Genomic DNA, 113,338 nt, shown 5'->3' on the forward strand with positions numbered 1-113,338 from the left:
TGACCACCCTCACCGTCGACCCCGACGGCAAGGACGGCCAGGCCAAGCCGGGCACGATCACCTCAACCTCGGCACACCTCTTCTGGCTCCCGGACGCGGGCAAGTGGATCAAGGCCCAGCAGCTCAAGCCAGGCATGTGGCTCCAGACCTCAATGGGCACCTGGACCCAGATCACCGCGGTTGACGACAGCCACCGCAGCGAACGAGTCCACAACCTCACCGTCGCCGGCGTCCACACCTACTACGCCATGGCGGGCGCCACACCAATCCTGGTTCACAACTGTGGGACTGGGGCCGTCTCGAATAAGGTGATGGATGAGCATGTCCTCCCGAGGCATGACGCGAGTCACGCGGACTCCTGGAAATGGGCAGAGAAGTCAAAGTTCGAGGACTGGGTAACGCCGGACCATATCCGCAACTGGTCCAAGTTGGCGATGAGGAAGCCGATGGATAACATGAATCTCGGCACCGGCTCCGCCCACCGACATGTCCTCAACATCAGAAGCAGCCACCCGATCGGCTACGACGCGGACGGGAACGACCTGTTCTCCGTTGCGGTGTGGGTGCGGAATGGTGCGGTCGAAAGCGTTCATCCGAACTGACGAGGTGCCTGATGATCAATACCCAGGTGCGCACAGAGGGCGGCGAAATCGTGCTGCGCGGATCTCATGGACTGGATTGGATGAAAACTGTCCAGCACATAGATGAACACGAATTCCCGTTCTTGAGCAGTCTGCTACCGTACGCAGATACGATGTTCAATTCGCGACAGGCTGAGAGGCTTCGACGAGAAATTTCCAGTCGGTCTGTCCGCGAGATTCTCGAGCAAGAGTCAATTACGGAGATCGAAAGACTCTGCCTGCAAGTGGAGAATGGATCACATCTCTACCTGTGGTTCCTGGGCGACTAGTACGCAGTTGCTGCGCTATATAGCGCAGCAAAGGGAAGAAGCCCCGCCGGGCGTGACCTGGTGGGGCTTCTGCGTGCAGTGACGGCAGTAATTGACGTCTGAGCCGAGCGGCCTCAATACCGCGAACCATGCCGGCGGTCACCCGACCGCCTACGTGCCCAACCTGCCCGAAGGCGCGGCCCGCTATGCGACGGTCATGACCTCGGGATGCGGGCACTTCTTCCCGTCTGCCGGTTCGGGCACGGCCGGTAGCGCTCTTCGGGGGGTGCCGACCGCTCACGGTGCTGGAGGCGCAGTCGCGTGCCGCGGAGCTCATGGTCGTCGGGTCGCGGGGTATGGGAGGCTTCGTCGCGCTGCTGGTGGGGTCGACGGCCATGCACCTGGCAGCTCATGGGCGGTGCCCTGTACTGGTCGTGCGGGAGCGGGAGGAAGGCACCGGGCCGATCGTGCTGGGGGTCGACGGTTCCTCGGCCGGCGCGAAGGCGGTCGATTTCGCTTTCGCCGAGGCGGCCCTGCGCGGGGCCGACCTGGTTGCTGTGCATTCCTGGACCACCTGGAACGCCCCGCTGCCGGCGCCGCAGGACAAGGCAATGCCGTCCGCAAATGATCCGGGCACACTGGCCACGAGCGAGGAGCGTCTGCTGTCCGAGGCACTCGCCGGCCATCAGGACAAGTACCCGGGCGTGAGCGTGAAGCGCAAGGTCGTGCACGGCGGGACGCGTGAGTCGCTGATCGACGCGAGCCTCACGGCCCAGCTGCTTGTGGTCGGTGCTCGCGGACGCGGCGGCTTCTCCGGCCTGCTGCTGGGGTCGGTGAGCCAGGCCATGCTGCATCATGCTCACTCCCCCGTGGCGGTGGTCCGAGGTATTGGCGGTAGCAGCTGACCATGTGCCGAGGTGCCGCTTTGCCTTGCGCGCCCAGCACACCGCAGTCGCCGCGCAGCGGTCGTGAAACCCCTGGGGGCGGGGGATCTGCTGGGCTGGTCATGGTTCCTCCCTCCCCCCCGAGCGCATCGCGCACCGAGCAGACGGCTCCCGGAGTTCCGCAACCGGCACGTGAGGGCAGCAGCGGAGGACCGGGCTCGGAGCGACGTAGTCGAACTCCCCTGCGCGCCGCCGGATCACGCCGGTGCGTTCCTCCATACCCCGGTGCCGAGTTCGGCGCCACCGGGAAGGGCAGACTGCATGAGCCGGTCCATGCGAGTGTGCGGTTCCTCAAGTTCACGGAAAGGGTCCGAAGGGGTCCCATGCTGGGAGAGAACCACACCCATGGTGATGGTGAGCAGGCAGCGTCGTCGGTCATTCTCCTTCACACCTGATCCGGCAACGGCCAGCCGGTCTCCGGGCGATCCCTCCGCCCGGTCGAGGCCGCACCCATGCTCTCGATGTCACGCTCAGCAACGTCCACCAGCTGCTGGCCCAGGTTGTGCAGGGCCCTGCCCGCCGCCAGCTCGTCACCGATCTCCGGCACATCCCTGTCCACCGGGTTCCTGTGCGCGTCTCCGTGCCCGGTCAGCTCCGTGGTTCCGGTGTCCAACACCACACGTGCCTTGGTCGTTCCCTCGTCCTCGAAGAGGTAGAGGCGAACCTTCCATTCCACGGTATGTGGCATCACTGTCCTCCTCATCTCGGTGCGGAGCGCTGTGATGCGGTTGCGCTCCGCTCGTGGCCCCGCAGGTCCGCGGACGAGCCCAGGAGATCGTCTTCTTCGATACGGCGCCGGACCTGGTCGGCAAGAGCAGTCAGCTGTCCGGAGGCCCTCCCTGTGGCGCAAGGGGCGCCTGCACGCTGCGTGCCGCGGGCGGGAGCGCGGCAAGGTCGGCGGCGAACCTCTCCGACCCACTGCGCGTACCTTCTGTTCCGGGTCTCGACCCGCTCGGACGTACGCCTCAGTGGGTTCGCGCCCGTGGGCGGGTGCTTCTCCTGGTGAGGTCGGTGGGTGCGTGCGGCGGATCCTGTGCGCTCATGGTCTGGCCTCCAGCTGTTGCTGGTGCGTCCCCCCACCTCGTCTGCTTCCCTCACCACCCTCCAACGACGGCGGAGCCCGATCACGGGGCCGAAGGTCCCTGTCGACCGGCCACTCGTCCCACTGCTCGTCGCTCGTCACCGGTTTCCTCCTCGCCGAGTACGGCAAGCTCTGTCAGCCGTTCGGCCCTGCTACTCGCGGTGGGTTGTGGTGCTAGGGAAGGCCGCTGCGGTCAGTCGGCCCGGCAGACTTACGGTGCCGAGAGCCCGCACAGTCGCCGTTGGCCTCCCCCACCGGATCTACGCCTCCGTGAACATCACCGCCCTGCCAGGTCTCGTCGGGGGCCGGTCGGCATGGCCCGCAGTGCGGCCCGGCCCAGGCCGGGCGACTCTGGAGAGAGGCAGGCGTCGGGAGGAGTACCCATGCACCGGGAGACGATCTCCAAGGACACCGCACCGGGAGTCCCGCCGAATCTCGCCGACTACGACCGGGCTCGTTCCGTCTTCACCTGGTCGCAGGCGCGCACCGAGCTAGCCGGACTGCCCGGCGGCGGGCTGAACATCGCGCACGAAGCCGTCGACCGGCACACGGCTGCGGGCCTCGGGGACAAGGTCGCGCTGAGGTGCATAACCCGTGACAACGCCGTCTCGACCGTCACGTACGGCGAGCTGGCCCACCGTACGGCCCGCTTCGCGAACGTCCTGCGGTCACTCGGCGTCGGCCATGGGGACCGGGTGTTCACCCTGCTCGGCCGCTGTCCCGAGCTCTACACCGCGGTGCTCGGCACGCTGAAGAACACCAGCGTCCTGTGCCCGCTCTTCTCCGCGTTCGGCCCCGACCCGGTGGAACAGCGGCTGCGGCTCGGCGACGCCCGCGTGCTGGTGACCACCGCGGCACTGTACCGGCGCAAGGTCGCCGACCGGCGGGCGTCACTACCCGTCCTCGAACATGTCCTCATCGTCGGCCCCGGCGCCGAGGAGCTTCCCGGCACGCTCTCCTTCGACGAACTGATGTCCGCGGCCTCGGACAGCTTCACCATCCCGTCGACCTCGCCGGAGGACATGGCGCTGCTGCACTTCACCAGCGGAACCACCGGCACCCCCAAGGGCGCCGTCCACGTCCACGAAGCGGTCGTCGCCCACTACGCCACGGCCGCGTACGCGCTCGATCTGCATGCCGAGGACGTGTACTGGTGCACCGCCGATCCCGGCTGGGTCACCGGCATGTCGTACGGCATCGTCGCCCCGCTCGTCCACGGCGTGACGGTCGTCGTCGACGAGGGCGACTACGACGCCCGGCGCTGGTACCGGATTCTCGGCGAGCAGCGGGTCAGCGTCTGGTACACCGCACCCACGGCCCTGCGCATGCTGATGCGCGCCACGCCGCGCGAAGGCCCGTACGATCTGCCGCGTTCCTACGACCTGTCGGCTCTGCGGTTCATCGCCTCCGTCGGCGAGCCACTCAACCCCGAGGCCGTGGTGTGGGGCCGGGAGGTGCTGGGCCTGCCGGTGCACGACAACTGGTGGCAGACCGAGACCGGCTGCATCATGATCGCAAACTTCGCGGTCTGCGAGATCCGGCCCGGCTCGATGGGGCGGCCGCTGCCGGGTGTCGAGGTGGCCGTGCTGAAGGGGGGCGAGGACGGCCGGGCACTGATCACCGACGGCAGGGTCACGGAGGTGGACAGCCCCGACGTGGAGGGCGAGTTGGCGCTGCGGCCGGGCTGGCCGTCCATGTTCCGCGGCTATCTGCACGACAAGGAGCGCTACGAAGCCGCGTTCGCCGACGACTGGTATCTGACCGGCGACCTGGTCAAGCGGGACGCGGACGGCTGGTACTGGTTCGTGGGGCGCGCGGACGACGTCATCAAGTCGGCGGGGCATCTGATCGGCCCGTTCGAGGTGGAGAGCGCACTGATGGAGCACGCGGCGGTCGCGGAGGCCGGCGTGATCGGGCGACCGGATCCCGTCGCCGGGAACGTCGTCAAGGCGTTCGTGTCACTGCGCTCCGGCGTCGAGGCGACTCCGGAGCTGGAGCGGGAACTGCTGGCCTTCGCCCGTCGCCGGCTGGGCCCGGCCGTCGCGCCACGGGAGATCGCCTTCGACCAGAACCTGCCCAAGACCCGGAGCGGCAAGGTCATGCGCCGCCTGCTGCGTGCGCGCGAACTCGGTCTACCGACCGGCGACTTGTCGACTCTGGAGGGTTCCTCATGAGCGTGGCCCGTAACACCCGTGCCAGCAAGGCCCCGGGAACCCCGAAGCCCGCCAAGTCGGACGCGAAGAAGGCCACGTCGAGCAGGAGGAACGCGAAGAGCGGAGGGACAGGGGTTTCAGCCGTTGGACCGGACGCCGTGCACAGGATGGATCTGCTGGAGGCCATGCTGCGCATCCGGCGCTTCGAGGAGCGATGCGTCGAGCTGTACAGCGCCGCGAAGATCCGCGGCTTTGTCCACCTCTACATAGGAGAGGAGGCCGTCGCCGTCGGCGTCAACGGAGCCCTGAATGCCGAGGACGCTGTGGTCTCCACCTACCGCGAGCACGGCCACGCACTCGCCCGCGGCATCCCCGCCGAGGCCGTCATGGCCGAGATGTTCGGCAGGACGACCGGGTGCAGCGGGGGACGCGGCGGGTCCATGCACCTGTTCGATGCGAGCCGCCGCTTCTACGGCGGCAACGCGATCGTCGCCGGCGGTCTCCCGCCGGCCGCCGGTCTCGCCCTCGCCGACCGCATGCGCCAACAGCCCCGCGTCACCTGCTGCTTCTTCGGCGACGGAGCCTTCGCCGAGGGCGAGTTCCACGAGACGGCGAACCTCGCCGTCCTGTGGAACCTGCCACTCCTGCTCGTCTGCGAGAACAATCTCTACGCCATGGGCACAGCCCTCGAACGACACGAGGCACAGACCGACCTGGCCATGCGTGCCGCCTCGTACGGCATGGTCGCCTGGGCCGTCGACGGCATGGACGTCGAGGCCATGGAGAACGCCGCCCGCCGGGCCACCGAAGCCATCCGGGCCGGCGCAGGCCCTCACTTCCTCGAGGCGCGCACCTACCGCTTCCGCGCCCACTCCATGTACGACCCGGACCGCTACCGCGACAAGGCGGAGATCGAGCACTGGAAGACCCGGGATCCCATCAGCCAGCTCATGAACCGCATGCGCCAGGCCGATGAGCTGGGTGACGAGGAACTCACCGGGATCGAGCACCGCGCCACCCACGAGATCGACCACGCCGTCGAAACGGCCGAACAGGCACCGCAAGAGCCGGTCGAAGACCTGCTCCTCCACGTCACCAGCACTCCGTCGGAGGTGAGGCGACCATGAGCGCGGGCGAACAGCCGGAGGAAGCTGAGACGACGTACCGGGAAGCGATGCGCGAGGCTCTGCGGGACGCCCTGCGCGCCGACGACCGGGTCTTCCTCATGGGCGAGGACGTGGGCCGCTACGGCGGATGCTTCGGCGTGAGCCTCGGTCTGCTGGAGGAGTTCGGGCCCGAAAGGGTCCGCGACACACCACTGTCGGAGTCCGCGTTCGTCGGCGCGGGTATCGGCGCCGCCTTGGCCGGGATGCGGCCCATCGTGGAGATCATGACCGTCAACTTCAGCCTGCTCGCCCTCGACCAGATCCTCAACAACGCCGCCACTCTGCTCCATATGTCGGGCGGCCAGCTCCCCGTACCCCTGGTGATCCGCATGACCACAGGCGCCGGACGACAGCTCGCCGCCCAGCACTCCCACAGCCTGGAGGGCTGGTACGCACACATCCCCGGCATCCGCGTCCTCGCGCCGGCCACCATCGAGGACGCCCGCCACATGCTCGCCCCGGCACTCGCCGACCCCGACCCCGTGCTGATCTTCGAACACGGAAGCCTCTACAACGCTTCCGGTGTACTCTCCCCGCCCGCCGCACCCGCGGACATCGATCACGCCACGGTCCGCCGCCCCGGCACCGACATCTCTATGATCACCTACGGCGGCTCACTCTCCAAGGCGCTGGCGGCGGCGGACGAACTGTCCACCGAGGGCATCAGCGCCGAGGTCGTCGACCTGCGCACGCTCCGGCCCCTCGACAACGAAGCAATCACCGCCACCGTGGCCCACACGCACCGCGCGGTAATCGTCGACGAAGCCTGGCGCACCGGCAGCCTCACCGCCGAGATCTCCGCCCGCATCGCCGAGGAGTCCTTCTACGAACTGGACGCCCCCGTGGAGCGGGTATGCAGCGCGGAAGTCCCCATCCCGTACGCCCGGCGCCTCGAGGAGGCCGCTCTGCCGCAGATCGCCGACATCGTCGCGGCGGCACACCGGGCGGTGGGTTGACCATGGCCGAGTTCACCATGCCGTCCTTGGGCGCCGACATGGACGAGGGCACACTTCAGGAATGGCTGGTACACCCCGGAGACCAGGTCCACAAAGGGGATCCCGTCGCGGTCGTCGAGACCGCCAAGTCCATGATCGAGGTGGAGTGCTTCGAGACCGGGACCGTCAAAAAGCTGTTCGTCGAGCCGGGCACGACAGTACCCGTCGGCACGGCTCTCGCACTGATCCAGCCGACCGCGGAGAGGCCCCAGAAAGCGGAGAAGCCCCGGAAGCACGAGAAACCCAGACGGCCCGAGAAGGCCGAGGCGAAGCGTCCAACCCGGCGGGCGCCACAACGCGCGCCAGCCCCCACCCGGCCTGAAACCACCGCAGGCCCAGAGCCGCCCGCCGCCCACAGGCGCGGGCACATCGAAGCCGGTCCCTTGCTCCGGCACCTCGCCGAACGCCGCGGTATCGAACTGGAGACGCTCAAGGGGTCCGGGCCGGGAGGGCGCGTCACACGGACCGATGTCGAACAGTCAGCCGCGGCCGCCGAGGCTGCCGCCCCGCCATCACGCGTACGAGCCACCCCGCTTGCCCGCCGACTCGCCGCCGAACTGGACATCGACCTGACGACAGTGACGGGAACCGGCAAGGACGGCGCCGTCCAGGCGACCGACGTGCGCGAGGCTGCCCCGGGACCGGCAACCACGGCCCCGCCCGCACGCCACGTCACTGGCCCGGTGCGTCCCTCCGGGGACCGGTCAGCCGCGATGCGCCAGGCGATCGCGGGACTGATGGCCCGCGCCAACCGGGACATCCCGCACTACTACCTGTCCACGAGCGTGGACATGGCCGCCGCGATGGACTGGCTGCACGAGCGCAACCGACGAGCCCCCGTCGGCGAGCGACTGCTCCCCGCCGCCCTGCTCTTGAAGGCCACAGCCGTCGCGGCCCGGGATGTTCCCGAGCTCAACGGCTTCTGGACCGACGACCACTTCACGGCAGGCGACGGCGTACACCTCGGCGTGGCCGTGTCACTGCGCGGCGGCGGGCTCGTCGCCCCCGCCCTGCGCGACGCCGACACGCTCGAACTCCCCCAGCTGATGACCTCTCTGAAGGACCTGGTCGCCCGCGCCCGCACCGGCAGGCTCCGCGGCTCGGAAGTGTCCGGCTCGACCATCACGGTCACCAATCTCGGTGATCAGAGCGTGGAAGCCGTCTTCGGTGTCATCTACCCGCCACAGGTGGCCCTGGTCGGCTTCGGACGGGTCGTGGACCGCCCCTTGGCCGTCGACGGCCTGCTCGGCATACGGCCCGTCGTCACCGCCACCCTGTCGGCGGACCACCGGGCAACCGACGGCGCCGTGGGAGCCCGCTACCTGACGGTGGTCAACCGCCTCCTGCAGAACCCGGAGCAGCTGTGAAGCGTACCGAAGCACTGGACATCGTGAAGGAATCGATCACCAGCGTCATCCCTGACGCCGACTTCACCGCCGTTGGGCCCGACGATCCGTTCCGCGACGCACTCGAAATGGACTCGCTGGACTTCCTGAGTTTCGTCGAGACGCTGAGTGAACGGACCGGGATCCGAATCGACGACGAGGACACCCCACAGCTCACCACGCTGTCCGCGAGCACCGACTTCCTCGTCGCCCGCTCGAAGTGAGCGAGTCCGGCCCGCAGCAGACAACCGAAGGCCAGGCGGCGCCTTACTCCTCCCCTCTCGTACCGGCCCTCCGGGCGGCAGCCGACCTGCGCCCCGGCCTGTCGTGGAGACGACGGCATGCCGCGCATTCGCCGCACCAGGTCCTCGGCTCCCGCTCACTTCGCCCACGCGCTCCAGGTCGGCGAGCCGTTCTCCGGTCCACCGTCAGGGCGTCGCAGCGGATACGACGTAGACGACGGGGGCGGCCGGGTCGGTCATGTTGACGGTGATGTTCTGCGTGGGGCGCGGGTCCTTGTTGGTGTGGGTCACCCCGGCCCAGTACACGCCGGGCCCGAAGTACCAGCCGGTGATCTTCGTGTCCCGCGGGCTGACGGTGACCGCGCCGGGCTTCAGCGCGGCCCGCCCGGTGCCGATGTTGCTCAGGAAGCGGTCGAGACCGGCGGACGTCGTACGGAACTTCACGTACATCCGGCTGGCTTTCCAGTTGTTGGTCTCGTAGTACTGGACGCCCGACGCGTTGCCCGGGACCGGGATCTCGAAGATCCGCCGCTGCATACCGGAGGGCCAGTCCTCGCGGAGCCCCTGCGCCGCGGCCTCGGCCTCCTTGTCCTTGCCCGAGCGGCGGCTCTGCCCTGCGGAGATCACCAGGTAGCCCGCCGGGATGCCGATGAGCAGCACGATCGTGATCGCCGTGATCAGCCGGCGGCGGATCATCCGGCGCCGGTCCTGCGGGTGCGGGCCGTCGCCGTCGCCGGACGGCGGGGTCTGGCGCGGCGCGGCGGTGGGCTCGGCTGCGGTCATGGTCGGAGGTCCCCAGGTGCTGCGGATACGGAGTACGGAAGGCCGGCGGCGGAGCGCCGCGGATCAGTCGAGGGTGCGGGTGCTCCTCGTGCTGCTGCGGATGGTGCTCGCCGCCTGGTCGTAGATCTGGGCGTACCGCTCGTAGCGCTCGACCCGGCGGCGGTTGGCACGGCGGAATCTCCGGGCGACCAGCCGGGCCAGGTCCGCGGCGCCGACCATACCCGCCTCGGGGCCGAGCTGTGCTTTCGCGATGCGGGCCTCGGGGCGGTAGCCGCGGCCGGTGAGCTGCCGCTTGAAGGCATCCCTGGCGGGGCCGATCAGGAGGTCGTCGGCGGCACTGACACCGCCTCCGATGACGAAGCAGGACGGGTCGAGTGCGGCGGCGAGATTGGCGATGCCGACGCCGAGCCACTGGCCGATGTCCTGGAGGAGTTCGATGCACATCGCATCGCCCTCGCGGGCCAGTTCGGTGATGAGCGGTCCGGTGATGTCGGGGATGTTGCCCTTGACCCGCTCGATGAGCCCGTGGGCGACCGGGGAGTCGGCGGCGGCCAGTTCCCTGGCTTCGCGCACGAGGGCGTTGCCGGAGCTGTACTGCTCCCAGCAGCCGCGGTTTCCGCACGGGCAGCGGTGCCCGCCCGGCACCACCTGCATGTGGCCGAACTCACCCGCTACGCCGTACTTCCCGCGCTTGACGTGCCCGTCCTCCAGGATCGCGCCGCCGATGCCGGTGCCCAGCGTGATCATGACGAGGTGGTCCTCGCCGCGGCCCGCGCCGAAGCGCCATTCCGCCCAGGCCGCCGTGTTGGCGTCGTTGTCGACCATGACGGGGACGACGAGACGGGACGCGATGGCGTCGCGCAGGGGTTCGTCGCGCCAGGCGAGGTGGGGGGCGAAGAGGACCTTGGAGCGGTCGGCGTCGACCCAGCCGGCCGCGCCGATTCCGACGGCGTGCACGTCGTGCCGGTCGGAGAGGTCGAGGACCAGCTCGACGATGGTGTCCTCGACGACCTTGGGGCTCTTGGACTTGTCGGGCGTCTCGGTGCGCAGCTGTTCCAGGATGTTGCCGTCGGCGTCGACGACGCCGGCCATCACCTTCGTACCACCGATGTCGATGCCGACGGTCGGGACCCGGGGCGCCGTCAGATGCGAGCGCCGCTCGCGCGTGCCGACGGTCTTCAGGACGGTGGCGCGGGCGGAGCCGCGGTCTGCGAAGTCGCGGTACGTGCTCATCGTCCCTGCGTCGGTCGGGGGGCCGGTGCGTGGTGCCGCCGGCGGCGGACGGTGTCCGCCTCGGTCGATTCTGCCATTGCGTGCAGGTGTCCGTACGGCACCGCTTCGTCCTCAGTCCTGCGCCGGACCCGATTCCGGTCCGGTGGCGCGCTCCAGCTCGTGGCTCAGTTCGTCCAGTTCGCTGCCGCCCGCCATCTGCCTGGTCAGCTCGTCCAGCGTGATGCTGTCCTTGGTGTGGCTGCCGGACATGACGCCGCGCTTGAGCAGGACGAACCGGTCGCCCACGAGGTGGGCGTGGTGCGGGTTGTGGGTGATCAGGACCACACCGAGGCCGGCGTCCCGGGCGGCCGCGACGTACTTCAGCACGACTCCGGACTGCTTGACGCCGAGCGCCGCGGTGGGCTCGTCGAGGACGAGGACCTTGGCGCCGAAGTGGACGGCTCGGGCGATCGCCACGCACTGGCGCTCGCCGCCGGACAGGGTGCCGATCGGCTGGTCGACGTCGCGCAGGTCGATTCCCATACGCAGCAGCGCCGCGCGGCTCGTCTCGCGCATCAGCCGCACGTCGAGGCGCTTGAACGGCCCCGTCCCCTTCGTCGGCTCCGATCCGAGGAAGAAGTTCCGCCACACCGGCATGAGCGGTACGACGGCGAGGTCCTGGTAGACGGTGGCGATGCCCCGGTCCAGGGCGTCGCGCGGGTTGGCGAGGGTGGTCTCCTCGCCGTCGATCAGGAAGGTGCCGCCGTCGTGCCGGTGGAGCCCCGCGATGATCTTGATGAGGGTGGACTTGCCGGCGCCGTTGTCACCGAGGACGCAGGTGATCTCTCCGGCGTGGACCTCCAGCGAGACGTGTTCGAGCGCCTTGATGCTGCCGTAGAACTTGCTGACGTCGTCGAGTTCGACGAGCGCCCGGGCCGGCGCGTCGGGCGAGGGGTGGGTCGAGGTCATTTCGTCGCCTCCGCGCGCTTGCGCACCCATGCGTTGAGCAGGGTGGCCAGGAGCAGCATCGCTCCGAGGAAGAACTTGAACCAGTCGGGGTTCCACTCCGCGTACACGATGCCCTTGCTGGTCATCCCGAAGATGAACGCGCCGACCGCCGAGCCGATCGCGGAGCCGTAGCCGCCGGTGATCAGGCACCCCCCGATGACGGCCGCGATGATGTACGTCAGCTCGTTGCCGACGCCTTCGCCGGACTGCACGACGTCGTAGCTGAACAGCAGGTGCTGTCCGGAGACCCAGGCGGCGAAGGCCACCCCGAGGTAGAGCCCGATCTTCGTACGGATGACCGGCACACCCACGGCCCGCGCGGCGTCGGCCTCGCCGCCGACCGCGAAGATCCAGTTGCCGAAGCGGGTGCGGAGCAGGATCCAGGTGGCGATCGCGACGAGCACGAACCACCAGAGGATGGTGACCTTCAGTTCCATGCCGCCGATGGACAGCTGCGAGGCGAAGACCTTGCGGGCCGACTCGAAGCCCTCCATGTCATCGATGGACTTCGTCGACACCGTGCCGCTGATCAGCTTGGTGAAGCCCAGGTTGAGACCGGTCAGCATCAGGAACGTACCGAGGGTGATGATGAAGCTCGGCAGTTTGGTGCGGGTCAGCATGAAGCCGTTGAACGCGCCGAAGGCGAGGGTGACCAGCAGGGAGACGAAGACGCCGACCCAGACGTTGGCCGTCATCTGGTAGCTGAACATCGAGGAGATCAGTGCCGAACTGGTCACCAGCACACCGGCGGAGAGGTCGAACTCGCCGCCGATCATCAGCAGCGCCACCGGCGCGGCCATGATCCCGATGGTGGAGGCCGCGTACAGCACCGTGCCGAAGCTGGATGCCTGGAGGAAGCTGTCGGCGACGACCGCGAAGAAGAGGAAGACGGCCACGGCGCCGACGACCGAGCCGAGCTCGGGGCGGCCGAGGAGTCCGCGCAGCGGCGAGGTGCGCAGCAGCCGCTCGTCGGGCCTGCCGGGAGCCGGTGCCGGAGCCGCTGGTTGCCCGGTCGCTGTCATCGGGTCCCCCGCTTCGTGTACTCGGCGAGCTCGGACGCGTCGTCAGCGGTGATGATCTGCGGTCCGGTCAGGACGGGCAGGCCACCGCCCAGCACATTGCGGTTGTAGCGGTGGAGCCAGAGCAGGTCGACGGCCTCGTACCCCTGGAGGTAGGGCTGCTGGTCGACGGCGAAGCCGAGCGTGCCGGCCTTCAGCGCGGTGGCGACCTTGGCGTTCAGGTCGAAGGTGTCGACCTCGGCGTCGCTGCCCGCGGTGGCCTTCGCCTTCACGGCGGCGTCGGCGAACGGGGCGCCCAGCGTGACGACCGCGTCGATGCTCTTGTCGGACTGGAGCTTCGCCTCGATGGACGCCTGGACGTCGGGCATGTTGGTGCCGTCGACGTAGAGGTTCTGCAGTGTGCCGTCGAAGGACTTCTTCGCTCCGTCGCATCGCTGCTCGTGGCCCACGTTGCCCTGCTCGTGCAGGATGCACAGGGCCTTCTTGCGGCCCCGCTTGTCGAGCTCGTCGCCGACGGCCTCACCGGCGATCGACTCGTCCTGCCCGATGTGGGTCAGCGCGCCGAACTCCTTGGACTCCGCGGAGCCGGAGTTGACGGTGATCACCGGGATGCCGGCCTTGGTGGCCTTGGCGACGACGGCCTTCATGGCGTCCGGCTTGGCGAGCGTGACGATCAGCCCGTCGACCTTCTTGTCGATCGCCGCCTGGACGAGCTGGGCCTGCTGCTGCGCCTCGTCGTGGTGCGAGTAGAGGAAGTCGATGTTGTCCTTCACCGCCGCCTGCTCGGCACCGCTCTGGACGATGTCCCAGAAGGTGTCGCCGTCGCCCGAGTGGGTGACCATGGCGAAGGTCCAGCGCGGCGTGTTCACCGCGGACCGGCCCTCGGCGGCCTGCGCGGCGCGCTCCTCGGCCCGCTTGCCGCCGGTGCTGCTGCATCCCATGAGGGAGGCGCCGAGCACCGCTGCCAGCACGGCACCCATCGCACGTACCCCTGTCCGAACCCTTGCCACGACGCCGTGCCCTTCTAGTGCTGCTCGCTGTGCTGCTTGGTGGAGCCGGGGAGAGCGCGCTCCCGGCCCGGCTGCCCAAGTATCCCCGAGGGGGTGTCCGGCTCGCCCGGCAGGGGCGCGGCGGTGCGGCGGTACGGTGCCGCGGCGGGCGGTCACCGGGTGCCGCGCGCGGTGTACTTCTCCAGCTGCGGTACGTCCTTCGCGGTGACGATCGCAGGTCCGGTGAGCACCGGCTTTCCGCCGCCGATGACGTTGCCGTTGGTGCGGTTGAGCCAGATCTCGTCGACGGCGAGGTAGCCCTGGAGATAGGGCTGCTGGTCGACGGCGAAGCCGACCTCCTCGTCCTTGAGCCGCTTGACCACTTCCGCGTTCAGGTCGAAGGTGTCGACTTCTGCGGTGGAGCCCGAGCCCTCCTTGGCCTTGACGGAGGCGGCGGCGAAGGGGGCTCCGAGAGTGACGATCGCGTCGATGTCCTTGTCCGCCTGGAGCTTCGCCTCGATGGACGAGGTGGACGCCGGCATGTTGGTGCCTTCGACGTTGAGGTTCTCGACCTGGCCGCCGAAGGTCTTCTTGACCCCGGCGCAGCGTTCCTCGAGTGACACGTTGCCCTGTTCGTGGATCACACAGAGCGCCTTCTTCCTGCCGCGGTCGTCGAGCTCCTCGCCGACGGCCTCGCCCGCGACCGACTCGTCCTGGCCGATGTGGCTGAGCGCGCCGACTTCCGCGGAGAACCGCGCGCCCGAGTTGATGGTGACGACGGGGATGCCCGCCGCCGCTGCCTTGGCCACGACGGCCTTGACCGCTTCGGGTTTGGCGAGGGTGACGATGATGCCGTCGACCTTCTGGTCGATAGCGGCCTGGACGAGCTGCGCCTGTTCCTTTCCCTCCTTGTCGGCGGAGTACAGGAACTCGACGTTGTCCTTGGCCGCGGCCTGCTCGGCGCCGCTCTGCACGATGTCCCAGAAGGTGTCGCCCGGCCCGGAGTGCGTGACCATCGCGATCTTCATACGCGGGGTGGAGACGGCCTTGCCCCCTCCCCCGCCGCCGGCCGGCTCCTCGGAGTCCTTGCCGCCGGAGCCGCTGCATCCGGCGAGGGCGAGGGCGCATACGGCGATCAGGACTGTTGCCGTGCGAGTGGTGCGCATGGTGGGCCCGCCTTCTCTCCTGGCCGCCCTGGTGCGGCTGGGGGAGTTCTAGCGGCGTTGTAGGACCACCGTCAAGAGTTTGTCCGAACATTCTGACGCAGGCGCCTCCCGGAGCGGTGCCTCAGGGGCGTACGAGCAGCTGGAACTCGAACGAGTAGCGCGAGGCCCGGTAGACGTGCGCGCCGAATTCGACCGCCCGCCCGGTGTCGTCGAAGGTGGTCCGCTCCATGGTCAGCAGCGGCGCTCCTTCGGGCTCCCCGAGCCGTGCCGCCTCCCCCGCCGTGGCGGCCCGCGCCCCGACGGACTGGCGGGCACTGTGCAGGGTGATGCCGGAGGCCCGCATCATCCGGTAGAGCCCGGTGGACTCCAGTTCCCCGGTGGACAGGCCGAGCAGTCCCGGAGGCAGGTGATTGCGGAGCAGCGCCATGGGTTCGTCGTGTGCGGACCGCAGGCGTTCGACGAGGTGGACCTCACTGCCCTCGGTGACGCCGAGCGCGGCGGCGACCTCCGCGGTGGCGGGTTCGACGGTGTTGCGCAGGACGTGGGTGGCGGGGCGCTGGCCCGCCTTCTCCAGGTCGTCGTAGAGCGAGCTGAGTTCGAGCGGGCGCCGGACCTGGCTGTGCACGACCTGCGTACCCACGCCCCGGCGGCGGACCATCAGCCCCTTGTCCACGAGTGACTGGATCGCCTGGCGGACCGTGGGTCGGGACAGTCCGAGCCGGGACGCGAGTTCGATCTCGTTGCCGAGGAGGCTGCCGGGAGCGAGCCGGCCCTGCTCGACTGCCGCCTCCAGCTGCTGCGACAGCTGGAAGTAGAGCGGCACCGGGCTGGTGCGGTCCACGCTCAGCGGGAGCGGCTGGTCGGTTCCTTGTGTGGGCACGGAACGAGCCTAGTTCGATTGTCCTGACAAAGCCATGCCAGTCCCATGCCTGGTCATTTGTCCGTCCGTTTGTCAGGACAAACGCTTGACATGACGACAGGGCGAACGCCACCTTGAAGCATGCGCATCGGACTCATCGGAACGGGACGTATCGGCACCTTCCATACGGAGGTGCTCAGCCGCCATCCCGCTGTGGACTCACTGCTCGTGGCCGACGCCGACCCGGAACGCGCGGCTCTGGCCGCCGCCCGCACAGGTGCGACCGCCACCTCGGTGGACGGCCTCTTCGCCGAGGGCGTCGCCCTCGATGCCCTGGTGATCACCTCGGCGACCGCCGCCCACGCCGAACTCATCGCCCGAGCCGCCCGGTCCGGTCTCCCCGCCTTCTGCGAGAAGCCGATCGCCGTCGACCTGCCGGGCACGCTGGGCGCCCTCGCCGAGGTCGAATCGGCGGGGACGGTTCTGCAGCTGGGCTTCATGCGCCGCTTCGACGCCGGGTACGGCGCGGCCCGCACCGCGGTACGGGAGGGGAGGCTCGGCCGGCTGCACACGGTGCGCGCGTCCACATCGGACCCCGCGCCGCCGCCCGCCGCCTATCTCCCGCTCTCGGGGGGCCTGTACCGGGACTGCCTCGTCCATGACTTCGACATGGTGCGGTGGGTGACGGGCCGCGAGGTCACCCAGGTGTACGCGACGGGGTCGGACGCCGGGCCCACGATGTTCCGCGAGGCGGGGGACGTGGACACGGCGGCCGCGCTGCTGACCCTGGACGACGGGACGCTCGTGACGGCGACCGCGACCCGCTGCAACGGCGCCGGTTACGACGTACGCATGGAACTGGCGGGCGAGCTGGACCAGATCGCGGTCGGGCTCGACGACCGTACGCCCCTCACATCGGCGGAGCCGCAGGGCCCCGGCGCGCCGCGGAAGCCCTGGCCCGGTTTCCTGGAGCGGTTCGGCCCGGCCTACGAGGCGGAGCTGGACGCGTTCGTCCGGGTGGTCCGTGGCGAGCTGGCCAATCCGTGCGACGGACGCGAGGCGTTGCACGCGCTGCGGATCGCGGAGGCGTGCGAGTGGTCGCGGCGCGAGCACCGGCCGGTGCACCTGAGCGAGGTCCCGGGCGGCTGAAGTCCTCGCCCAGCGCGGCGAGGTCGACAAGGTCGACGAGGGGTTCGGCGGTCGACGCGGGTCCCTTCAGGTCTGCTCGGCGGACAGTACGGTCCCTTGCGCGACGGCGCACAGGGTCTCTTCGCCGTCGTCCCCGACGACGGACAGGTCGCAGCGGACCACGGCCTGGCGGCGGCCTGAGTGCACGACGGTGGCACGGGCGCTCAGGGTGTGGCCGGTCGCCGGGCGGACGTACTGGATGGCGAACCCGCCGGCCAGTACGGCGGGTCCGAGTGTCGTGCCTGCGGCGAAGGTGATCGCGTTGTCGGCGGCGTAGGCCAGGACGCCGCCGTGCAGGAAGCCGTTCTGCTGCTGGAGTTCCGGCCGGACGTCGATGCGGAGGGTCGCGCCGCCGTCCCCGAAGGCCGTGACGCGGGCCCCCAGGAGGACGCTGAACGGCTGGCTTTCGAGGACTTTGCGTGCTGACCGGAGATCGAGTGCGCTCATGGCAGGTTCCTACCTCACCAGCGCACCGGCAACCGTCCGACCCCCGCATCAGCAGGCCGGGCAGCCAGTCGGGCTCGCCGCTCTCCGGGTCACGTGCGAGGTCCGGGCAGCGCTCCAGCAGCGCGCGGATCGCGATCCGGCCCTCCATCCGGGCGAGCGGCGCCCCCGGGCAGAAGTGCATACCGTGGCCGAAGGCCAGGTGTCCCTGGGTCTCGCGGCGGATGTCGAAGGTGTCCGGCTCCGGATAGCGGCCGGGGTCGCGGCCGGCACGGTCAAGGAGTGACAGCGGCCCTGTCCGCGCTGCGACGTCCCCACGCGGTGCCCGCCAGTACGAGCCCGGCTCCGGCCACTCCCAGCAGGCCGAGCCGTTCGCCGCCGATCGAGATGCCCACGGCCGCCGCCCACAGGGGTTCCGTACCGAGCAGCAGGCTGACCCGGGACGGCGAGGTGCGGCGTACGGACCACATCTGCACGAAGAACGCGAAGAGCGTGCAGAACACGGAGAGGAACACCAGCCCGGCCCACTCCCGGACCCCGAAGTCCGCGGCGACGGTCCAGGGCGCCGCGCCGGTCCCGGGCAGGGCCGCGAGTACGGCGAAGACGGCGACGGCGCTGCCCAGTTGGACGGTGGTCAACGACAGCGAGTCGGCCTCCTGGACCGACTTGATCCGGGCCATCAGCAGGACGTGGACGGTACGGGCGACGGCGGCGAGGAGCATGAGGACGTCACCCGTCGAGGGGCTGGTGAAACCGCCGCCCTGGGTGAGGAGGAGCACCCCCGCGACCGAGAGCCCGGCCGCCGCGATGAAGGCCCCGGGCGGCCTGATCCTGGTCACGGCGGCCTCGGCGAGCGGCGTGAAGATCATCGTGAGGCTGATGATGAGCCCCGCGTTGGTGGCCGAGGTGTGGACGACGCCGTACGTCTCCAGCAGGAAGATCCCGCTGAGTACGAGCCCGAGCAGACCGGCTCCGCGCCACTGCGCGGGGCTCAGCGCGCGGAGCCTGCGCCATCCCGCGACGACCAGGACGGGCAGCACGATCGCGAACCGCAGGACGAGTACGGCGATGACGGTGTGGGTCGTCGTGATGCCCTTGGCCGCGAGATAGCTCGACCCCCAGACGGCCGCGACGACCAGGACGGGCAGATCGGTGAGCCACGCGGGGCGCGGGGGCGCGAGGGTGGGCACGGCAACCGCGGACACCTGGTGCTCCTGACTCTCCACAGGGGAACGGATGTGTGGAGACCTCACCGGCTCGCACGCTGAGCGATCACCGTACCGGGCCCGTCCGGCCTGCGGGAACACCCGTCTCACGGGCCGGATTCCGGGGTCTAGGTGCTCGGGCCGCCGGAGCTGAGGGCCCGGATCGCCTCGACCGTGCGCACCCTGGCCGAGCGGTACGCGCAGGCTGGACCCGGGACTCACTCCTCGAGGTCGATGGTTCCGAACTGAGCCCGTCCGGCGGGGCGGTAGGTGTGGATCGCGATGCCGCTGGGTGTCGTCCTGGAGTGGACGACCTCGAAAGCGGTGGGCGGGCCGCCGTCCGGGAAGAGCCGTCGGCCATGACCCAGGACGACCGGGAAGACGAGCAGGTTGTACTCGTCGATCAGGCCCTGCCCCATCAGGGACCTGGCGAGCGTGCCACTGCCGTGGACCTGCAGTTCGCCGGCCCCGGTGCTCTCCTTCAGCCGGGCCACCTCGGCGGCGGCGTCGGCGGAGATGACCGTCGTCCCGTCCCATGCCGGCTGATGGCCCAGGGTCGTGGACACGACGTACTTCGGACAGGCGTTGAGGCGGCTCGCGATGAGGTCGTCCGGGTCGGTCACCTTGGGCCAGTAGCCCGCGAAGATGTCGTACGTACGCCGCCCGAGGAGGAAGGCCGCCGACCGGTCGAACACCTCGTTGACGAACTGCGTCATGCCCTCGTCCACGTACGGCACGACCCAGCCGCCGTACTCGAATCCGCCGCTGCGGTCCTCGTCGGGGCCTCCGGGGCCCTGCATGACGCCGTCCAGGGACAGCAAGGTGGTGAGGGTCAGTTTCGCCATGGCTCTGCTCCTTCGGAGATCCCACCGGGCCGCCCGCCGGCCCCGCGCTCGCACTCCTTGTGACCTCACTGTCACCCGTAACTCATCGTTCCACTCGCCGCGCGACGCGCGGTAGGTGTCCGTTTCCCGCCGGTATCCGGCGCCCGCAAGGACTTTCCTGGTTCTTGTCGCCGATACGGCGGCGCCCATCGAGCGGCAAGGAACCGGACATGAACAGCAGCAGCAACAGGACCGCACTCGTCACCGGCGGCAGCCGGGGCATCGGCGCGGCCACCGCCATCCGGCTGGCGCAGGACGGCGTGGACGTGGCGCTGACCTACGTACAGGACGAGGCGGGTGCCCAGGCCGTCGTGCGGAAGATCGAGGGATACGGACGCCGGGCCGTCGCCCTGCGTGCCGACGCGGCCGACGCCGCTTCGCCCGCGACGGCCGTGCACGACGCGGCCGACGCCCTGGGGCGCCTCGACATCCTCGTCAACAACGCCGGCATCGGTGTGCTCGGTCCCATCACCTCGCTCACGGACGCGGACATCGACCGGGTCCTCGCCGTGAACGTACGGGCCGTGTTCCTGGCCTGCCGGGCCGCGGCCGGCCGGATGAGCGACGGGGGCCGCATCATCTCCGTCGGTACGGCCCTGAGCAGGTACACGGGCGGTCCCGGCGGGACGCTCTACGCGATGAGCAAGTCCGCCCTCGCGGGTCTCACCAAGCCGCTCGCCCGTGAGCTCGGCCCGCGCGGCATCACGGTGAACCTGATCCAGCCCGGCCCGGTGGACACCGACCTCAACCCGGCCGACGGTCCGTTCGCCGCCGGTCAGCGGGGTGCCACCGCGCTGGAGCGGTTCGGTACGACGGACGAGGTCGCTTCCCTGATCGCGTACCTGGCGAGCGAGGACGCGGCGTACATCACCGGCACGGAGGTGGCGGTGGACGGCGGCCACGCGGCGTGACGACCGCCGGGCGGGGAGGCCGGGCCGGGGGCGAACCGTGCGTCAGCGGTTGCGGGGCGTGACCTCGGCCATGCGGCCCCAGCCCTCGCCCGGCACCTCCATGTTGACGATCTCCGGCACCTCGGAGACCAGCTCGGACATCGTGTCGATCGCCGCCGCGAAGTGGGCGGACTTCACGTGCGCCTCGCCCGCCTCCGGCGAGGCGAAGGCTTCGAGGAGGACGAACTGGTCCGGGTTCTCGACGCTGTACGACCAGTCGAAGAAGAGGTTGCCCGGCTCCTGGCGGGTGGCGAGGGTGAAGTCGTCGACGGCCGGGAGCCAGTTGTCCCGCTCGGCACTGCGCACGGTGAACTTGATGGCGATGAAGATCATGGAAACTCCTGGTCGGTACGGTCGGCGGGCTCCCATTCAAGCCCGTTCGGTCTTCGAGGACAAAACAGCACCCGTGGGAGGCGCCGGGCGTACCCGGGCTTCTCAGCCTCCCAGTTGGCGGTGGCGTGCGGCGAGCGCCGCCGCCCCCTCCTCGGTCAGCGAGCCGAAGAGCCGCAGCCGTGAGATTCCGCCGTCCGGGAAGATGTCGATCCGGACGTGGGTGCCGACGACGGGCTCCGGCAGGACGAACCGGTGGTTGGTGTCGGGCTGGAGCCGGGTCCTGGGCAGGACTTCGGCCCAGTCACCGGTGTCCCCGTCACGTACCGAGAGCGTCGCCCAGCCGGCCGAGTTGCCCTTGAGGTAGGCGGTGTCGATCTCGACGGCACCGATCCGCGCCTGAGCGGCCAGCCGGTAGCGGATCCAGTCGTTGCCCCGGTCACGGCGGCGCCTGGTCTCCCAGCCGTCGTCCATCTTGTGGGAACGGCCGGGCTGGATCGTGTTCGTGGCCGGGGAGTAGAAGCGGTCGGAGGCGTCCTCGACCTGCGTGCCGTTCTCCAGGGCCGCAAGGTCGAAGGTGCCGAGCGCGGCCAGCCAGACGGGGTCGGGGGCGACCTCTCCGTACACCCGCAGCCGCGCTATGCCGCCGTCCGGGTGCTGGTTGACCCGCAGGTGGGTGAAGCGCTGCCCGGCGTCCACGACGAAGCCGTTGGCCGCGTGACCGCCGACGGCGGTACGGGGAAGGAGCGTTGTCCACTTCACGTCCGGCGCGAGCAGTTCCTCGGGCGACGGGGATCCGGGCAGGGACACCGCCTGGACGGAGACCGCCTGCGGGTAGTTTCCCCGGAAGTGCGCGGTGTCGACGACCAGTCCGCGTACGACACCGGGAGCCCCGAGCCGGACGAGCGCCCAGTCGTGGTCCTCGTCGGTGGGGTGGGGCCGCGTGGCGCTCACGCCGCGGCGGCGCCGGGTCTCCCAGCCGTCCATGATCTTGCCCTTGTGCCCGAAACGCTCGGGGTCGAAGGAGGCGGGTCCGGGTTTGAGGAGATTCTCGCGCTCGGCGAAGAACTCGTCGTTGGCGGCGATCACTCCGGCGCCGAGACGGCGGTCCGCGAGGTCGACGAGCCGGGTGAAGGGGAAGTCCGCGGTGCGGTAGTCGGCGTACGGGTCGCCACCGCCGTACGGGCTCGCGTCTCCGGTGAAGTGCGGGACAGCCGTCATGGTCAGGAGTTCCTTTCGAGCAGTCGGCCGGTGGGGCCGGTGAGGACGCCTTCGTCCGCGATCCGTACGCCGCGCAGCCAGGTTGACTTGACGACGCCGTGCAGGGTCTTGCCCGCGTAGGCGGTGACCTGGTTTCGGTGGAAGAGTCCGGCCGGGTCGACGGTGAAGGTCTCGTCGGGTGCGAGGACGGCGAAGTCGGCGTCGCGGCCCGCCTCGATGGCGCCCTTGCGGGTCAGTCCGGCCAGTTCGGCGGGGGCGGCGGACATCCAGCGCACCACGTCGTCGATGCCGTGGCCGCGCCTGCGGGCCTCGGTCCAGATCGCGGGGAGGCCGAGCTGGAGGGAGGAGATGCCGCCCCACGCGGAGGCGAAGTCCGGCGTCTTGAGGTCGGTGGTGCAGGGCGAGTGGTCGGAGACGATGCAGTCGATCGTGCCGTCGGCGAGCCCCTGCCACAGCGCGTCCTGGTTGGCGGCCTCACGGATGGGCGGGCAGCACTTGAACTCCGTCGCGCCGTCCGGGACCTCCTCCGCGGTGAGGGTGAGGAAGTGCGGGCAGGACTCGACGGAGACACGGACGCCCTCGCGCTTGGCGGCCGCGATCGGCTCCAGCGCGTCGCTGGACGACAGGTGGAGCACGTGGACGCGGGCGTTCAGCCGCTTGGCGTGGGCGATGAGGCCGATGATCGCGGTGTTCTCCGCGTCGCGCGGACGGGAGGCGAGGAAGTCGGCGTACGCGGGACCGCCGCGCTGCGGGGCGGCCTCCAGGTGATGCGGATCCTCGGCATGCACGATCAGGAGGCCGCCGAGATCCGAGATCTCGGCCATGGACCGGGCCAGCTGCTCCTGGTCCAGCTCCGGGAACTCCTCGACGCCCGAAGGCGACAGGAAGCACTTGAAGCCGAAGACGCCGGCCTTGTACAGCGGGCGCAGGTCCTTGGTGTTGGTCGGGATCGCGCCGCCCCAGAAGCCTGTGTCGACGTGCACCTTGGGGGCGGCGACCTGCCGCTTGGTGCGCAGGTGGTCGACGGTGGTGGTCGGCGGGAGGGAGTTGAGCGGCATGTCGAGGAGGGTGGTGATGCCGCCCGCCGCGGCAGCGCGGGTGGCGGTGTGGAAGCCTTCCCACTCGGTGCGGCCGGGGTCGTTCACATGCACGTGGGTGTCGACGAGGCCGGGCAGCAGGACGTCGTCGCCGAAGTCCGCCAGGCGGGCACCCGCGGGTACCTCGGCGTCGTACGGAAGGACGGCGTCGATCGTTCCGTCGGCGACGGCGACCGTCGCGGGGCGCGTCCCTCCGGGGGTGACGACGCGCGTCGAGCGCAGTACCAGGTTCACGTCCGCACCGGACACCTGTGCTCCTCACTTCGTGGCTTCGGCGAAACGCGAGGTTTCAGCGAACCGTTGCCCGATGGTTTCAACGAACTGTTGAAGGAGTCTTCATCGGGGATTCCTCCTCGTCAAGACCTCCACTCTGCTCGCCGGACGGCGAGTCGACCACCGATGCGCATAACTGGAGGTTTCCACGAAGTAAAAGATTGATTCCGCAGCGCGGAATGTAGCATGGCCCAGGAAGAGCCTCGGGTGAGTGCTCCGCCGACCTGCGACACCTGGACAGAACAGCCCCTGACCGGCAAGGACGCCGCCCGGGAACAGTGGGCTGTTCGGGAACCGCCCGGTAGGCTGGCGCCTTGCTGTTCCGCATCGAAAGGACCGTTGACGTGCCGCCGTCCCACGCCAGCACATCCGACTCCAAGCCCGCCGGCCCCAGCGGCGGTGTGCAGTCCCTTGAACGCGCCTTCGATCTGCTGGAACGGATGGCGGACGCCGGGGGCGAGGTCGGGCTGAGTGAGCTCTCCGCGAGCAGCGGACTGCCCCTGCCCACCATTCACCGGCTGATGCGCACCCTGGTCGTGTGCGGTTACGTCCGCCAGCAGCCCAACCGTCGTTACGCGCTCGGCCCCCGGCTGATCCGCCTCGGCGAGTCCGCGTCCCGGCTGCTCGGCACCTGGGCACGCCCGTACCTCCAGCGCCTGGTCGAGGAGACCGGCGAGACGGCGAACATGGCCCTGCTGGACGGCGACGAGATCGTGTACGTCGCCCAGGTGCCGTCGAAGCACTCGATGCGCATGTTCACCGAGGTGGGCCGCCGGGTCCTCCCCCACTCCACGGGCGTGGGCAAGGCCCTCCTGGCGAACACCCCGGCCGACGAGGTGCGGGCCCTGCTCGCCCGTACGGGCATGCCTGCGGCGACCGAGAAGACCATCACGACTCCGGACGGTTTCCTGGACGCGCTCGATCTGGTGCGCAGGGCCGGTTACGCGGTCGACGACAACGAGCAGGAGATCGGAGTCCGCTGCCTGGCGGTCTCCGTACCCAACTCCCCCACGTCGGCGGCGATCTCGATCTCGGGCCCGGCGGGCCGGGTGACGGAGGCGGCGACGGAGCGGATCGTACCGATCCTCCAGCAGGTCGCGAAGGAACTCTCCGAGGCACTGGCGAGCAGCGGCGCCACCAGCTGAGACCGCGCTGCGGGCAGGGCGGGCCCGGGTGCGCTGCGGGCCCGCGCTCACGGTTCTGTGTCGCGGGCCCGCGCTCACGGTTCTCAGGACAGGGAGCCGTCCCGCCTCACCGCCACCCGGTCCATCCGAAGCTGGGCGTGGATTCGCGCACCTCGGCGGCGGCGACGGCACGCCGTCTGATCCGCCGCTGACCGGCCTCCCGTGCCCGGGCCGCCGGCCGGCCCCTCACGCGATTCAGCGGCGTGTCGGCTCCCCGAACAGGTCCACCGCGTTCCGCACCCCCCTGAGCCCGGGAGCCAGTGCGCTGACCGAGCCGATCGCCGCCGCGACCAGCAGCAGTGAGCGGCGCAGCCGCACAATCTCCGGGGCGCCGCTGATCCCCATGGCGTCCAGCGCCGCGAGCTCGTCCTCGGCGATTCCGCGGTCCGGGAAGTCCGCGGGATGGAGTGCCAGCTCACGGCGGAGCCGGGAGACGGCCGTCCGCAGTTCCGTCACTCTCGGGTCGTCCCCGCCACGTCCGGTCACCCGCTTCTGCCCCACGCTCCGCAACAAAGCACTCCTCCTCGCACGCCTTTGTGCCGGTGTTTCGACCAGGCTCAGGACAGCGGTCAAGTGACTGGCTGTGTCGGCAAGTTAACGCCATGAGAGGTGGCGCGCGCCACTCCGTGGCCAGAATTGACGGTTACCCCTGAGGGTGACGGGCGTGTCGCCCGCGCGAACGGCACAGTGGTATCCAGGGCCCATGTCTTCCCCATCGGAGAACCCTGTGATCGCCGGTCTCCTGCTCGCCGCGGGAGGCGGCCGCAGACTCGGCGGCCGGCCGAAGGCGCTGCTGCCGCACCGCGGCCGGCCCCTGGTCGAACACGCCGTCCGGACCCTGCGCGACGGGGGCTGCGGTCCGCTGCATGTGGTGCTGGGCGCGGCGGCGGATGAGGTGCGGGGGCGGGCCGACCTGTCCGGGTGCGTGGTGACGGACAATCCCGAGTGGGCCGAGGGCATGGGCTCCTCGCTCCGGGCGGGGCTCCGCGCGCTCTCCGGGAGCGGGGCGGACGCGGCACTGGTACTGCTGGTCGATCAGCCGGGCATCGGGGCGGAGGCGGTGGCCCGGGTGCGGTCGGCGTACCACTCCCGGTCGGGCCTCGCCGCCGCCTCGTACGACGGGGAGCGCGGCCATCCGGTGCTGTTCGGCGCCGACCACTGGGCGGACATCGCCGAGGCCGCCGTCGGGGACCGGGGAGCGCGGGACCATCTGCGGGCGCACCGCGATGCGGTCACGCTGGTCGAGTGTTCCGATGTGGCTCAGGCGTACGACATCGACACACCGGAGGATCTGACGCGCCTGGAGTGACCGGAACCGCTCACGGATGGGAACCCTGGACGGTGGAGAGGTACGCACGGTGTCCGGCCTGGCACGCTGCGCCAGCCACGGCGCAGTTCTGTCGACCCGGAGAATCTCGACATCAACAAACCATTGAACTTCCACCATGAGGAAACTACTATCCACTGGTCAGAAGCACTCTGAACCCCAGACGGCGCCCATGGCCGCATCTCGGAGCCTTGGCACGCCGTGCCGTTTCAGGCGTCCCGGCGGCCGTGAGAGGCCGCTCGCACCGCCCGCTGAAGGAGTGACAGCTCATGTCCGCACCAGCGCCGTCCACGCTGGCCATCGTCGATGCCGAGCCCCTGCCCCGGCAGGACGAGGTCCTGACCCCCGCGGCCCTCGCGTTCGTGGCCGAGCTGCACCGGCGGTTCACGCCCCGCCGTGACGAGCTGCTCGCCCGCAGGGGCGAGCGCCGCGCCGAGATCGCGCGTACCTCCACCCTCGACTTCCTCCCGGAGACCGCACAGCTCCGCGAGGACGACTCCTGGAAGGTCGCACCGGCCCCCGCCGCGCTCGACGACCGCCGGGTGGAGATCACCGGTCCGACCGACCGCAAGATGACCGTCAACGCCCTGAACTCGGGCGCCAGGGTCTGGCTCGCCGACTTCGAGGACGCCTCCGCCCCCACGTGGGAGAACGTGATCCTCGGCCAGCTCAATCTGACCGACGCCTACAACCGCGCGATCGACTTCACCGACCCGAAGTCGGGCAAGTCGTACGCCCTGAAGCCCGCCGACGACCTCGCGACGGTCGTCATGCGCCCGCGCGGCTGGCATCTGAACGAGCGCCACCTCCAGCTCGACGGCACCCCGGTGCCCGGTGCGCTGGTCGACTTCGGCCTCTACTTCTTCCACAACGCCCAGCGCCTGATCGACCTCGGCAAGGGCCCGTACTTCTACCTCCCGAAGACGGAGTCGCACCTGGAGGCCCGCCTCTGGAACGACATCTTCGTCTTCGCCCAGGACTACGTCGGCATCCCGCAGGGCACGGTCCGCGCGACGGTCCTGATCGAGACGATCACCGCCGCGTACGAGATGGAGGAGATCCTCTACGAGCTCCGCGACCACGCCTCCGGGCTGAACGCGGGCCGCTGGGACTACCTCTTCTCCATCGTCAAGAACTTCCGTGACGGCGGCTCGAAGTTCGTCCTGCCCGACCGCAACCTCGTCACGATGACCGCCCCGTTCATGCGGGCGTACACCGAACTCCTCGTGCGCACCTGCCACAAGCGCGGCGCGCACGCGATCGGCGGCATGGCGGCCTTCATCCCCTCGCGCCGCGACGCGGAGGTCAACAAGGTCGCCTTCGAGAAGGTCAAGGCCGACAAGGACCGCGAGGCCCACGACGGCTTCGACGGCTCCTGGGTCGCCCACCCCGACCTCGTCCCGATCGCCATGGCCTCCTTCGACGCGGTCCTCGGCGAGAAGCCGAACCAGAAGGACCGCCTGCGCGAGGACGTCTCGGTGGCACCGGGCGACCTGATCGCCATCGACAGCCTGGACGCCAGGCCCACGTTCGGCGGCCTGAAGAACGCCGTCGCGGTCGGCATCCGCTACATCGAGGCATGGCTGCGCGGCATGGGCGCGGTCGCCATCTTCAACCTGATGGAGGACGCCGCCACCGCCGAGATCTCGCGCTCGCAGATCTGGCAGTGGATCAACGCGGACGTGGTCTTCGAGAACGGCGTACACGCCACGGCGGACCTGGCCCGCAAGGTCGCGGCGGAGGAACTGGCCGCCATCCGCGCCGAGATCGGCGACGAGGCATTCGCAGCCGGCAACTGGCAGCAGGCCCATGACCTCCTGCTCCAGGTCTCCCTGGACCAGGACTACGCGGACTTCCTGACGCTGCCTGCGTACGAGCAGCTGCGCTGACCCTCGCGTACTCGACTGGCCGCCTCCGGTGCCCTATGGCACCGGAGGCGGTGTCACGTCAGGAAGGGGTCGGGGTCGAGCTCTCGGGGCCGCTCGTTGAATGTGCAACGCGCCCTGAATGGCCGGGACTACGTGCTTGGTCAGGGACAAGTTGAGCGATGCGCACCACCCTTCGTCCTGCCCGGGCGGCTGCAGGGTGCGCGCGTCTGGGGGAACTGCACGGTTCAGCCGGTAAACGATCTCGACGCGCGCATACCGTTGACCAGGCGGGACGCTGCGACGAGCCCCTGTTGTACGCGTCCGCGCGCGGGTTGTACGCGGTACGGGGCATGACCGGCCCCAGTGGGCTGCGTTGGCCGATGCGTAGGCGGGACGTTCGGGGCAGGCAGGGCGACGCGGGACGGTAACGGGAGGCGTGGGACGTGGACGATCGGCGACAGCAGCCGGAGCATGAGTACGAGGTCGGGTCCGGCATCCTGCATGTGTTCGGCCAGCACTTGAAGCTCTTCCGGGTGCGGGCAGGGCTGGAGCGGGCGGAGTTCGGGGCGATGACGGGGTACTCGGCGTCGAGCATCGCCTCATTCGAGCAGGGGCGCAGGATCCCGCCACCGAAGTTCATCGACCAGGCGGACGAACTGCTTGATGCGGGCGGGGTGTTGTGCGCCAGCAAGGAAGAGGTGGCTCGGGCGCAGTATCCGGCGTTCTTCCGGGATGCGGCGCGGCTGGAGGCGGAGGCGGTCGAGCTGCACGTGTACGACACCCATGTGGTCAACGGCCTGCTGCAGACAGAAGAGTACGCACGGGCCGTGTTCACGATGCACAGGCCGTTGCTGGACGAAGTGACCGTGGAGCACCGTGTGACCGCACGGCTGGCTCGGCACAAGATCTTCGAACGGCGGCCTCTGCCCACGATCAGCTTCGTCATCGAAGAGTCGGTACTCCGCCGCCCTCTGGGTGGGACGCACGCCATGCGCGGCCAGCTTGAGCATCTCCTCCTGTGCGGACAGCAGCGCAACGTCGAGATCCAGGTAATGCCGAATGCCCGCGAGGACCACGCTGGAGTGGCCGGCCCATTCACCTTGATCGAAACGAAGGAAGAGCGCAGGATCGCTTACGTGGAGGTACACAAGGACAGCCGCCTCTACACAGAGCGGAGGGTGGTCCGGGAGTTCGAGGAACAGTACGGTCTCCTCAGAGCCCAGGCGCTCACACCGCGTGAATCGCTGACCCTCGTAGAGAGGCTGCTGGGAGAGACATGAACGTCGAAGAGCCCGTGCCCAACCTGCCCGATTCGGCTTGGTACAAGAGCAGTTACAGCAGCGGCGAGGGCGGGCAATGTATTGAGGTCGCCACCTCGCCCAGCACCGTCCATGTCCGGGATTCCAAGGCCAGGACGGGCCCCGTGCTGGCGTTCACACCTGGAGACTGGACCGCGTTCGTAGGCTTCGCCGCGCAGGACTGAGCACATAGCGGTGTGGGGCGGGCCGGGAATCCCGGCCCGCCCCACGCTTGGCGCGCTGCCCGCCGAGGTACGCCTGCCCGGGCGGCAGCTGCTCCGCGCTCTCGATCGACCGGTCAGCCCGGCAGGACCACCGTGCGCTGCGCCGAGAAGTCGCCCCACGTGCCGTCCGGTAGTTTGGCGCGGATCTTCAGCGAGTAGCGGGTGCCGGGCGGGTCATTGAGCGTCAGCCGGTAGGTGGCGCGGCCCTTCGGTGGCGTGCCGCCCCAGACGATCGTCGTGGTCAGTTTCCCGTCGAGGAACAGTTGGTACGCGGGGATCCCGCCTCCGGTGTCGGGCTGGTCCCAGGACAGGATGACGACGGACTCCGCGCCCTCGGTGGTCAGGGCCGTCCGCAGACCGGTGGGGGCGGTGCTCGCGGGCGCGCCGGGAGCGGTCTCGGTGGTGAGGTCGACGGCGTTGCTGTCCGGTGAGGACTTCTCCGAGGCGTCGCGGGCCCGGACGGTGAACGTGTAGACGGTGCCGGGCCGCAGGCCGCTCAGCCGGGCTGTCGTCTCCGTTCCCGGCACGCTGTGGATCCGGGAGTCCTCCTGGTAGATGTCGTACGAGGTGACGGCCACGTCGTCCGTGGAGCCGACCCAGTTCAGGGTCGCGGTGCGGCTGCCGTCCGCGACGGCGCGCAGTTTCACCGGGGCGGTGGGGGCCTTGGTGTCGGAGGGCGCGGGCGCGGGCGTGGTGACCCGGGCTGCGGTGCTCGGCCGGGAGAGGTTTCCGGCGCCGTCGCGGGCTCGGACGGTGAAGGTGTAGGCCGTCGCGGCGGTGAGGCCGTCGATGTCGGTCATCCGCTTCGCCGCCGGCACGGAGGCGGCCTTCTCGCCCTCGCGGTAGATCTCGTACCCGGTGATCGCCTTGTTGTCGGTCGCGTGCTCCCACATCACGTGCACTGAGGTGGCGCTGCCGGCCTGGGCCGTCACCCCGCGGGGAGTCGTCGGTTTCTGCGTATCGGCGCTCGTGGTGCCGCCGCAGGCGGTGAGCGCGGCGAGGAGCAGGGCGGTGGAACAGGTCAACACGGCGTGCATGTGGGGGCGTTGCACGGTCCTGCCTTCCCCTTCGGGAGCAATGGTCCAGACCTGTATGCCATGGTGCGGGGGCCTGCGACAAGGGGGCCGGACAGAACGTTCCGCAATGTGCCGGTGTGGCCCGATGAGTTCCGGGCGCCGCGAGGGTCTGAAGGAATATGGATACGCACAGCACCACTCGACCCGCCCTGGACCTGACGTCGGCCGCCGAGCGGATCCGGGCCTTGCTCGGCGCCATCGAGGACCGACAGCTCGACGGCCCGACCCCCTGTCCCGATTACGCGGTACGGGAGCTGCTCGCCCATCTCGTCGGGCTGACCACCGCCTTCCGTGACGCGGCCCGGAAGGATCTCGGGCCGACGACCGACACCGCGCCGGACGCCGCGCTCCCGGTGCTCGACGACGACTGGCGCGAGGCGTTGCCCCGCCTGCTCGACGAGATGGCGGCGGCGTGGAGCGACCCCGCCGCGTGGGAGGGCATGACGAGGGCCGGTGGAGTGGATCTCCCGGGCGAGGTGGCCGGCCTGGTGGCTCTCAACGAGCTGGTCGTCCACGGCTGGGACCTGGCGCGGTCCACCGGACAGGAATTCCGGGCCGCCGAGGCGGATCTGCGCTCGTCGGAAGCCATGCTGACCTCGGCGGACGGGGGTCCCGGAAGTGCGGACATCTTCGGGCCTCCGGTACCCGTGCCTGCCGATGCGCCGCTCCTCGACCGGGTGATCGGCCTGAGCGGACGCAGGCCCGACTGGCGGCCGGGCGACTGACGCAGCCGGGAGCCGGTTCGGCGGCGGACGGGCAGCAGGAGAAGACCGGTCTTCCGTACCCCTGGCGCTACAACGGGGGGACGACTCAGGGGCCCTCCCCCGGCCTGGCACGCTTGACCCGTGAAGCCCACCGTTCGCTCCCTCGCCGCATCCGCCGCTCTCACCGCCGCATCCGCCGCTCTCACCGCCGCCACCGCCGTCCTCGCCCTGACCGGCTGCTCCGGAGCCAGCGGTTCCGCCCCGGAGACCGACCTCGACGACCCGGCGAAGAAGCAGCTCGCCATGCAGTTGGTGTCCAGCGCGGAGAACTCCTCACTGGACTGGAAGGCGCAGTACAAGTACATCGAGGACATCGGTGACGGCCGCGGCTACACCGCGGGCATCATCGGCTTCTGCTCCGGCACCGGCGACATGCTCGCCGTCGTCGAGCGGTACGCCGCGGCCCGGCCAGGCAACCCCCTGGAGCGCTACCTGCCCGCACTCCGCGCCGTGAAGGGCAGCGACGCGCACACGGGGCTCGGCGCCCCGTTCACCGACGCGTGGGCGAGGGCGGCCTCGGACCCGGCGTTCCGGTCGGCGCAGGACGCGGAGCGTGACCACTCCTACTTCGACCCGGCGGTGGAACGGGCGAAGGACGACGGTCTCAGCGCGCTGGGGCAGTTCATCTACTACGACGCCTATGTGATGCACGGTCACGGCGACACGGAAGGCTCGGTCGGCTTCGCCACGATACGGCGCGGGGCGCTCGCGAAGGCCGATCCGCCCGCACGGGGCGGCGACGAGGAGGCGTATCTCCACGCCTTCCTCGACGCCCGGGTGGCCGCGATCGCCAAGGAGCCCTCCCACACCGACACCAGCCGCGTGGAGACCGCCCAGCGGGTGTTCGTACGCGAAGGCAGACTCCAGCTGGAGACTCCGCTGCGGTGGCGGGTGTACGGGGAGAGCTTCCGCGTCGACGGCCGCTGAGCACCGCGGGAGCGGCGCGCACGGGGACCGGGCGGAGGAGCAGCCGTGCGCGCCGGTCCCCGTACGGGATGAACTGCACTTTCATTGCCCCCCCGAGGCCCCGCACCCACCCGTGACCCGGCTGTCGCGGGCCCCGTTGGAGGGGTGGACGCGTACGCGGTGACGGGGTTCCCGCGCGCCGTGACAGGGCCGCCCGACCGGGGCAGGTCATCGGATCATCTTCGACGCGGGGGTATGCCGCGCGCTCCGCACTCTGATAGTAAAGCTTCCTAACAGACGAAGGGCACGACGAACTCCCCCTGGAGGACAGGTGCACAACCCCCATAACCGCACCGCACGTCGCACCACCCGACTCACCCGCCCGGCCGGCTTCGCCGCCCTGGTGCTCGGCCTCACGCTCACGGCGACTCCCATGACCGCCTTCGCCGACGAGGTGCCCGCCACCCCGGCCGCACATCATCAGGAGGCCGCCGCGACCGGGCTCGACGATCCCGCGAAGAAGGACATCGCGATGCAGCTGGTGTCCAGCGCGGAGAACTCCTCACTGGACTGGAAGGCGCAGTACAAGTACATCGAGGACATCGGCGACGGCCGCGGCTACACCGCGGGCATCATCGGCTTCTGCTCCGGCACCGGCGACATGCTCGACCTGGTCGAGCTGTACACCCAGCGCAAGCCGGGCAACGTCCTCGCGAAATACCTGCCCGCCCTGCGCGCGGTGGACGGCACCGACTCCCACGAGGGGCTCGACCCGGGCTTCACGAGGGACTGGGCGAAAGCCGCGTCCGACTCCGCCTTCAAGAAGGCGCAGAACGACGAGCGCGACCGGGTCTACTTCAACCCGGCCGTCAAGGCGGGCAAGGGCGACGGGGTGGGCACCCTCGGACAGTTCGCCTACTACGACGCCCTCGTCATGCACGGCAACGGCGGCGACAGCGCGAGCTTCGGGTCCATCCGCAAGAGGGCGCTCTCCAAGGCCAAGTCACCGTCGCAGGGCGGCAACGAGGTGACGTACCTCAACGCGTTCCTGGACGCCAGGGTCTGGGCGATGAAGCAGGAGGAGGCCCACTCGGACACCAGCCGGGTGGACACCGCTCAGCGCGTCTTCCTCAGGAACGGCAACCTGAACCTGGACCCGCCGCTCGACTGGAAGGTGTACGGCGACAGCTTCCACATCGGCCGGTGACGGCCCCCTGACACCTGTGGCGCGTACGGCGGTCGCCGTACGCGCCACGGGGTGGTGCGCGGTGGTACGGGTCCGTCAGTGGACGGGCACGGGGGTCGCGTCCTTCGGGGCCGGTTCCGATCCGGGTGCCTGCTCCGGGTCCGTGTCCGCGTCCGGCTTGCGGCCGAAGTGGTTGAAGGCCAGGTTCAGCAGGATCGCCACCACACAGCCGGTGGAGATGCCCGAGTCGAGGACGACGAGCATGTCCTTTGGGAACGCGTGGTAGAACTGCGGCGCGGCGATCGGGATCAGGCCGATTCCGACGGCCGCCGCGACGATCAGAGCGTTCTCGCCCTTCTCCAGGGCGGCGGTGGCGAGAGTCTGGATCCCGCTCGCCGCGACCGAGCCGAACAGCACGATGCCGGCGCCGCCGAGCACCGGCAGCGGCACGATCGCGATGACGGAAGCGGCGACGGGGACGAGCCCGAGCACGATCAGGATGCCACCGCCCGCGGCGACGACGAACCGGCTGCGGACCTTGGTCATCGCGACGAGGCCGATGTTCTGTGCGAAGGCGCTGCACATGAAACCGTTGAACAGCGGGCTGATGGCACTGCCGAGGGTGTCGGCGCGCAGACCGCCCTCGATGGTCCGCTCGTCCGCGGGACGGCCGACGATCCGGCCGAGAGCGAGCATGTCCGCGGTGGACTCCGTCATGCACACCAGCATCACGATGCACATCGAGATGATCGCGGCGATCTCGAACTGCGGTGCGCCGAAGGCGAACGGGGTCGGGAAGCCGACCACGTCGGCGTTCTTCATGGGGCCGAAGTCGGTGATGCCGACCGGGATCGCGATCAGTGTGCCGATGACCAGACCGAGCAGGATCGCGATCTGCTGGAGGAAGCCGCGCAGCAGTTTGCGCAGGGCCAGCACGATCGCCAGGGTGACGGCGGCCATGGTGATGTTGGTCATCGAACCGTAGTCGTCCGCGGCGGAGTTGCCTCCCTGGGACCAGTTGAAGGCGACCGGCAGCAGCGAGACACCGATCAGGGTGATCACGGTGCCGGTGACCACGGGCGGGAAGAAGCGGACCAGCTTGCAGAAGTACGGGGCGAGTACGAATCCGAGCAGGCTCGCGACGATGATCGCGCCGAAGATGACGGCGATCCCGTCGTGGCCCCGGTCCTTGCCGATCGCCACCATCGGCGTCACCCCGGCGAACGACACCCCGTTGACGAACGGCAGGCGGGCGCCGATGCGCCAGAACCCGAGGGTCTGGAGCAGGGTGGCTATGCCCGCGGTGAAGAGGCTCGCCCCCATCAGGAAGGCGGTCTCCTTGGCGCTGAGCCCCAGGGCGGGCCCCACGATCATGGGCGGCGCGACGACGCCCGCGTACATGGCGGCCACGTGCTGGAGCCCGCTGGTGAACATCTTCAGGGGCGGGAGGGTCTCGTCGACCGGGTGCTTACGGTCCGCGAGAGCGGCTGTGTCTTGAGCTTCACTGCGAAACCTGGGCTGAGCGGCCACGGCGGTTCCTCCGGTCGGTGGCACGTCGTCGGTGACGTGGGTGTCAGGGAGGTGGTGCGGAGTGGTGCGTTGGTGGGTGCTTCGTCGCGCATGCGTGGTGATGCGGGTGGGGATGCCCGGGCAGTGGTTCATCACCGGTCCGGAGGGTGCGCACCTGTGGTGTGCGCCCTCCGGACCGGCTGCCGTGGACCCCGCTCGGGTCCACGGCGGCCGGACGAGGGCCGTCCCCCTCGGCCGGCCGGTTCATGGGGGTGCCGTCGCCGTACGTCAGGCTCCGGCGGCGATCCGCGCGAGGCGGCGGGCCTCGTCGCGGGTGTCACGTGCGATGGCGTCCTCGTCCACCGTGACCAGGTGGCCGTCCTCGACGACCGGCTTCCCGTCGGCCAGGGAGAGCGTGACAGGGGCCGCGGCGCCGAAGACGAGCGCGGTCACCGGGTCGGCGATCGAGGAGTGGGCGAGGGTGTCCAGCCTCCACAGGACGAGGTCGGCGAGCTTGCCGGCCTCCAGCGAGCCGATCTGGTCGGCGCGGCCGAGGACCTGGGCGCCGCCGTACGTACCGAGCCGCAGGGCCTGGCGGGCGTTCAGCGCCTTCTCGCGGTGGGCGCCGAGGCGGTTGATGAGGAGGGCGTTGCGCAGTTCGGTGTGGAGTTCACCGGACTCGTTGGACGCCGTGCCGTCGACGCCGAGACCGACCGGGATGCCGGCGGCGAGCATGTCGGGTACCCGGGCGATGCCCGCGGCGAGGCGGGCGTTGGAGGACGGGCAGTGCGCGACGCCCGTTCCCGTACGGGCGAAGGCGGCGATGTCGGAGTCGTTCATGTGGACGCAGTGCGCCATCCACACGTCCTGGCCGAGCCAGCCGTTCGCCTCGAAGTAGTCGGTGGGTCCCATCCCGAAGAGTTCCTTGCAGAACTGCTCCTCCTCGACGGTCTCCGAGCCGTGGGTGTGCAGCCTCACGCCCTTGCGGCGGGCCAGCTCGGCGCCCTGGGCGAGGAGTTCGGTCGAGATGGAGAACGGGGAGCAGGGCGCGACGGCGATCTGGGTCATCGAGCCGAACGAGGCGTCGTGGTGGGCGTCGATGGCCGCCTCGGTGCCCGCGAGTGCGCCTTCGAGCGTCTCGACCGCGAAGTCCGGCGGCAGACCACCGTCCTTCACGCTGCGGTCCATGGAGCCGCGGGCGAGGGTGAACCGCACACCCATGTCGCGTGCCGCCCCGATGATGGCGCCGGAGAGGTCTCCGGAGCCCTTCGGGTGGACGTAGTGGTGGTCCATCGCCGTGGTGACACCGCCGCGCGCCATCATGGCGAGCGAGCCCTGCGCCGCGGCGCGGACCATCGGCTCGTCGATGCGCGCCCAGGTCGGGTAGAGCGCGACCAGCCAGTCGAAGAGGTTGTGGTCGGTCGCGAGGCCGCGGGTGATCCACTGGTAGAAGTGGTGGTGGGTGTTGACCAGCCCGGGTGTGAGGAGATGACCGGTGCCGTCGATGCGGCGAACGACGCCGGCGAGGCCCTGCGGTGCCTTGCCCGCGCCGACGGACTCGATGCGGTTGCCCGCCACGACGACGTGCCCCGACGCGTACTCGGTGTCATGGGCGTCGACGGTCGCGATCGAGCAGTTCTCGATGACGATGCGCTGAGGGTCTGCCGAAGCTGCCATGGTGCTTCCCTTTTCTCTCATCGGCGATGTGGGCACGGCAGGACCCCAGGAGAATGTGAGTGCCACAGTGGCGCGGCTGTGGGTGCCGAGATGGCCACGTCGGACCGGATGCACGGAGCTTTCCGGCGGTGCGGAACACGGGCCTTCTGCCGGCCCCGTTGCGGGCTGTGCCATGGGGTGGTCCCTCCGGGATGACCGGCCCGCGCCCGCTGTGGACGGGCGGGGGCCGGATCAGTGCCGCGTCAGAGGTTGGTCATGTCGACGGGGATCTTCGGCTCGACGCCGTCCCGCAGCACGGTCGCCTCGATGAGGCCGTACGGGCGGTCCGCCGCGAAGTAGACCTCGTTGTCGTTCTTGAGGCCGAACGGCTCCAGATCCACCAGGAAGTGGTGGTTGTTCGGCAGCGAGAAGCGCATCTCGTCGATCTCGCTGCGGCTGTTGATGACCCGCGAACCCATCTGGTAGAGGGTCTGCTGGAGCGAGAGGGAGTACGTCTCGGCGAAGGCCTGGAGCATGTGCTTCTTCACCTGCTCGTACGACTTCTCCCAGTTGGGCATCCGCTGGCCGTCGCTGGTCCAGTTGTAACGCCAGGCGGCCGACACGTCGGTGCACAGGACGCGGTCGTACGCCTCCTTGAGCGTCGTGTACCTGTCCTTGACGTAGCCCCAGAACTCCGAGTGGGTGGAGTTCATGACGGTGAGGTCCTTGAGACCGGAGATGATCTCCCAGCTCTCGCCGTCGAAGGTGATCTGGGTGGTGCGCAGCTCCTGTCCCTTGCGGGCGAAGGAGTGGTTGACCTCGTCGGCACCGATGAACTTCGAGTTGCCGTCCGACGTCGCGATGCGCTCCCAGGCGTACTCCTGGATCCGGATGCGCGCGACCTTGATCGGCTCCTGCGAGGTCACGAAGTGCCGGGCGAGGTGGATGCCGAACTGTTCGGCGGACTCGATGCCGTACTCCTTGGCGAACGCGTACACCGTGTTCTTGGTGGTGTCCGTGGGCAGGACGTTGCCGTTGGAGCCGGAGTAGTGGACGTCGTCCATGTCACCGGAGAGGGCGACGGAGACGTTCAGGTCCTTGATGTGGTGGGTGTCGCCGTCCCTCGTGATTCTGACGACGCGGTTCTCTGCTTTGCCGTACTGGTTCTGGCCGAGAATCGTGGGCATTGTCTGCTAGCTCCCTCGGTAAACGGAGTAGCCGAACGGGTTGAGCAGCAGCGGTACGTGATAGTGCTCGCCCGGACGGACGGCGAAGGTGATCGCCACTTCCGGGAAGAACGCACCGCTGTCCCTTACGCGGGGGGCGTCCTGCTGCGCCTCGGCTTGCTGGTTGTTCGCACTGTCGTTCTTGACGAAATACGCCTCGACCCGGAAGTCGAGCCGTACGTGGGTCGTGCCCTCCGGCAGCGCCGGCAGGTCCTTGCACCGCCCGTCCGCGTCGGTGGCGGACCCGCCCAGTGCCGTCCACTCGGCATCGGGGCCGCTGCGGGCCTCGATCGAGAGGGCGACACCTTCGGCGGGGCGTCCGATGCTGGTGTCCAGGATGTGCGTGGACACCGAAGCAGTGGTGGCGGTGCTCATCAGTCCTTCTCCTCTTCCACGAGACGGCTCAGCCGGATGCGGTTGATCCTGCCCAGTTCGGTGCGCACGTGTCCGCGCTCCTGCTCGGGCGAGTTCTCGATCCGGGCCTTCACCGCGTCACGCATCTGCTCACCGGTGGCGCCGGTGGCGCAGATCAGGAAGACGTGTCCGAACCGCTTCTGGTAGGCCAGGTTCAGTTCGAGCATCTCGTCCCTGAGTTCCTCGGAGGCGCCGGCCATGCCCCGCTGTTCGCGGGAGGAGGCCGGGTCGCCGGGCTTCGGGCGGCCGATCGGTGGATGACCGGCCATGGCTTCGGCCAGATCCTCCCCGGAGAGCTCGGCCATGGCGGCGTCGCTCGCGGAGAGAAGGGCTTCCACCGTGGGGTACGGGCGCCGGGAGAGGATGATGCTCACCCAGGCCGCACTGGCACACACCTCGTGCAGCGCGGCGGTGGCCCCGCCGCCCGCCAGGGTGTTGAACCGGGCGAGGCCCGGCGTCGAGCTCGAAGTCACGGGAGCCTCCGTGGCTGTTTTTCGCTGTGCGTTGTTCGGGCTGCGGACAGCTAACGCCCTCCGCAACACGACGTCAACACTTTGTTGAAATATCGCGAACGGAGAAAGCCGCCGTCCCGGCATCCGGACGGCGGCTCGCCTCGGAGCTGGATCAACTACTCACCCTTGGCGGCGTTTTCCCGGTTTAGGTAGTTGTAAACGAAGAACTACACCCAGTTATCCTAAACGAGTGACCCTGACCTTTGAAGAGCTTTGGCCCGTAGACCTCCTGGACGAAGCCGGCTGGTCCGCCTCCGAGAGAAGAGAACTTGCAGACCTTCTGGAGCGGATGTCTCTGCTCCCAGCAACCGCACCGCGGTCTCTGCTGTCCATCCGCCTCTCCATCCTGAGTGAGGAGACCACGTCACCCGTTCGGCAGGAGCTAGACCTAGTCCGTATGGCCGTAGAGCGGGGTTGCCGTGTCATCGGCATCGCAAGAGACCTTGGAGTCTCAGCTACCAAGGTGCCGCCCTGGAAGCGACCTCAGCTCGGGGACTGGATCAGCAACCGAGCCCCGGAGTTCGACGAGATCTTGTTCTGGAAGCTTGACCGCTTCGTCCGACGTATCTCGGATCTTCACCTGATGATCGAATGGTGCAAGGAGTTTCAGAAGACCCTTGCTGCCACGAATGACCCGATTGACCTCTCTACCGAGTTCGGTCAGTTCATGGTCACCATCATCGCCGGCATGGCTCGCATCGAAGCTGCCAACACAGGTGTCCGCGTCGAGTCCCTGTGGAAGTTCTCCCGCACCGTTGAGAAGCGCTGGATCATTGGCAAGCCTGTCTATGGCTACAGGACCAAGGACGAAGGTGATGGAACCAAGTCCTTGGTCATCAACCCAGAGAAGGCCCGAGCCCCAATGGCCATGAGTTAGATCGGGTCGGGTGTCAGTGTGTGGAGCACGATGGTGCGGGTGACGCGCCGGGTTCCGGGGTCGGTTGAGCTGCGGGTTTGGTAGCTGAGATGGGGGCGTTTCGTGGTGCGGGGCGTGGTGCGGGTGGGGCGGTCTCGGATGTGCATGCCGGGGAGGTCGGCTATGAGGAAGTGCAGGGCCTTCGCGAGCTGGTCAGGGGGAAAAAGCCGTCCTGAGGGAGCTTTTGACGGCGTCCAGGACGGGCGGGAAGCTGATGCGGGCGGGGTCGATGCCCGCGATCACGGCGGCCCTGGCGATCAGGGTGCGCAGGGCCTGGTAGACGCAGAGTAGCGCCCACAGTTCTTGTCGTACTCCCTCGGGTTTGCCCGAGCGCAGGATGCCGCCACTTTGCCGCAGGTCGACCTTGAGCAGTTTGAAGAGCACTTCCACCGACCAGCGTTCGGCGTAGTTGCGGGCCAGCTCCAAAGCGGGCGCGTGCTCAGGGTCCAGCAGGGTGGTGATGAGGCAGAAGACCTCGCTGATTCCGCCGTCGTCGGCGACGGAGTACTCGATGACTCGTACCGTGACCCGCTGCGACTTCCGCTCGCCGCGCAGTTCGGACAGGTACGTGCCGTCGGCCAGCCGTTTCTTGACGGGCAGGGTGAAGGAAGCCGAGACGCGCCACAGCAGTTGTGCGCCCGTCGCGGCGGCAGCCCGGTACAGGCCGAACGAGGGGAAGCCGCGGTCGGCCAGCAGCAGCATGCCGGGCGCCAACCGGTCCAACAGGCGGGTGAACAGGGTGCGTTCACCGACCGCGATGGAGTCGAAGGCCGCCCCGGTCAGGGCCAGCGTGCCGCACTCGGCCAGCGCCACCAGGCGGACCTGCGGCCGGCTTCCACCGGCCGGAACCGCGAACGCCGCCTCGTTCCGCTTCCCCGAGGGCACATCGAAGACCGTGCCGTCCACCGCCATCAACCGCAGCCCCCGCCAGAACGCCTCCGGGGTGCGCTCATCGGCCACCGGGGCTGCGACCTCGTCGAACAGGTTCCGCAACGGCGCCTCACCCAACCGGTAACGGGCCAGCGAGATCGCCCCGTCACTGGGCACCCGGTATTCGCCCCAGCCGCCCCGCGACCACCGCAGCCCCTCCAGCAGGCCCCGCAGGGTGCGCACGTACCCCTTGCCCGGCTCCAACCACAACGCCAGCGACAAATACATCATCAACTTCGCCGGCAACGACCGCGTTCGCTCCTCACGCGCCCCCGCCTCATCGATCGCCGCCCGCACGGCCTCCTCCGGGAACACCGCCGCCAGCAACCCGATCGACACGTCATCCGTCAGCCGCCCCGCGGCCACACCCTCAATCCGCTCCACCCCAAGATCATCGCACCCCGGGCAGCTAACTCAGGACCATTGGCCCGAGCCCTGCGTTGGGTGTACTCCATGGTCTCCCGCGGATCGTCCCTGTACCGAGCCTGCAAGATGTTGACCCGAGCGGGAATCCTGCCCCCAAACAAGGGCGTGTGGTCGTCAGGGAATCTAAAAGTGATCCTCATCAACCCTGCCCTCATGGGCTATAGGGTCTACCGCCCAGAGGGGCACAAGCAAGGAAAGCCCCCTTTGGTCACGTACAACACGGAGAGGGTTCCCATCAAGATCACCGAAGGCATCTTCACCAAGGAAGAGTTTGACCGGCTTCAGTCCATCCTGGAAGTAAGGGCGAATAAGGGGATCAAGGCACAGAACCGGCGAACCCCCTTCCTGGGAACTATCAAGTGTGGTCGGTGTGGGAAGAACTGGTATGACACATCCAAGACCTGGAAGCGGGTCAGTGGAGAGGTCGTCAACACCAACCGGCTTCGGTGCTCCTCGTACTTGACTGGAGCTTGTGGCATGAAGGCTCTCAATGAGCCCGAGAAGATCTATACCTTGCTCAAAGACACTGTGCTAGATGAGATCGGGGACTATCAGGTGGTTCACCGCAAGTACGCCCGCGGTGATGACAACCTCGCAAGGAAGCTCCAACTCGAAGAGCAGATCAGCCACTACATGACCTCCCTTGAGCCGGGAGGAGCCTACCGAGACGGGGGCTTCATTGAATCCCGTGCGAAGGAGACCTTGGCCTCTTTGGGCAGAGAGCTAGCCAGCATTGATCCGGAGTCGGTGGAGGATCGCTGGACGTATGAGACCCAGGGCGTTACGTATCGTCAGCACTGGGAGAATCACGGGGTTGAGCAGATGGAGGAAGACCTGATCCGAAGCGGGATCACCTTCGTCATCTACGAAGACCATGCTGATCTGAATGTTCCCCATGACATCAAGGAACGGTTGGTTGTCCGCGGGGACTTCTTCGAGAAGAAGCGAATCTGAGAACACAAAGGAATGTCGGGGCGCCTGAACTTGGACCCACTTTTGCCGGATGAATGAAGTTCCCCCCGCGAACTGGGCAGCGGGTGTTTACGCTGCCGGGGCGAGGTTCTGCCTGAGCAGGGATTTCGTTTCGAGCGGGGTGACGTACCCGTAGTCGGGGTGCCGACGGGGCCGGCTGCGGTTGTACTCGACCTGAGCGTAGCGGAAAACGTCGGCCCGGGCGGCTTCGCGGGTCTCCCACATGGTCGTCCCGATCTCCGGCTTTCAGGATGACGAACCAGCTTTCCGCGGCGGCATTGTCGTAACAAGAGCCGACGCGCCCCATCGACTGCCTCATGCGCAACTTGCGCATTTCGGTTCGGAATTCGTCACTCGTGTACTCGCTGCCGCGATCCGTATGCTTGACGCAACCGAGCTCCAGTCCGCCACGCCCGGCCGCCATCCGCGAGGCGGCGACCGGCAGCTCGGCGCGGTGGTGATCGGCCATCGCCCAGCCGACCACCTCTCGCGTCGCGAGATCGATACAGGTCGCCAGATACAACTTCCTTTCCAGCGTGACGAGTTCAGTCATGTCGCCGACGAGCCGCATCCCGGGCCGGGGCGCGGTGAAGTCCCGGCCGATCAGGTCGAGCGCGAACACCGCCCGCTTCGCCTGGCGGGGCAGGCCCCGACGCAGGCGGCGGGTGATCCCGACGATCCGGTGCTTGCGCATCAGCCGCTCGACCTTCTTGGCGTTCACCACCCGCCCGGCCCGCCGCAGGGCAGCGTGGACCCGCGGGGCCCCGTAGCACCGCGAGATCCGGCGTGGAGCACCCGGATCTCACCCACCAGCACCTCCTCGGCCCGCTCCCGCACCGTCCGGGCCGACCGTGACGCCCTGTGCGCGTAGTAGGTGGAACGGGTCACTCCCAGCACACGGCACAGAAACGCAACGCTGTGACCTGCAGGATTACCCTCTGATGCCTTCTCCGCATCGATGAAGCGACACCGTGCCGCGGTGTCTACCTCATCTTGTCCTGAGCGAAGAAGGCGGTCGCTTTTCCCAGAACCTCGATCGTGGCCTCCTGCTCGCGGACCTTCCGCCGCAGCCGGACCAGCTCCTCACGCTCCGCAGTGGTCAAAGCCCCGGCAGGCCCCTCACCGCGGTCGATCTTCGCCTGCTTCACCCACCCGCGCAGCCCTTCCGGGCTCACACCCAGATCCCTCGCGACCTCGGTGACCGTCTTCTCCGAGGTCGACGCCAAGGCGACCGCGTCCCGCTTGAACTCGGCCGTATACCGCTTACTCGTATTGCTCTTCTTACTCACTACCTGTTACTGCTTCCTCCGGGACCATCCGTCCCAGTATCAAGCTGTCCAGCCGACAGGGAACTTCACTGCGGCCCTCCTCCATGCTCACCGGCCGGACGAACACACTCGGTCGACGCCCCACGAGCACCTCCAAATCCGATCTTGGAGACAGTCTGCTGACCGCCCGGCAGCACGTCGATTACCCGGTCAACCTCATGAGACGAGCCACTAGCTCTCCATGACTGCTTGTCCTGGTAAAGCCACCCTCCTGACACGGCAGGGGCCTACAGGGTGGCTTGCTTCCCGGGCTGACCTGTCAGGCCTGGAAGCTCCATCCAGGCCCTTCAGGTACGCCATCAGTCTCAGCCTGTCGTCAGAAGTCAGACTCTGTGCTGACTCAGTCAACGACTGGGCTGTTTCCGCAGGTGAGGGGCCACTTCTCATGCCTCACCACGAGGCTTGGCGGCCCGCTTCTCCTCTTGGGAGTTGATGTAGTTGTAAACCGTGAACCGGCTGACACCCAGAGCACCCGCCACCGTCTCCACCCCGTGCCGTACGGAGAAGGCACCGCGTGCCTCCAGGGTGCGCACGACCGACTGCTTCGTCTTGCGGTCCAGGTCACAGAGCGGCATCCCGTGCCGTCGCTCCATCGCGGCCAGGATGCGATCCAGCGAGTCGGAGAGCTGCGGAAGCCGTACGGCTATGACGTCCTCTCCTTCCCAGGCGAGCACCACGTCGTCGTCGGCCGCCTGCCCGGGGGCCAGCAGCTCGGCGCCCATCGCGTCGACGAGCGGCTTCACCGCGCTGACCAGGGGGTGATCCGCGGACTCGGTCACCGTGCGTCCTCCCCGATCACGTTGACCTGGAAAGACACCCGGGTGGCGCCGGACGCCAGGGCCTTGCGCAGCAGGGCGTCCACCGCGGTGAGCACCTGGTCCGCGCCCCCCTCGGCCGTATTACCGAAGGGTCCGACGTCCACGGCGTCCAGTTCGGCCGTCTGGATGACCTCACGGGCCACCACCGCGTGGGCGGGCGCCTCGTCCAGGTCGAAGGGCTCGGTGGTGAATTCCACCCTCAAGCGCACTGTGCCTCCCTCGTGTCCCCGTCGCGGCGGTCTGCCCCGCGGCTCGGCCATGACCTTATCGGCCCAGGCCCCGCCGCCCGGGCCGATGACGGCACCGCGGACCGGCCCGGATTTCGGGCACCCCCTTGACAGCCGCGCCACCCGTTGTGCAATCTTCCGTTAAGCAGAAACTAACTTCCGCAATACGGAAGGAGCACCGAACCCATCATGGGCTACCCGGACCAGCGCTTCAATGTGAACCTCTCGATCCTCTTCACGGAACTCCCGCTCCTGGAGCGTCCCGCGGCAGCAGCCGCGGCGGGCTTCACGGCGGTCGAGCTGTGGTGGCCCTGGATCGGGACCCCCACCCCCGAGCAGACCGAGCTCGACGCCCTGAAGAGGGCGCTCGACGAGGCCGGCACCCAGTTGGTGGGGCTGAACTTCTACGCGGGGCAGCTGCCCGGCCCCGACCGGGGCGCACTCTCCGTCCCCGGTACGGAGTCGGACCGCTTCCGCGCCAATATCGGGGTGGTGGCGGATTTCGCCGCCTCGGTCGGCTGCAAGGCGCTCAACGCGCTGTACGGCAACCGCGTCGACGGCGTGGACCCTGCCGTACAGGACGAACTCGCCCTGGAGAACCTGGTCCTGGCCGCCCGCGCGGCGGACCGGATCGGGGCGGTCCTCCTGATCGAGACCCTGAACGAACCGGAGTCGCCCCGCTACCCGCTGGTGAGCGCACCGGCCGGCATCGAGGTCGTCGACGAGGTCAACGCGGCGACGGGTCTCGGGAACGCCAGGTTCCTGCTCGACCTTTACCACCTGTCCATGAACGGCGAGGACCTCAGCCAGGTGATCAAGACGTACGCCGGGAAGACCGGCCACGTCCAGATCGCCGACAACCCGGGACGCGGCGCGCCCGGCACCGGCTCGCTCCCCCTGGAGCGGCTCCTCGACGAGCTGTCCGCAGCCGGTTACGACGGCTGGGTCGGCCTGGAGTACAAGCCGGGCGACCGGCCGAGCGCCGAGTCGTTCGCATGGCTCCCGGCAGAGGCCCGGGCGGCCCGCTGAGGGGCGTCAACTCCCTCTCGTACAACCGCTTTTCAGGAAGGCACCCTCATGAGCAACAACCTCCCCGAGATCGCGTGGATCGGGCTCGGCATCATGGGCTCCCCCATGTCCGAGAACCTGGTGAAGGCCGGCTACGACGTCACCGGCTACACCCTGGAGCAGGACAAGGTCGACCGGCTGGTCGCGGCGGGCGGCAAGGGCGCCACCTCGATCGCCGAAGCGGTCAAGGACGCCGACGTCGTCATCACGATGGTGCCCGCGTCCTCGCACGTCGAGGCCATCGCCTACGGTCCCGGGGGCATCCTGGAGAACGCCAGGTCCGGCGCCCTGCTGATCGACATGTCGTCGATCACCCCGCAGACCTCCGTGGATCTCGCGAAGGCGGCGAAGGACAAGGGCATCCGCGTGCTGGACGCCCCGGTGTCCGGCGGCGAGGCCGGTGCCATCGAGGCCGTACTGTCGATCATGGTCGGCGGCGAGCAGACCGACTTCGACGCCGCGCAGCCGATCCTCGAGGCGCTCGGCAAGACCATCGTGCTCTGCGGTCCGCACGGTTCGGGCCAGACGGTGAAGGCCGCCAACCAGCTGATCGTCGCGGTGAACATCCAGGCGTGCGCGGAGGCCGTGGTCTTCCTGGAGAAGTCCGGCGTCGACCTCGCCGCCGCGCTCGACGTCCTCAACGGCGGACTGGCCGGCTCCACCGTGCTGACCCGCAAGAAGGACAACTTCCTCAAGCGTGACTTCGCGCCCGGGTTCCGGATCGATCTGCACCACAAGGACATGGGCATCGTCACGGACGCCGCCCGCAATGTCGGTGCCGCACTGCCCGTCGGCGCCGTGGTGGCCCAGCTGGTCGCGTCCCTGCGCGCACAGGGTGACGGCGGCCTGGACCACTCGGCCCTGCTGCGCGCCGTCGAGCGCCTCTCCGGCTCCCAGGTCTGACCCGGTCCGACCTGGGAGCTGACCCGGTCCGACCAGGTCCGGTCCGACCCCGTGGGACCCTGCCCGACCCACCCCGGCCCTGCAAACAGGGCCCCCTGCACTCCGGACCGCGGTGGCGCTGACACCTGTCCTGTCGCGCCCAGGCGTCACCGCGGTCCGGAACCACACCCTTCGATTTCAACAAACTGTTGACGCGCTGTTCGCGGCGAACCTACGCTCCTCAAGCCGTCAGCAGCTCCAGCATGGAAGGTCATCCCGCCACATGGCTAAGCGTGTCCTCACGACCGAGTCAGGCGCCCCGGTCGCCGACAACCAGAACTCCGCCACCGCCGGCGTCGGCGGGCCGATCCTCCTGCAGGACCAGCACCTGCTGGAGAAGCTCGCCCGCTTCAACCGTGAGCGCATCCCGGAGCGTGTGGTCCACGCCCGCGGCTCCGGTGCGTACGGCTACTTCGAGGTGACGGACGACGTCACCGGCTTCACCCGCGCCGACTTCCTGTCCGAAGTGGGCCGTCGCACCGAGACCTTCATCCGGTTCTCGACCGTCGCCGACTCGCTCGGCGGCGCCGACGCCGTACGCGACCCGCGCGGCTTCGCCCTCAAGTTCTATACGGACGAGGGCAACTACGACCTGGTCGGCAACAACACCCCGGTGTTCTTCATCAAGGACCCGATCAAGTTCCCCGACTTCATCCACTCGCAGAAGCGCGACCCGTTCACGGGCAGACAGGAGCCGGACAACGTCTGGGACTTCTGGGCACATGCCCCCGAGGCGACGCACCAGGTGACCTGGCTGATGGGTGACCGGGGCATCCCCGCCTCGTACCGCCACATGAACGGCTACGGCTCGCACACCTACCAGTGGACGAACGCACAGGGCGAGGCCTTCTTCGTCAAGTACCACTTCAAGACGAACCAGGGTGTCCGGTCGCTCTCCGGCGAGCAGGCCGCTGAACTCGTGGGCAAGGACGCCAACTCCCACCAGACGGACCTGCTCCAGGCCATCGAGCGCGGGGTGAACCCGTCCTGGACCCTGTACGTGCAGGTCATGCCGGCCGCGGAGGCCGCGGACTACCGCTTCAACCCGTTCGACCTCACGAAGGTGTGGCCGCACGGCGACTACCCGCTCCAGCGCGTGGGCCGGCTGGTCCTGGACCGCAACCCGGACAACGTGTTCGCCGAGGTCGAGCAGGCGGCGTTCTCCCCGAACAACTTCGTGCCAGGCATCGGTCCCTCGCCGGACAAGATGCTCCAGGGCCGGCTGTTCGCCTACGCGGACGCGCACCGGTACCGCCTGGGCGTCAACCACACCCAACTGCCGGTCAACGCGCCGAAGTCCGCCCCCGCGGACAACTACGGGCGGGACGGTCTGATGGCCACCCGCAACGGTTCGCGCCACGACAAGAACTACGAGCCCAACTCGTACGCGGGTCCCGCGCAGACCGGCGCCGGGCTCGCGGCCCCGCTCGCCGTCCACGGCTGGACGGGCACGCACGAGGCGCCCGCACACACCAAGGACGACGACTTCTTCCAGGCGGGTGAGCTGTTCCGGCTCATGTCCGAGGACGAGAAGGGCCGCCTGATCGCCAACATCGCGGGGGGCCTCTCGCAGGTCACGCGCGACGACGTGATCGAGAAGAACCTCGCCCACTTCCACGCCGCCGACGCCGACTACGGCAAGCGCGTGGAGGAGGCCGTCCGCGCCCTGCGCGAGGACTGAGCCTCCACCCCCAGGAACCCTGCCCGCGCCCGTGTACCCGGATGAGGGGTTGTACGCGGCGCGGGCGGGACGAGGCCGCGGTGGCTGTGCGATGCCAGTGCGGTGGTGAAGGTCCCGGGGCGCGTGCGCTGACCTGAAGCGGACGTCCGCTCCGGACCGATCGCCGCTACCGCGGCCCCTGTTCGCCCGTTACCGGGGCGTGGAGTACGGATACGGTCCCGTACTCCACGCCCCTTCGTCATGTCCTCGCGCCGGCCCGGGGCAACGCAGCGGCCCCCTCCCGGCGTTCGGCGGGAGGGGGCCGCTGCGTGGCAACCGGTCAGGACACCGTCAGCGCGCGGATCGCCGTCGGCGCGTGGCCCGGCTCCGTGGCCACGTCCTCGAACTCGTTGACCGACGCGATGTCCGTACCGCTCATCGCGATGTTCGTGACCCGTTCCAGGATCGCCTCGACCACCACCGGCACCCGGTACTCCGCCGCCAGCTTCTTCGCCTCCTCGAACGCGGGCAGCAACTGGTCCGGCTCCGTGACCCGGATCGCCTTGCAGCCCAGGCCCTCGACGACCTTGACGTGGTCCACGCCGTAGACGCCCAGCTCCGGGGAGTTGATGTTCTCGAACTCCAGGCTGACCTGGAAGTCGATGTCGAAGGTGCGCTGCGCCTGCCGGATGAGCCCCAGGTAGGAGTTGTTCACCAGGACATGGACGTACGGGATGTTGTGCTGCGCACCGACCGCCAGCTCCTCCATCATGAACTGGAAGTCGTAGTCGCCCGACAGCGCGACGACCTGGGCCTCCGGGTCCGCGGTGGCCACACCCAGCGCCGCCGGGAGCGTCCAGCCCAGCGGGCCGGCCTGGCCGCAGTTGATCCAGTGTCGGGGCCTGAACACGTGCAGCATCTGCGCACCCGCGATCTGCGAGAGCCCGATCGTCGTGACGTACCGGGTCTCCGGCCCGAACGCCCGGTTCATCTCCTCGTACACGCGCTGCGGCTTCAGCGGAACGTCGTCGAAGTGCGTACGGCGCTGGAGCGTCGCCTTGCGCTCCTGCGTGGACGCGGCCCAGGCCGAGCGGTCCTTGAGCGTGCCGGCCGCCTTCAGCTCGCGCGCCACCTCGACGAAGAGCTCCAGCGCCGCCTTCGCGTCGGACGCGATGCCGAGGTCCGGGGCGAAGATCTTGCCCAGTTGCGTCGGCTCGATGTCGACGTGGACGAACGTCCGGCCCTTCGTGTAGACGTCCAGCTTGCCGGTGTGCCGGTTGGCCCAGCGGTTGCCGATGCCCAGGACGAAGTCGGACTCGAGGAAGTTCGCGTTGCCGTAGCGGTGCGAGGTCTGGAGGCCGACCATGCCGGCGTTGAGCTCGTGGTCGTCGGCCAGGATGCCCCAGCCCATCAGCGTCGGGACGACCGGGACACCGGTCAGCTCCGCGAACTCCACCAGGAGCTCACAGGCGTCGGCGTTGATGACGCCGCCGCCCGCCACGAGCAGCGGGCGCTCGGACGCGTTCAGCATCTCGATCGCGCGCTCGATCTGCTTGCGGGAGGCAGCGGGCTTGTTGACCGGCAGCGGCTCGTACAGCTCGGGGTCGAACTCGATCTCCGTGAGCTGCACATCGATCGGCAGGTCGATGAGGACGGGCCCAGGACGGCCGGAGCGCATCAGCTGGAAGGCCTGCTGGAAGACGCCGGGGACCTGTGCGGCCTCCAGGACGGTCGTCGCGGCCTTGGTGACCGGCTTGGCGATCGACGCGATGTCGACAGCCTGGAAGTCCTCCTTGTGGAGCACCGCGGTCGGCGCCTGGCCGGTGATGCAGAGGATCGGGATCGAGTCGGCGATGGCGGAGTACAGGCCGGTGATCATGTCGGTGCCGGCGGGCCCCGACGTACCGATGCAGACGCCGATGTTCCCCGCGGCGGCGCGGGTGTAGCCCTCTGCCATGTGGGAAGCGCCCTCGACGTGCCGGGCGAGGGTGTGATGCACCCCGCCGGAGGCCTTGAGGGCGGCGTAGAACGGGTTGATCGCCGCACCCGGCACGCCGAACGCGTTCGTGACGCCTTCGCGCTTGAGGATCTCAACTGCCGCTCGGGCAGCGGTCATACGACTCATTGAGTGCTCCTGCTCGGATTTGGTGGAGTCGGGCTCCTCGCGCCACCTGAGAGCACCAATTCCGCATTACGGAAATTTAATTCTGCTATACGGAATCAATCTAAGGTGCGTCCGAACGGCAGTCAAGGGAGGCAAGTGCGCGAAGTCGCCCCCGGAGACCTCGCTTCTGGTGGACCATGGGAGTACGGAGAGCAGCAGGGGGACCGGAGGGGGAACCGCCGTGGAGTCCGTGCCGGTGCGCTGCCCGGTCTGTCGTCGCGATCACGCGTACATCACGCCGGTCTATCCGTGCCCGTGCGGCGCCCCGACCGCCCCGCACGTGCAGCGCGGCGCACCGGCGGAGCCGATCACCCACCGCACGTGGAACGACGACTGGGTGACGGTGCGCTGTACCGGCTGCGGGCGCCACGACCAGTGGCCGCACCCGGAGCTGTGCTGCCCGTGCGGCACGGTGCTCCGGATACCGGTCCGCCCGCTGACGGCCCACACGCCTCCCCCGCCCGGCCCCTCGCACATTCCACTGCCGCGGACTGCCTCGCACCCCCGGCCCGCGTTCCGGCCGATGACGATCCGCACCGCGCGTGACGCGGTCGGCGCGGCGGCGCTCTACCTGTCGTGGCTCGGCTACCGCCAGGTGGTGCAGGCGCGCGAGCGCCCCTCGTCCCGGATAGACATCCGCGCCGCCGGGCTGGTCGCGCAGGTGGACTCCCTCACCACCGCGACCGTCCTGCGCGATGTCGAGTGCCTCTGGCTGAACGCCCTCAACGCCTCGGTCGCGGGAGTCTTCTTCTCGCTCGCCGGATACGCGCCCGATGCCAGGCAGCGCGCGGACGGCCTCGCGCTCCCCCTGTTCGTCATGGACCTCACGGGCACTCCGCAGCCGGTGAACAGCCCTGCCGACGAACTGATCAGCACCGGCGCCTGAACACCCCGGCCGGCAGCCGAATCCGGCCGCTCACCCGGACGAACGGTTCCCCGTTCCCGGCACCGCTCGCCATACTGAAGTCATGCGTATCCGCCCCGCCCGGCGCTCCGAACTGCCCCTGCTGCAGGACATCGAACGCGCCGCAGGCGAACCGTTCCGCACCCTCGGTATGTCGGCCGTCGCGGATGACGATCCGCCGCCGCTCGGCCTGCTGGAAAGCTACCGGCGGGCCGGACGTTCCTGGGTGGCGGCGGAGCGCCTGACGTCCGCCGCCGAGCACCCGCTCGGCTATCTGATCGCCGACCGGGTCGACGACGCGGCACACATCGAGCAGGTGTCGGTCGCACCCGCGGCCGCCCGCCGCGGCATCGGCCGCGCGCTCATCGACCACCTCGCGCACTGGGCACAGGCACAGGATCTGCGGGCCCTCACCCTGACCACGTTCACCGACGTCCCGTGGAACGCCCCCTACTACCGCCGCCTCGGCTTCCGGACGCTCACGGAGGACGAGCTCACCGCCGGTCTGCGTGCCATCCGGACCCTGGAGAACGAACACGGTCTGGACCAGTGGCCACGGGTGTGCATGCGGCGGGAGCTCTGAACCGCCGGACCGGGCGGGCGGGACGACAGACAGTCACGTCCGTCACAACGGGCCCCTATGTTCGGTGCGTTGTCAGTGGTCGGACGTAGAGTGAGCACATGGCCTTTACTCCTCGGCTTCCCCGCCCTTTCATCCCCTCCGACATCCCGCACACCGCACCCGTCGCGCAGCCGACGGCCTCGTCCGCCGCCGAGGCGAACGAGGCGATACGCGCACTGGTGGACGCGCGGGCCGGAGAGGACTGGTCGTCCGTGGAGTCCGCGGCGTACGAGGTGCTGCTGATCGAGTGGGCCGCGGCGACCCGGGGCCTCGGCTCCGACATCATCGAGGCCGCCTGACCCCGTCCGCCAGGACGGGATCAGCCGGCCCCGTGACGCCCTCGCGCTGCCCTACCCGCCGTAGGTCTCGCGCAGTTCGATCTTCCGGACCTTCCCACTGACCGTCATCGGGAAGGTCGGACCTCGCCGACGAGGGCCCGGTAGTCGCTCGTGCGGTGGGAGAGCGAGGCGACCAGGAGCGAGATCCCCGCCTGGTTGATCACGTACTCCAGCTCGTGCGCCCGGTAGGCCGGATTGATGGTGACCATGATCGCGCCGATGCGGGCCGTGGCGTACTGGACGAGCGCCCACTCCTTGGACCGTGCGGTCCAGGCTGACGCCGATCGTCTCGCCGAGGAGCGGCGTGGTTCCGGTGCCGTGTGCGCACGACGGTACGTTCACCGCAGGTCCCCTTCCTCGAACTCGGTGCCCGTGCCCTGGGCGGTGCGCTCACGGAGTTCGATCCGGCGGATCTTGCCCGAGACGGTCTTCGGCAGCTCCGCGAACTCGAGCCGCCGGATGCGCTTGTACGGCGCGAGTACCGCCCGGGAGTGCGCGAACAGCGCCTTCGCGGTGTCCGGACCGGGTTCCCAGCCCTCCGCGAGCACGATGTACGCCTTCGGCACGGTGAGCCGGAGCGGGTCGGGAGCGGGCACGACGGCGGCCTCGGCGACCGCCTCGTGCTCCAGCAGGGCGCTCTCCAGCTCGAAGGGAGAGATCTTGTAGTCGGACGACTTGAACACGTCGTCCCGCCGGCCCACGTACGTCACGTAGCCGTCCTCGTCGCGGGCGCCGATGTCGCCGGTCCGGTAGTAGCCGCCCGACATGGCCTCGGCCGTGCGCTCAGGGTCGCCGTGGTAGCCGGTCATCAGACCGACCGGGGCGGCCGACAGGTCCAGCGAGATCTCGCCCTCGGCCGCGGGTTCACCGGAGACCGGGTCGAGGAGCACGACGTCGAAGCCGGGGCTCGGGCGGCCCATCGAACCGGCCTTGAGCAGCTGTCCGGGGGTGTTGGCGACCTGGACCGCCGTCTCCGTCTGGCCGAAGCCGTCGCGGATGGTGACGCCCCATTCCCGCCGCACGGTATCGATGACCTCCGGATTGAGCGGTTCGCCGGCCGCGACCACCTCGCGCGGCGGTGTCTTCAGCTGCGAGAGGTCGGCCTGGATGAGCATGCGCCACACGGTGGGCGGCGCGCAGAAGCTGGTCACTCCCGAGCGGTCCATCTCCGCCATCAGCCGGCCCGCGTCGAAGCGGGTGTAGTTGAAGATGAAGACGGTGGCCTCCGCCGTCCACGGCGCGAACAGGTTCGACCAGGCGTGCTTGGCCCAGCCGGGCGAGGAGATGTTGAGATGGACGTCACCGGGCTTCAGGCCGATCCAGTACATCGTCGACAAGTGGCCTACGGGGTACGAGACATGGGTGTGCTCGACCAGTTTGGGCCGGGCGGTGGTACCGGAGGTGAAGTAGAGCATCAGCGGTTCGTCCGCCCGGGTCTCGCGGTCCGGCTCGAAGGCCGTGGGCTGCTCGTCCGCGTCGCTGTAGGAGAGCCAGCCGTCCGCCTCGCCGCCCACCGCGATCCGGGTGTAGTCGCCGGGTACCTCGTCGAACTTCGGTGCGTCCGCCGCCCGCACGAGGACATGGCGCACCCGGCCGCGTTCGACGCGGTCGCGCAGATCGGCGGGCCCCAGGAGCGGGGTGGCGGGGATGAGGACGGCGCGCAGTTTCATCGCGGCGAGGGCCGTCTCCCACAACTCGGCCTGGTTGCCGAGCATGACGAGGATGCGGTCACCTTCGCGCACGCCCTGGGCCTTCAGCCAGTTCGCGGCCCGGTTGGACCGGGCGGACATCTGTGCGAAGGAGACCTCCGTGCGGCGGCCGTCCTCCTCCACGATGTGCAGGGCGGTGCGGTCGTTGTTCTCGGCGATGACGTCGAACCAGTCCAGCGCCCAGTTGAAGTGCTCGGACCGGGGCCACCGGAAACCCTCGTACGCACGCGTGTAGTCCTCGCGGTGTGCGAGCAGAAAGTCCCGGGCCGCCCGGAACGTCTCCGTGGCGCTCGTTGCCGACATATGCCCTCCTCATTGCGGACCTGACCGGTCGATTGACATCATGTGAACAGTGACCCAGATCTCACTACCCCCGAACGGGGGTGGAGTCGGACGGGTGGAGTCGGACGGGTGGAGTCGGACGAGGCGGAGTTGGACGGGGCGGAGTTGGACGGGGCGGAGGATTTCGGCGTGCCGGTACCCGGCGAGGCGGTCGAGATGCGGGCGGCGCTCCTGAGTCTGCGCCGCACCAGCGGGCTTCCCGTCGTCTTCGGCGGTGTGCTCCACGATGCCCGGCACGCCAGGATCGCCGAACTGCACGGGGCGCAGTCGGCCGCGCTTCGCGGTCTCGTCATCTCGGCGGGCAGCGGGCTCGGCGGCAAGGCGATCGCGCTGTCCCGGCCCTGTGCGGTGACGGACTACCCCTCCGCGCGGCACATCAGTCACGAGTACGACATGGCCGTGGCGGCGGAGGGCCTGCGCTCGGTCGTCGCGGTGCCCGTCGTCGTACGCCGGAAGGTACGCGCTGTGCTGTACGGGGCGCTGCGCGAACCGCTCACCCTCGGGGACCGTACGTTCGCGGCGGCGGTTTCCGCGGCCCGCGATGTGGAACAGGCACTGGTCGTACGGGACGAGGTACAGCAGCTTCTCGCGGCCACCCGGGAGCAGGTGACCGACCCGGACGCGCCCCCGGGTTCCTGGGAGCACGTCCGCGAGGCGCACCAGGAGCTGCGGGCGCTGGCCCCGAAGATCCTCGACCCGGCGCTGCGTGCGGAACTGCTCGCGGTCTGCGGGCGGCTGGCCTCGGCGACCGGCACGCGCGCTCCTTCGGCCCGCCCGGTCCAACTGGCCCCCCGTGAAGTGGACGTCCTCGCCTGTGTGGCGACCGGGGCGACGAACGCGGTGGCTGCGGAGCGGCTCCGCCTGCGGCCCGAGACGGTGAAGGGCTATCTGCGCTCGGCGATGAGGAAACTGGGCGCGCACACCCGTCTGGAGGCCGTGGTGGCGGCGCGCAGGGCGGGTCTGCTGCCGTAGGGCGTGCCCGGCTGGTACCCGTGGGCGAGGAGGATTTCTGATGCGCAGCGTGACGTACTCGATGAGCGTCTCACTCGACGGCTACATCGTCGGGCCGGACGGCAGTTTCGACTGGACGACGCCTGACGAGGAGGTCTTCCGGTTCTGGATCGACGAGATCCGAGAGGTCGGCGTCCACCTGCTGGGGCGGCGGCTGTACGAGACGATGCTGTACTGGGAGACCGCCGACCAGGATCCCTCGCTCGACGACGCGATACGGGAGTGGACCGCGCTCTGGAAGCCGCTCCCGAAGGTGGTGTTCTCCACCACGCTGTCGGCGGTGCGGGGCAACGCCCACCTGGCCTCCGGTGGCCTGGCAAAGGAGATCGAGCGGTGGCGGGCCGAACCGGGGGAGGGCGACATCGCGATCGGCGGTGCGACCCTCGCCGCCGAGGCGGCCGCGTCGGGTCTGATCGACGAGTACCGGGTCGTGATCTATCCGGTGCTGGTCGGTGGTGGCATTCCGTACTTTCCCCGGCACGAGCGCCGGGAGGATCTCGAGCTCGTCGAGACCCGCACCTTCGGTTCGGGAGTCGTCCACCTCCGCTACCGCGTGGCCCGCCAGGGCCTCGGCCCTCGCTAGCCGAAGTCGACGAACGAGGCGAAACGGACGTCGTACGCGGTCGCGTCCGTCATCACCTTCATCATCCCGACGGCCTCCTCGGCGATCTCCTCGCGCTCCGGCCCGTCGAAGCGGCCGAGTGGCTGCACCGTGACCGTGGCGGTGTCCCCGGCCGTGTCCAGCCGCCAGACCGCGGCGAGGAATCCGTCGACGAGGAGGCTCCCGTACGACTGGTTCCCCTTGCCGTTGCGCCCCTTGTACGCGGGCGGGATGACACGGGAGCGGTCCGCGTGGCCGAGCAGCACGTTGTCGAACTCCGGCAGGAAGCGCGGTGGGGCCGGGGCGTCCTGGTCCGGGCGCGGTGCGTCGGGGAGGTCGAAGAGCTCGACACCGTTCTCGTCGCGGAAGGTGAGGAGCCGGGGCCGCAGCCGTTCGAAGACCTCGCGCAGCCGGGTCAGTCCGGCCCACACCTGCATGTCCTTCACGGAGGCGGGTCCGAAGGCCGCCAGGTAGCGCAGGACGGTCCCGTCGGGTGCGGGGACCGGCTCCGGCGGGCGGCCGAGCCAGTGCTCGGCGGTCGTCAGCGCGACCTGCCCGCTCCGCCCCCACAGACCGCGTGGGGTGACCTGGACGAGGGGCAGGCGGCAGCGGGCGGCGACCGCCAGTGCCTGCGGATCGGCGTCCGGCCAGTGGCCGAGGAGAGTCTCGCGCAGTTCCTTCATCGTGCGCGGCCTCTCCTCGACGAGTTCCTTGCTGATCGTCGCGAGCCGGTCGAGGTCCACGCCGGTGAGGCCGGCCCGGAACGCGGTGAGTTCACGTTCGCGGGCGGCCTGGACGAGCGGGCGCAGGGTGAGCGCGTCGTCGGAGGTGTGGGTGTGGATGGTGGAGCGGAGGGTGACGATGCGGACCGTCTCCCGGGACTCCATCAGCTTCGAGAGACCGGCGGGCCGGAAGCCGTCGAGGCGGGCGTGGAGCTGGAAGTACGGGGGCTTGGTGTTCTGTGCCTGGAGCCCCAGGAGGTGTGCGACCGCCTCCTTCGCCGGCATGGCGCTGCGGCTCAGGAGCAACTGGCGTTCCAGGGTCGCGCGGTTGAGTGCACGGATGGAGAGCACGGGAGCGTTCGTCTTCGCGGCCATGCGCGGCACGGTACGCGGAGTTGCGGACACCCTCCGTCCGCAATTCGCCATCCGCATGCGTCACGGGCGTACCGGGGTCAGGGACGTCCTCGCCCCGGAATCTCCTCGGCCGGCGGTACGGGTCCCGGTGCGGTGCCGTCGCCGAACGGGCTGCCGCCCAGCTCCTCCCGGTGGTGCGGGGTGAGCCAGCCGGACAGGTCGGGGCCCAGGGGCACGATGCCGGTGGGGTTGATGCCGGTGTGCACCCGGTAGTAGTGCTGCTTGATATGGCCGAAGTCGACCGTGTCGCCGAATCCGGGTGTCTGGTAGAGGTCGCGGACGTAGGCCCACAGGACAGGGTCCTCGGCGAGCTTGGAGCGGTTGCATTTGAAGTGGCCGTGGTAGACGGCGTCGAAGCGCACCAGTGTGGTGAACAGCCGGATGTCCGCCTCGGTGATGGTCTCGCCGACCAGGTAGCGCCGGTCCGTGAGGCGCTCCGACACGAGGCCGAGGCGGCGGAACACGTCGGTGTACGCGGCGTCGTACTCCTCCTGGCCGCTGGCGAACCCGGCCCGGTAGACACCGTTGTTGACGTCCCTGTAGATGCCCTCCATGACCTCGTCGATCTCCTCGCGGAGCGCTTCGGGGTAGAGGTCGGGGGCGCCTTCCCTGTGCAGTGCGGACCACTCGGTGGCGAAGTCCAGGGTGATCTGCTGGTAGTCGTTGGTGACGAGCCGCCCGCTCGGTACGTCGACGATCGCGGGGACGCTGACCCCGCCGGGGTAGTCGCGCTCCCGCGCGTCGTACGCCTCGCTCAGGAAGCGGATGCCGAGGACCGGGTCCTTGCCGTCCTCGTCCAGGGTGAAGCGCCAGCTGCGGTCGTCCTGGATGGGGTCGGCGACAGCGAGCGACACGGCCTTCTCCAAGCCCAGGAGGCGTCGTGACACCAGGGCGCGGCTCGCCCAGGGGCAGGCGCGGCTGACGACCAGCCGGTAGCGCCCCGCCTCCACCGGCCAGCCGTCGCGGCCGTCGGCCGTGATGCGGTCCGCGAAGTGACTGCGGGACCGTTTGAAGGGCTTGTGGCCGTACGAGGTGTTCCCGTCGGACCCCTGCCCGCCGGAGCCCTGACCTCCGGAGCCCTGGGAGCCCTCGGAGGACTCGGACCGGCTCGTCTCGTCGTTCATGCGTCGGTTCTCCCTGGGTCGGCGGACTCCTGCGTACGATTCCTGCCCCGTCGGGTGGCCCGCACATCGGCGACGGCGACGAGCAGACCCGCGAGGACGAAGGCGACCGAGACGAGAAGCCCGTGATCGTAGGCGGTGGCCCAGCCGTCGGGCCCCACCTGGGCGAAGAACACCGCGCCGACAGCGGCGATGCCGATCGCGGACCCGACGCGCTGTCCGGTCTGAAGGGTGCCCCCGGCACTGCCCGCGCCGGCCACCGGCACCTCGGAGAGGGTGAGGGTCTGGTTGGGCGCGATGACCAGGCCGCTGCCGAGACCGGCCAGCAGCAGGGGGGCGGCCATGGCCCATCCCGCGTTCGTCCCGGGTACCAGGTTCACGGCGAGTGCCGTAAGGGCGAGTCCGGCCGTCACCATCGTGAGGCCGACGACGACGAGGGGCCGTCCGAAGCGGCCGACCAGCCGGCCGCCGATGCTCGCGGTGAGGCCCGAGCCCAGGGCGAACGGGGTGACGGCGAGGCCCGCCTGAAGGGCGGTGTAGTGCTGGCCCGACTGGAGGTAGAGCGTGGTGACGAAGAAGATCGACGTGAATCCCGCGAAGTACAGCAGGATCAGCAGACAGCCGAGCCAGTAGGACCGCAGGCGGAACAGCGCGAGATTCAGGACCGGCTGCGTGAACCGGGCGGCGCACCGGGACTCCCAGCGGACGAACACGGCGAGGAGCGCCGCGGACAGGATCAGCAGCAGCCATTTCCTGTGGCCCGGCCACTGCTGGGCCTGCACGAAGGGCAGCAGCATGGCCAGTACGCCCGCGCCGAGCAGGAGGACGCCGACCGGGTCGAGGTCGCGGGCCCGCACGGGGGCCGCCGACGGGGTGTCCGGGAGCAGCCGTCTGGCGAGCAGGAGGCACACGACGCCGAGCGGCAGGTTGACGTAGAACACCCACCGCCAGCCCTCGGCCGCTCCGGCCACCTGGATCAGCAGGCCGCCGAGCAGCGGGCCGACCGTCGTCGAGATGCCGACCACGGTGCCGAACATGCCGAAGGCCCGGCCGCGCTCCCCGCCGGAGAACATCTGCTGGATGAGCGCGGAGATCTGCGGGGAGATCAGCCCGCCCGCGAGCCCCTGGACCAGGCGTGCGATCACCAGCCAGAGGCTGGACTGGGCGGCGCCGCAGGCGGCGGACGCGAGGGTGAACAGGGTGAGTCCCGCCATGAACACCGCCCGCCGTCCCCGAGCGTCGCCGAGGCGGCCCGCGGGAATGAGGAAGAGGCCGAACGCCAGGGCGTAGCCGGACAGCACCCACTGGAGATCGGACTCGGTCGTGTCGAGGCCCTCCCTGATGGACGGCAGCGCCACATTGACGATGGAGACGTCCAGCAGGGTCATGAATCCGGCCACCAGGCAGACGCCCAGCGCCTTCCAGCGGCGGGGGTCGGGAACACCGGAACCGGGAGTATCCGCACCGGGTCGGGAGCTTTTCCCCGGGTGCGCCGCGCTCTCTGCCATGTCTCGCACCCTAGGTCCTGTCTGGAGTTCCAGCGCGGGAGAAGGAGTGGCGTCCGGTGCCGTCGAATCCAAGGCGGAGGAGGGAGCGATGGCGGAGCCCTCGCGACTGACGACAACGCCGGAGGCGGCGGTGCCGGACGCCGCGACGCCGCGGGGGAACTCCAGACAGGACCTAGGGACCGGGCGCCTGTCGGGCGGCTCCTGGTACGCGCGTCCGGGCCTCCTGGGCGTCGGACACTCCTACGATGCGCGGAATTAACCTCTGATGCCTTGTCACGCTCGGTCTACGCGCATAGCTTTTGCTCTCACTACCTAGTTGGGGGCTCCACACGTGCACATATCCAGACACGGTTCCGCTCTGCTTGCGGGCGCCGTCGCCGTCACCCTCTCCGTGACCGCTCTGCCTGCCGCCTTCGCGGCCCCGTCCCCGACCGCCGTGATCTCCGAGGTCTACGGCGGCGGCGGCAACTCGGGCGCGACACTCACGCGCGACTTCATCGAGCTGGCCAACGCCGGGTCCGCCACGTACGGCCTCGCGGGCTTCAGCGTGCAGTACCTTCCGGCCAGTCCGTCCGCCGGTTCCCTGTGGCAGGTCTCCGCGCTCACCGGGTCCATCGCTCCCGGCGGCCGCCACCTCGTCGCCCAGGCCGCCGGTACGGGCGGCACCGTGGCGCTGCCGACGGCGGACGCGACCGGCACGGTCGCGATGTCCGCATCCGGCGGCTCCGTCGCACTCGTCTCCGGAACCACTCCCCTGACGTGCAAGACGGCTGCCGACTGCGCCGTCGACACCAGGATCGTGGACCTCGTCGGCTACGGCTCCGCCGTCGTGCGCGAGGGCAGCCCCGTGACCGGTGCCTCAGCCTCCGCCTCCGTGGCGCGCGGCGCGGCCCTCGCCGACACCGACGACAACGCCGCCGACCTCTCGGCCGGCACGCCCACCCCGGTCAACTCCGCCGGTGAGTCGTCCGGCGGCACGGGCCCCGGCCCCGGCGACCCCGGCAACCCGACCGAGCCCGGCACCGTCCGGGTGCACGACATCCAGGGCGCGACCCGGCTGTCGCCGCTCGCAGGACAGTCGGTGTCCGCCGTCCCGGGCGTCGTCACCGCCGTACGGACCTCCGGTTCGCGTGGCTTCTGGATCCAGGACACCGCTCCGGACGCCGACGCACGCACCGGCGAGGGGCTGTTCGTCTACACCGGGAGCTCCGCGCCCACCGTCGCCGTGGGCGACTCGGTGCTGGTCAGCGGAAAGGTCGCCGAGTACTACCCGGCCGCCACCGCCCAGTCCCTCACCCAGCTCACCGCCCCGAAGACCACCGTGCTGTCCTCGGGCAACGCGCTGCCCGAGGCGGTCGTCCTCGACGCGGCCTCCGTGCCGGGCGCCTACGCCCCCACGGCGAACGGCGGCTCGATCGAGGCGCTGCCGCTCGACCCGACGGCGTACGCCCTCGACCTGTACGAGTCGCTCGAAGGCACACGCGTGCGTATCGCCGACACCCGTATCACCGGGGCGACCACCCGGTACAACGAGATCTGGGTGACGGTCAAGCCCCAGGAGCAGCCGACGGCGCGCGGCGGAACGCTCTACGCCTCGTACGCCGACCAGAACACCGGCCGCATCAAGGTGCTGTCGCTCGACGCCGCCCGGCCCATCCCGGTCGCGGACGTCGGTGACGTGCTGTCCGGCACCACCACCGGTGTCATGGACTACGCGTCCTTCGGCGGCTACAACCTCCAGGCCACCGAGCTCGGCACGCTCACCGACAACGGCCTGCGGCGCGAGGTCACCCGCCCGCAGCGCGGCAACGAGCTGGCCGTCGCCACGTACAACGTGGAGAACCTGGACGCGCTCGACGACCAGGCGAAGTTCGACACGCTCGCCGCGGGTGTCGCCGTCAACCTGTCCTCGCCCGACATCCTGTCGCTGGAGGAGATCCAGGACGACAACGGCGCGGTGAAGGACGGCACGGTCGGTTCCGAGGCGACGCTGAAGCGGTTCACCGACGCGATCGTCGCGGCGGGCGGCCCGCAGTACGCGTGGCGTTACGTCGCCCCCGAGGACGGCCAGGACGGTGGCGAGCCGGGTGGCAACATCCGTAACGTCTTCCTCTTCAACCCGGAGCGCGTCAGCTTCGTGGACCGTGCGGGCGGTGACGCGACCACCCCGGTGTCCGTGGTGGACACGAAGAAGGGTGCCACGCTCTCGGTGTCACCCGGGCGGATCACCCCGACGAGCAGTGCGTGGGAGGACAGTCGCAAGCCGCTGGTGGGCGAGTTCCGCTTCCACGGCAAGCCGGTCTTCGTCATCGCCAACCACTTCACGTCCAAGGGCGGCGACCAGCCCCTGCACGGCCGCAACCAGGAGCCGGTGCGCAGCTCGGAGACCAAGCGGGTGCAGCAGGCCGCCGAGGTCAACACCTTCGTCAAGTCACTGCTCTCGGCGGACAAGTCGGCGCGTGTGGTGACCCTCGGGGACCTCAACGACTTCGCGTTCTCGACGACGATGGACACGCTGACGGACGGCGGGGTGCTCAGTCCGCTCATCACGACGCTGCCCGCGAGCGAGCAGTACAGCTATGTGTTCGACGGCAACTCGCAGACGCTGGACCACATTCTGACCAGCCCTGCCGTGACCCGCTTCGACTACGACGTGGTGCACATCAACGCCGAGTTCGCCGACCAGGCGAGCGACCACGACCCGCAGATCGTCCGGATGCAGGTCAACAAGCGCTGACCGCGCCCCGGTCACCGGGCCGTGGGCGACACCACCACGTCGCGCACGGCCCGGTCCTGGTGCGGAAGTGCCGCCGGGCGCGCCCGTTCGAGGGGCTGGTCGGTGAAGAACCGGGTGACGAGTCCGGCGACCTCGTCGGGCCGCTCCAGGACCACCCAGTGGTCGGACCGGTCGATCGTGACGAAGCGGCTGCCCTCGATCGTCCCGGCGAACGCCCGCTGCCGTTCGGGCGAGGTCACCGTGTCGTGCTCCCCCGCGAAGACCAGGGCGGGCACCCCGGACAGCCCGCCGGAGAAGTCGGGCAGGTCCCCCAGAGCCCGGCGCAGCGTGTCCATGGCGTGCGGAGAGTGGGCCAGCGCGTGCAGGAAGGAACGCCGGACGTAGCGCCTGGCCAGCTCCCTGCGGTGGACGGTGCGCTCGGGATCGAGGCACATCAGACCGTCGGCCGCGAGCCTCGCGAACCCTTCCGTGTCCCCCTCTGCCAGCCGCTCCTGGGCCTGCCGCCAGTACCGGATCCGGTCCTCCCCGACATGCGCGGGCACCCCACCGAGCACCAGCCTCGCGATGCGGCCCGGGTTGCGCCGCGCGCACCCGAAGGCGATCGCCGCGCCGTACGAGAAGCCGAAGAGGTTCACCCTCGGCACGCCCAGGCTGTCGATGATGCCCGTCACCGCGTCGATCACGGTGTCGGCCGCGGGTCCGGGCGGCAGCGGGTCCGCCGTCCCCATGCCGGGCAGGTCGGCGGTCACGACATCGGCGAAGGGGCCCAGGTGGTCGTCCATCTGCGGCCAGCCGAACATGCCCTGGAGCGCCCCTCCCAGCACGATGACGGGTTCGGTGCCCGGTCCGCCATCCGTAGTGGTGCGCGGCAGGACGCGACAGCCGTAACGGAGCCCGTTCACCGACAGGGTCCGGATGATCTCCTCGGACATGGTGGTGGTTCCTCCGGTCACTTGGTGAGCACGAGCGCCGCGTTGTGGCCGCCGAAGCCGAGCGAGGTCTTGACCGCGTGGTCGAAGGCGGCGGGCCTGGCCTCCTTGCTCACCACCTCGACGGGAATCCCGGGATCTGGGGCGTCCAGATTGCCGGTGGGCGGCACCAGTTGACGCTGGAGGGCGAGAACGGTCAGCGCGGTCTCGATGCCGCCCGCCGCGCCGAGTGTGTGCCCGGTCCTGGCCTTGGTGGAGGTGACGAGAGGGCGGTCGCCGAGCACCCGGTGGAGCATGGTCGCCTCGATGAGGTCGTTGGCCACGGTCGAGGTGCCGTGGGCGTTGACGTGGCCGATGTCGCCCGCTCCCACCCCCGCGTCCGCGAGGGCGGTGCGCAGCGCCCGCTCGATACCGAGGCCGTCCGGGTCGGGGGCGACGGCGGAGTGTGCGTCGCTGGACGCCCCGTAACCGGCGACGTGCGCACGGACGACGGCGCCGCGGGCGCGGGCGTGCTCGGGGTGCTCCATGACGAGGAGCCCGGCGCCCTCGCCGACGACGAAGCCGTCGCGGTGGGTGTCGAACGGGCGGCAGGCCGCGCCCGGGTCGTCGCGGCGGGTGGAGACGGCCTTCATCTGGCAGGCGCTGGCGATCAGCAGCCGGGAGCAGACCGATTCCGCGCCGCCCGCGACCACGATGTCGCAGGCCCCCGAGCGGAGCATCTGGTGGGCGGTGCCGATGGCGACGGTGCCGGATGAGCAGGCCGTGGAGACGGCCTGGCTCGGCCCGTGCACACCGAGGTCCATGGCGACGCTGCTCGCGGCGCCGTTCACGACGGTGAGCGGGGCAAGCTTCGGGGAGACCCGCCGTGCGCCGCGCTGGGTGAGAGCGGTGTGCTGTTCGTCGTAGAAGGGCAGCCCGCCGTGCGCGGACCCGATGACCACGGCGACGCGGCCGCTGTCCCAGACCGAGGGGTCCAGTCCGGCGTCGGCGACGGCCTCGCGTGCGGCGATCACCGCTAGCTGCGCGAAGCGGTCCATCAGCCGCTGGGCGGCGATGCCCAGCACGGCCCGTGCATCGAGGCCCGGGACGGTGTACATGAAGTCGCAGGGCAGGCCGTCGAGTTCGGGCTGGTGGTGGACGGACGGCACGGCCGCGGGGTCGCAGACCCCGTGCCAGGCGGCGTCCGCGCCGACGCCTGCGGCGGTGACGAGACCGATGCCGGTGACCGCGGCGGAGAACGGTTCCAGGGGTGACCTCACCCACGAGGAGGCGGCCCTGCGGGCCGTCACGCGGTGGCCTTGCCGTGCACGGCCTCGACGAGCCGGCCCACGGTGTCCCGCGAGGTCAGCGTGACGTCTTCCAGGTCGATGTCCATGCGGTCCTCGATCAGGAGCCGCAGCTCCTCCAGCGCCAGGGAGTCCAGACGCAGTTGGCGGAGCGGCACATCGGGGCGGATGGCGAGGGGGTCGGTTCCGAACTTCGTCACCAGCAGGGTGGTGATCTCATCCGAGGTGCTCATGGGGCGCTCCTCCGCAGTAGTACGCGGTGACGCCGGCCGCGTGGGGTTGGGGGACAATGCCATCGGGGGCGCCGGCTGCTCCGGAGGGACCCTTTATACGCCTTCAAGGGCCGCTGTCCGCCTCACGTTCCCCCGTGCGGTGGGGGGACGACCAGGTGTACGAATCCCCGGTTCCGTCCGGGCGGGGCGGGTCAACGGCCCCGGAGGGGGCGGTTCGTGGCCCCTGAGCGTGGTCAGGACCGGCCCCGTAAACTCAGCGGTCATGATGAAGGAATCAGTTCAGGCCGACGCGTCCGCTCTTGACGGACCTGCCCTCTTCGCGACGATGTCCTCGATGCGCGCCATGCGCCGCCTCAAGCCGGACGCGGTGCCGGACGAGACGCTGGAGCAGCTGATACAGGCCGCCGTCTGGGGCCCCAGCGGGGGCAACATGCAGTGTTACGAGTACGTCGTCGTCACCGACCGCGACATGATGGCGCGCCTCGCCCCGCTGTGGAAGCGGTGCGTGGACTCCTATCTGGCGACGACCGGGAAGTACGCGCCGGCGGGCATGGACGAAGCGGCGTACGGGCGGATGGTCGCCGCGATCGAGTACCAGCGCGACCACTTCGCCGAGACCCCCGCGCTGATCATCCCGTGCTACCGCTTCCCGGAGCCGCGCATCGACGAGGAGGGCCTGATCGCCTCCGCACAGGCGCTCGGACCGGCGGGCACCGAACACTTGATGAACACGCAGACGCGGTTCCAGGCCCTCGCGGAGGGTTCGTGCGTCTACCCCGGCGTGCAGAACCTCCTGCTCGCCGCGCGCGGCCTGGGCCTCGCGGCGAACATCACCATCTGGCATCTGATGCTGGAGCAGGAGTGGAAGGAGACGCTCGGGATTCCCGAGGACATGCGGACGTTCGCGGCCGTCCCGGTGGGGTGGCCGCAGGGCAACTTCGGTCCCGTGCGGCGCCGTCCGGTGGCCGACGTCATCCACCGGGACCGCTGGTAGTCCGTGCGGACCGGCCGGGCGGGCCTCTCCGGCCCCCCGGCCGCCATGACCGTTCCCCGCGGCGGCCGCGCGGGGCGCCGGCCGGGCGTCAGAGGCCGGCCGGGTATCCGGTCTCCCTGACGTCGTCCGCCAGGTCCGCGAGGGTGATCTCCGGGTTGAGTGCGGCGACCACCTCGGCTGTCAGCGGCCGGAGGTCGTACACATGGCGGACGGCGGCCGGGTCCAGGGTGATCTCGTAGTAGTCCTCGGCCCATTCCAGGTAGGCGTCGGGGGTGCCCGCGACGAGGAGCTGGAACAGGTAGTCCGCGCCGTCCGCGCCCTCCCCCTCCTCGGGGAAGTCGATGTCTCCCGCACGCCACGCGCTGTCCGCGGTCTCCCGCCACAGGCACGCCGTCACCAGGGGCACCCCGGACTCGTCCTGGAAGGACGGCTCGGCCACGAAGGGCTGGAAGACGGCCGGGACGTCGTCGAGCACGCCGGGCCACAGCATGTCCTCGGCGTACGGGCTCATCGGTGACTCGTGGTCGAAGCCCCGGGCGTACGCGCCGGCGGGCGAGAAGACGATCGCGTACTCGTCACCCGAACCGTTGCGCATGGAGGCCATCTCCAGCGGCTTCCCGTCCGACGCGGACCACTGGGCGTCGTAGCTGTGCCAGCGGTCCGCCCACTCGCGGCACAGGATCGCGTCCAGCATCGCCATGGCACGGCAGAGGTCGCTGAGGGCGGATATCCCGGGCAGATGACGGGCGACATCGTAAACGCTCATGGCTCCATCCAACCGCACGGCCACCGTCAGGCGGGCAGCGCCTCTCGCCAGGACTCCCGGACGGCCGCAGGGGCCCCGGGGAAAGTCGGCTTTCTCCACGAGCGCGGAGACGTTGAAGAGCCGGCGGTCCAGCTTCCCCGCCGCGAGCAGTGCGGTCACCTAGTCTGGCAGGACGTGGATGTCGTCCCCCGCCTGCCGCACATGGACGCCGCCGGTGATCGGGGTGAGTTCGTGGCTCTCGGGCTGCGCCTGCTGATCTACCGGCGAAGGCCGGGTCACAGCCTCGTTCAGAACCGGCGTGAAACCGCCGTGGCGGTAACCCGCCCGGGAACGACCGCGAGCAACAGGGTCATTCAGGCCGCCGAGGTGAGCGGGGGTCCGTCCCCGTGGTGGATCGGGGTGTGGGCACCGGTGAGCGGGCGACCGCTTCCGCCGCGCCGCTCGGCGACGATCTCGGCGACGATCGACAGGGCGGTCTCCTCGGGCGTACGGGCTCCGAGGTCGAGTCCGATCGGGGAGTGCAGCCGGGCCAGTTCGGCGTCGGTGACGCCTGCCTCGCGCAGCCGTTGGTCGCGGTCGAGGTGGGTGCGGCGCGAGCCCATCGCGCCGACGTAGGCGACGGGCAGCCTCAACGCGGTCTCCAGCAGGGGGACGTCGAACTTGGCGTCGTGCGTGAGGACGCAGAGGACGGTCCGCGCGTCGACGTCGGTCGCCGCGAGATAGCGGTGCGGCCAGTCGACGACGAGGTCGTCGGCCTCCGGGAAGCGGGCCCGGGTGGCGAAGACCGGCCGCGCGTCGCAGACGGTGACCCGGTAGCCGAGGAACGCTCCGGCCCTGACCAGCGCGGCGGCGAAGTCGACGGCCCCGAACACGATCATGCGGGGCGGTGGGACGCTCGACTCGACGAGCAGGGTGACGGGTGCCCCGCACCGTGAGCCCTCGGCCCCGATGACGAGCGAGCCGGTGCGGCCCGCGTCGAGCATCGCCCGGGCCTCGGCGACCGCGGTGCGGTCGAGCGCGGGGTGTCCGCCCAGCCCGCCCTCGTACGTCCCGTCGGGGTGGACGAGGAGCGGGCGGCCGAGCAGTTCGGCGGGCCCTTCGGTGATCCGGGCGACCGCTGCCGCCGTCCCCGCAGCGGCGGCCGCGACCGCCGCGGCGAACACCGGGCGCGCGGGATCGTCCGCGCGCACCGGTGTGACCATGATGTCGATGACACCGCCGCAGGTCAGACCGACCGCGAAGGCGTCCTCGTCGCTGTAGCCGAACTGCTCCCGTACGGTCCTGCCGTCGACGAGGGCCTGCCGGCACAGCTCGTACACCGCACCCTCCACACATCCGCCGGAGACCGATCCGACCGCCGTGCCGTCACGGTCGACGGCGAGGGCGGCGCCCGGCTGCCGGGGCGCGCTGCCGCCGACGGCCACCACGGTGGCGACGGCGAACTCGCGTCCCTGCCCGACCCACCGGTGAAGCTCTGCGGCGATGTCCAGCATGGCGTGTCTCCTTGAGCAGCGTGCGGAGGGTGCGGATGTCAGTGGACGCCCAGCCAGCTCTCGATGGGACTGAGCGCGAAGTAGACGATGAAGATCACCGTCAGGCCCCACATGAAGGCCCCGACCTCCCGGGCCCTGCCCTGGGCGAGCTTGATGGCGGCGTACGAGATGACACCTGCCGCGACACCGGTGGTGATGGTGTACGTGAAGGGCATCAGGACGACGGTGAGGAAGACCGGGATGGCGACGGAGCGGTCGCCCCAGTCCACGTGCCGGGCGTTCTGCATCATCATGGCGCCGATGACGACGAGAGCGGCGGACGCCACCTCGGTCGGCACGATCGCGGTCAGCGGGGTGAAGAAGAGACAGGCCGCGAAGAAGAGACCGGTGACGACGGAGGCGAGGCCGGTCCTGGCACCCTCACCGACGCCGGTCGCCGACTCCACGAAGACGGTCTGGCCGGAGCCTCCGGAGACTCCGCCGATCGCACCGCCCGCACCGTCGATGAACAGCGCCTTGGAGAGGCCGGGCATCCGGCCCTTGTCGTCGGCCAGCCCGGCTTCCGTACCGACGCCGATGATGGTGGCCATGGCGTCGAAGAAGCCGGCCAGCACGAGCGTGAAGACGATAAGGCCGACCGTCATCACGCCGACGTCGCCCCAGCCGCCGAACTCCACCTCGCCGAAGAGCGAGAAGTCGGGTGCGGAGACCGCGCTCCCGGTGAGCTCGGGCGGGCCGCTGCTCCACGCCTTGGCGGGGATGCCGCCGACCGCGTTGATGATGACGGCGAGGACCGTGCCCGCGACGATGCCGATCAGGATCGCGCCGGGGATGTTGCGCGCCTGGAGCATGAAGATGAGCAGCAGGGTCACGCAGAAGATGAGGACGGGCCAGCCGGCGAGTTCACCGGCGGGGCCGAGCGATACGGGCGTCGCCGTGCCCTTGTGGACGAAGCCGGCCTTGTAGAGGCCGATCAGCGCGATGAACAGGCCGATGCCCATGGTGATGCCGTGTTTCAGCGCGAGCGGGATCGCGTTCATGATCAGTTCACGGAGGCCGGTGACCACCAGGAGGCAGATCACCACACCGTAGATCACACACATGCCCATGGCCTGCGGCCACGTCATGGCCGGGGCGACCTGCCCGGCGAGTACGCCGGAGACGCTGAGTCCGGCGGCGAGGGCCAGCGGGACCTTGCCGACGAAGCCCATCAGCAGGGTCGTGGCGGCAGCCGCGAGGGCCGTCGCGGTGATCAGGCCGGGCTGGCTGAGGAGGTTGCCGTCCACGTCCTTGCCGCCGAGGATCAGCGGGTTGAGCAGGAGGATGTACGCCATCGCCATGAAGGTGGTGACGCCGCCGCGCATCTCACGCGCGACTGTCGATCCTCGGTCGGATATGTGAAAGTACCGGTCGAGCCAAGACCGTCCGGCGGGGATGCGCGAGCCGTGGCCCGCGCTTTGCGCACCGGTCCTGGGCTCCACTGACTGCTGGGTCATGGTGCCTGACTCCCAAGGTTCACAGGGGCACCCGCGTGAAGACGAATGAATGCGGGATTTGGGATGGCTGCGTCGCGCAGCACACCCGGGGGACGGCCCGAGGCGAACTGTTCGTGCAGGTACAGAAGTACTGAGGCAGTACAAGGACCGCGAGCGGTGCGGTACTCGATTCCTCCGGACGGTGCGCCCACGCGGGGACGTGTGACGTTCACGGCAGCGCGCACCGCCCGGAGAGTTCATGGGAGCCGGATCAGGTGCCGGTGAGGTGCTCGGGTCGCACCGGCGTCCTGTCGAGCTCGAGTCCCGTCGCGTTCCGGATCGCCGCGAGGACGGCCGGGGTGGACGACAGGGTGGGGGCCTCGCCGACGCCGCGGAGCCCGTACGGGGCGTGGTCGTCGGCGAGTTCGAGCACATCGACCGGGATGGCCGGCGTGTCGAGGATGGTGGGGATCAGATAGTCCGTGAAGGACGGGTTGCGTACCTTCGCGGTCTTCGGGTCGACGATGATCTCCTCCATGACGGCGATTCCCAGTCCCTGGGTGGTGCCGCCCTGGATCTGCCCGAGGACGGACAGCGGGTTGAGCGCCTTCCCCACGTCCTGGGCGCAGGCCAGTTCGATGACCTTGACCAGGCCGAGTTCGGTGTCGACCTCGACGACCGCGCGGTGGGCGGCGAAGGAGTACTGGACGTGCCCGTTGCCCTGGCCGGTCCGCCGGTCGAACGCCTCGGTGGGCCGGTGGCGCCACTCCCGCTCGATGTCGATCGCCTCCTCCTCCAGTACGTCGGCCACCTCGGCGAGCACCTCACCGCCGTCCGTGACGACCTTGCCGCCCTCCAGGAGGAGTCCGGCCGTGGCCCAGGCCGGGTGGTACGAACCGAACTTGCGGCGGCCGAGCTCCAGGAGCTCCTCCCGGACGGCCTCGCAGGAGTGCTTGACGGCGCCGCCTGTGACGTACGTCTGACGGGAGGCGGAGGTCGATCCCGCCGAGCCCACCCGGGTGTCGGCCGGCTGGATGGTGACCTGGCTGACGCCGAGTTCGGTACGGGCGATCTGGGCGTGCACGGTGACGCCGCCCTGGCCGACCTCGGCCATCGCGGTGTGGACGGTCGCGACCGGTTCACCGTTGATGACCTCCATGCGCACGCGGGCGGTGGAGTAGTCGTCGAAACCCTCGGAGAAGCCGACGTTCTTCAGGCCGACCGCGTAGCCGACGCCGCGTACGACGCCCTCGCCGTGGGTGGTGTTCGACAGCCCGCCGGGCAGGGCGCGTACGTCGACGGTCCGGCCGTCGCCGCCGGCGGCGAGCCACTGCCGCTCGGGGGGCATCGGCCGGGCCTTGACCAGCCGCAGCAGTTCGGCGACCGGGGCCGGCGAGTCGCAGGGCTGGCCGGTCGGCAGGAGCGTGCCCCGCTTCATGGCGTTGAGCTGCCGGAACGTGACCGGGTCCATGTCCAGCTTCGCCGCGAGCTTGTCCATCTGCGCCTCGTAGGCGAAGCACGCCTGGACGGCGCCGAAGCCGCGCATGGCCCCGCAGGGCGGGTTGTTGGAGTAGAGCGCGAGCGCCTCGATGTCGACGTCCTCGATGGCGTAAGGGCCGACCGAGAGCGAGGAGGCGTTGCCGACGACCGCCGGGGAGGCCGACGCGTAGGCGCCGCCGTCCAGGACGATCCGGCACTTCATGTGGGTGAGCTTGCCGTCCTTGGTGGCGCCGTGCTCGTAGGAGAGCTTCGCCGGGTGCCGGTGGACGTGGCCGAAGAAGGACTCGAAGCGGTTGTAGACCATCTTGACGGGCTTGCCGCTGCGCAGGGCGAGCAGACAGGCGTGGATCTGCATCGACAGGTCCTCGCGTCCGCCGAAGGCACCGCCGACGCCCGAGAGCGTCATACGGATCTTCTCCTCGGGCAGACCGAGGACAGGCGCGATCTGCCGGAGGTCGGAGTGCAGCCACTGGGTGGCCACGTACAGCTCGACGCCGCCGTCCTCGGACGGCACGGCGAGACCGGACTCCGGGCCGAGGAATGCCTGGTCCTGCATGCCGAAGGTGTACTCGCCCCTGACGATCACGTCGGCGCGCTGCGCGGCGGCCTCGGCGTCACCGCGGACGATCGGCTGGCGGTGGACGATGTTGGGGTGCGGGACGTGAGCGATGTGGTGGTCGTCGCGGCTCTCGTGGACCAGGACCGCACCGGGGGCGGTCGCGGACGCCTCGTCGGTGATGACCGGCAGCTCGGCGTAGTCGACCTTGATCTTCGCCGCGGCGCGCCGGGCGGTCTCCGGGTGGTCGGCGCAGACGAGCGCCACCGGCTCACCGTGGTGGCGGACCTTCCCGTGGGCCAGAACCGGGGTGTCCCGGATCTCCAGGCCGTAGTTCTTGCATGCGGTGGGCAGGTCGTCGTAGGTCAGCACCGCGTGGACGCCGGGCGTCGCGACGGCCTCACCGATGTCGATCGACCTGATCTCGGCATGGGCGACGGTGGAGCGGAGCGTGTGGCCCCACAGCATGTCCTCGTGCCACATGTCCGAGGAGTACGCGAACGCGCCGGTGACCTTCAGGGTGCCGTCGGGGCGCAGCGTGGACTCGCCCACACCGCCCCTGGTCCTCGACCCCTGGGAGATGTCGGTGGGAGTGCCGGCCGGGACGGAGGAGACCCGTGGTGTGTGCGCCATGGTCATCGGACCGCCTCTTCCTGACGGGCCGCGGCGAGGCGGACCGCGTCGAGGATCTTCTCGTAACCGGTGCACCGGCAGAGGTTGCCGGAGAGCGCCTCGCGGATGTCCTGGTCGGTGGGCGAGGGGTGGGACTCCAGCAGTTCGTCGGCGGCGACCAGGAGGCCGGGGGTGCAGAAGCCGCACTGCACGGCACCGGCGTCGATGAACGCCTGCTGGATCGGTGCGAGCTCGCCTGCCTCACCGCTCTGCCCGTCGGTGGGCTCCGCCTGCCACCGACGGGCGGCGTCGAGGCTCGTGCCGCAGCTTCCGGAGGTGCAGCCGCCGCCTGGGTGGATGTCCTCGCGGTGCCTGGCGTAGGCCGCGAGGCCCTCCACGGTGACGATTCCGCGGCCCTCCGCCTGGCCTGCGGCGACGAGACAGGAACACACCGGCACACCGTCGAGGCGCACCGTGCAGGATCCGCATTCGCCCTGCTCGCAGGCGTTCTTGGAACCGGGGAGGCCCATGCGTTCACGCAGGACGTAGAGGAGGGATTCGCCCTCCCAGACGTCGTCGGCTTCCTGCGGACGGCCGTTGACCGTGAAGTGCACTCGCATGGTCACGCAGCTCCTTCGAGAGTGCGGCCGGCGCCGCGGTACTGCTCCCAGGTCCAGCCCAGCGTGCGGCGGGCCATGATGCCGACTGCGTGCCTGCGGTACTTCGCGGTCCCGCGCACGTCGTCGATGGGGTCGCAGTCGCCGGAGGCGAGCTCCGCGAACTGCTTGGCCACCGAGGGGGTGATGATCTTGCCGCTCTCCCAGAACCCGCCCTCGTCGAGCGCGGCGTTCAGGAAGTCCTCGGCCGTCCTCGCCCGGACGGGTGTCGGGGCGGCCGAACCGATACCGGTGCGGACCGTACGGGTCCGGGGGTGCAGGGCGAGGCCGAAGGCGCAGACGGCGATGACCATCGCGTTGCGCGTGCCGACCTTGGAGAACTGCTGGGGGCCGTCGGCCTTCCTGATGTGGACGGCCCTGATCAGCTCGTCCGGGGCGAGGGCGTTGCGCTTGACGCCGGTGTAGAAGGCGTCGATGGGGATCATCCGGGTTCCGCGTACCGACTCGGCCTCGACCTCGGCTCCCGCGGCGAGGAGCGCGGGGTGGGCGTCACCGGCGGGCGACGCGGTGCCCAGGTTGCCGCCGACGCCGCCTCGGTTACGGATCTGCGGTGAGGCGACGGTGTGCGAGGCGAGGGCCAGGCCGGGCAGCTCGGCCCGCAGGTGCTCCATGATCGCGCTGTAGGGGACGGAGGCGCCGAGTCGTACGTGGTCCTCGCCCACCTGCCACTCGGCCAGCTCGGCGACACGGTTCAGATCCAGGAGGTACTCGGGCCGCCGGTGATCGAAGTTGATCTCCACCATCACGTCGGTGCCACCCGCGATGGGCACGGCCGTCGGGTGCCCGGCCTTGGCGGCGAGCGCCTCCTCCCAGCTGGCGGGGCGAAGGAAGTCCATGAGTGGCCCTCTTCTTCTCGGTCGGTCGTGCGCTGTGCCGGGGGGCGTGCGCTGTGCCGAGGGGCGGCCGGTCCTCGACCGGTTTCGTTCATCTGTCGTTCACGCGGCGTGTGACCCAGTACACAAGCCAGGATCCGGCCAGTGCAGTCACCGAAACCATGAAGGAGTTGGCTGGTCTCCTCCCTGGTCTTGTAGATTCGAACGAATGGTGCGGTTCAGCAACCTCACCGCACCTCACAGGTATCCCCCGCACCTGTTCCCCCCGCACCAACGAAAAAGATCGGCGGCAACGAGATGCGGCTGCGCGCACTGCTGGACACCGACGCGCTGGGCCTGCGGCTGCTCGGCGGAGACGACGAGCTGGACCGCACGGTCCGCGGGGTCATGACGACCGACCTCCGCGACCCCAGCCGCTACCTCTCCGGCGGTGAACTGGTGCTCACGGGGCTGGCCTGGCGCCGTGACGCGACGGACTCCGAGCCGTTCGTCCGGATCCTGGCGGGTGCCGGGGTCGCCGGACTCGCGGCGGGCGAGGCGGAACTCGGCGACATCCCCGTCGATCTGATCGAGGCGTGCCGGCACCACCGCCTTCCACTCTTCGCCGTGAACGAGACCGTGGCATTTGCAACGATCACCGAGCACGTGGTGCGCCAGGTCTCCGGCGAGCGGGCCGGCGACCTCGCCGCGGTCGTGGACCGCCACCGCAGACTGATGACGTCGGGGCCGACGGGCGGCGGCCCCGAGGTCGTCCTCGACCTGCTCACCTCCGACCTGGACCTTCGCGCGTGGGTGCTCTCCCCCACCGGCCGCCGGATCGCCGGGGCGGGCGAGTCCCTGCCGGGCCCCGTCGGCGCCTCGCTGGCCGGACACCATCTCGCCGCCACCCGCACCGGCCGCCGGGGTCCCCATCGGACGACGGTGGACGGTACGACGTATTCGCTGTTCCCGATCCGGAACACCGGGCGGGGCGCGGTCCCGCCCTCACGCGATGTGCGCGAGTCGGTGCTCGCCGACTGGCTGCTCGCGGTCGAGGCCGACGCGGCCGACTGGCCGGCCGCCCGCCTCGACCTGCTCCAGGGCGTCACCCAGCTGATCGCGGTCGAACGGGACCGGCGCGACGCGGCCCGCACGGTACGCCGCAGGCTGGCCCAGGAGGTCCTCGAACTGGTGCAGGCGGGCGCCGCTCCCACCGAGATCGCGGCCAGACTGCGGGTCGCCGCCCCGGTGCTCCTTCCGGGTCTCGGCACGGCTCCGCACTGGCAGGTCGTCGTCGCCCGGGTCGAATGGGCCGAGGACGGCACGGCAGGCACGGGTACGGGCGCGGCGGGTACGGGCACGGCGGGTACGGGCACGGCGCAGGACATCGCGGGCGGCCCGGTGGCCCAGGCACTGCTGGAGGAGATCCTGGTCGACCCCGCGGTGACGGGCCCCGACACGGCCGACCGGATCGCGGTCGCACACATGGGCGAGGAGGCCATCGCCCTCGTACCGCTGCCGGCGATGCCCGCGCACGGCGCCGATGCGGCCACTGCCGACGCCTCCGGGGCCGGACCGGCGGCCCTCAAGCAGCAGGATCCCGCGCTGCACGCCGACATTCTGCTCGCCGCCGTCCGTGAACCGCTCGCCGCCGGTCTCGCCGACGACGGCCGGCTGACACTCGGTGTCAGCGCGGCCGTGCATTCCGCCGAGGGGCTGCGCGGCGCACTGGAGGAGGCGCGGCACGCCCGCCGGGTCGCCGCGGCCCGTCCGGGCCGGGTCTGCGCGGCCGGGCACCACGAGCTCGCCTCACACGTCCTGCTGCTGCCCTTCGTCCCGGACGACGTCCGCAGGGCGTTCACGGCGCGGCTGCTGGACCCGCTGCGCGACTACGACTCACGCCACCGCGCGGAGCTGATTCCGACCCTGGAAGCGTTCCTGGACTGCGACGGTTCGTGGACCCGCTGTGCGGCCCGGCTGCACCTGCACGTCAACACACTGCGCTACCGCGTCGGGCGGATCGAGCAGTTGACGGGGCGTGACCTTTCGCGCCTCGAGGACAAGCTCGATTTCTTCCTCGCCCTGCGTATGAGCTGACCCCCGGGGGGCCGGGCGGCGGCACGGCGTTCCGGCCGATTGTGAAATCTTTCACCTGACATTGCCCGGACCCCTTGGCCCGGCGTGCCATTCCGTGCTGAGATGCGCCCAGACTCAACAGCTCGACGGCGTGCTCGGGGAGGGCAATGTGGCGCATACCGCCATGTCTGGTTCCGGAACGACAGCAGATGACGATCCGCCGCTCCAGACAGCGGTATGGCGACTGCGCTCGCGCGCCTGCTGGACGGACGCGGCCGCTCTGCTCGCACCACACGCGGCCACCGATCCGGCTGCCGCGCTCCAGCGCACCGCACTGCTGACCGAGCGGTGTCTGTACACCGCGAAGGGCTGGACGGACGCCGAGGACGCGCTCCGCAACGCCGAGGCCCTGGCCCACGACGACGCCGAGCGGGGGGCCGCCGCCTGCGAGCGTGGCCACCTGGCCTACGCGTCGACGCTCCTCGGGGTACGGGACCGGGCCGACGAGGCGAGCGTGGCCCTGAGCCGGGCCGCCGCCCTGCTCTCCCCCGCGGCTGCCGGACGGCCGCTGCTGGACTTCCGCCGGGGCCTGATCGCGCAGAACATCGCCGATTCGCCGCAGTCCGCCCGCGCCGCGTACCGCAGGGCGCACGCGGGTGCCACGGCCCAGGAGGACGAGCTGCTGCTCTCCTTCACCTGGCGCCATCTCGCCTCGCTCGCCCTGCGCGAGGGTGAGCTGGCCGAGGCGCGGCACGGTTTCACGGAGTCGCTGCGGATCAGGGAGGAGCTGGGCTACCTCGTCGGTACGGCTCCCGCGCTGATGTCCCTCGCAGACGCCGAACCGGAGCCTCAGGCGGCCCGGCTGCGGGCCGAGGCGGGACGGCTGTTCCGGCTGCTGGGCGGCGTACCCACCTGGCTGGCCCCGCAGCTGGAACCGGCGCTGCCGCAGCAGGCCCGTCCGCTCGGCGACGCGGCGGGGGCCTGGCGGGTCAGATGACCGCGCCGGTCAGCTCTCCGCGCCGGTGAAGTGTTCCCGCACGAGCGACTGCACGACGTCGAGGTTCCGGGCGATCAGCGCGTCGAGCAGCGCCGTGTGCTCCACGGCGTCGGCGAGCAGGTCGGCGCGGCGGGTGGCGGGGTTGCTGACGAGTGGCCACTGGGACCTTCGGTGCAGGTCGTCGGCGACCTGCACCAGCTGGTGGTTCCCGGCGAGCGACAGGACGGCCTGGTGGAAGGCCCGGTCGCTCTCCGCGTAGCTCGCGCGGTCACCGACGGCGGCTGCCGCGACCGTGGCGTCGGCCAGCGGGCGCAGCGCCGTCCAGTGGCCGGTGGGGACGGTACGGGCGAGCCTGAGCATGACGGGAACCTCGATCAGGGCCCGCACCTCGGCCAGCTCGGCCAGTTCGCGCGGCCCGCGCTCGCTGACCCGGAAGCCCCTGTTCGGTACGACCTCGACGGCGCCCTCGGTGGCCAGCCGCTGCATCGCCTCGCGCACCGGCGTCGCGGAGACACCGAACCGGGCACCGAGCGCCGGGGCGGAGTAAACCTGGCCGGGGGCGAGCTCCCCGTCGACGAGAGCGGCCCGCAGCGCGTCGAGGATCTGGCCGCGCACCGAGTGCCGCTGGACCGTACGGGGGGCGGGTGGCTCACTGTGGGTGTGCTCTCCACGGGCCTGTTCGTGCACCCTCGCCGACGGGACCCCCGGGGGTGTGGTGCCCGCGTACGACAGCCATGAGTCCTCACGCGCACTGCCCTGCTCCACCGGACCTCCTCGGCCTGCCGTGGGCTCGGCTCACGTGCGCCATGCCCGGTGTGCACGATAGGCGGAGGAAGCCCCGGTTCACACATCGATCAGGTCGGGTAAGGTAAGGCTAACCTTTAGACGATCTCGATTCGGTGGTCCCTGCATGACCTTCACCACGCTGTTCACCGGCACTGCGGCATCCTCCGTGGCCGCTGCGTACGCACGCCTGGCCGAGGTCTTTCCCGGCCTGCGTGCCGAGGTGCTCGCGGAGGACGCCGCGGCGCCCTCCGGCACCGGCTGGGTGGGCGCGGCGGAGCTCGCCGGGGGCGGCGCCGCCCTGGACGCCTTCCTCGCGTGGGACAACGCGCAGGTGCTCCGGGACTACGGACAGCAGGCGCGCCCGGACGTGGTGGCCAGCTTCGGACTGCACCGCTACGCGTGGCCGGCCTGTCTGCTGGTGACCGTGCCGTGGTTCCTGCACCGCAGGGTGCCGCGCGTCCCCGTCGAGGACGTCGCCTTCCAGCGCGCGCTGGGGCACCTGACCGTCCGGGTGAGGGAGTTCGCCTGTCTGCCGGACGACCCCGCGGCCTCGCTGCCCGGCGCCCGGGTCGTCCCCGACGAGGCGGCGCTGCGTGCCGAGGTGCTGGACGCCGTGGCTGACCACCTGGGCCCGGTGCTGGACGGCTTCGGGCCGCGCATGCGGCGTGGCAGGCGGGCCCTGTGGGGCATGGCGACGGACGAGGTCGTCGAGGGGCTCTGGTACATCGCGCATCTGCTGGGCGAGGAGCGCCGGGCGATGGCGGAGCTGGAGCTGCTCCTGCCGGGCACCACCAAGCCGTACGTGGGCACCGCGGGGTTCCGTGAACTGACCGGCCCGCAGGGCGAATCACTGCCGACCCGCGACCGGGCGAGCTGCTGCCTCTTCTACACACTGCGCCCCGAGGACACCTGCGTCACCTGTCCCCGGACGTGCGATGCCGACCGGGTACGGAAGCTGACGCCCGCATCCTGATCCACACTCCCGTCCCGGTGACTCACCTTCGAACGTGACTACGCTTCTCCGTAAGGCCGTTCGAGAACATTCCGCTCATCCGTATGCCTCGCCACCCCAATGGCGTTCTCTTACCCCGAAACCGCCTGAGCCGGGCGGTGTTTCCGTCACGATGGCGCCCGAAACGCCCTACGCGACGCAAGGGACCGCGCATGAGACTGACCGACATATCGCTTGACTGGCTGCTTCCGGGCGCCGTACTGCTCGTGGGGGTCATGGCGGCAGTGACGGTGGTCGCACGCGGCAAGCGCGCCGCCGGCAAAGCATCGGCCGACGACAACTGGGAACGCAGCGAGGACCGCCGCCGGCGCAAGGAGGCGCTCTACGCCACCGCCTCGTACGTGCTGCTGTTCTGCTGTGCCGCGGTCGCCGCCGCACTCTCCTTCCACGGGCTCGTCGGCTTCGGCCGGCAAAACCTCAGCCTCTCCGGAGGCTGGGAGTATCTGGTCCCGTTCGGCCTCGACGGGGCCGCGATGTTCTGTTCGGTGCTGGCGGTACGAGAGGCCAGCCACGGCGACGCGGCACTCGGCTCCCGGCTGCTGGTGTGGACGTTCGCCGGCGCCGCCGCCTGGTTCAACTGGGTGCACGCGCCGCGTGGCATGGACCACGCGGGGGCCCCGCACTTCTTCGCGGGCATGTCGCTCTCGGCCGCGGTGCTCTTCGACCGGGCGCTGAAGCAGACCCGCAGGGCCGCCCTGCGCGAACAGGGCCTGGTGCCACGCCCGTTGCCCCAGATCCGGATCGTACGGTGGCTGCGGGCGCCCAGGGAGACCTTCGGCGCCTGGTCGCTGATGCTCCTCGAAGGCGTACGCACCCTGGACGAGGCGGTCGACGAGGTCCGCGAGGACCGACGGGAGAAGGAGCAGGACCGGCTCCGCAGAAGAGGCCAGGAGAAGCTGGACCGGGCCCACATCAAGGCCCTGAACCGGCAGAGCCGGGCCTGGGGGCGAGGCGGTCGCGGCGGACAGCAGGACGTACCCGCCCTCGTGCCACCCCAGGGCGCCGCAGCCCAGGGCGTCGCGGAGCCCGCCATAACAGAGCCGGGACAGCTGCCCCTGCGGCCCCGGCCATCCCTGGAAGCCGTGACCGGCGCGAGCTCCAAGGGAGCGCAGAACTCCACGATTTCTCCGATCCCCCCGGCGCCGGCCGCGATCGGTGACCCCAGGACCATCGACCTCACCGCCGAGGACGACACCCAGACCCTGCCCCGGCTCGACTCGCTGGAGCAGAAACTCAAGGACCTGGAGCAGCAGTTCGGCTGAGCACGTCCCGGTGGGAGGCCGTGTCAGGGCCTCCCGCTGAGCGGTTCACGCGGTCGCGTTCACACCGTTCAGCTCGAACCAGACCACCTTGCCCAGCATCTGCGCCGTGACACCCCAGGCGTCCGCCAGGCTCCGAACCAGGATCAGACCCCTGCCGTGCGTACCGTCGTCGGCGTTCGGTACGTACGGCTTGGGTGCTGCCCCGGACATGAAGTCCCGCACCTCCACGCGCACTTTCTCCGGCCCCGCTGTCACGGTCACGACAGCGCCGTGGCGCGTATGGATCAGCGCGTTCGTCACGACTTCACTCAGCAGCAGCTCCGCCACCTCGGCCGCCTCTGGCTCGGACCGGCAGCGCAGGAAATCCCGCAGCGCCCGCCGCACTTCCCCCACCCCTGACAGGTCGGCGTGCCCCAGTCTGCGACGCAACTGGACCGACCGGCTCCCTCGATGACTCATCGTTTCCCCCGCCCGCACAGTGAATCGACCTCCTTCGTTCCACAACCCTCGAACACCTTCCCGGGATGCATGCCCCGCAGGCGGACACTCACGCTTTCCGACCCGTCACCATGTGAACGGCGCGCGTCCGCGGGGCACAGGCGCACGAACCACCCGGTCCGGATCCGCGCCGCAACACCCCACCTGCGGCGCGGATCCCCCGGCCCTGCGAGGAGGCCGGACTTGTACGCTCCACACATGACCGTGGTCTATGTGATCGAGGGGTCCAGGTGACCGGCCTGGAGCGGTTCTGGGAGGTGATCGGTGACGCCGTGAACGGCCCCGGGGGCTACTTCGGCCGCAACCTCGACGCGTTCGCGGACTGCCTGAGCGGCGGAACGGGAACCCCGGACGACGGCGACTTCTCGCGGGCCGCGGCCCTACGCTCTTCGACCGGCTGTGGAGATCATCAGGGAGCGCGCGGGCCCGGACACGCTGCGGCTGAACTGACCCGAGCGCGGGCCGGGTCAGTTCAGCCCCGGAGGGTTCAGTACCTGGTGGAGACGCTCACGCCACCGAAGCCCTGGGCGGCGTGCAGGCTGATGTAGTGGGCACCCGCCTTCGGATTCAGCACGGTCAGGGTGTGTGCGTTCCCGGCGCCGGTCGCCCGGGACGTGTAGCTGGACACCATCGCCCAGCTGTTGGTGTTGTAGTAGAGGTCGGCGTCGCCCGTACCGCCCGCGGTGGTGATCTTGAGCTCGGTCGTGCCCGCCGGAACATAGAGGTACAGATAGGCGTAGTTGCCGGTGGTCGCCGTCAGACCGCTGCGCTTGCAGTCCTTGTCCAGCTGCCTGGTGTCGTGGGCCGTGCACTCCGGTCCCTGATCCGGGGGCGGAGTGCCGGTGCTGCCGCAGTCCCCTGCCCCACAGGCGGTCAGCCAGGAGTTCCAGTCGGCGTCGTAACGGTTGCCTATGGTGGAGGTGAGCAGGGTGCGGGCGGCGTTCCAGTCGCCGCTGCGGTAGAACCCGAGCAGCCTGTCGATGTCCGGGCGGTGCGACTGAAGCATGTAGCGGACCGCCAGGTATCCCCAGCTGTAGATCCGCGTCTGGTCGGCGTTCTCGTAGGTGGTGTCGAAGAGGGTGCGCAGGGTGTAGGTGCGCTTCGCGGCCTGTGCAATTGCGGCGTCATAGGTGACCTTGCGGTACGAGTACGAGACGTACTCCGCGAAGCCCTCGACCCACCAGATGGTCGGCGTGGTGAGGCCGGCCCCGAAGTCCCCGTACATGTTGAAGCGGCCGTCGAGGTAGTGCGTGTACTCGTGGTTGAGGTTCCAGATCTGGAACACGGGCCGGACCCACTCGGCCTCGTAGGCGATGAAGCGGGGCTGGTTGCCCGCGGCGGCAGGGTCTCCCTCCAGGTACATTCCGCCGTTGTTGGTGTCGATCCCGAAGATCGCTCCGGCGTAGGTCTGGTAGTCCGCGCTCGAGTCGAACACGACTACTTCGATGGTGCTGTTGCGGTCATCGCTGACCGGTCCGCCGTCCCTGGTGATGTCGTGGAAGTAGGCGTCCTGGTTGCGCAGGCTCGTGCAGCTGGCGGCGAGGTCGGTCGCCGACACGTCCTGCGCCCGGATACGGATGCTGTCGCTGCAGGCGTGATCGACGGGCAGGACGGCACTCTTGAGTCGTGTGACCAGGTTGCAGGTGTCGTAGTACGCACAGTTGGCCCTGTCGTAGTTGTCCGTCATCTCGGCGACGCCGACCCAGAGCGGTGCCGTGCGGCCGGTGATGGAACTCTTCTTGAGCAGCGCCGCAGCCAGCGGCGCGGTCCTGTCGCGCAGTGACGACTCCTGGAGGAAGCGGGCGAGCTCCCGGCCCGCGTTGGAGGTCAGGTACGACTGTTTGGTACCCAGCAGGTCCAGATGAGCCGAGGCGAACTCGTGGAGGGCGCTCAACAGGCTGGGATCAGCTTCCACCGCTTGGACGAACTCGGGCAGCTGATGGCCGCGGAATGTCACCGTGTACACGTTGTTGATCGCGTTCAGCATGTACCAGGAGCTGTTGTACGAGGAGTTGTAGCCCGCCAGCAGCCGCTTGACCACGTACAGATACCGGGCGTTCTGCTCGGAGCTGTCGATCAGCGTGACGGCCTCGGCCAGTGTCTCCCCGTTGGCGTCGGTGACATCCGATGAGCGCGAGGAGGCGAAGAAGGCGTCCAGCCCGCCACGGATGGCGGCCTGAAGCGTGGGGCCGTAACTGCCCACGGTCGACGGGTCGTAGTACTGAACGTAGTAGCCCGCCCTGAGGAAGAGCACCAGCTGTGGCATACCGGTACTGCTGTCACCCGGGTAGTACGCCGAGCCGTCGCGCAGGGCGCGGGCGATGGTGACCATCTGTGCCTCGCGAAAGGCGAGATAGCCGTCGTTGCCCTTCACGCCGAACAGGGTGTTGACACAGTCGGTGGTTGACGTCTTGACCTGCTGGACGAGAGCGCTGCCGGTTCGGCTGGTGAAGTCGGTGACATTGCACGCGGCAACGGCAGCGATTCCGGCTGACTTCGCCTTGGCCCGCGCCGCGGCCTTCATGGAGGGCGCCGGGTGGCTCGGGTCCGTACTGCCGGGCTGGTCGTAGTCCCGTTTGAGCGCGTCCTTCGACGCGGACAGGGGGCCTCGGTCCGCGGGCTTCAGGGGTGCACGATCGGCGTGGTCGGCCTCGTCGGCAGGCGCGGTGAGCGCCTCGGCGGCGGGACCACCCGGCCCCTGCGAAGGGACCTCGGCCTTGATCTCGGCGCCGGCGCCGGCGCCGGCAATCGTCGCGGTGGCCGCCCCGGCCACGAGGGAGCGCGGCTCGGCTGCCTGGCTCGGCGCGGACAGCAGCCCAACGCCCAGACAAGCTGCCAGAGCCACGGTGGACAGCCCGGTGAATCTCTGTCGAACCATTCGGTTCTTCACGTTCCGCCTCCCAGCGGTGTGTTGGCCGCGCGGCGGTTGCGCGGCCGTAGGGGGGTGGAGCGAGAGGTGAAGACGAACAGGGTCGTCCGACTGCACTCACGTTGTGGCATGAGCACGACCTCTCCTCCTGCGGGCTGTACAATTGCACATGTCACATGGCTATGGAAGATGTCGCACAACCTTCATTTGCACGCCAACTCGCCGCCGCACCAGACTTGGTGGAGCGATAGCCCGACAGAGACCTGACCTCACGGAGTGGGCCGCCCATGCCACTGCCGCCGGAATCCCGAATCCCGAGCACCTAGTGACAACGGGCCCTGGAACGGGCGCAGTTGCTGGTTCCCGAGGTCGGAGTGGAGGTGGATTCGCTCTACACCGCCGACATCACCGCACCCGAACGATGCCGAGCCTTCTACCCGGCCGCTATACGGGTCATCGTCGAAGGGGCCATGAACGGGAGATGTTGCTCACGTCAGCCCTTGAAGCCCTGGCTCCTGAGGACGGGGCACGGCTCGTTTCGTTTCGTCCGCGCCGCAACGCACCGCCGACGGGCCATCAACGACGCTCAGGCGCCGTCGAGGTCGAGCCATACCTGCTTGGCCGGCGCATCCTCGGACTCCTCCGCTCCGGGGGCCGCCCACAGCTTTCGGACATGTGACATATGAGCGAGCATGAACGCCTCGGCGCGCGGCCCGTCTCCGGCGACCATCACGTCGAGGAGCTGGACATGCTCCTCCGCCGAGGCCGTCAACTGCCCTGTCTCGGCGAGCCGGTTGAGACCGAAGAGCCGTGAACGCTTGCGCAGGTCGCCGACCTCTTCCACCAGTCGGCGGTTTCCTGCCAGCCCGAGCAGTTCGAGGTGGAAACGCCGGTCGGCCTCCAGGTAGGCCAGGATGTCGTTCGCCCGGGCGGCTTCGACGATCTCCAGGGCGAGCGGCCGCAGCTCCTCCAACTGCCACGCCTTGCCCATCCGGGCGATGCGGCCGACCGTCGGGGCCTCGATCATGGCGCGGAGCTCGGTGAAGTCATCGAGATCCTGCTCGGTCAGCTCGGTGATCCGGAAACCCTTGTTGCGTACCGCTTCGACCAGTCCCTCCCGGGCCAGGTCGAGCATGGCCTCGCGTACAGGAGTGGCCGAGACCCCGAACTGGGAGGCGAGCGCAGGAGCGGAATGGATCGTGCCCGGACGAAGCTCCCCGGCGATGAGCGCCGCTCTCAGGGCATGGGCCACACGGTCACGCAGATGCTCTTGCGCCGAGATCACGTTGAGCGACGTCAGGCGGGCCATGTGTGTTCCTCCAGCACCGTGCGGAGTCACAGAATACAATGTCACGTTGCCGATCGGACCTGCCGTTTCCGAGCTGTGGATATCACGTTCCGGCACGTGCGTTCCGGTGGACCGCGGCGGCCACCACCAAGTCCCCCCAGCCCATTCCGACGCTCTTGAAGAACCGGGGCCGTCCGGCGGAGGCCAGATCCTTGGCAAGGTCCGGGCGGGTCACCAACTCTGCCAGATCGGCCTGGCTTGGCCCGGCGTACCCCGCTGTGACCGGCGTGAGCCGGACCCCGCTCATGGGCGCCAGAGACCTCAGGGGCGTGGCACGTTACGGAGGTTGGAGCGGGCCATCTGGAGCATCCGGCCCACTCCCCCGTCCAGCACGATCTTGCCGGCGGACAGCGCGAAGCCGGACACCATCTCGGTACTGATCCTCGGCGGGATGGACAGCGCGTTCGGGTCGGTGACCACGTCGACGAGGGCGGGGCCCTTGTGCTTGAAGGCGCCCTTGAGCGCGCCCGCCAGCTGCTTGGGCTTCTCCACGCGGACCCCGTAGGCTCCGGCGGCCCGCGCGACGGCGGCGAAGTCCGGGTTCTTGTTCGTCGTCCCGAACGAGGGCAGTCCGGCCACCAACATCTCCAGCTCGACCATGCCGAGGGACGAGTTGTTGAAGAGGACGACCTTCACGGGAAGGTCGTACTGGACCAGGGTGAGGAAGTCGCCCATGAGCATGGTGAATCCGCCGTCACCGGACATGGAGACGACCTGCCGGTCACGGTCCACGAACTGTGCGCCGATCGCCTGTGGCAGTGCGTTGGCCATCGAGCCGTGACTGAACGAACCGATGACCCTGCGCTTGCCGTTCGGGGTCAGATAGCGCGCCGCCCACACATTGCACATACCGGTGTCGACGGTGAACACGGCGTCTTCGTCAGCCAGTTCGTCGAGCACCGCGGCGACGTACTCCGGGTGGATCGGTACGTGCTTGTCGACCTTTCGGGTGTACGCCTTGACGACACCCTCCAGCGCGTCGGTGTGCTTCTTCAGCATCCGGTCGAGGAACTTGCGGTCGGTCTTGGCCTTCACCCGCGGGGTCAGACAGCGCAGCGTCTCGCGGACATCACCCCAGACCGCGAGATCGAGTTTGGACCGCCGGCCCAGGCGTTCGGGGCGCACATCGACCTGGACGATCTTCACATCGTCCGGGAGGAAGGCGTTGTACGGGAAGTCGGTGCCGAGCAGGATGAGGAGGTCGCACTCGTGAGTCGCCTCGTAGGCGGCCCCGTAGCCGAGCAGCCCGCTCATGCCGACATCGAACGGGTTGTCGTACTGGATCCATTCCTTGCCCCGCAGCGCGTGCCCGACCGGGGACTTCACCCGCTCCGCGAACTCCATGACCTCGGCGTGCGCGCCCGCGGTGCCGCTGCCGCAGAACAAGGTGACGCGTTTCGCCTCGTCGACCATCCGGCAGAGCTTCTCGATCTCCCCGTCCCCCGGCCGGACCGTCGGCCGGGTGGTGACGAGCGCGTGCTCGATCGACTTCTCCGGGGCCGGCCGTGAGGCGATGTCGCCCGGCATCGTCACGACGCTGACGCCGCCCCTGCCGATGGCGTGCTGAATGGCCGTCTGGAGCAGTCTCGGCATCTGCTGCGGGTTGGAGATCATCTCGTTGTAGTGGCTGCACTCCTGGAAGAGCAGCTCCGGATGGGTCTCCTGGAAGTAGCCGAGACCGATCTCGCCGGACGGGAGGTGGGAGGCGAGGGCGAGCACCGGTGCCATGGAGCGGTGGGCGTCGTAGAGGCCGTTGATGAGGTGCAGATTGCCGGGCCCGCACGAGCCGGCGCAGGCCGCCAGACTGCCGGTGATCTGGGCTTCCGCACCGGCGGCGAACGCGGCGGTCTCCTCGTGCCTGACCTGGATCCAGTCGATGGCCGCGTTACGCCGGATGGCGTCGACGACGGGGTTGAGGCTGTCGCCGACGACGCCGTACAGCCGCTTCACCCCCGCCCGCACGAGGATGTCGACGAACTGCTCCGACACGTTCTGCTTGGCCATGGGTGCGCACCCTCTCCACTGTGCTCCGTGCTCCTGTGGAATCCATCAACCCATGGCCCGGGTGATCACGCCTCCCAGACGGCGGCGCTCGTGCGGTCGTCGGCGTACCCCTTGATCCGGAGCTGGGTGTCCGCGAGATAGCCGGCCAGTCCCGGCGGACCGGCGGACGACCAGCGCTCGGCGAGCTCCTTGGCGAGGGCGGGTTCGCCGCGCATCGGTTCGGCGAGGCCGCTGCTGCAGAGCAGGAGGGTGTCCCCCGGGCAGGCGACCGAGGCGCGGAAGCGGAAGGGCTCGGACGGCGGCGGGACGGGGCTCTCGACGTACGGGGACGGGGCTGTCGTGATCTGGAGGTCCATGGTCAGCCGGTCCCCTTCGGCTCCTTCCTCGCCCTCCGCCCCGCCGGACGGCGGCGCGGAACCGAAGCCGACGACGGCGTCACCGGTGAGGGCCGCGGGGTCGGGAACACGGGGTTCGAGGTCCTGCCACACACCGGCGCGGAGCCGGAAGAGACCACCCGCGCCGACACCGAAGAAGACCCGGGTGCGGCACTGCGGATCGGCCGACAGGAGAAGACAGCGCAGGCTCGCGGTGTACGCGTCGGGTTCGAGGCCGAGTTCGGCCGCCCGCGCGCGCAGCTTGCCGTAGGTGCGGTCGGTGAGGCGGTGGAGTCCGGATTTGAGGTCGCCGCGACGGCCCTCCCTTATGTCTGCGGAGAGTCTGGCGTAACTACGGCCGACGGCTCCGCCGATCCAGTGGACGGCATCGGCCGCCGCGAGCTGCGCCCCTTCGGCCGCGCGGGCACCGCCGGCGATCGCGATGAGTACGAGGGCGCTCTCCGCGGCGCCGAAACGGGCGGTGAGCAGAGCGTCGCGCCGGGGTTCGCCCCGGAAGCGGGCGGAGTCGCCGCGTACCGAGGCGGCCCGCAGCGTGTAGGTCCCGTAGCGGGCGCCGTCGAGCACCGTGTCGGGGACGAGCCCCTGGAGATCCATGGAACTGGAGGCCGGCAGGGCGGAGGGTTCGGCGTCATAGGTGGGCGGCCGGTCGCCGAGGTAGTCGAGCGGCGGGCGGGCGGCGGGGACGGCAACCGGGTCGGACACGGTGTCGGCGGTACGGGTGGCGGGGTGTTCCCGGTCGGCCGCGTCGGCGGTCACCTCGGCCGCCGGTGGAGGCGGAGGTGCGGGGAAACTGCGGGGAGGCGGGAATCCGGAGGGCGGCTCCCACGGCGCCCGGACCGCCATCACGGGCGGCGAAGTCGCGGGCGTCGGAGCAACTGGCGGTGCAGCGGCGGGCGGTGGCGCGACGGGTGGCGACACGGCGGGCGGTGGCGACACTGATGGCGAAGCGACGGGTGGCTCGGGCTCCCGCGCCGCCTCCGTCGCCGTTTCCCACCCGGGAACCGGTTCCGGCATCGGTTCCGGCATCGGTTCCGGCATCGGTTCCGGCATCGGCTTCCGCGCCGGCTCCGCTTCCGGTTCACGACCGGCGTCCACGCGGTCGGCCGCAGGACCCACCGCGTCCGACGCGGAGTCGAAGCGGTCGTCCAGACTGTCGGCCGCGCTGCTCGGCCCGGTGTCCGGCGCGGTCTCGTCGTACAGCCTGCGCCACCAGTCGTCCTCATGGGCGGCGGGCCAATCCCCCTGCTGACTCATGCCCTTATTGTCCACCGCGAGGGGCGTACGAAAACGGGTCATCCGGAAAAGAGGTCCGCCGGGAGGCCCAACCCCCCACGGGAGGGACGCCCGGCGGACCGGTCGGGACGTGGTCAGCGCACGCCGTACGCGGCGACCACGGTCTGGATGACGGAGTTGCCATGGAGACGACGTCGGCCTCGTTGTCGACGGCCCACTGCATACCGGCGATGTGTGCCCGCGCGGTCGGCGCTCACCAGGACCTGGTCGCCCGTGACGAGCGTGACGGTGACCGGTGCGGCGGTCCCCGCGACCGCGGCCGCGCTGCCGGTCAGGGGCCTGTTGGCGCTCGCGTCGTCCTGTGGCGACGCCACGGACGGTGCCGGTCGCGGTGACGGCCAGGACGGCGGCGGTGGCCACTCCCAGCGCCGTGCGCGATATCGGGCGCATCGCTCTCCCTGGTTCATTCCGTACTGAAGCGGCACAAGCCGCCACGTTCCAGAGGTGATTGGTGCTGCGGTGGCGCCACATTGGCAGAGTGGTCACCCGCACGGGGGATGATGTAGGCGGCGGGTTTACGCCGTGGCCTTTCCCGCCACGGCTGGTCGTCCGGAACGCACCTCGTGCGACCGCCATGTCCGGGGAGGGTCGAGGATGCTGAGTGCGATAGGTCTCGACGAGAGACAGGAAGCGACGTACCGCGTGCTCGTCGCGGCGGGGGCTGCGGAGGTCTCCGATCTCGCGCACCGGCTGGGGCTCCCGCAGACGGACACGGAGCGGGCGCTGCGCCGGCTGGAGCACCAGGGCCTCGCGGCCCAGTCGTCGGCGAGGCCCGGGCGCTGGGTGGCCGCACCACCCGGGGTGGCCCTGGGCGCCCTGCTCATCCAGCAGCGGCACGAGCTGGAGCAGGCGGAGCTGGCGGCGTCCCTGCTCGCCGAGGAGTACCGCGCGGAGGCGAGCGAGCCCGCCGTGCACGATCTGGTGGAGGTGGTGACCGGGGCGAGCGCGGTGACCCACCGGTTCCATCAGTTGCAGCTCGGCGCGGTGTCGGAGGTCTGTGCCCTGGTGACCGGCATGCCGATCGCGGTGACCGGCATGGAGAACGAGCCCGAGGAACGCGCGGCGAACCGCGGGGTGTCCTACCGCGTCGTGGTCGAGCGCGAAGTGCTGGGGCTGCCGTCGGGAATACTGGAGCTGTCGGCCGCCCTGAGCCGCAACGAGCAGTGCCGGGTGGTCGACCGGGTCCCGACCAAGCTGGTCGTCGCCGACGGCAGTCTCGCCATGGTGCCGCTGACCGGACGCGGAGCGGAACCCGCCGCTCTGGTCGTCCATGCCAGTGGGCTGCTGGAGTCGCTCACGGGCCTGTTCGAAGCGGTGTGGCGGGATGCGATGCCGTTGCGGCTCGGCGAGAGCGGCTGGGTGCGGGAGGAGACGACGGGACCCGATCCGACGGATCTGGAGATCCTGTCGCTCCTGTTGGCCGGGCTGACGGACGCGAGTGTGGCGAAGCAACTGGATCTGGGGCTGCGGACCGTCCAGCGACGGGTCAAGGGCCTCATGGAGCTGACCGGGGTGTCGACGCGGCTGCAGTTGGGCTGGCACACGTACGAACGGGGCTGGGTGGCCCGTACGCCACGCGCCTGACCGTACGGCTCCCGCGCCCTCTCGGACCTGCGCTGACAGGCGGGGCCCGGTGGATTCCGGCAGGGTGGTGGGATGGGTGTGTGGCAGCTCGTCGCCGTCGGCGTGGTCATGCTGCTCGGGCTGGTCGGCGTGCTGGTGCCGGGCGTGCCGGGGCCGGCGATGGTCTGGTCCGCCGTGCTGTGGTGGGCCCTGACGGACGTGGGCCAGGACGCCTGGGCCGTACTGATCGGCGCAACGGCCCTGCTCCTGTTGAACCAGGCACTCAAACCGCTGCTGCCACCGCGCCGCCCCGGCGCCTCCGGTGCGCCGCGCGGGACCCTGACGCTCGGCGGGATCGCGGCGATCCTCGGCTTCTTCGTCGTGCCGGTGGTGGGCGCGGTCGTGGGGTATGTCGGGGCGATCTACGGTGCCGAGAGGCTACGGCTGGGCAGCCGGGGCGCGGGCTGGACGTCGGTGCGTTCCGTCATGCGGGCGACGGGCTATTCGGTGCTCGTGGAGCTGTTCGTCTGCCTGCTGGTGGCGGGCGCGTGGCTGGTCGCGGTCATCTGGGGCTGACCGTCCATGCGCTCGCGTACGGGTCCCGCCATCGGCATCAGGGGCGGGAGCGGCAGCTCCACGCCGACGCGGAGACGGCCGCAGGCGTACCGCGTCGGGGCTGCCCGCGTGCGTCAGGCGGGCGTGCGCTGTCCGTCGAGTTCCAGGTGGCGTACGGCGTACGAACGCCAGGGCCGCCACGCTTCGCCTTCCGGTGTCCCGTCCGGGTCCACGTCCGGATCGCCGAGCGCCCGCATCCTGATCAGGGCCGCTGCGCGGAGGCCGATGCCCGGGAGCCGCAGCAGCGCCCGCTCCGCCTCGTCCCGGTCGGCCCCGGCGTCGAGCCGCACCTCGCCGTCCGCGAGCGCGGCGGCCAGGGCCCGCAGGGCGGGGTCACCTGCGGAGCCGGCCAGCGATCCCGGCTCAGGAAAGAGATGGGTCAGCCCGCCGCAGGGGACGTCGAGGACCTTCCCGTACCGCTCGACCAGTTCCTCGGCCGCCGCACGGCCCACGAGGGTGCGTACGGCGAACTCGTCGGGGTCGGCGGCGCCCGGCGAGCGGAGCCCGGGGCGGGCGGCGACCAGCGGTGCGAGCAGCGGATCGGCGCCGAGCGTCTCACCGACGGCACAGGGGTCGGCATCCAGATCGAGCAGCCTGCGCAGCCGCTGCACGGCGGTCGTCAGGTCGCGGAGATCGGTGAGGTGGATCCTGGCCTCCAGCCATGGCCCGGCCGACTCCTCGTCGACGGCGACGATGCCCGCGCCGTACGGAAGCGTGAGCGTGCGCCGGTAGGTCCGGTGGCCCGGTTCACCGCTGATCTCCTCGATCCGCCTGACCGTATCGGCGGCGAGCAGGTCGAAGACCTCCCGGGCCGCGTACGGTCCCCGGTGGGCGAGCCGGAGCGGAATCCCGGACCGGTTCCCGTCCCGGACGCCCGCGCCCAGCCCGGTACCCGACTCCGCGCGCAGGGCGCTGGGGGTACGGGCGTAGATCTGCCGGATCGTGTCGTTGAACTGGCGCACGCTGGCGAACCCGGAGGGAGACAACTGACACTTCAGGAGTCCCCTGCCCATGATGGCAAAACCGCAGGTCAGCGGCGGGTATCTCACTCCCTCACTGGGGGGCATGACTACCACCTTGCGCGGCCTCTCCGTCCTCCGCCTGTCCGTACTCACGGACGAAACCACGAGCCCCGAACGTCAGCGAGACGCGAACCACCTTGCCGCCGGAGCCCTGAACATCGACCTTGCAGGGCGCGAAGCGGTAGACCTGGGTGTCAGCGCGTCCAAGACAACGCCGTTCGAGCGGCCGGAGCTGGGCGATTGGCTCAAACGCCCCAGCGAATACGACGCGTTGGTCTTTTGGCGCTTTGACCGTGCCGTTCGATCCATGGACGACATGCACGAGCTGTCAAAATGGGCGCGCGACAACCGCAAGATGATCGTCTTCGCTGAAGGTCCGGGCGGGCGATTGGTGCTGGATTTCCGCGACGCGCTCAACCCAATGGCGCAACTCATGGTCACGCTGTTCGCCTTCGCCGCGCAAATGGAAGCTCAGGCCATTCGGGAACGCGTCACCGGCGCTCAGGCAGCAATGCGCGTCATGCCGCTTCGTTGGCGTGGTTCTCGCCCCCCGTACGGATACCTGCCCGAAGCGCTTGCTGACGGGGGAATGACGCTCGTACAGGACAAGAAAGCCGTCAAGGTCATTATGCGCATCATCAAGGAACTGATGCGCGACAAGACCGCTTCAGCCATCGCCGCCGAGCTGAACGAGGCGGGCATTCTATCGCCGCGCGACCATTGGAGCCTGATAAAGGGCCGCAAGACCGGTGGCAAGGTGGGCAACAGCACGGGCGAAAAGATCGAAAAGGACAAGTTCAAATGGCGCCACAACACAATTAAAAAACTACTCACATCGGAAACCTTGCTCGGCTGGAAAATGACCGACAACGGGCCCGTCCGCGACAGCGAAGGCGCCCCGATCATGGCGACCCGCGAACCAATCCTCACGCGCGAGGAATTCGACGCCGTAGGGGCGCTCTTCACGGACCACAACCCCGACAAGACAAAGTGGTTCCGCGTTGACAGCGTGGCAATGCTGCTGCGCGTAATTCTGTGCGATGGCTGCGGGGAAAACATGTCTGTCGGGCGCCCGTCCGCGAACAGTAAGGGCATTTCCGAGGTCTACAAATGTGGCTCGTGGGGACGCGGGGAAAAGTGCCCGTCACCCTCAAGCGTGAAGCTCGAATGGGCGGAAGAGTACGTCCGGGACCGGTTCCTAGCGGCTGTCGGAGGAATGCAGCTCACAGAGACGCGTTACATTCCCGGGTATGACCCGCAACCTGAAATCGACGCCACAACGGCCGAATACGAAGCCCACATGGGCGAGCAAGGGCAGCAGGAGAGCAAGGCAGCACAAGCGGCATGGAAGCGGCGCGCAACGGCCCTTGACGCACGCCTTGCGGAGCTTGAGACTCGCGAAGCGCGACCGGCACGCACCGAAGTCGTCCAACTGGGCGTGACCATCGCGGACGCGTGGCGGGACGCTGACGACAAGAGCCGGCGGGACATGCTCCGTGAGGCAGGGGTCACGATCCGAATCAAACGGGCTAAGCGCGGACGTGTCTTCAAGCTGAACGAAGACCGCGTGGTCTGGAACATGGCCAACGACTACTTCACCCAGGGCGCCAAAGAGCTTGAAGCCATCGCAGACGCGGAGCACCCCGTTACGACGCGCGCGCAAGAGCAGCTACGCAACAAGCTCAAGGCGCGGCGCGCTGCTGACCAACTCGCCTTCAACGTTCAGCAACTCGTCAGCGATGCGGCGGCAACACAAGCGAGCGAAGCGCCGGAGCCCCGGGAAGCCGTAGCAGCCCGGTATGACGCACTCATGACCGACCACGACGAAGCCGACCGCGCAGACGTTGAGGCACGGGCGAACGAGCTACGTATCAAATAGGACAGCGAAGGGGCGCCGATCCACCCGGGTTGGTGCCCTTTTCGTGCGCCTATGGGTCGTTAGTTAGTCTAACTATGAGTTCCTTCGTCACGGTCAGCGGAGAGCGTCACGGGCTCTGAGCTGGGAGAAGTGACGTAGTGACGAAGTTTCTTGAAATCTGGATTAACACCTACACACATAGAGAGCAATCCAGGATTCGAGCCCCTTCGTCACAGCGTCACTCGTCCCCGCCTCGCTGCCTGGCAGGTATCTCACTCCCTTCATATAGGTAGAGGGGAAACGCACCGCGCATCAAGTATCGATACGCAACGGCGGTCAGAGTGCGTCCCCTCGGTTGCCGGGTTCTCCGTCGTTTCTTGCGACGTTGAGACCCGTGCGCTTCCGTAGCTCAGTTGGTAGAGCACTGGCCTCTTAAGCCGGGTGTCGTTGGTTCGAGTCCAACCGGAAGCACGCTGGGAAGACACGCATTGGTCCGTGGACCTGGGCTTAGGCCCGTAAGTGGCAGACGGGGCGTGTCATGGGTGGGTGTGGTTAGCCTGCCCGCATCGCGATACGGAGTGCCGACTAGAAGTAAGGCGTGGTCGGTTGCCCGCTCACAGGGCATGCAGGGATCTTGGGGTGCCTGACCGGTTCGAATCCGGACTATCGCGCGGAGCTATCAGCGACCCCGTAACGGGCTACGGAAGGCATAACACTCCTTCTTCGCGCAACCGCGCGGACTGATCGCGTTTCGAAAGGGGCTCAGGATGAGCGGCTACACCTGGGCTTGGCTTGCGTGGCTGGGCGCGTTCGTCGCCATTGAGGGCCGTGCGCTGCTGAACAAGTCAGCCGGCGACACCCTGAGCGAGCATGTGTGGCAGTGGTTCGCTACTGCCCAGGGCTCCACGGGTAAGCCTTCGGGCTGGGTTCGGTTGCGCCGTTTCGGGCTGCTTGCCTTCATGGCGTGGCTCACTGCGCATTTCATGACGGGCGGACGCTTCTAACCTGATCACGTGATTGGGCAGGGGGGGGTGCTTCTCCCGTGTAGTCATTCTGAAACAGGGGGGGTGCCCATGCGTACGCGCTGTCTGGATTGCCGGGGGTGGGCTACCCATGAGGGCCGATGCCGTACCCACCACGCTGACTACAACGCACGTCGCTCTGTGAAGTCGCATGCTAAGCGTCGTGCGGCTATCGCTCGTGGGAACAATGCTGCGGCCAGACTTCGGCGCGCTGTGCGTAAGAGCATGGGCGCTGAGTGCCGCGTCTGCCTTCGGTTCTGCCTGCCTAGTCAGCTTGACATTGACCACGTTGTACCACTCGCAAAGGGTGGCGAAGACGTGGACGAGAACGTTCAAGCTCTGTGCAAGCTGTGCCACAAGGCGAAGACCGCGATGGATTTCGGAAAGCGTCCCTTCTAGGAGGGGAGAGCGGTCCGAAAGTTCAGACCGGTACGTCACAGCGATCCCGGCCCCAGCTCGGAAAACGCACGCTAGGTGTAGCCCCGGTTTTTAGCCGGCGCCCCTTGCGCTGACCTGGGTCGACGGGATTCTGTCCTGCTTTGTCCCGCCCGCGAAGGCACCCGTTAAGGGGAAGGTAAGCCCGTTTAGGGGGTGTCATGAGCCACGCTAAGAGCCCTGAGTTTCGGACCGGAAACGCGAACGGCGCATCTGACGTTGTCGCCCCCGTGGTCTACGAAGGTCGTGCGCCGCGTGCTCCGGGCCACCTGGGGGCAGCGGGCAAGGAAGTGTGGCGGAACGTCTGGCAAGCCGGTAGCGGCGCGTACAGCCCTGACACTGACCGCAACGTCATCCTCCGGTACGCGGAGCTTTACGACCGGCGGGCGGAGCTACTGGGGCAGGTGTCTGCGGACGGGCTTACCCAGGAAGGCAGTACGGGTCAGCTCGTGGCTCACCCGCTGCTGCGGTACGTGGAGTCAACAGAGCGTGAGATGCGCGCCATTGAGTCCGCGATTGGTTTCACCCCTGAGGCGCGTATGCGGCTGGGGCTTGTGGCTGCTGAGGCGCGCAAGGTTGCAGCGGGTCCTGAGGACTTCTAAGGGGGGTTTCGCGTGGCGCTCAAAAAGGTCACGTGGACCGAAGCGGGTATTGACCGTGTAATCGCCCGACACATTCCGGCTGACGCGCCGTTCCCATCTGAGGGCTACCGGGTCGCGAAGTGGATTGAAGAGTTCTGCTACCTCACCGGTTCGTTCGCCGGCCAAAAGTTCCGGCTGCTTCCCTGGCAGCGCGAACTACTCGTGGACGCGTACGAGCTGACGCAAGACACGTTCGGCAGGTGGCGCCGCAAGCACCGCACGGTTTGTGTGTGCGTGGCGCGCAAGAACGGCAAGAGCACTATTGCCGCTGCCATCATGCTCTACCACCTTGTGGCCGACCGGGCGGACGCACAACGTCAGATCATCGCTGCGGCGAATGACAGAAACCAAGCCCGGATGGTTTTCGACGCGGCCAAGCAAATGGTCAACGCAAGCCCGAAGCTCTCCGCTGTGTGCACGGTGCAGCGTGACGTGATTCGGTACAAGGACAACACGTACCGGGTGGTCAGCGCCGACGCGGGACGGCAACAGGGCCTTAACCCTTCGTCGGTCTCGTTGGATGAGTACGCGTTCAGCAAGAACAGCGACCTCTTTGACGCTCTGACGCTGGGTTCCGCCGCGCGTAATCAACCCATGTTCCTGATCATCAGCACCGCCGGACCGGACCCGGACGGACCCTTTGCCGCGCTGTGTGAGCAAGGGGAGCGTGTCAACTCCGGCGAAGCCGATGATCCCACCCTGTTCTTCCGGTCGTGGGGGCCGAAGCTGGGCGAGACGGTTGACCATCTAGACCCTGAGGTCTGGAAGCGCTGCAACCCTTCGTTCGAGATTCTGAACGCCGATGACTTCAAGGCTGCTGCTCAGCGGAGTACGGAAGCTAGCTTCCGAATTTACCGGTTGAGTCAGTTCGTGCGTGGCGCTAGCACGTGGTTGCCGCACGGGCTTTGGGATTCGCTCGTGCAGCACGACGACGAACTTGAGCCCGGAGACGAAGTTGTCTGTGGGTTCGATGGCTCATGGAAGGGCGACAGTACAGCCCTTGTCGCTTGCCGCGTACGCGACTTGAAAGTGTTCGTCCTCGGTCACTGGGAAGCGCCGGCCGATGATGTGCATTGGCGGGTTCCCATGGCGGACGTCCGCGACGCGCTTCACGAAGCCCTAGACACGTACCGGGTCCGCAACTTGGTGGCCGACCCGTACCGCTGGGAAGAGACGCTAGACAACCTTGAGGCTGACGGCTTCCCGGTTGAGGCGTTTCCGACCAACTCATTGAAGCGCATGATCCCGGCAACTCAGGCGGTTTACGACGCTTGCAGGGATGCCCGGTTGTGCCACGACGGTAACCCGGCCCTTGCTCGGCACATCGGTAACGCTGTGCTCCGCGAGGACAAGAACGGCGCCCGGGTGACGAAGGAATACGCGGCAAGCCGTCGAAAGATTGACCTTGCTATCGCGATGATCCTTGCCGTCCACGGCGCGGTCATGTGGCGCGAAGACAACGGCGTTACGGATACCGCGATCGTCGCGACCTGGGAGGGGGACGACGGGCAGGTGTTCACGTCCGGCCTGCTCGATGCGGGCGACTACTTCTCTGACATCTGACCCAATCGCGTGATTGGGTTCCTGACCCGATGGGGGCATGGTGGGTTTCTGGTCTGCACTCTTCGGGCGGGACGAGTCTCCGGAGCTTGAGCACGAACGCGCGTGGGAGCCGTATGACCCTTCGCTGTACAGCTTCGGCAGTACGGCAGCGAGCGGCGAGCGGGTCACGCCTCATGAGGCGCTACAGGTGTCTGCCGTTTTCGGGTGTGTGCGGCTGCTCTCCGAGACGATTGCGACGCTGCCCATTACGGTGTTCAGCTCACGTGGTGGCTCACGTCGGGAGGTTGACGCGCCCGCGTGGATTGCCTACCCGAACGCTGAGCCTGGGGGTATGGGGCTGATTGACATTCTGTCTCAGACAGTGCTGTCACTCCTACTTGAGGGCAACGCGTTCCTTGCCGTTCGTTGGCAGGGGCCGAACGTGGTTGGGCTTGACGTGCTGGACCCAACGAAGATCCACGTGCACATGGTGCAGACGGAGCCGAACGGCGTTCGCCGCAAGGTGTTTGAGGCGTTCGACGTGGACGCGGACGGCAACGAAGTGTTGCTTGGGTGGTTCACTCCGCGCGACGTCCTTCACATTCCAGGGATGATGCTTCCCGGTGAGTTCGTCGGGTGCTCCCCCATCACGTACGCGCGTGAGTCCATCGGGCTTGCGCTTGCCTCTCAAAAGTACGGCAGCAAGTTTTTTGCGAACGGGGCTATGCCGGGAGCCGTGGTTGAGGTTCCGGGCACCATGTCTGAGGAAGGTCTTTCCCGCGCCCGTGAAGCGTGGCGAGCGGCCAACTCCGGGGTAGACAACGCGCACCGCGTGGCGCTGCTGACTGAGGGTGCGAAGTTTTCCAAGGTGGCGATGAGCCCCGACGAAGCCCAGTTCCTTCAGACACGACAGTTTCAGGTGCCTGAGATTGCGCGCATTTTCGGCGTACCGCCGCACCTGATCAGCGACGCAACAAACTCAACGTCGTGGGGCTCCGGACTTGCTGAGCAGAACATTGCCTTCAGCATGTTCAGCCTTCGCCCGTGGCTTGCTCGCATTGAGTCCGGGCTTAACCGGCTGCTGTTCGCTGAGACGGCTGACCGCAAAAAGTTCGTGAAGTTCAACCTAGACGAAATCAAGCGCGGCGCCCCGAAGGAGCGAATGACGCTTTGGAGTCTGGGGCTTCAGAACGGGATCTACTGCGCTGACGACGTGCGCGCCGCTGAGGACTTGCCGCCGCTTCCTGACGGGCTTGGTCAGGTCTTCCGTGTCCCGATGAACCTTAAGGCCGTGGACGCGCCGGAGCCGGAGCCTACTCCGCCGGCTGCTGAGGCAGATTCCCCGATTGCGGAACCGGACGATGAGCCGGACGGGTCGGATGACGAAGGGCCCAAGGAAGATGACGGAGACGCGTGAGCTTCGTGTTGCTGTCGGGGAACTGGAAGAGCGCTCGTCGGGTGACGGGCGCATTTCTATGCGCGGATACGCGTACCGCTTCAACGAGCTGTCGCAAGACCTGGGTGGGTTTCGCGAACGGATCGTTCCGGGTGCGGGTGCTCCGTCGCTGCGACAGAACGACGTATACGCCACGTTCAACCACAACTCATCGGCGCTGCTGGGGCGTACTTCGTCCGGCACGCTTCGGGTTGGTGAAGACCGCGAAGGCGGCTTCTACGAAATTGACCTTCCGGATACAACGGTGGGCCGTGATGTTGCTGAGCTTCTGAAGCGCGGTGACTTGAAGGGCTCAAGTTTCACGTTCCGGGTGCTGGACGGCGGGCAGCGTCGGGCAGATGACGACGATCCGGAAACGGGTCTTCCCGTCCGCGAAATCACTGCAATGGATGTTTCGGAGCTAGGCCCGGTTACTAACCCTGCCTACCTCACAACTCAGGCTTCTCTTCGTTCTGTTGAAGAAGCGCTGTGCATCGGGGAGTTCGCGCCCCCGGCTTCTGACGAAGTGCGCGATTCCCAGCCGGCGGAAGTTGCCCCGGCTTCTCACCCTGACGCGCGTGCTCTCGTCCGCGCTCTTTCCCAGTAAGGGGCTCCACATGGACGCAACTACTCTGTCCGCGAACTTTGAGGCGCGTGAGCGTGCAACTGCTGAGCTTCGGTCGCTTGCCGACGAGTTCGCGGGTGCTGCGATGGACGCTGAGGCGGTGGCCAAGGAAGAGCGTCTTCTCGCTGCGGTCGCTGACTTTGACGGCCGGATCAAGCGCGGTATTGAGGCGATCAAGGCGACCGACGCTGTCACTTCGCTTCTGTCCGGTCTTCAGGGCTCGGCCCCCGGTTCCGGTACCCAGCGTTCGGCGGACGTAGACGACGCTGCGACCCTTCGTTCTGGCAACCTGGGCGAGTCGCGCGCGTTCGAGTTCGCCCCTGAGAAGCGGGACGGTACGAAGGCAGGTAACCCGAACGTTCTGAGCCGGACCCTTTACGGTCAGCTCATCGCTCAGGCGGTTGAGCGGTCCGCGATCATGCGCGGCGGTGCGACCACGTTCACCACGTCGGACGCCAACCCGATGGACTTCACCGTTATCACGGGTCGGTCTACCGCTGCGATTGTCGGGGAGGGGCAGGAAGTCCCGGAGTCCTACCCGACCACGATTCAGCGGAGCATGGGCGGTTTCAAGTACGGTCACGCTGCGGTCGTCTCGTACGAGTTCGCGACTGATCAGGTTCTCGACCTCATCGGGTTCCTTGTCTCGGACGCGGGTCCGGCCATTGGTGACGGCATGGCTCGCCACTTCCTTACCGGTACCGGCACGGGTCAGCCGCGCGGCATCCTGACCGACGCTTCGCCGGCTAACGCGACCTTCGCCCTGACCGACACGGACAGCACGGTTTCCGACGCGCTGATTGACCTGTTCCACGAGGTCCCGTCTTCGTACCGCCGGAACGCGAAGTACGTTGTCAACGACCTTCGCGCGGCGCAGATGCGGAAGCTGAAGGACGCGAACGGTCAGTACCTGTGGCAGTCGGGCCTTACGGTCGGCGCCCCGGACTCCTTCAACGGCAAGATCGTTGAGAGCGATGACGGTATGCCCGTCAACAAGATCCTGTTTGCGGACCTGAGCAAGTACCGGGTCCGCTTCGCTGGGTCGCTCCGCGTGGACCGTTCCACTGACGTCAAGTTCTCCACGGACGAGATTGTTTACCGGTTCCTTCAGCGTGCGGACGGGCTGCTTGTTGACACCCGTGGCGCGAAGGTTCTGACCGTGGGTACGGGCGCCTGATCCCTTCCAGTTGGGGGCGAACCTGATCACCGTGATTGGGTTCGCCCCCTTGCCCTGAGAGGGGGAACGGGTGGCATACGCAACCCTTGACGAAGTTCGCTCGCTTGACGGGCTGGACGATGCGGGACTCTTCCCGGACGAGATGCTGTCAGACGGCATTGACTTCGCGGTGGAGACGGTAGAGGCGTACACGGGGCAGCGCTGGGACACGGCGGAGAACCCGACCCCGGAGACGATCCGTTGGTGCGTGCGGACTCTCGCGCGGCAATACGTGCTTGATCACGTGTCCCGTATCCCTGATCGCGCGCTTCAGCTTCAGGCGGAGTTCGGGTCAATTCAGTTGGCACAAGCCGGGGGCAATTGGCGCCCCACTTCGCTGCCTGAGGTGAACGCGAAGCTCAACCTGTACCGCGTGCGCCTTCCGTTCATCTTCATGTAGGGGCGCTCGTGGCACTGATTTTTGATGTGAAGGTCGCCCTGTACGAAGCCATTCGGGCGGCGGTGCCCGGGGGTGTGCAAGTCACGTTTGCCGAGACGGGCGATACCGGCCGGCGCAAGCAAGTGTGGCTAGGGGCAACGACCGATGACGACTTGACTCCTGCGGCTATGCGCGTTGGGCCGAAGCCGACGAACGTCACGGGCTACGTGGAAGTTCAGGCGGTTGTGATCGTGCCTGGTAGTCCGGTCAACGCGGAACGCGCAGCGTACGAGCTTCGCGACTACGTGAAGGACGCGTGCGGCGCCGTGAACTCCAACCTTGCTGTGGTCCCTGGGCTGCAAGACGTCCGGCCTGAGTCGTCCAGCGTGGAAACGGCAGAGACAACTGACGGCGCCTTCAGCGCGCTAACCCTTCGCGTCCGGGTCCGTGGGCGCGTGTATCAGTAAAGGGGCGCAACATGGCGCTTGACGCAAGCATTGGCATTGGTCGCGAAGACTCGTACGGCGCGCTGTCGGGCGTGGTTGAGGGGTACGAGGGTCAGGCGGATTCCTGGAAGACCACTCGCGAGTTCATCGAAAGCGTGGGCTTCCGGGCGGGTATGCAGACCGCACGCGCCGACCGGCGGAACGTGGTCAACATGGGCGGGGAAGGCGAGCTTGAGTGTGACCTGTTGGACGCGGGCGCCGGTTCGCTGCTGACCGCCGCATTCGACAAGGTCACCGTTACCGACACGGGCGGGGTGAAGACCACTGTCCTTGAGACGTCGGACGTGTCCGAAGCCCCTTCGTTCTCCGCACAGATGGTGCGCCCCGGGACCGATGGCAGCAAGGTTGCTTACAAGCACCTGGGCTGCGTGGCTACTGAGTGGACCCTGAACGCTGAGGTTGAGGAGAACGTCAAGCTCACTGTCGGCTTTGACTTTCAGGACGTTGCGCACACGAGCGTTCCGGCTCAGATCGTCGCCCCGACGTACCCACTTGAGGCGTACCCGTACGACTGGACGCGCACCGCTGTTGAGCTGTCCCGCGATGGTTCAGCGGTGGCGTTCGATGCCACGTCCGTTGAGCTGTCGGGCGACCTGGGCATGAAGACTGACCGGCGCTTCCTTCGTGCCAACGAGCTGAAGAAGAAGCCGATTCGCAACGCGGTGCCCACGTACGAAGGCACGGTTGAGGGCGAGTTCAACGCCGCGTCGCTGGGGCTGTATGAGGCGTTCATTGCGGGTGAAGTCTGCGCGGTCAAGGTGACCTTCCTCGGGCTGCTTCCCGGGGCTTCGCTGACAGTGGAGTGCCCCGCGATCCAGTTCACGGGCGAGTCTCCCGAAGCTGCGACGGATGAAGTCACCGTGCATAACCTGCCGTTCCGCGTGCTTGACCCGGGTACTCCGGGGGTTGCGGCTATCAAGCTGACGTACGTGGAGCCTGGCACGAGCGTTGATGGCTAATGGCTCAGCGCTCCGCGTACACGATTCGCGTTGATGGCCTTCGGGAGTTTCAGCGGAACGTGCGCACCCTGAGGGATAAGGAACTCAACAAGGCTGTTCGTGAAGCGAACAAGGCTTCCGGTGAAGTCCTTATCCCTCAGGCGAAGCGCGAAAGTCCGGACGGTAGGCGAGACGCGAAGTCGTCTAAGAAGTACCGCCCGGGAAAGCTGGACAAGTCCATCAAGGTCACGGCGTCCGCGAAGGGCGCTGTCATCAAGGCCGGCTCAGCGTCGCGCGTGCCGTATGCCGCGCAAGTTCACTTCGGGTGGCCATCACGCGGGCAGCGAGCGAACCGGTTCCTATTCCGCGCCATGGCGCGCAAGTCCACTCAGGTTGCAGCGACGTACGAGCGCCGCATTGCTGCCGTTGTACAAAAGTATTTGGAGAGCTGACACATGCCCGCGAAGAAGCCCGTCAAGACCGCGTCCACTGAGATGCCGAACGTTCTTGACCTCAAGCTTGACTCTCTCACCATCGGTGAAATTTGCGCCATTGAGGACATCACCGGTCAGCCGCTGGACTCGCTGAACAAGGCGGGGGCGAAGCGCGGCCCGATGCTCAAGGCCATGGCGTACATCGTCATGAAGCGGAAGAACCCTGACTTTACCGTGGCGGACGCGGACAACCTTCAGATCGAGTTCAAGGGGAAGTCTCCGGCGGACCCTACCGCAGCCAACGCGTAGTTGCTTGCGCGCGCCTGATTGGGCACTTTCGCGGGCTTACGTGGGCGGACGTGCAAGGCATGGAGTTGCGCGATTTCAACGCGTTGGTTGACCAAATGATTGAGGACGTTGAGGCGGAGAAGCGCGAGACGAAGCGCGCTGGACGTGGCAGGGGCACGAGCCCTAGCGGTGGTGGGGAACGGCGTACGCCGGTCATGACGTAGGGGGTGTGTTGTGGCCGGTCGGCCGATTCAGGTCACCATCATGGGTGACGCGGACCAGCTTTCTCAGACGCTGGATCAGGCAGCCGATGAAGTCAGCGCGTTTGGCGAACAGGCCAAGGGGCTAGCGCTCGTGGCGGGCGGGGCTATTGCGGTCGGCATCGGCGCCGGTATCGCGTCGGCGCTTGAGAAGGAAGTGGGCAACGATCTACTTGCCGCGCAGCTTGGTGCGTCGCCGGCTGAGGCGAAGAAGCTGGGTGAGGCAGCGGGTTCGGTTTACGCGGACGGGTACGGCGAATCCGTGGCCGATGCGAACGAAGCGCTTAAGGGTCTTTGGCAGCAGGGGCTAGTTCCGGCTGGGGCGACCGCTGACGAAATGGCGGAGATCAGCAAAAAGGCGATGGACGTTGCAACCGTTCTGGGCGAAGAAGTGGGCCCGACGTCCAGCGCTGTTGGGCAGATGCTCAAGACGGGTATGGCGAAGAATGCCGACGAAGCCTTTGACATCCTTGTACGCGGCGCCCAGGAAGGCGGCAACAAGGCTGAAGACCTGTTGGACACCTTCAATGAGTACGGCGTTCAGTTCAAGGGGCTGGGTCTCGAAGGCAAGCAAGCAATGGGGCTCATATCTCAGGGGCTTCAGGCGGGCGCGCGAGACGGCGACCTTGTGGCGGATTCGCTGAAGGAGTTCGGTCTCATTGTGCGCGCGGGTGGCGAAGACGTCGATGCCGCATACAAGAAGATGGGTCTGTCCGGTAAGGACATGACGAAGGCGATTGCCGAAGGTGGGCCGGCGGCTGCTCAGGCACTCGATCAGACGCTAGACAAGCTGCGCGCGGTTAAGGACCCTGCGGAGCGTTCGGCGCTAGCAGTGTCGCTCTTCGGCACTCAGGCTGAGGACATGCAAGACGCGCTCTTCGCGCTGGACCCCTCGAAGGCGGTTGAGTCGCTGGGCAAGGTGGACGGCGCGGCGAAGTCTGCGGGCGACACGATGCACGACAACGCGGCTACGAAGGTGAAGCAGTTCACGCGGGCGCTTACGGGCTTCGCTACTGACGTGCTGGGGCGAACGGTGATTCCGGCGGTCGAGTTGATTGCCGGGAAGTTGGGCGCGGTTGGTTCTGCGTTCGCTGCAACTGCCGGGTTCGTCAGTCAGCACAGCGGCATTTTCGGCACCATCGCGGGACTGATTACCGTGATCCTCCTGCCTTCGCTTATCGCGTGGGGGGTGACAGCGACTCAGGCAGCGATTGCCAACGTGACCGCGTGGGTTACGTCTGCCACGACGTCTACCACTTCGGCGGCAACCCAGGTGCTAGCGCATTGGTCGGTCGTGGGTGGGTGGCTCAAGTCTGCGGCAACAGCGATTGCTAGCGCGGCTAGCGTGGTTGCCGGCTGGGTGCTCATGGGTGCTCAGGCGATGATTCAGGCTGCGCGGATGGCTGCGGCATGGCTTATCGCAATGGGACCTATCGGGTTGTTGATCGCTGCGATTGTGGCCCTTGTCGTTATCGTCGTCGCCAACTGGGACACGATCCGGGAAAAGACTCTTGCCGCCTTCCAGTGGGTGTGGGAATGGGTCAAGAAGATTTTCGGTTGGCTGAAGGATTTGTTCCTGAACTTCACCGGCCCCGGGCTGATTATTAAGCACTGGGACAAGATCGTCAGCGCAACCCGTAGTGCGTTCAACTGGGTGAAGAACCTAGCGAAGGACGGAATCAACTCGGTCGTATCCTTCTTCGCTAGTCTCCCTGGGCGCATCCTGAGTCAGGGGGCGCGGGTGCTCAGCGCGGCAAAGGGCATCGGCAAGTACATCGTGGACGGCATGCGCAACGGGCTCAGCAAGCTGGGCGGCTTTGCGTCGTCGCTTCATGCCACCGTGACGCGGGCGGTCAAGGGTGCAGTCAACGGCGTGGTTGACCTGTTGAACTGGGCGATCCCGAACAAGCTGGGCATGGGTCCGCTGAGCATCGACATTCCCGACAACCCAATCCCCCGCGTTCGCGCCATGGGTGGACCGGCGGGCGGTCGGGTTCGAGTTGGTGAGCGCGGCCCTGAGGAAGTGGACTTGCCGTACGGCTCCACGGTCATTCCCAACCATCGACTTGGCTCCGGCGGTGGCGTCACGGTCAACGTCCAGTCCAGCGCCGACCCTTGGCAGATTGGGCGCGAAGTCGCGTGGGCATTGCGGACGGGCCCCGCGTAACCCAATCACGGTGATTAAGTCAGCCCCTCAGCCATAGCGCTGGGGGGCTTTCCCGTTAAGGAGGTAGCCCAGTGGCACAACTGAACGACTGGACTTGCGAGTTCAACGGTGTGGTCGTGGGTGAGCCCGATTCCCCTATATCCATCGCGGGGGTTGACGGGCTGCTGTCCGCGCCGGAGATCCGGACGTCAGATATCACTCTTGTTCAGCGCAACGGGCTCTGGCCTGGCCGCGATTACATGAACGGGCGCACGGTCACGCTGACGCTTGAGGTCTACGGAGCTACGCGCGAAGAGTTCACGGAAGCCCTCAATGCGCTTCAGGCAGCGTTCCAGCCGTGCACCGATGAACTACCCTTCCGGTTCCGTTTCCCGGGCGCAGCGGGCGACCAAACGGCGTACGTCAAGGCGCGTGTGCGTCGGCGCAGTGCTCCGCTGGACCTGAACTTCGCGTACCGCACCTGCAACATGGTTGTTGAGCTGTACGCAACTTCGCCGTTCATCAGCGGCGATGAGCCCCGCGCCATTCCAGTGCGCAGCATGAAGCGTGAAGGGACTGAGCCCGGGTACTCCCCCGTGTCCCACTTCGTTCAGTACGGCTCGTTCAACGCGCGTCCCGCCGTAGAGATTCACGGCGCCGTTTCCCCAACGCTGATAGATGACGTGACGGGCGAGTTTTTCGGCGTGAACTACACGGGCACGGTACGCGTGGACAGCGCGGCGCAGACAGTCACGGACGGGGTGGGAGCGTCCATCGCTGGACTCATCAAGCCGGGTTCCGTCTGGCCTGAGTACGTCCCGGGCGCGCATCGGCTGCGACTGCTGAGCAATGACGAGTTCACGCAAGCGACCGCCGCTGTCTCGTGGGTTGACCGCTGGGTCTAGGTATCTCACTCCCTTCGTGTATGGGGAGGGGTGAGCCATGCCAGAGTTTGAGGTTCTACAGGTTGAGACGAAGACCGGCAACGTAGTCAATGCGTTGCCGGTTACGGGCATCAACTACACGGAGACGCTGAATAGCGCGGGTTCGTGCACGGTGGGTGTCCCGATGGACGTTGCCGATCCGGAGACGCTTGAGCCCGGCCGTTCGGGTCTCGTGGTAGTCCGGGATGACGTGCCCGTGTGGGGCGGACCTGTATGGACGGCTTCGGCCGATCTTGCTACCGGGGTACTCACGCTCAATGCGGCTGGGTGGCATAGCTATTACGCGGCGCGCTATCTGAACATGGGCGGCGGCTATAAGGGCTCCAAGGATCAGGCGCAGCTTCTACGCGAGTGGTACGCGTACGCCAACAACAACGGCGGCATCGGCACCGACACTTCAGGGCTCGTGAACACGGGGCGCGTACGTTCGCGCACCTGGGCGTTCAGCGAGGCGAAGAACATTGGTGAGGCAATCAACGAGCTTGCCGACGAAGACGGGGGCTTTGACTTCCGGTACGAGTGCTTTTGGTCCAGCACTGCCCATGCCCGCGTGCGTCACCGCGTCGTGAAGTCTGAGCGGCTGTCCGCCAGCTTTCCGACGCTGACACATGGCGTGGACGCGGACGTTACGGCGGTGGCGTACGACGGTAGCCGTTTGGCGACGCGCGCCTATGCGTTCGGGGCGGACCTGGGAACGGGCGTCAAGCCGTATGCCTCGCTGCTCAACGCGATGCCTGCCGATCTTCCCGTAATGCATCAGGTCGTGACGTACGCGGACCTTCGCTCTACGGCGGAGCTGATTCCGAAGGCCGGAGCCCTGGGCGCTGTTGGTCGTCAGGTCATCGCCATTCCGTCAGTTGGCCTTTACCCCGGGGTGTACAGCCCAGAGACGTATCCGCTGGGCGCATACGGAACGGTCAACGTCGATTCCGGCTATGTGCAGTTGCTCGAAGAGTTCGTCATCAGTGAGCGGCAGATAGCCGTAGACGTGAACGGGACTGAGACAGCGTCGTTGTCTCTCGCTAGTAAGGAAGTGTTCGTAAGTGGCGATTCAGGCTAACGCGCTGCCACCTTCGCTCTTGGCTGAGCTGAATGAGATGAAGCGCCGGCTGACTGCCCTTGAGCGGAAGCCGAAGTTGGGCAGCGTAAATGAGCGCCTGCCGTACGGGTCTTATCAGTCGCCTTCGGTTGAGGGCACGGTGGGACCGACGTACAACCACACGCTAGGCATCATCAATTCCACGGGCTTGAATCAGCCGGTCCTTCTCTTGGCAGTCCCGTTCTCCGTCCCTTGGGCCAACGGTGCGCGCCTTGATGTGTCGGTAACGCTGTGGATCGAAGACATGATTACCGGCGGCAAGACGAAGGAATTTACGCTTGACCGTACGTCTGACTTCCCGGACCCAAACGGCGGGTTTACGCGGACACTGACGTACACGTGGCTTCACCCTCAGCCGATCGGCTTTGACGACCTGAACGAGTGGAAGGGTTTCCGCATCGGTTACCGCGTGAACAAGCGCGTGACTGTGAGCGGCGTTTCCCACACGATCGGCATTGGTGAGCCCCAGCTCGCAACGGGACTTCCGGCAGGCACGTACGTTGAGGAGTCGACCAACGGCAACCCGCGCATTGACGCTGTCCTGACTCCCGTTCCGGGGGCATCGTGACTGACATCGTCGGCACTGCTGAAGTCGTTGGGGGCGCGTGTCTCTTCCTGTTGCTGGTCTATCGGCAGGTTCGGACCGGAGCCCGGGACGCGTGGCGGGAAGTTGCCGAATCCCAGACAGCCCTAGCGGAAACCCAGACAGCGCGCGCTGAGGCCCTTGACGCCCAGGTCAAGACACTGATTGCCGAAGTGCGGTCGCTGCGCCTTGAAAACGAAGCGCTCCGCATAGAGGTGGCGTCGCTGCGCAGAGAAAATTCTGAGCTTCGTGAGCACATTGACAACCTGATAGGGGGCCCACGTGGCGATTCCGAATGAGATCCCTACCGTCCGCGTGACGGGAACGTACCTGGGATGGGACGGACGCGCCCTCAAGGGCACGGTGACGTTCACTGGTCCGGGGCTCGTAACGTTCCCTGAGTCGGACCTGTTCATTGCCGGTCCGGTCGTCGCCACGCTTGACGAGCTGGGTCGCATCGTGGATTCCAACGGCAACGTCGGTATCCGACTTCCCGCCACCGACTCACCGGATATGAACCCGTCCGCGTGGACATACACGGTGAAGGAGAACCTGACGGGCGTCACTGGGGCGCGCACCTATTCCATGGTGCTGCCGAAGGACACGACGAACAACGTTGTTGACCTTGCGGACATTGCGCCGGCTGACCCCTCAACTCCCAGCTACGTTGCCGTTCCCGGTCCCAGCGCGTACGAAGTCGCGGTTGCTCAGGGGTATGCGGGCACCGAAGCTGAGTGGGTTGCCTCGCTTGAGGGCCCCCAGGGTGTTCAGGGCATCCAGGGTGTGCGCGGCTCTCAGGTCTTCACCGGTTCCGCTGCCCCCACTTCGGCCCTGGGCGCTGACGGCGACGTTTACACCCAGTACACCGCAACTACCTTTCTGGGCGTCACGTCCACCACGGTTGCTATGTGGGCCCGTTCCGGCGGTACCTGGGCGCGCGTTGGCGGGGACGTTCGGGGCGCAGCGTGGTACGTGAATACCACGACCACTTCAAGCACCGACACGAAGCCCGGTGACATGCTGCTTCGCACCGATACGGGCGATGTGTGGCAGCGCTCGACTTCCGGTTGGGGCTCGACCGTTGGCAACCTGAAGGGCCCGAAGGGCGACAAGGGTGACGCTGGGCCCACGGGTCCGGCGGGAGCAGATGGAACAGGCGCAGGAACGGTAACCGCTGTGAACGGCGTGAACCCTGACGCGAACGGGCTTGTGACGCTTGCACCTGGGGACGTTGGGGCGCTGCCCGCTTCGGGGTATGTGTCGGGCGGAAACCTGATCCTGAACAGCCCCACGGGCGGTTACCGGGGTTTCTCATTCCGGACGGCGGACGCTAACCGCTGGGTCTTCCAGGTTGACAACGTGACTGAGGCGGGCGCAGACCTCGGCTCGAACTTTGAGCTTGCGAACTGGGGCGATGATGGAACGTGGAAGAGCGCCGCATTGTACGGGGAGCGCGCTACGGGCAACCTGGGCATCGGCACCAAGGGGCTTGTCCCGGGCGCGAAGCTCAGCGTTCAGGGTGGAACAGCGCTCAAGGACGTGGGCGCACCCCCGGCAACTCCTACGGGAGCAGTGATCGCGTACAGCGAAGCCGGCGCACTGAAGGTTGTCACTCCGTCTGCACGCTTCACGGTTGTTGAGCCCGTACCGCTAGCAACTAAGGGCGCGGTCAACGGCGTTGCTTCCCTGGGCGCTGACGGCAAGGTTCCGGCTGCGCAGCTTCCGGCCGCTGGGTCGAGTACGCCGAAGAACATGTGGACTCCGCAAGCGCTGGGCTTTGAGGCGTGGTCATGCGATCCGTACACCGTGGCCAACCCGGCAGCGAAGTATCTGACTCCGGGGCGCCTCTATTTCGTGGGCTTGAACATCACGGAATCGACGGCTGTCAACCGCGTCGTTCTGTACGCGCGTGGGTACGGCGGAGTCTCTACGAACCGTTACCGCGCGGGTATCTACCGGGAGAACGGCACGAAGGTTGTCGAGACGGGCGGTATCGCGCTGACGATGGCTGGACAGGAAGCCGGTTCCATGCCCGCGATGAAGACGAACCACATTGGCGCCGTTCCAGTGACGATCACACAAACGACGCTCACCCCTGGGCGCTACTGGGTGGCGTTCTCGCTTGTCACGGGCGGTACGGCTGACTTCGCCTTTTTCCACGTTCAGAACGAGTCGCCCATTGCTACCGCCAACTTTTGGATGCCGGGCACTCCGTTCGCGCGGGCTTGGTTCACGGAAGGACAGACGAACGCGGCGCTGCCCACGACCGTAAGTCAGACAGCAGCGGGCGCGCGCGCTGATCACGACATCCCGATTGTGGCGCTTGCCAACGTCTAACCCAATCACGGGATTACGTAGCCCCTCAGTAACACGACTGAGGGGCTTTGTGTTGCACAGAAACGGAGCCTCACGCATGACGAAGATCCTTACGGCGCTGGGCGCGATAGCTAAGGCAGAGATCGGGTACCGCGAAGGGAAGTCAAACGGGCGTTGGAACAACGCACAGAAATTCTCCAAGGAAGTTCCGGGCCTTGAGTGGTCGGACTATCAGGCGTGGTGCGCAACGTTCGTGTCCTGGGTCGCGCTGAAGGCTGGGGCTGCGGATCTGTTCCCGCGTACCGCTTCGTGTTGGGCCGGAGTCCAGTGGTTCAAGCGGGCGGGACGCTTCAGCGAGTACCCCGCGATTGGCGCTCAGGTCTTCTTCGGTAGCGGCGGTGGCAGCCACACGGGACTTGTGTACGCGTACGACGCGGATTACATCTACACGTACGAGGGGAACACGAACGGCAACGGGAGCGCCGAAGGGGACGGGGTGTACGCGAAGAAGCGTGCTCGCCGTGACGCGTACACGTACGGCTACGGATACCCGGATCTTCCGGGCGGTGTATCTGCGGACCCGAAGGCCGCGAAGTTCGGTTACAAGGTCGCTGCGACCGCGAAGCTTCCCGCGCCGGCTAAGCCGAAGCCGAAGTATGAGCCGTTCCCGGGCTCCGCGTTTTTCAAGGGCAAGCCTAAGTCGTCCATCGTGACGGCCCTGGGTAAGCGACTCGTTGCAGTCGGGTGCTCGGCTTACAAGAGCGGCCCCGGCCCCCAGTGGTCGGACGCTGACAAGGCTTCGTACGCGAAGTGGCAGCGGAAGTGTGGTTACACGGGCGCGGACGCTGACGGTTGGCCTGGCAAGTCGTCGTGGGACAAGCTGAAGGTCCCGAAGGTCTGAGGGGGATTCATGGGTGAGCACAGCAAGCCGGGTCGCTTCAACCCTGGGGCGCTCATGTCCTGGGCAAAGGCGCACCCGAAGATCGTGAGTGCGGTTGTGGTCGGCGTGGTCGGTGTGGTCAGCGCGGTGAAGCCGGAGTTCCCGGGTGCCGCTGTTGTTGCTGCGGTGCACGCGTTCCTGGGCGGCTAGGTATCTGACTCCCTTCCTGGCAGGTGACAACACCTTTGGGAAGGGAGTCAGGCAGTGGCCTACTACAGGAGCGTTGGGCTGATCGGGCTTGCACGCGCGGGGAAGGACTCTGTTGCCGCGCGGCTTCGGCAGCGCTACGGGTACCAGCGGGTTGCCTTTGCGGACCCGGTACGAGCTGCGGCCCTTCGGACTGACCCGCTCATCCCGACTTCGTACGGCGTGCATACGCGGCTGTCCACGCTGGTCAACGCCGCAGGATGGGACTACGCGAAGACGACTTACCCTGAGGTCCGCCGCGTGCTTCAGAACATCGGGCAGACCGTTCGCGACATGGACCCGGATTTCTGGGTTCGGGCCGCGTTCCCTGCCATTGAAGCAGCGAAGACGCTCAACCTTCCGGTCGTCGTCTCTGATGTGCGGTACGAGAACGAAGCACGTGCGTTGCTGCTGGACGGCTTCACGCTGATTCGGGTCACGCGCCCCGGTACCGGGTTGGCCGGCGACGCGGGCAGACACAAGAGCGAGACGGAGCTAGACGCGTGGGCAACTGACCTGACGATCGGCAACACGGGGTCGCTGGATGACCTGAACAGCACGGTTGACTCTCTGACCCTCCCCCGGAACTGACCCTGAGCCCCGCACTGACTGACCTTCGGGTTGGTTGGTGCGGGGCTTTTTCACGTTGACCTAATCTCGTGATTGGGTTGGACACGGCAAGGTAATCACGCTACGGTCAGCGAAGTACACCGACGAAGGGGGCAGCGAGTGAGCGGCGTTAGCGCACCGAAGGGCTACCGGACCTTCCACCTTGGCAAGGGGTCTGTTGCACACGGAGCCCAGGACAGCGACGTTCGCACGCTGTGCAAGAAGCCGATTACGAAGGTTCGTCTGTCGCATACGCCGTACCTCACGTGCACAGCGTGTCGGGCTGCCGCTGCGAAACTTGCCCCCGTCTTGACGCATAGCGACCGGTACATGACGTTCTTCTTTGCTGAGAACGGGTTCATGCGGCCCGGTATCGACGTGCCTCGTTTGGCTACCGCGCGCAAGGCTGCTAGCGCTGTCGCGGACATGCACTCTGAGCGCTGGTACGAAGTCGCCTATGAGGCTTACTGCGCGGTATCTGATTCTTCGTCGGCTGCTACGATCAGCGCGGATTCCGACACTGAGGGGACGGACGAGATGCCGAAGAAGGGGGCGCGGCTTCCGTGGCGACTGACTTTTCAGTACGCCACTCAGGAGCGCGCATCAAGCAACGCTTACTCCGCCCAGAGCGAGGCGGAGAGGCAGGCGGACGAGATGGTTCGTACTGCGGCGCGCAATGAATCCTCCGTCTCCATCACGATCAGCAACCGTGACAGTGGGGAAAGCTACAGCTACCCCCGTACCGAAGGAGTGCCCGACATGCCCGCGAAGAAGACCGCAGCGACGAAGCCCGAAGAAATCGACGTTGACGGGCTCACGTCCCAGGTGCACGAGCTTGCCGACCGCATCAAGACGGAGAAGAACCCGGCTGAACTGGAAAGCCTGGCCGCTTCCGCTGAGTCCATCATCCGGCGGCTTCCCACGGCAAAGCGGACCGCTCTCCGTAAGGCAGTCAAGGACGCGAAGGCAGCAGCCGCGAAGTCGGAGCCGAAGCCGGAGCCGGAGCCGGCGGAGCCTTCCACGGAGATCGTGAAGAACACCGATGACCCGATGACGTGGGACAACGTTCCCCAGCTCATTGAGGCTGCGGCTGCACAAATGCGGGAAGGCTCAGCGGCCGGACGTCAGCTTCAGTCCGCTGGGGAGCGCGTGGCGAACATTCTCCTGACGATCCGTCAGAACATGATTGACCCGGAAACCGGCTTGCCTGACCTTGTGTGGCGCATGAAGGCGACCCGGAACGCTGCGGGCAAGGTGTACGCGGACGCGCTGAAGGGTGTGTCCGAAGACGAAGTGGAGCTGCGCGAGGCTCACGCGGCGCTTCAGATCGCCACCCGAAACAAGGCCAGTGACGTTCTCGTAGCGTGGCTGCGCGGGTACGACCGGGACGACGAAAAATCAGTCTCCATGCTCGCTGAGATTTTCCCGGGCGCCGTGGAGCTGCTGGAAGCGGACCCGGAGCTTTCCGCCGAAGGTGCGATCCGACAGCTGTACGCGGCGAAGAGCGTGGAGCTTCCCATTCGTGGGCGCACTGAGGCAATGCGCATCACTCGGCGCATGGAAACAATTGAAAAGACGACCAAGCAGATTGAAGCGCATCAGGACGCGGGCAACGCGGCAAAGGTCGAAGAGCTTCAGGCAAAGATCAGCGACCTGAAGGCAGACCTTCCCCCGGACGCGCTTGCCAAGCTGGGCGAAACGGCAGCGGAGAAGAGCGACGCGGAGCGCACCAAGGAAACCATTTCGAAGG

Annotated in this window: 105 protein-coding genes, 1 tRNA gene and 4 pseudogenes (2 of these 110 running past the window's edge); 60 read left to right on the top strand and 50 right to left on the bottom strand. The window is 68.4% G+C overall.

From position 1 onward, the window contains the following. Both F0344_RS04235 and F0344_RS04240 read left to right on the top strand, forming a co-directional pair. Positions 1–602, top strand: partial view of a polymorphic toxin-type HINT domain-containing protein gene (locus tag F0344_RS04235; RefSeq protein WP_185297484.1) — the end only. The gene continues 646 nt to the left of window position 1, outside the view; the window shows 602 of its 1,248 coding nt (coding positions 647–1,248); the start codon falls outside the window, past its left edge; its stop codon occupies positions 600–602. A 580-nt stretch (positions 603–1,182) separates the two neighbouring features. Continuing rightward, positions 1,183–1,794: pseudogene (locus F0344_RS04240) on the top strand (universal stress protein); the annotation flags it as partial. Between the two features lie 424 nt (positions 1,795–2,218). Here the strand turns inward: F0344_RS04240 and F0344_RS04245 are convergent. Beyond that, positions 2,219–2,521: a DUF1876 domain-containing protein gene (locus F0344_RS04245; protein WP_185297485.1), complete on the bottom strand. Its 303-nt coding sequence runs from the start codon at positions 2,519–2,521 to the stop codon at positions 2,219–2,221. A 776-nt stretch (positions 2,522–3,297) separates the two neighbouring features. Here F0344_RS04245 and acsA point away from each other — a divergent pair. The 5 genes from acsA to F0344_RS04270 are packed head-to-tail and all read left to right on the top strand — an operon-like array spanning position 3,298 to position 8,837. Then, positions 3,298–5,088 carry an acetate--CoA ligase gene (gene acsA / locus F0344_RS04250; RefSeq protein ID WP_185297486.1) on the top strand — a complete coding sequence of 597 codons (1,791 nt, stop codon included), beginning with the start codon at positions 3,298–3,300 and terminating at the stop codon, positions 5,086–5,088. After that, complete coding sequence (gene pdhA / locus F0344_RS04255; protein WP_185297487.1) at positions 5,085–6,194, top strand: pyruvate dehydrogenase (acetyl-transferring) E1 component subunit alpha; 1,110 nt, start codon at positions 5,085–5,087, stop codon at positions 6,192–6,194. The genes acsA and pdhA overlap by 4 nt, the downstream gene beginning before the upstream one ends. Then, a complete protein-coding gene (locus tag F0344_RS04260; protein ID WP_185297488.1) occupies positions 6,191–7,189 on the top strand; it encodes an alpha-ketoacid dehydrogenase subunit beta in 999 nt (332 codons plus the stop codon). Before pdhA ends, F0344_RS04260 begins: the two co-directional genes overlap by 4 nt. Before the next feature lie 2 nt (positions 7,190–7,191). After that, positions 7,192–8,595, top strand: coding sequence for a 2-oxo acid dehydrogenase subunit E2 (locus F0344_RS04265; protein ID WP_185297489.1), 1,404 nt, complete (start codon positions 7,192–7,194; stop codon positions 8,593–8,595). Continuing rightward, entirely contained in the window at positions 8,592–8,837 is a 246-nt protein-coding gene (locus tag F0344_RS04270) for an acyl carrier protein (RefSeq protein ID WP_185297490.1), read from the top strand. Before F0344_RS04265 ends, F0344_RS04270 begins: the two co-directional genes overlap by 4 nt. A 204-nt stretch (positions 8,838–9,041) precedes the next feature. Here F0344_RS04270 and F0344_RS04275 read toward each other — a convergent pair whose 3' ends face one another. The 7 genes from F0344_RS04275 to F0344_RS04305 all read right to left on the bottom strand — a co-directional run bounded on the left by F0344_RS04275 (position 9,042) and on the right by F0344_RS04305 (position 15,912). Then, entirely contained in the window at positions 9,042–9,638 is a 597-nt protein-coding gene (locus F0344_RS04275) for a hypothetical protein (RefSeq protein WP_185297491.1), read from the bottom strand. A gap of 63 nt (positions 9,639–9,701) precedes the next feature. Then, on the bottom strand, positions 9,702–10,871 hold the full coding sequence (locus tag F0344_RS04280) for an ROK family glucokinase (protein WP_185297492.1): 1,170 nt from the start codon (positions 10,869–10,871) through the stop codon (positions 9,702–9,704). A 111-nt stretch (positions 10,872–10,982) separates the two neighbouring features. Continuing rightward, on the bottom strand, positions 10,983–11,819 hold the full coding sequence (locus tag F0344_RS04285) for an ATP-binding cassette domain-containing protein (RefSeq protein ID WP_185297493.1): 837 nt from the start codon (positions 11,817–11,819) through the stop codon (positions 10,983–10,985). Next, the gene (locus tag F0344_RS04290) at positions 11,816–12,880 is read right to left on the bottom strand and encodes an ABC transporter permease (RefSeq protein ID WP_185297494.1); all 1,065 of its coding nucleotides are present in this window, start codon (positions 12,878–12,880) and stop codon (positions 11,816–11,818) included. The genes F0344_RS04285 and F0344_RS04290 overlap by 4 nt, the downstream gene beginning before the upstream one ends. Next, positions 12,877–13,887 (bottom strand): sugar ABC transporter substrate-binding protein, encoded by a 1,011-nt coding sequence (locus F0344_RS04295; RefSeq protein ID WP_445585669.1) that lies wholly within the window; start codon positions 13,885–13,887, stop codon positions 12,877–12,879. The genes F0344_RS04290 and F0344_RS04295 overlap by 4 nt, the downstream gene beginning before the upstream one ends. Before the next feature lie 152 nt (positions 13,888–14,039). Then, on the bottom strand, positions 14,040–15,032 hold the full coding sequence (locus F0344_RS04300) for a sugar ABC transporter substrate-binding protein (RefSeq protein WP_185297496.1): 993 nt from the start codon (positions 15,030–15,032) through the stop codon (positions 14,040–14,042). A gap of 121 nt (positions 15,033–15,153) precedes the next feature. Further along, a complete protein-coding gene (locus F0344_RS04305; RefSeq protein WP_185297497.1) occupies positions 15,154–15,912 on the bottom strand; it encodes a GntR family transcriptional regulator in 759 nt (252 codons plus the stop codon). Between the two features lie 120 nt (positions 15,913–16,032). Between F0344_RS04305 and F0344_RS04310 the strand changes: the two genes are divergently transcribed. Next, positions 16,033–17,040 (top strand): Gfo/Idh/MocA family protein, encoded by a 1,008-nt coding sequence (locus F0344_RS04310; RefSeq protein ID WP_185297498.1) that lies wholly within the window; start codon positions 16,033–16,035, stop codon positions 17,038–17,040. A gap of 66 nt (positions 17,041–17,106) precedes the next feature. Here F0344_RS04310 and F0344_RS04315 read toward each other — a convergent pair whose 3' ends face one another. From F0344_RS04315 to F0344_RS04330, 4 genes and pseudogenes are all read right to left on the bottom strand, one after another. Then, positions 17,107–17,526 (bottom strand): PaaI family thioesterase, encoded by a 420-nt coding sequence (locus tag F0344_RS04315; protein ID WP_185297499.1) that lies wholly within the window; start codon positions 17,524–17,526, stop codon positions 17,107–17,109. 14 nt (positions 17,527–17,540) lie between these two features. Further along, positions 17,541–17,797, bottom strand: a pseudogene (locus F0344_RS36450) (cytochrome P450); the annotation flags it as partial. A gap of 1 nt (position 17,798) precedes the next feature. Continuing rightward, on the bottom strand, positions 17,799–18,728 hold the full coding sequence (locus F0344_RS04325; RefSeq protein ID WP_185297500.1) for a DMT family transporter: 930 nt from the start codon (positions 18,726–18,728) through the stop codon (positions 17,799–17,801). A 218-nt stretch (positions 18,729–18,946) separates the two neighbouring features. Beyond that, complete coding sequence (locus tag F0344_RS04330; RefSeq protein WP_185297501.1) at positions 18,947–19,573, bottom strand: dihydrofolate reductase family protein; 627 nt, start codon at positions 19,571–19,573, stop codon at positions 18,947–18,949. Between the two features lie 209 nt (positions 19,574–19,782). On the opposite strand from F0344_RS04330, the gene F0344_RS04335 reads away from it, so the two are divergent. After that, on the top strand, positions 19,783–20,523 hold the full coding sequence (locus tag F0344_RS04335; RefSeq protein WP_185297502.1) for an SDR family NAD(P)-dependent oxidoreductase: 741 nt from the start codon (positions 19,783–19,785) through the stop codon (positions 20,521–20,523). 42 nt (positions 20,524–20,565) lie between these two features. Here F0344_RS04335 and F0344_RS04340 read toward each other — a convergent pair whose 3' ends face one another. The 3 genes from F0344_RS04340 to allB all read right to left on the bottom strand — a co-directional run bounded on the left by F0344_RS04340 (position 20,566) and on the right by allB (position 23,459). Next, positions 20,566–20,895 (bottom strand): putative quinol monooxygenase, encoded by a 330-nt coding sequence (locus F0344_RS04340; RefSeq protein ID WP_185297503.1) that lies wholly within the window; start codon positions 20,893–20,895, stop codon positions 20,566–20,568. Between the two features lie 102 nt (positions 20,896–20,997). After that, entirely contained in the window at positions 20,998–22,113 is a 1,116-nt protein-coding gene (gene alc, locus F0344_RS04345; protein ID WP_185297504.1) for an allantoicase, read from the bottom strand. A gap of 2 nt (positions 22,114–22,115) precedes the next feature. Then, a complete protein-coding gene (allB, locus tag F0344_RS04350; protein ID WP_185297505.1) occupies positions 22,116–23,459 on the bottom strand; it encodes an allantoinase AllB in 1,344 nt (447 codons plus the stop codon). A 368-nt stretch (positions 23,460–23,827) separates the two neighbouring features. On the opposite strand from allB, the gene F0344_RS04355 reads away from it, so the two are divergent. Continuing rightward, positions 23,828–24,628 carry an IclR family transcriptional regulator gene (locus tag F0344_RS04355; RefSeq protein ID WP_185297506.1) on the top strand — a complete coding sequence of 267 codons (801 nt, stop codon included), beginning with the start codon at positions 23,828–23,830 and terminating at the stop codon, positions 24,626–24,628. A gap of 234 nt (positions 24,629–24,862) precedes the next feature. Here the strand turns inward: F0344_RS04355 and F0344_RS04360 are convergent, their stop codons facing one another. Then, positions 24,863–25,180, bottom strand: a complete 318-nt coding sequence (locus F0344_RS04360; protein WP_185297507.1) for a DUF5955 family protein — start codon at positions 25,178–25,180, stop codon at positions 24,863–24,865. A gap of 190 nt (positions 25,181–25,370) precedes the next feature. Here F0344_RS04360 and F0344_RS04365 point away from each other — a divergent pair, with 190 nt between their 5' ends. The 4 genes from F0344_RS04365 (at position 25,371) to F0344_RS04380 (ending at position 29,345) form a co-directional block, all read left to right on the top strand. Continuing rightward, positions 25,371–25,976, top strand: coding sequence for a nucleotidyltransferase family protein (locus F0344_RS04365; protein ID WP_185297508.1), 606 nt, complete (start codon positions 25,371–25,373; stop codon positions 25,974–25,976). Positions 25,977–26,263: 287 nt separating this feature from the next. Continuing rightward, the gene (aceB, locus tag F0344_RS04370; protein ID WP_185297509.1) at positions 26,264–27,883 is read left to right on the top strand and encodes a malate synthase A; all 1,620 of its coding nucleotides are present in this window, start codon (positions 26,264–26,266) and stop codon (positions 27,881–27,883) included. A 422-nt stretch (positions 27,884–28,305) separates the two neighbouring features. Then, on the top strand, positions 28,306–29,142 hold the full coding sequence (locus F0344_RS04375) for a helix-turn-helix domain-containing protein (RefSeq protein WP_185297510.1): 837 nt from the start codon (positions 28,306–28,308) through the stop codon (positions 29,140–29,142). Further along, the gene (locus F0344_RS04380; RefSeq protein WP_185297511.1) at positions 29,139–29,345 is read left to right on the top strand and encodes a DUF397 domain-containing protein; all 207 of its coding nucleotides are present in this window, start codon (positions 29,139–29,141) and stop codon (positions 29,343–29,345) included. Before F0344_RS04375 ends, F0344_RS04380 begins: the two co-directional genes overlap by 4 nt. A 113-nt stretch (positions 29,346–29,458) precedes the next feature. Here the strand turns inward: F0344_RS04380 and F0344_RS04385 are convergent, their stop codons facing one another. Then, complete coding sequence (locus F0344_RS04385) at positions 29,459–30,421, bottom strand: fibronectin type III domain-containing protein (protein ID WP_185302507.1); 963 nt, start codon at positions 30,419–30,421, stop codon at positions 29,459–29,461. A 158-nt stretch (positions 30,422–30,579) separates the two neighbouring features. Between F0344_RS04385 and F0344_RS04390 the strand changes: the two genes are divergently transcribed. The 3 genes from F0344_RS04390 (at position 30,580) to F0344_RS04400 (ending at position 33,337) form a co-directional block, all read left to right on the top strand. Beyond that, positions 30,580–31,185, top strand: a complete 606-nt coding sequence (locus F0344_RS04390) for a TIGR03086 family metal-binding protein (RefSeq protein WP_185297512.1) — start codon at positions 30,580–30,582, stop codon at positions 31,183–31,185. A gap of 120 nt (positions 31,186–31,305) precedes the next feature. After that, positions 31,306–32,151: a chitosanase gene (locus tag F0344_RS04395; protein ID WP_185297513.1), complete on the top strand. Its 846-nt coding sequence runs from the start codon at positions 31,306–31,308 to the stop codon at positions 32,149–32,151. A 310-nt stretch (positions 32,152–32,461) separates the two neighbouring features. Next, a complete protein-coding gene (locus F0344_RS04400) occupies positions 32,462–33,337 on the top strand; it encodes a chitosanase (RefSeq protein ID WP_308460885.1) in 876 nt (291 codons plus the stop codon). 75 nt (positions 33,338–33,412) lie between these two features. Here F0344_RS04400 and F0344_RS04405 read toward each other — a convergent pair whose 3' ends face one another. From F0344_RS04405 to uraD, 5 genes are all read right to left on the bottom strand, one after another. Then, complete coding sequence (locus F0344_RS04405; protein ID WP_185297514.1) at positions 33,413–34,846, bottom strand: nucleobase:cation symporter-2 family protein; 1,434 nt, start codon at positions 34,844–34,846, stop codon at positions 33,413–33,415. A 267-nt stretch (positions 34,847–35,113) separates the two neighbouring features. Continuing rightward, the gene (locus F0344_RS04410; protein ID WP_185297515.1) at positions 35,114–36,502 is read right to left on the bottom strand and encodes an 8-oxoguanine deaminase; all 1,389 of its coding nucleotides are present in this window, start codon (positions 36,500–36,502) and stop codon (positions 35,114–35,116) included. Between the two features lie 242 nt (positions 36,503–36,744). Beyond that, on the bottom strand, positions 36,745–37,668 hold the full coding sequence (gene pucL / locus F0344_RS04415) for a factor-independent urate hydroxylase (RefSeq protein ID WP_185297516.1): 924 nt from the start codon (positions 37,666–37,668) through the stop codon (positions 36,745–36,747). 6 nt (positions 37,669–37,674) lie between these two features. Continuing rightward, a complete protein-coding gene (uraH, locus tag F0344_RS04420) occupies positions 37,675–38,082 on the bottom strand; it encodes a hydroxyisourate hydrolase (protein ID WP_185297517.1) in 408 nt (135 codons plus the stop codon). After that, a complete protein-coding gene (gene uraD, locus F0344_RS04425) occupies positions 38,082–38,594 on the bottom strand; it encodes a 2-oxo-4-hydroxy-4-carboxy-5-ureidoimidazoline decarboxylase (RefSeq protein WP_185297518.1) in 513 nt (170 codons plus the stop codon). Before uraD ends, uraH begins: the two co-directional genes overlap by 1 nt. A gap of 229 nt (positions 38,595–38,823) precedes the next feature. On the opposite strand from uraD, the gene F0344_RS04430 reads away from it, so the two are divergent. Next, positions 38,824–39,510, top strand: coding sequence for a recombinase family protein (locus tag F0344_RS04430; RefSeq protein WP_258049659.1), 687 nt, complete (start codon positions 38,824–38,826; stop codon positions 39,508–39,510). A gap of 192 nt (positions 39,511–39,702) precedes the next feature. Here the strand turns inward: F0344_RS04430 and F0344_RS04435 are convergent, their stop codons facing one another. Further along, on the bottom strand, positions 39,703–40,863 hold the full coding sequence (locus tag F0344_RS04435; RefSeq protein WP_185297178.1) for an IS4 family transposase: 1,161 nt from the start codon (positions 40,861–40,863) through the stop codon (positions 39,703–39,705). A gap of 39 nt (positions 40,864–40,902) precedes the next feature. Between F0344_RS04435 and F0344_RS04440 the strand changes: the two genes are divergently transcribed. Then, positions 40,903–41,859 (top strand): recombinase family protein, encoded by a 957-nt coding sequence (locus tag F0344_RS04440; RefSeq protein WP_258049660.1) that lies wholly within the window; start codon positions 40,903–40,905, stop codon positions 41,857–41,859. Here F0344_RS04440 and F0344_RS04445 read toward each other — a convergent pair. From F0344_RS04445 to F0344_RS04460, 4 genes are all read right to left on the bottom strand, one after another. Further along, entirely contained in the window at positions 41,807–42,658 is an 852-nt protein-coding gene (locus tag F0344_RS04445) for an IS3 family transposase (protein ID WP_185302510.1), read from the bottom strand. The two genes, F0344_RS04440 and F0344_RS04445, sit on opposite strands and share 53 nt — an antisense overlap. A 202-nt stretch (positions 42,659–42,860) precedes the next feature. Continuing rightward, positions 42,861–43,166, bottom strand: a complete 306-nt coding sequence (locus tag F0344_RS04450; RefSeq protein ID WP_185297520.1) for a transposase — start codon at positions 43,164–43,166, stop codon at positions 42,861–42,863. A gap of 422 nt (positions 43,167–43,588) precedes the next feature. Next, positions 43,589–43,984 (bottom strand): helix-turn-helix domain-containing protein, encoded by a 396-nt coding sequence (locus tag F0344_RS04455; RefSeq protein ID WP_185297521.1) that lies wholly within the window; start codon positions 43,982–43,984, stop codon positions 43,589–43,591. Continuing rightward, entirely contained in the window at positions 43,981–44,220 is a 240-nt protein-coding gene (locus F0344_RS04460; RefSeq protein WP_258049662.1) for a hypothetical protein, read from the bottom strand. Before F0344_RS04460 ends, F0344_RS04455 begins: the two co-directional genes overlap by 4 nt. A 219-nt stretch (positions 44,221–44,439) precedes the next feature. Here F0344_RS04460 and F0344_RS04465 point away from each other — a divergent pair, with 219 nt between their 5' ends. From F0344_RS04465 to F0344_RS04475, 3 genes are all read left to right on the top strand, one after another. Further along, a complete protein-coding gene (locus F0344_RS04465; protein ID WP_185297523.1) occupies positions 44,440–45,279 on the top strand; it encodes a TIM barrel protein in 840 nt (279 codons plus the stop codon). Between the two features lie 48 nt (positions 45,280–45,327). Then, positions 45,328–46,221 carry a 2-hydroxy-3-oxopropionate reductase gene (locus tag F0344_RS04470; protein WP_185297524.1) on the top strand — a complete coding sequence of 298 codons (894 nt, stop codon included), beginning with the start codon at positions 45,328–45,330 and terminating at the stop codon, positions 46,219–46,221. Between the two features lie 262 nt (positions 46,222–46,483). After that, positions 46,484–47,941 (top strand): catalase, encoded by a 1,458-nt coding sequence (locus tag F0344_RS04475; protein ID WP_185297525.1) that lies wholly within the window; start codon positions 46,484–46,486, stop codon positions 47,939–47,941. 319 nt (positions 47,942–48,260) lie between these two features. On the opposite strand, the gene gcl is transcribed toward F0344_RS04475, so the two are convergent. Continuing rightward, entirely contained in the window at positions 48,261–50,045 is a 1,785-nt protein-coding gene (gene gcl, locus F0344_RS04480) for a glyoxylate carboligase (RefSeq protein WP_185297526.1), read from the bottom strand. 220 nt (positions 50,046–50,265) lie between these two features. Here gcl and F0344_RS04485 point away from each other — a divergent pair, with 220 nt between their 5' ends. From F0344_RS04485 to F0344_RS04495, 3 genes are all read left to right on the top strand, one after another. Continuing rightward, positions 50,266–50,970, top strand: coding sequence for a hypothetical protein (locus F0344_RS04485; protein WP_185297527.1), 705 nt, complete (start codon positions 50,266–50,268; stop codon positions 50,968–50,970). An 82-nt stretch (positions 50,971–51,052) separates the two neighbouring features. Next, complete coding sequence (locus tag F0344_RS04490) at positions 51,053–51,571, top strand: GNAT family N-acetyltransferase (protein WP_185297528.1); 519 nt, start codon at positions 51,053–51,055, stop codon at positions 51,569–51,571. A gap of 98 nt (positions 51,572–51,669) precedes the next feature. Continuing rightward, positions 51,670–51,909 carry a hypothetical protein gene (locus tag F0344_RS04495; protein ID WP_258049665.1) on the top strand — a complete coding sequence of 80 codons (240 nt, stop codon included), beginning with the start codon at positions 51,670–51,672 and terminating at the stop codon, positions 51,907–51,909. Between the two features lie 116 nt (positions 51,910–52,025). On the opposite strand, the pseudogene F0344_RS04500 reads toward F0344_RS04495, so the two are convergent. Both F0344_RS04500 and F0344_RS04505 read right to left on the bottom strand, forming a co-directional pair. Next, a pseudogene (locus tag F0344_RS04500) lies at positions 52,026–52,233 on the bottom strand (AMP-binding protein); the annotation flags it as partial. 53 nt (positions 52,234–52,286) lie between these two features. Then, positions 52,287–53,960 (bottom strand): AMP-binding protein, encoded by a 1,674-nt coding sequence (locus tag F0344_RS04505; RefSeq protein ID WP_185297529.1) that lies wholly within the window; start codon positions 53,958–53,960, stop codon positions 52,287–52,289. Positions 53,961–54,155: 195 nt separating this feature from the next. On the opposite strand from F0344_RS04505, the gene F0344_RS04510 reads away from it, so the two are divergent. After that, the gene (locus F0344_RS04510) at positions 54,156–54,971 is read left to right on the top strand and encodes a helix-turn-helix domain-containing protein (protein WP_374940141.1); all 816 of its coding nucleotides are present in this window, start codon (positions 54,156–54,158) and stop codon (positions 54,969–54,971) included. A gap of 40 nt (positions 54,972–55,011) precedes the next feature. Continuing rightward, complete coding sequence (locus tag F0344_RS04515) at positions 55,012–55,593, top strand: dihydrofolate reductase family protein (protein ID WP_185297530.1); 582 nt, start codon at positions 55,012–55,014, stop codon at positions 55,591–55,593. Here F0344_RS04515 and F0344_RS04520 read toward each other — a convergent pair. The 3 genes from F0344_RS04520 to F0344_RS04530 all read right to left on the bottom strand — a co-directional run bounded on the left by F0344_RS04520 (position 55,590) and on the right by F0344_RS04530 (position 59,376). After that, on the bottom strand, positions 55,590–56,708 hold the full coding sequence (locus F0344_RS04520) for a winged helix DNA-binding domain-containing protein (RefSeq protein ID WP_185297531.1): 1,119 nt from the start codon (positions 56,706–56,708) through the stop codon (positions 55,590–55,592). The genes F0344_RS04515 and F0344_RS04520 overlap by 4 nt on opposite strands. 77 nt (positions 56,709–56,785) lie before the next feature. Then, positions 56,786–57,871 (bottom strand): glutathione S-transferase family protein, encoded by a 1,086-nt coding sequence (locus F0344_RS04525; RefSeq protein ID WP_185297532.1) that lies wholly within the window; start codon positions 57,869–57,871, stop codon positions 56,786–56,788. Then, positions 57,868–59,376: an MFS transporter gene (locus F0344_RS04530; RefSeq protein ID WP_185297533.1), complete on the bottom strand. Its 1,509-nt coding sequence runs from the start codon at positions 59,374–59,376 to the stop codon at positions 57,868–57,870. The genes F0344_RS04525 and F0344_RS04530 overlap by 4 nt, the downstream gene beginning before the upstream one ends. A 331-nt stretch (positions 59,377–59,707) precedes the next feature. Here F0344_RS04530 and F0344_RS04535 point away from each other — a divergent pair, with 331 nt between their 5' ends. Next, on the top strand, positions 59,708–62,113 hold the full coding sequence (locus F0344_RS04535) for an endonuclease/exonuclease/phosphatase family protein (RefSeq protein ID WP_185297534.1): 2,406 nt from the start codon (positions 59,708–59,710) through the stop codon (positions 62,111–62,113). A gap of 11 nt (positions 62,114–62,124) precedes the next feature. Here the strand turns inward: F0344_RS04535 and F0344_RS04540 are convergent, their stop codons facing one another. The 3 genes from F0344_RS04540 to F0344_RS04550 are packed head-to-tail and all read right to left on the bottom strand — an operon-like array spanning position 62,125 to position 64,561. Then, complete coding sequence (locus F0344_RS04540; RefSeq protein WP_185297535.1) at positions 62,125–63,045, bottom strand: alpha/beta fold hydrolase; 921 nt, start codon at positions 63,043–63,045, stop codon at positions 62,125–62,127. A 17-nt stretch (positions 63,046–63,062) separates the two neighbouring features. Continuing rightward, positions 63,063–64,331, bottom strand: coding sequence for a beta-ketoacyl-[acyl-carrier-protein] synthase family protein (locus tag F0344_RS04545; protein WP_374940061.1), 1,269 nt, complete (start codon positions 64,329–64,331; stop codon positions 63,063–63,065). Then, on the bottom strand, positions 64,328–64,561 hold the full coding sequence (locus F0344_RS04550) for an acyl carrier protein (RefSeq protein ID WP_185297536.1): 234 nt from the start codon (positions 64,559–64,561) through the stop codon (positions 64,328–64,330). The genes F0344_RS04545 and F0344_RS04550 overlap by 4 nt, the downstream gene beginning before the upstream one ends. Before the next feature lie 262 nt (positions 64,562–64,823). Between F0344_RS04550 and F0344_RS04555 the strand changes: the two genes are divergently transcribed. Beyond that, positions 64,824–65,555: a nitroreductase family protein gene (locus F0344_RS04555; RefSeq protein WP_185297537.1), complete on the top strand. Its 732-nt coding sequence runs from the start codon at positions 64,824–64,826 to the stop codon at positions 65,553–65,555. An 88-nt stretch (positions 65,556–65,643) separates the two neighbouring features. Here the strand turns inward: F0344_RS04555 and F0344_RS04560 are convergent, their stop codons facing one another. From F0344_RS04560 to F0344_RS04585, 6 genes are all read right to left on the bottom strand, one after another. Then, positions 65,644–66,321 carry a hypothetical protein gene (locus F0344_RS04560; protein WP_185297538.1) on the bottom strand — a complete coding sequence of 226 codons (678 nt, stop codon included), beginning with the start codon at positions 66,319–66,321 and terminating at the stop codon, positions 65,644–65,646. Positions 66,322–66,674: 353 nt separating this feature from the next. Next, a complete protein-coding gene (locus F0344_RS04565) occupies positions 66,675–67,814 on the bottom strand; it encodes an XdhC family protein (RefSeq protein WP_185297539.1) in 1,140 nt (379 codons plus the stop codon). Positions 67,815–67,852: 38 nt separating this feature from the next. After that, positions 67,853–69,310, bottom strand: a complete 1,458-nt coding sequence (locus tag F0344_RS04570; RefSeq protein WP_185297540.1) for an NCS2 family permease — start codon at positions 69,308–69,310, stop codon at positions 67,853–67,855. A gap of 250 nt (positions 69,311–69,560) precedes the next feature. After that, positions 69,561–71,978, bottom strand: coding sequence for a xanthine dehydrogenase family protein molybdopterin-binding subunit (locus tag F0344_RS04575; protein ID WP_185302514.1), 2,418 nt, complete (start codon positions 71,976–71,978; stop codon positions 69,561–69,563). 2 nt (positions 71,979–71,980) lie between these two features. Then, the gene (locus F0344_RS04580; RefSeq protein ID WP_185302515.1) at positions 71,981–72,577 is read right to left on the bottom strand and encodes a (2Fe-2S)-binding protein; all 597 of its coding nucleotides are present in this window, start codon (positions 72,575–72,577) and stop codon (positions 71,981–71,983) included. Positions 72,578–72,579: 2 nt separating this feature from the next. Then, positions 72,580–73,470 carry an FAD binding domain-containing protein gene (locus F0344_RS04585; RefSeq protein WP_185297541.1) on the bottom strand — a complete coding sequence of 297 codons (891 nt, stop codon included), beginning with the start codon at positions 73,468–73,470 and terminating at the stop codon, positions 72,580–72,582. 294 nt (positions 73,471–73,764) lie between these two features. Between F0344_RS04585 and F0344_RS04590 the strand changes: the two genes are divergently transcribed. Both F0344_RS04590 and F0344_RS04595 read left to right on the top strand, forming a co-directional pair. Next, a complete protein-coding gene (locus F0344_RS04590; protein ID WP_185297542.1) occupies positions 73,765–75,543 on the top strand; it encodes a PucR family transcriptional regulator ligand-binding domain-containing protein in 1,779 nt (592 codons plus the stop codon). Positions 75,544–75,706: 163 nt separating this feature from the next. Next, complete coding sequence (locus F0344_RS04595; protein WP_185297543.1) at positions 75,707–76,519, top strand: hypothetical protein; 813 nt, start codon at positions 75,707–75,709, stop codon at positions 76,517–76,519. Positions 76,520–76,528: 9 nt separating this feature from the next. On the opposite strand, the gene F0344_RS04600 is transcribed toward F0344_RS04595, so the two are convergent. Beyond that, positions 76,529–77,284 (bottom strand): GntR family transcriptional regulator, encoded by a 756-nt coding sequence (locus tag F0344_RS04600; protein WP_185297544.1) that lies wholly within the window; start codon positions 77,282–77,284, stop codon positions 76,529–76,531. A gap of 145 nt (positions 77,285–77,429) precedes the next feature. Between F0344_RS04600 and F0344_RS04605 the strand changes: the two genes are divergently transcribed. Further along, a complete protein-coding gene (locus F0344_RS04605) occupies positions 77,430–78,278 on the top strand; it encodes a (2Fe-2S)-binding protein (protein ID WP_185297545.1) in 849 nt (282 codons plus the stop codon). A gap of 191 nt (positions 78,279–78,469) precedes the next feature. Further along, the gene (locus F0344_RS04610; RefSeq protein ID WP_185297546.1) at positions 78,470–79,579 is read left to right on the top strand and encodes a DUF2637 domain-containing protein; all 1,110 of its coding nucleotides are present in this window, start codon (positions 78,470–78,472) and stop codon (positions 79,577–79,579) included. A gap of 45 nt (positions 79,580–79,624) precedes the next feature. Here F0344_RS04610 and F0344_RS04615 read toward each other — a convergent pair whose 3' ends face one another. Further along, on the bottom strand, positions 79,625–79,996 hold the full coding sequence (locus F0344_RS04615) for an ATP-binding protein (RefSeq protein ID WP_258050235.1): 372 nt from the start codon (positions 79,994–79,996) through the stop codon (positions 79,625–79,627). A gap of 353 nt (positions 79,997–80,349) precedes the next feature. On the opposite strand from F0344_RS04615, the gene F0344_RS36715 reads away from it, so the two are divergent. Then, a complete protein-coding gene (locus tag F0344_RS36715) occupies positions 80,350–80,625 on the top strand; it encodes a barstar family protein (protein ID WP_258050236.1) in 276 nt (91 codons plus the stop codon). On the opposite strand, the gene F0344_RS04625 is transcribed toward F0344_RS36715, so the two are convergent. The 5 genes from F0344_RS04625 to F0344_RS35410 all read right to left on the bottom strand — a co-directional run bounded on the left by F0344_RS04625 (position 80,565) and on the right by F0344_RS35410 (position 88,300). After that, positions 80,565–82,955 (bottom strand): M9 family metallopeptidase, encoded by a 2,391-nt coding sequence (locus tag F0344_RS04625; RefSeq protein ID WP_185297548.1) that lies wholly within the window; start codon positions 82,953–82,955, stop codon positions 80,565–80,567. The genes F0344_RS36715 and F0344_RS04625 overlap by 61 nt on opposite strands. 577 nt (positions 82,956–83,532) lie before the next feature. Then, positions 83,533–84,255 (bottom strand): GntR family transcriptional regulator, encoded by a 723-nt coding sequence (locus tag F0344_RS04630; RefSeq protein ID WP_185297549.1) that lies wholly within the window; start codon positions 84,253–84,255, stop codon positions 83,533–83,535. Positions 84,256–84,555: 300 nt separating this feature from the next. Further along, the gene (locus F0344_RS04635) at positions 84,556–86,298 is read right to left on the bottom strand and encodes a pyruvate dehydrogenase (protein ID WP_185297550.1); all 1,743 of its coding nucleotides are present in this window, start codon (positions 86,296–86,298) and stop codon (positions 84,556–84,558) included. A 65-nt stretch (positions 86,299–86,363) separates the two neighbouring features. After that, a complete protein-coding gene (locus tag F0344_RS04640) occupies positions 86,364–87,947 on the bottom strand; it encodes a protein phosphatase 2C domain-containing protein (protein ID WP_185297551.1) in 1,584 nt (527 codons plus the stop codon). A gap of 113 nt (positions 87,948–88,060) precedes the next feature. Next, entirely contained in the window at positions 88,061–88,300 is a 240-nt protein-coding gene (locus F0344_RS35410) for a hypothetical protein (RefSeq protein WP_258049667.1), read from the bottom strand. Between the two features lie 280 nt (positions 88,301–88,580). On the opposite strand from F0344_RS35410, the gene F0344_RS04650 reads away from it, so the two are divergent. Together F0344_RS04650 and F0344_RS04655 are read left to right on the top strand one after the other, a co-directional pair. Beyond that, entirely contained in the window at positions 88,581–89,570 is a 990-nt protein-coding gene (locus F0344_RS04650) for a helix-turn-helix transcriptional regulator (protein ID WP_185297552.1), read from the top strand. A gap of 72 nt (positions 89,571–89,642) precedes the next feature. Continuing rightward, complete coding sequence (locus F0344_RS04655) at positions 89,643–90,125, top strand: DUF456 domain-containing protein (protein ID WP_185297553.1); 483 nt, start codon at positions 89,643–89,645, stop codon at positions 90,123–90,125. A gap of 113 nt (positions 90,126–90,238) precedes the next feature. On the opposite strand, the pseudogene F0344_RS04660 reads toward F0344_RS04655, so the two are convergent. Next, positions 90,239–91,141, bottom strand: a pseudogene (locus F0344_RS04660) (AlkA N-terminal domain-containing protein); the annotation flags it as partial. An 88-nt stretch (positions 91,142–91,229) separates the two neighbouring features. Between F0344_RS04660 and F0344_RS04665 the strand changes: the two are divergent. The 24 genes from F0344_RS04665 to F0344_RS04780 all read left to right on the top strand — a co-directional run. Further along, the gene (locus tag F0344_RS04665) at positions 91,230–93,065 is read left to right on the top strand and encodes a recombinase family protein (protein WP_185297554.1); all 1,836 of its coding nucleotides are present in this window, start codon (positions 91,230–91,232) and stop codon (positions 93,063–93,065) included. Positions 93,066–93,442: 377 nt separating this feature from the next. Continuing rightward, positions 93,443–93,515 (top strand) — tRNA-Lys (locus F0344_RS04670). A 296-nt stretch (positions 93,516–93,811) separates the two neighbouring features. After that, positions 93,812–94,048: a hypothetical protein gene (locus F0344_RS04675; RefSeq protein WP_185297555.1), complete on the top strand. Its 237-nt coding sequence runs from the start codon at positions 93,812–93,814 to the stop codon at positions 94,046–94,048. A gap of 243 nt (positions 94,049–94,291) precedes the next feature. Next, positions 94,292–94,465, top strand: a complete 174-nt coding sequence (locus tag F0344_RS35415; protein ID WP_258050237.1) for an HNH endonuclease — start codon at positions 94,292–94,294, stop codon at positions 94,463–94,465. A 266-nt stretch (positions 94,466–94,731) separates the two neighbouring features. Next, positions 94,732–95,103, top strand: a complete 372-nt coding sequence (locus tag F0344_RS04685) for a phage terminase small subunit P27 family (RefSeq protein ID WP_374940142.1) — start codon at positions 94,732–94,734, stop codon at positions 95,101–95,103. Between the two features lie 12 nt (positions 95,104–95,115). Further along, positions 95,116–96,705, top strand: a complete 1,590-nt coding sequence (locus tag F0344_RS04690; RefSeq protein ID WP_185297558.1) for a terminase large subunit domain-containing protein — start codon at positions 95,116–95,118, stop codon at positions 96,703–96,705. A gap of 37 nt (positions 96,706–96,742) precedes the next feature. After that, complete coding sequence (locus tag F0344_RS04695; protein WP_219732106.1) at positions 96,743–98,101, top strand: phage portal protein; 1,359 nt, start codon at positions 96,743–96,745, stop codon at positions 98,099–98,101. Beyond that, positions 98,085–98,726 (top strand): HK97 family phage prohead protease, encoded by a 642-nt coding sequence (locus tag F0344_RS04700; protein WP_185297559.1) that lies wholly within the window; start codon positions 98,085–98,087, stop codon positions 98,724–98,726. Before F0344_RS04695 ends, F0344_RS04700 begins: the two co-directional genes overlap by 17 nt. Positions 98,727–98,736: 10 nt before the next feature. Beyond that, the gene (locus tag F0344_RS04705) at positions 98,737–99,921 is read left to right on the top strand and encodes a phage major capsid protein (RefSeq protein ID WP_185297560.1); all 1,185 of its coding nucleotides are present in this window, start codon (positions 98,737–98,739) and stop codon (positions 99,919–99,921) included. 70 nt (positions 99,922–99,991) lie between these two features. After that, on the top strand, positions 99,992–100,360 hold the full coding sequence (locus tag F0344_RS04710; protein WP_185297561.1) for a hypothetical protein: 369 nt from the start codon (positions 99,992–99,994) through the stop codon (positions 100,358–100,360). A gap of 8 nt (positions 100,361–100,368) precedes the next feature. Continuing rightward, positions 100,369–100,806 carry a hypothetical protein gene (locus F0344_RS04715; protein ID WP_185297562.1) on the top strand — a complete coding sequence of 146 codons (438 nt, stop codon included), beginning with the start codon at positions 100,369–100,371 and terminating at the stop codon, positions 100,804–100,806. Positions 100,807–100,817: 11 nt separating this feature from the next. Then, positions 100,818–101,804: a phage tail tube protein gene (locus F0344_RS04720; RefSeq protein WP_185297563.1), complete on the top strand. Its 987-nt coding sequence runs from the start codon at positions 100,818–100,820 to the stop codon at positions 101,802–101,804. 59 nt (positions 101,805–101,863) lie between these two features. Then, positions 101,864–102,235 (top strand): hypothetical protein, encoded by a 372-nt coding sequence (locus tag F0344_RS04725; protein WP_219732108.1) that lies wholly within the window; start codon positions 101,864–101,866, stop codon positions 102,233–102,235. Positions 102,236–102,238: 3 nt separating this feature from the next. Further along, on the top strand, positions 102,239–102,526 hold the full coding sequence (locus F0344_RS04730; protein ID WP_185297565.1) for a hypothetical protein: 288 nt from the start codon (positions 102,239–102,241) through the stop codon (positions 102,524–102,526). A 243-nt stretch (positions 102,527–102,769) separates the two neighbouring features. Next, a complete protein-coding gene (locus F0344_RS04735) occupies positions 102,770–104,932 on the top strand; it encodes a phage tail tape measure protein (RefSeq protein ID WP_185297566.1) in 2,163 nt (720 codons plus the stop codon). Between the two features lie 71 nt (positions 104,933–105,003). Then, positions 105,004–105,816, top strand: coding sequence for a hypothetical protein (locus tag F0344_RS04740; RefSeq protein WP_185297567.1), 813 nt, complete (start codon positions 105,004–105,006; stop codon positions 105,814–105,816). Between the two features lie 37 nt (positions 105,817–105,853). Next, entirely contained in the window at positions 105,854–106,915 is a 1,062-nt protein-coding gene (locus F0344_RS04745; protein WP_185297568.1) for a hypothetical protein, read from the top strand. Further along, a complete protein-coding gene (locus F0344_RS04750; RefSeq protein ID WP_185297569.1) occupies positions 106,899–107,522 on the top strand; it encodes a hypothetical protein in 624 nt (207 codons plus the stop codon). Before F0344_RS04745 ends, F0344_RS04750 begins: the two co-directional genes overlap by 17 nt. Beyond that, entirely contained in the window at positions 107,519–107,836 is a 318-nt protein-coding gene (locus tag F0344_RS04755; RefSeq protein ID WP_219732109.1) for a hypothetical protein, read from the top strand. The genes F0344_RS04750 and F0344_RS04755 overlap by 4 nt, the downstream gene beginning before the upstream one ends. After that, complete coding sequence (locus tag F0344_RS04760) at positions 107,820–109,874, top strand: collagen-like protein (RefSeq protein WP_185297570.1); 2,055 nt, start codon at positions 107,820–107,822, stop codon at positions 109,872–109,874. The genes F0344_RS04755 and F0344_RS04760 overlap by 17 nt, the downstream gene beginning before the upstream one ends. Positions 109,875–109,950: 76 nt before the next feature. Further along, entirely contained in the window at positions 109,951–110,754 is an 804-nt protein-coding gene (locus tag F0344_RS04765) for a peptidoglycan-binding protein (RefSeq protein WP_185297571.1), read from the top strand. Between the two features lie 9 nt (positions 110,755–110,763). Further along, on the top strand, positions 110,764–110,943 hold the full coding sequence (locus F0344_RS04770; protein ID WP_185297572.1) for a hypothetical protein: 180 nt from the start codon (positions 110,764–110,766) through the stop codon (positions 110,941–110,943). 54 nt (positions 110,944–110,997) lie between these two features. Further along, positions 110,998–111,570, top strand: coding sequence for a deoxynucleotide monophosphate kinase family protein (locus F0344_RS04775; protein WP_185297573.1), 573 nt, complete (start codon positions 110,998–111,000; stop codon positions 111,568–111,570). A gap of 348 nt (positions 111,571–111,918) precedes the next feature. Then, positions 111,919–113,338, top strand: the 5' portion of a protein-coding gene (locus tag F0344_RS04780) for a hypothetical protein (RefSeq protein WP_185297574.1). Its footprint extends 170 nt past the window's final position; the window shows 1,420 of its 1,590 coding nt (coding positions 1–1,420); the start codon lies at positions 111,919–111,921; the stop codon falls past the right edge of the window.

It is taken from the genome of Streptomyces finlayi, from assembly GCF_014216315.1.
GTDB lineage: Bacteria > Actinomycetota > Actinomycetes > Streptomycetales > Streptomycetaceae > Streptomyces > Streptomyces finlayi_A.

Excerpts from the sequence above, each read along its gene's own strand:
- F0344_RS04245 (WP_185297485.1), bottom strand. The coding sequence starts at position 2,521 with ATGCCACATACCGTGGAATGGAAGGTTCGCCTCTACCTCTTCGAGGAC.
- acsA (WP_185297486.1), top strand. The coding sequence starts at position 3,298 with ATGCACCGGGAGACGATCTCCAAGGACACCGCACCGGGAGTCCCGCCG.
- pdhA (WP_185297487.1), top strand. The coding sequence starts at position 5,085 with ATGAGCGTGGCCCGTAACACCCGTGCCAGCAAGGCCCCGGGAACCCCG.
- F0344_RS04260 (WP_185297488.1), top strand. The coding sequence starts at position 6,191 with ATGAGCGCGGGCGAACAGCCGGAGGAAGCTGAGACGACGTACCGGGAA.
- F0344_RS04265 (WP_185297489.1), top strand. The coding sequence starts at position 7,192 with ATGGCCGAGTTCACCATGCCGTCCTTGGGCGCCGACATGGACGAGGGC.
- F0344_RS04275 (WP_185297491.1), bottom strand. The coding sequence starts at position 9,638 with ATGACCGCAGCCGAGCCCACCGCCGCGCCGCGCCAGACCCCGCCGTCC.
- F0344_RS04280 (WP_185297492.1), bottom strand. The coding sequence starts at position 10,871 with ATGAGCACGTACCGCGACTTCGCAGACCGCGGCTCCGCCCGCGCCACC.
- F0344_RS04285 (WP_185297493.1), bottom strand. The coding sequence starts at position 11,819 with ATGACCTCGACCCACCCCTCGCCCGACGCGCCGGCCCGGGCGCTCGTC.
- F0344_RS04290 (WP_185297494.1), bottom strand. The coding sequence starts at position 12,880 with ATGACAGCGACCGGGCAACCAGCGGCTCCGGCACCGGCTCCCGGCAGG.
- F0344_RS04300 (WP_185297496.1), bottom strand. The coding sequence starts at position 15,032 with ATGCGCACCACTCGCACGGCAACAGTCCTGATCGCCGTATGCGCCCTC.
- F0344_RS04310 (WP_185297498.1), top strand. The coding sequence starts at position 16,033 with ATGCGCATCGGACTCATCGGAACGGGACGTATCGGCACCTTCCATACG.
- F0344_RS04315 (WP_185297499.1), bottom strand. The coding sequence starts at position 17,526 with ATGAGCGCACTCGATCTCCGGTCAGCACGCAAAGTCCTCGAAAGCCAG.
- F0344_RS04330 (WP_185297501.1), bottom strand. The coding sequence starts at position 19,573 with ATGGCGAAACTGACCCTCACCACCTTGCTGTCCCTGGACGGCGTCATG.
- F0344_RS04335 (WP_185297502.1), top strand. The coding sequence starts at position 19,783 with ATGAACAGCAGCAGCAACAGGACCGCACTCGTCACCGGCGGCAGCCGG.
- F0344_RS04340 (WP_185297503.1), bottom strand. The coding sequence starts at position 20,895 with ATGATCTTCATCGCCATCAAGTTCACCGTGCGCAGTGCCGAGCGGGAC.
- alc (WP_185297504.1), bottom strand. The coding sequence starts at position 22,113 with ATGACGGCTGTCCCGCACTTCACCGGAGACGCGAGCCCGTACGGCGGT.
- F0344_RS04365 (WP_185297508.1), top strand. The coding sequence starts at position 25,371 with ATGTCTTCCCCATCGGAGAACCCTGTGATCGCCGGTCTCCTGCTCGCC.
- aceB (WP_185297509.1), top strand. The coding sequence starts at position 26,264 with ATGTCCGCACCAGCGCCGTCCACGCTGGCCATCGTCGATGCCGAGCCC.
- F0344_RS04380 (WP_185297511.1), top strand. The coding sequence starts at position 29,139 with ATGAACGTCGAAGAGCCCGTGCCCAACCTGCCCGATTCGGCTTGGTAC.
- F0344_RS04385 (WP_185302507.1), bottom strand. The coding sequence starts at position 30,421 with ATGCACGCCGTGTTGACCTGTTCCACCGCCCTGCTCCTCGCCGCGCTC.
- F0344_RS04390 (WP_185297512.1), top strand. The coding sequence starts at position 30,580 with ATGGATACGCACAGCACCACTCGACCCGCCCTGGACCTGACGTCGGCC.
- F0344_RS04410 (WP_185297515.1), bottom strand. The coding sequence starts at position 36,502 with ATGGCAGCTTCGGCAGACCCTCAGCGCATCGTCATCGAGAACTGCTCG.
- pucL (WP_185297516.1), bottom strand. The coding sequence starts at position 37,668 with ATGCCCACGATTCTCGGCCAGAACCAGTACGGCAAAGCAGAGAACCGC.
- uraH (WP_185297517.1), bottom strand. The coding sequence starts at position 38,082 with ATGAGCACCGCCACCACTGCTTCGGTGTCCACGCACATCCTGGACACC.
- F0344_RS04465 (WP_185297523.1), top strand. The coding sequence starts at position 44,440 with ATGGGCTACCCGGACCAGCGCTTCAATGTGAACCTCTCGATCCTCTTC.
- F0344_RS04470 (WP_185297524.1), top strand. The coding sequence starts at position 45,328 with ATGAGCAACAACCTCCCCGAGATCGCGTGGATCGGGCTCGGCATCATG.
- F0344_RS04475 (WP_185297525.1), top strand. The coding sequence starts at position 46,484 with ATGGCTAAGCGTGTCCTCACGACCGAGTCAGGCGCCCCGGTCGCCGAC.
- gcl (WP_185297526.1), bottom strand. The coding sequence starts at position 50,045 with ATGAGTCGTATGACCGCTGCCCGAGCGGCAGTTGAGATCCTCAAGCGC.
- F0344_RS04490 (WP_185297528.1), top strand. The coding sequence starts at position 51,053 with ATGCGTATCCGCCCCGCCCGGCGCTCCGAACTGCCCCTGCTGCAGGAC.
- F0344_RS04495 (WP_258049665.1), top strand. The coding sequence starts at position 51,670 with ATGGCCTTTACTCCTCGGCTTCCCCGCCCTTTCATCCCCTCCGACATC.
- F0344_RS04505 (WP_185297529.1), bottom strand. The coding sequence starts at position 53,960 with ATGTCGGCAACGAGCGCCACGGAGACGTTCCGGGCGGCCCGGGACTTT.
- F0344_RS04510 (WP_374940141.1), top strand. The coding sequence starts at position 54,156 with ATGCGGGCGGCGCTCCTGAGTCTGCGCCGCACCAGCGGGCTTCCCGTC.
- F0344_RS04515 (WP_185297530.1), top strand. The coding sequence starts at position 55,012 with ATGCGCAGCGTGACGTACTCGATGAGCGTCTCACTCGACGGCTACATC.
- F0344_RS04520 (WP_185297531.1), bottom strand. The coding sequence starts at position 56,708 with ATGGCCGCGAAGACGAACGCTCCCGTGCTCTCCATCCGTGCACTCAAC.
- F0344_RS04525 (WP_185297532.1), bottom strand. The coding sequence starts at position 57,871 with ATGAACGACGAGACGAGCCGGTCCGAGTCCTCCGAGGGCTCCCAGGGC.
- F0344_RS04530 (WP_185297533.1), bottom strand. The coding sequence starts at position 59,376 with ATGGCAGAGAGCGCGGCGCACCCGGGGAAAAGCTCCCGACCCGGTGCG.
- F0344_RS04540 (WP_185297535.1), bottom strand. The coding sequence starts at position 63,045 with ATGTCCGAGGAGATCATCCGGACCCTGTCGGTGAACGGGCTCCGTTAC.
- F0344_RS04550 (WP_185297536.1), bottom strand. The coding sequence starts at position 64,561 with ATGAGCACCTCGGATGAGATCACCACCCTGCTGGTGACGAAGTTCGGA.
- F0344_RS04555 (WP_185297537.1), top strand. The coding sequence starts at position 64,824 with ATGATGAAGGAATCAGTTCAGGCCGACGCGTCCGCTCTTGACGGACCT.
- F0344_RS04560 (WP_185297538.1), bottom strand. The coding sequence starts at position 66,321 with ATGAGCGTTTACGATGTCGCCCGTCATCTGCCCGGGATATCCGCCCTC.
- F0344_RS04565 (WP_185297539.1), bottom strand. The coding sequence starts at position 67,814 with ATGCTGGACATCGCCGCAGAGCTTCACCGGTGGGTCGGGCAGGGACGC.
- F0344_RS04570 (WP_185297540.1), bottom strand. The coding sequence starts at position 69,310 with ATGACCCAGCAGTCAGTGGAGCCCAGGACCGGTGCGCAAAGCGCGGGC.
- F0344_RS04575 (WP_185302514.1), bottom strand. The coding sequence starts at position 71,978 with ATGGCGCACACACCACGGGTCTCCTCCGTCCCGGCCGGCACTCCCACC.
- F0344_RS04580 (WP_185302515.1), bottom strand. The coding sequence starts at position 72,577 with ATGCGAGTGCACTTCACGGTCAACGGCCGTCCGCAGGAAGCCGACGAC.
- F0344_RS04585 (WP_185297541.1), bottom strand. The coding sequence starts at position 73,470 with ATGGACTTCCTTCGCCCCGCCAGCTGGGAGGAGGCGCTCGCCGCCAAG.
- F0344_RS04590 (WP_185297542.1), top strand. The coding sequence starts at position 73,765 with ATGCGGCTGCGCGCACTGCTGGACACCGACGCGCTGGGCCTGCGGCTG.
- F0344_RS04595 (WP_185297543.1), top strand. The coding sequence starts at position 75,707 with ATGTCTGGTTCCGGAACGACAGCAGATGACGATCCGCCGCTCCAGACA.
- F0344_RS04605 (WP_185297545.1), top strand. The coding sequence starts at position 77,430 with ATGACCTTCACCACGCTGTTCACCGGCACTGCGGCATCCTCCGTGGCC.
- F0344_RS04610 (WP_185297546.1), top strand. The coding sequence starts at position 78,470 with ATGAGACTGACCGACATATCGCTTGACTGGCTGCTTCCGGGCGCCGTA.
- F0344_RS04625 (WP_185297548.1), bottom strand. The coding sequence starts at position 82,955 with ATGGTTCGACAGAGATTCACCGGGCTGTCCACCGTGGCTCTGGCAGCT.
- F0344_RS04630 (WP_185297549.1), bottom strand. The coding sequence starts at position 84,255 with ATGGCCCGCCTGACGTCGCTCAACGTGATCTCGGCGCAAGAGCATCTG.
- F0344_RS04635 (WP_185297550.1), bottom strand. The coding sequence starts at position 86,298 with ATGGCCAAGCAGAACGTGTCGGAGCAGTTCGTCGACATCCTCGTGCGG.
- F0344_RS04640 (WP_185297551.1), bottom strand. The coding sequence starts at position 87,947 with ATGAGTCAGCAGGGGGATTGGCCCGCCGCCCATGAGGACGACTGGTGG.
- F0344_RS04650 (WP_185297552.1), top strand. The coding sequence starts at position 88,581 with ATGCTGAGTGCGATAGGTCTCGACGAGAGACAGGAAGCGACGTACCGC.
- F0344_RS04655 (WP_185297553.1), top strand. The coding sequence starts at position 89,643 with ATGGGTGTGTGGCAGCTCGTCGCCGTCGGCGTGGTCATGCTGCTCGGG.
- F0344_RS04665 (WP_185297554.1), top strand. The coding sequence starts at position 91,230 with ATGACTACCACCTTGCGCGGCCTCTCCGTCCTCCGCCTGTCCGTACTC.
- F0344_RS04675 (WP_185297555.1), top strand. The coding sequence starts at position 93,812 with ATGAGCGGCTACACCTGGGCTTGGCTTGCGTGGCTGGGCGCGTTCGTC.
- F0344_RS35415 (WP_258050237.1), top strand. The coding sequence starts at position 94,292 with ATGGGCGCTGAGTGCCGCGTCTGCCTTCGGTTCTGCCTGCCTAGTCAG.
- F0344_RS04695 (WP_219732106.1), top strand. The coding sequence starts at position 96,743 with ATGGTGGGTTTCTGGTCTGCACTCTTCGGGCGGGACGAGTCTCCGGAG.
- F0344_RS04700 (WP_185297559.1), top strand. The coding sequence starts at position 98,085 with ATGACGGAGACGCGTGAGCTTCGTGTTGCTGTCGGGGAACTGGAAGAG.
- F0344_RS04705 (WP_185297560.1), top strand. The coding sequence starts at position 98,737 with ATGGACGCAACTACTCTGTCCGCGAACTTTGAGGCGCGTGAGCGTGCA.
- F0344_RS04720 (WP_185297563.1), top strand. The coding sequence starts at position 100,818 with ATGGCGCTTGACGCAAGCATTGGCATTGGTCGCGAAGACTCGTACGGC.
- F0344_RS04730 (WP_185297565.1), top strand. The coding sequence starts at position 102,239 with ATGCCCGCGAAGAAGCCCGTCAAGACCGCGTCCACTGAGATGCCGAAC.
- F0344_RS04735 (WP_185297566.1), top strand. The coding sequence starts at position 102,770 with ATGGGTGACGCGGACCAGCTTTCTCAGACGCTGGATCAGGCAGCCGAT.
- F0344_RS04745 (WP_185297568.1), top strand. The coding sequence starts at position 105,854 with ATGCCAGAGTTTGAGGTTCTACAGGTTGAGACGAAGACCGGCAACGTA.
- F0344_RS04765 (WP_185297571.1), top strand. The coding sequence starts at position 109,951 with ATGACGAAGATCCTTACGGCGCTGGGCGCGATAGCTAAGGCAGAGATC.
- F0344_RS04770 (WP_185297572.1), top strand. The coding sequence starts at position 110,764 with ATGGGTGAGCACAGCAAGCCGGGTCGCTTCAACCCTGGGGCGCTCATG.